General features: G+C 58.1%; 110 protein-coding genes and 3 tRNA genes (2 of these 113 running past the window's edge). 56 read left to right on the plus strand and 57 right to left on the minus strand.

The genetic code is table 11. The features are described 5' to 3' along the window. Positions 1-224: the 5' portion of a YihY/virulence factor BrkB family protein gene (locus ACR0DH_RS11700; protein WP_480549120.1), read on the minus strand. The gene continues 643 nt to the left of window position 1, outside the view; only the first 224 of its 867 coding nucleotides appear in the window; the start codon lies at positions 222-224; the stop codon falls past the left edge of the window. A 144-nt stretch (positions 225-368) separates the two neighbouring features. On the opposite strand from ACR0DH_RS11700, the gene ACR0DH_RS11705 reads away from it, so the two are divergent. Both ACR0DH_RS11705 and cls read left to right on the plus strand, forming a co-directional pair. Beyond that, a complete protein-coding gene (locus ACR0DH_RS11705; RefSeq protein ID WP_480549118.1) occupies positions 369-1,439 on the plus strand; it encodes an AI-2E family transporter in 1,071 nt (356 codons plus the stop codon). A gap of 73 nt (positions 1,440-1,512) precedes the next feature. After that, the gene (gene cls / locus ACR0DH_RS11710) at positions 1,513-2,925 is read left to right on the plus strand and encodes a cardiolipin synthase (protein WP_480549116.1); all 1,413 of its coding nucleotides are present in this window, start codon (positions 1,513-1,515) and stop codon (positions 2,923-2,925) included. Here the strand turns inward: cls and ACR0DH_RS11715 are convergent. Continuing rightward, a complete protein-coding gene (locus ACR0DH_RS11715) occupies positions 2,915-3,370 on the minus strand; it encodes a potassium channel family protein (protein WP_480541330.1) in 456 nt (151 codons plus the stop codon). The two genes, cls and ACR0DH_RS11715, sit on opposite strands and share 11 nt — an antisense overlap. A gap of 174 nt (positions 3,371-3,544) precedes the next feature. Between ACR0DH_RS11715 and ACR0DH_RS11720 the strand changes: the two genes are divergently transcribed. Genes ACR0DH_RS11720 through ACR0DH_RS11730 form a run of 3 tightly spaced genes read left to right on the plus strand, consistent with a single transcriptional unit; the run spans position 3,545 to position 7,633 of the window. After that, positions 3,545-4,192: an ABC transporter ATP-binding protein gene (locus tag ACR0DH_RS11720; protein ID WP_480549114.1), complete on the plus strand. Its 648-nt coding sequence runs from the start codon at positions 3,545-3,547 to the stop codon at positions 4,190-4,192. Beyond that, positions 4,189-6,603 (plus strand): FtsX-like permease family protein, encoded by a 2,415-nt coding sequence (locus tag ACR0DH_RS11725; RefSeq protein WP_480549113.1) that lies wholly within the window; start codon positions 4,189-4,191, stop codon positions 6,601-6,603. The genes ACR0DH_RS11720 and ACR0DH_RS11725 overlap by 4 nt, the downstream gene beginning before the upstream one ends. Beyond that, positions 6,593-7,633, plus strand: a complete 1,041-nt coding sequence (locus ACR0DH_RS11730; RefSeq protein WP_480549112.1) for a lipocalin-like domain-containing protein — start codon at positions 6,593-6,595, stop codon at positions 7,631-7,633. The genes ACR0DH_RS11725 and ACR0DH_RS11730 overlap by 11 nt, the downstream gene beginning before the upstream one ends. Here the strand turns inward: ACR0DH_RS11730 and ACR0DH_RS11735 are convergent, their stop codons facing one another. The 6 genes from ACR0DH_RS11735 to ACR0DH_RS11760 form a co-directional block, all read right to left on the minus strand. Beyond that, complete coding sequence (locus ACR0DH_RS11735; protein WP_170532978.1) at positions 7,634-8,065, minus strand: universal stress protein; 432 nt, start codon at positions 8,063-8,065, stop codon at positions 7,634-7,636. Further along, positions 8,062-10,674 carry a TRAP transporter permease gene (locus ACR0DH_RS11740; RefSeq protein WP_480549111.1) on the minus strand — a complete coding sequence of 871 codons (2,613 nt, stop codon included), beginning with the start codon at positions 10,672-10,674 and terminating at the stop codon, positions 8,062-8,064. The genes ACR0DH_RS11735 and ACR0DH_RS11740 overlap by 4 nt, the downstream gene beginning before the upstream one ends. A 102-nt stretch (positions 10,675-10,776) precedes the next feature. Then, positions 10,777-11,745 carry a TAXI family TRAP transporter solute-binding subunit gene (locus tag ACR0DH_RS11745; protein WP_480541320.1) on the minus strand — a complete coding sequence of 323 codons (969 nt, stop codon included), beginning with the start codon at positions 11,743-11,745 and terminating at the stop codon, positions 10,777-10,779. A gap of 320 nt (positions 11,746-12,065) precedes the next feature. Further along, positions 12,066-13,277: a glycosyltransferase family 2 protein gene (locus ACR0DH_RS11750; protein ID WP_480549110.1), complete on the minus strand. Its 1,212-nt coding sequence runs from the start codon at positions 13,275-13,277 to the stop codon at positions 12,066-12,068. 338 nt (positions 13,278-13,615) lie between these two features. Continuing rightward, a complete protein-coding gene (locus tag ACR0DH_RS11755; RefSeq protein ID WP_480541318.1) occupies positions 13,616-14,323 on the minus strand; it encodes a class I SAM-dependent methyltransferase in 708 nt (235 codons plus the stop codon). Between the two features lie 158 nt (positions 14,324-14,481). Continuing rightward, positions 14,482-14,567 (minus strand) — tRNA-Leu (locus tag ACR0DH_RS11760). A gap of 145 nt (positions 14,568-14,712) precedes the next feature. Here ACR0DH_RS11760 and ACR0DH_RS11765 point away from each other — a divergent pair. Together ACR0DH_RS11765 and ACR0DH_RS11770 are read left to right on the plus strand one after the other, a co-directional pair. Beyond that, the gene (locus ACR0DH_RS11765) at positions 14,713-15,291 is read left to right on the plus strand and encodes a YqaA family protein (protein ID WP_170532969.1); all 579 of its coding nucleotides are present in this window, start codon (positions 14,713-14,715) and stop codon (positions 15,289-15,291) included. Then, positions 15,288-15,755: a disulfide bond formation protein B gene (locus ACR0DH_RS11770; protein WP_480549108.1), complete on the plus strand. Its 468-nt coding sequence runs from the start codon at positions 15,288-15,290 to the stop codon at positions 15,753-15,755. The genes ACR0DH_RS11765 and ACR0DH_RS11770 overlap by 4 nt, the downstream gene beginning before the upstream one ends. Here ACR0DH_RS11770 and ACR0DH_RS11775 read toward each other — a convergent pair. Beyond that, positions 15,752-16,339, minus strand: a complete 588-nt coding sequence (locus ACR0DH_RS11775) for an HNH endonuclease (protein ID WP_353007716.1) — start codon at positions 16,337-16,339, stop codon at positions 15,752-15,754. The genes ACR0DH_RS11770 and ACR0DH_RS11775 overlap by 4 nt on opposite strands. 212 nt (positions 16,340-16,551) lie before the next feature. Between ACR0DH_RS11775 and ACR0DH_RS11780 the strand changes: the two genes are divergently transcribed. Together ACR0DH_RS11780 and ACR0DH_RS11785 are read left to right on the plus strand one after the other, a co-directional pair. Further along, positions 16,552-17,157 carry an rRNA large subunit pseudouridine synthase E gene (locus ACR0DH_RS11780; RefSeq protein WP_480549107.1) on the plus strand — a complete coding sequence of 202 codons (606 nt, stop codon included), beginning with the start codon at positions 16,552-16,554 and terminating at the stop codon, positions 17,155-17,157. 32 nt (positions 17,158-17,189) lie between these two features. Then, on the plus strand, positions 17,190-17,615 hold the full coding sequence (locus ACR0DH_RS11785; protein WP_480549106.1) for a VOC family protein: 426 nt from the start codon (positions 17,190-17,192) through the stop codon (positions 17,613-17,615). A gap of 6 nt (positions 17,616-17,621) precedes the next feature. Here the strand turns inward: ACR0DH_RS11785 and ACR0DH_RS11790 are convergent, their stop codons facing one another. Genes ACR0DH_RS11790 through ACR0DH_RS11805 form a run of 4 tightly spaced genes read right to left on the minus strand, consistent with a single transcriptional unit; the run spans position 17,622 to position 19,718 of the window. Next, entirely contained in the window at positions 17,622-17,927 is a 306-nt protein-coding gene (locus ACR0DH_RS11790) for a putative quinol monooxygenase (protein WP_480549105.1), read from the minus strand. Next, positions 17,924-18,421 (minus strand): N-acetyltransferase family protein, encoded by a 498-nt coding sequence (locus tag ACR0DH_RS11795; protein WP_480549104.1) that lies wholly within the window; start codon positions 18,419-18,421, stop codon positions 17,924-17,926. Before ACR0DH_RS11795 ends, ACR0DH_RS11790 begins: the two co-directional genes overlap by 4 nt. A 2-nt stretch (positions 18,422-18,423) precedes the next feature. Further along, positions 18,424-19,089 (minus strand): alpha/beta hydrolase, encoded by a 666-nt coding sequence (locus tag ACR0DH_RS11800; protein WP_480541308.1) that lies wholly within the window; start codon positions 19,087-19,089, stop codon positions 18,424-18,426. After that, positions 19,086-19,718 (minus strand): DNA-3-methyladenine glycosylase family protein, encoded by a 633-nt coding sequence (locus tag ACR0DH_RS11805; protein ID WP_480549102.1) that lies wholly within the window; start codon positions 19,716-19,718, stop codon positions 19,086-19,088. The genes ACR0DH_RS11800 and ACR0DH_RS11805 overlap by 4 nt, the downstream gene beginning before the upstream one ends. 97 nt (positions 19,719-19,815) lie before the next feature. Here ACR0DH_RS11805 and ACR0DH_RS11810 point away from each other — a divergent pair, with 97 nt between their 5' ends. Continuing rightward, entirely contained in the window at positions 19,816-21,042 is a 1,227-nt protein-coding gene (locus ACR0DH_RS11810; protein WP_480541304.1) for an MFS transporter, read from the plus strand. Here the strand turns inward: ACR0DH_RS11810 and ACR0DH_RS11815 are convergent, their stop codons facing one another. The 3 genes from ACR0DH_RS11815 to cysS form a co-directional block, all read right to left on the minus strand. Further along, on the minus strand, positions 21,043-21,825 hold the full coding sequence (locus ACR0DH_RS11815) for a squalene/phytoene synthase family protein (RefSeq protein ID WP_480549100.1): 783 nt from the start codon (positions 21,823-21,825) through the stop codon (positions 21,043-21,045). Further along, complete coding sequence (cimA, locus tag ACR0DH_RS11820) at positions 21,822-23,456, minus strand: citramalate synthase (protein WP_480549098.1); 1,635 nt, start codon at positions 23,454-23,456, stop codon at positions 21,822-21,824. The genes ACR0DH_RS11815 and cimA overlap by 4 nt, the downstream gene beginning before the upstream one ends. A gap of 64 nt (positions 23,457-23,520) precedes the next feature. Then, the gene (cysS, locus tag ACR0DH_RS11825; RefSeq protein ID WP_480549096.1) at positions 23,521-24,918 is read right to left on the minus strand and encodes a cysteine--tRNA ligase; all 1,398 of its coding nucleotides are present in this window, start codon (positions 24,916-24,918) and stop codon (positions 23,521-23,523) included. Positions 24,919-25,125: 207 nt separating this feature from the next. Here cysS and ACR0DH_RS11830 point away from each other — a divergent pair, with 207 nt between their 5' ends. Then, a complete protein-coding gene (locus ACR0DH_RS11830; RefSeq protein WP_480549095.1) occupies positions 25,126-25,470 on the plus strand; it encodes an MmcQ/YjbR family DNA-binding protein in 345 nt (114 codons plus the stop codon). Between the two features lie 44 nt (positions 25,471-25,514). Next, on the plus strand, positions 25,515-26,702 hold the full coding sequence (locus ACR0DH_RS11835) for a pyridoxal phosphate-dependent aminotransferase (protein WP_480549093.1): 1,188 nt from the start codon (positions 25,515-25,517) through the stop codon (positions 26,700-26,702). Positions 26,703-26,707: 5 nt separating this feature from the next. Here ACR0DH_RS11835 and ACR0DH_RS11840 read toward each other — a convergent pair whose 3' ends face one another. Further along, entirely contained in the window at positions 26,708-27,235 is a 528-nt protein-coding gene (locus ACR0DH_RS11840) for an outer membrane protein (RefSeq protein WP_480549091.1), read from the minus strand. A 400-nt stretch (positions 27,236-27,635) separates the two neighbouring features. Here ACR0DH_RS11840 and ACR0DH_RS11845 point away from each other — a divergent pair, with 400 nt between their 5' ends. After that, entirely contained in the window at positions 27,636-29,180 is a 1,545-nt protein-coding gene (locus ACR0DH_RS11845) for a trimethylamine methyltransferase family protein (RefSeq protein WP_480549089.1), read from the plus strand. Between the two features lie 51 nt (positions 29,181-29,231). Here ACR0DH_RS11845 and ACR0DH_RS11850 read toward each other — a convergent pair whose 3' ends face one another. Both ACR0DH_RS11850 and ACR0DH_RS11855 read right to left on the minus strand, forming a co-directional pair. Further along, the gene (locus ACR0DH_RS11850) at positions 29,232-29,477 is read right to left on the minus strand and encodes an EF-hand domain-containing protein (protein WP_480541288.1); all 246 of its coding nucleotides are present in this window, start codon (positions 29,475-29,477) and stop codon (positions 29,232-29,234) included. A gap of 542 nt (positions 29,478-30,019) precedes the next feature. Beyond that, complete coding sequence (locus ACR0DH_RS11855; protein ID WP_480549087.1) at positions 30,020-33,640, minus strand: vitamin B12-dependent ribonucleotide reductase; 3,621 nt, start codon at positions 33,638-33,640, stop codon at positions 30,020-30,022. Positions 33,641-34,160: 520 nt separating this feature from the next. Between ACR0DH_RS11855 and ACR0DH_RS11860 the strand changes: the two genes are divergently transcribed. Beyond that, a complete protein-coding gene (locus tag ACR0DH_RS11860; protein WP_480549085.1) occupies positions 34,161-34,595 on the plus strand; it encodes a hypothetical protein in 435 nt (144 codons plus the stop codon). A 229-nt stretch (positions 34,596-34,824) separates the two neighbouring features. Here the strand turns inward: ACR0DH_RS11860 and ACR0DH_RS11865 are convergent. From ACR0DH_RS11865 to pdxH, 4 genes are all read right to left on the minus strand, one after another. Further along, positions 34,825-34,901: transfer RNA gene (locus ACR0DH_RS11865), tRNA-Pro, on the minus strand. A 43-nt stretch (positions 34,902-34,944) separates the two neighbouring features. Further along, positions 34,945-35,409, minus strand: a complete 465-nt coding sequence (locus ACR0DH_RS11870; RefSeq protein WP_480852813.1) for a DUF192 domain-containing protein — start codon at positions 35,407-35,409, stop codon at positions 34,945-34,947. A gap of 10 nt (positions 35,410-35,419) precedes the next feature. Further along, positions 35,420-35,926: a cold-shock protein gene (locus ACR0DH_RS11875; RefSeq protein ID WP_480549447.1), complete on the minus strand. Its 507-nt coding sequence runs from the start codon at positions 35,924-35,926 to the stop codon at positions 35,420-35,422. A 142-nt stretch (positions 35,927-36,068) separates the two neighbouring features. Next, positions 36,069-36,674 carry a pyridoxamine 5'-phosphate oxidase gene (gene pdxH, locus ACR0DH_RS11880; protein ID WP_480549083.1) on the minus strand — a complete coding sequence of 202 codons (606 nt, stop codon included), beginning with the start codon at positions 36,672-36,674 and terminating at the stop codon, positions 36,069-36,071. 135 nt (positions 36,675-36,809) lie between these two features. Here pdxH and fabI point away from each other — a divergent pair, with 135 nt between their 5' ends. The 5 genes from fabI (at position 36,810) to trpE (ending at position 42,830) form a co-directional block, all read left to right on the plus strand. Next, positions 36,810-37,616, plus strand: coding sequence for an enoyl-ACP reductase FabI (gene fabI, locus ACR0DH_RS11885; protein WP_480549081.1), 807 nt, complete (start codon positions 36,810-36,812; stop codon positions 37,614-37,616). Positions 37,617-37,620: 4 nt separating this feature from the next. After that, positions 37,621-38,130 (plus strand): xanthine phosphoribosyltransferase, encoded by a 510-nt coding sequence (gene gpt, locus ACR0DH_RS11890; RefSeq protein ID WP_480549079.1) that lies wholly within the window; start codon positions 37,621-37,623, stop codon positions 38,128-38,130. Between the two features lie 81 nt (positions 38,131-38,211). Then, positions 38,212-39,387, plus strand: coding sequence for an aminotransferase (locus ACR0DH_RS11895; protein WP_480549077.1), 1,176 nt, complete (start codon positions 38,212-38,214; stop codon positions 39,385-39,387). Between the two features lie 80 nt (positions 39,388-39,467). Further along, positions 39,468-41,309, plus strand: coding sequence for a peptidyl-prolyl cis-trans isomerase (locus tag ACR0DH_RS11900; RefSeq protein ID WP_480549075.1), 1,842 nt, complete (start codon positions 39,468-39,470; stop codon positions 41,307-41,309). A gap of 9 nt (positions 41,310-41,318) precedes the next feature. Continuing rightward, positions 41,319-42,830 (plus strand): anthranilate synthase component I, encoded by a 1,512-nt coding sequence (gene trpE, locus ACR0DH_RS11905; protein ID WP_480549073.1) that lies wholly within the window; start codon positions 41,319-41,321, stop codon positions 42,828-42,830. Positions 42,831-42,874: 44 nt separating this feature from the next. Here the strand turns inward: trpE and ACR0DH_RS11910 are convergent, their stop codons facing one another. Beyond that, entirely contained in the window at positions 42,875-44,284 is a 1,410-nt protein-coding gene (locus tag ACR0DH_RS11910; RefSeq protein ID WP_480549071.1) for a divergent polysaccharide deacetylase family protein, read from the minus strand. Between the two features lie 196 nt (positions 44,285-44,480). Between ACR0DH_RS11910 and ACR0DH_RS11915 the strand changes: the two genes are divergently transcribed. The 6 genes from ACR0DH_RS11915 (at position 44,481) to lexA (ending at position 49,306) form a co-directional block, all read left to right on the plus strand. Continuing rightward, a complete protein-coding gene (locus ACR0DH_RS11915) occupies positions 44,481-45,062 on the plus strand; it encodes an anthranilate synthase component II (RefSeq protein ID WP_480541274.1) in 582 nt (193 codons plus the stop codon). After that, positions 45,059-46,078 (plus strand): anthranilate phosphoribosyltransferase, encoded by a 1,020-nt coding sequence (gene trpD / locus ACR0DH_RS11920; protein ID WP_480549069.1) that lies wholly within the window; start codon positions 45,059-45,061, stop codon positions 46,076-46,078. The genes ACR0DH_RS11915 and trpD overlap by 4 nt, the downstream gene beginning before the upstream one ends. Continuing rightward, entirely contained in the window at positions 46,075-46,887 is an 813-nt protein-coding gene (trpC, locus tag ACR0DH_RS11925) for an indole-3-glycerol phosphate synthase TrpC (protein ID WP_480549067.1), read from the plus strand. The genes trpD and trpC overlap by 4 nt, the downstream gene beginning before the upstream one ends. Beyond that, positions 46,887-47,360, plus strand: coding sequence for a cyclic pyranopterin monophosphate synthase MoaC (gene moaC, locus ACR0DH_RS11930; RefSeq protein WP_480549065.1), 474 nt, complete (start codon positions 46,887-46,889; stop codon positions 47,358-47,360). Before trpC ends, moaC begins: the two co-directional genes overlap by 1 nt. Continuing rightward, positions 47,357-48,529 (plus strand): molybdopterin molybdotransferase MoeA, encoded by a 1,173-nt coding sequence (locus ACR0DH_RS11935; protein ID WP_480549063.1) that lies wholly within the window; start codon positions 47,357-47,359, stop codon positions 48,527-48,529. Before moaC ends, ACR0DH_RS11935 begins: the two co-directional genes overlap by 4 nt. A 78-nt stretch (positions 48,530-48,607) precedes the next feature. Further along, positions 48,608-49,306 (plus strand): transcriptional repressor LexA, encoded by a 699-nt coding sequence (gene lexA, locus ACR0DH_RS11940; RefSeq protein WP_170532872.1) that lies wholly within the window; start codon positions 48,608-48,610, stop codon positions 49,304-49,306. Here lexA and ACR0DH_RS11945 read toward each other — a convergent pair. Then, on the minus strand, positions 49,300-51,351 hold the full coding sequence (locus tag ACR0DH_RS11945) for a ComEC/Rec2 family competence protein (protein WP_480549061.1): 2,052 nt from the start codon (positions 51,349-51,351) through the stop codon (positions 49,300-49,302). The two genes, lexA and ACR0DH_RS11945, sit on opposite strands and share 7 nt — an antisense overlap. 78 nt (positions 51,352-51,429) lie before the next feature. Here ACR0DH_RS11945 and gltX point away from each other — a divergent pair, with 78 nt between their 5' ends. Beyond that, complete coding sequence (gltX, locus tag ACR0DH_RS11950; protein ID WP_480549059.1) at positions 51,430-52,830, plus strand: glutamate--tRNA ligase; 1,401 nt, start codon at positions 51,430-51,432, stop codon at positions 52,828-52,830. Positions 52,831-52,952: 122 nt separating this feature from the next. Beyond that, complete coding sequence (gltA, locus tag ACR0DH_RS11955; protein ID WP_480541260.1) at positions 52,953-54,248, plus strand: citrate synthase; 1,296 nt, start codon at positions 52,953-52,955, stop codon at positions 54,246-54,248. Positions 54,249-54,293: 45 nt separating this feature from the next. Here gltA and ACR0DH_RS11960 read toward each other — a convergent pair whose 3' ends face one another. Further along, the gene (locus tag ACR0DH_RS11960) at positions 54,294-55,361 is read right to left on the minus strand and encodes a PA0069 family radical SAM protein (RefSeq protein WP_480549445.1); all 1,068 of its coding nucleotides are present in this window, start codon (positions 55,359-55,361) and stop codon (positions 54,294-54,296) included. A 287-nt stretch (positions 55,362-55,648) separates the two neighbouring features. Here ACR0DH_RS11960 and ACR0DH_RS11965 point away from each other — a divergent pair, with 287 nt between their 5' ends. Together ACR0DH_RS11965 and ACR0DH_RS11970 are read left to right on the plus strand one after the other, a co-directional pair. Beyond that, the gene (locus ACR0DH_RS11965) at positions 55,649-56,347 is read left to right on the plus strand and encodes a corrinoid protein (protein ID WP_480541258.1); all 699 of its coding nucleotides are present in this window, start codon (positions 55,649-55,651) and stop codon (positions 56,345-56,347) included. 192 nt (positions 56,348-56,539) lie between these two features. Further along, positions 56,540-57,196, plus strand: coding sequence for a DUF1638 domain-containing protein (locus tag ACR0DH_RS11970; RefSeq protein ID WP_480549057.1), 657 nt, complete (start codon positions 56,540-56,542; stop codon positions 57,194-57,196). A gap of 9 nt (positions 57,197-57,205) precedes the next feature. On the opposite strand, the gene ACR0DH_RS11975 is transcribed toward ACR0DH_RS11970, so the two are convergent. Beyond that, positions 57,206-57,616, minus strand: a complete 411-nt coding sequence (locus ACR0DH_RS11975) for a SufE family protein (protein ID WP_480549055.1) — start codon at positions 57,614-57,616, stop codon at positions 57,206-57,208. A 140-nt stretch (positions 57,617-57,756) separates the two neighbouring features. On the opposite strand from ACR0DH_RS11975, the gene ACR0DH_RS11980 reads away from it, so the two are divergent. Further along, positions 57,757-58,281, plus strand: a complete 525-nt coding sequence (locus tag ACR0DH_RS11980; RefSeq protein WP_480549053.1) for a hypothetical protein — start codon at positions 57,757-57,759, stop codon at positions 58,279-58,281. Between the two features lie 6 nt (positions 58,282-58,287). Here ACR0DH_RS11980 and rnd read toward each other — a convergent pair whose 3' ends face one another. The 3 genes from rnd to purM all read right to left on the minus strand — a co-directional run bounded on the left by rnd (position 58,288) and on the right by purM (position 61,199). Continuing rightward, positions 58,288-59,445 carry a ribonuclease D gene (rnd, locus tag ACR0DH_RS11985; RefSeq protein WP_480549051.1) on the minus strand — a complete coding sequence of 386 codons (1,158 nt, stop codon included), beginning with the start codon at positions 59,443-59,445 and terminating at the stop codon, positions 58,288-58,290. Positions 59,446-59,559: 114 nt separating this feature from the next. Next, positions 59,560-60,156, minus strand: a complete 597-nt coding sequence (purN, locus tag ACR0DH_RS11990) for a phosphoribosylglycinamide formyltransferase (RefSeq protein ID WP_480549049.1) — start codon at positions 60,154-60,156, stop codon at positions 59,560-59,562. Continuing rightward, positions 60,153-61,199 carry a phosphoribosylformylglycinamidine cyclo-ligase gene (gene purM / locus ACR0DH_RS11995; RefSeq protein WP_480549047.1) on the minus strand — a complete coding sequence of 349 codons (1,047 nt, stop codon included), beginning with the start codon at positions 61,197-61,199 and terminating at the stop codon, positions 60,153-60,155. Before purM ends, purN begins: the two co-directional genes overlap by 4 nt. 107 nt (positions 61,200-61,306) lie before the next feature. Between purM and ACR0DH_RS12000 the strand changes: the two genes are divergently transcribed. Then, positions 61,307-61,383: transfer RNA gene (locus tag ACR0DH_RS12000), tRNA-Ile, on the plus strand. A gap of 126 nt (positions 61,384-61,509) precedes the next feature. Next, positions 61,510-62,010 (plus strand): flavin reductase family protein, encoded by a 501-nt coding sequence (locus tag ACR0DH_RS12005; protein WP_480549045.1) that lies wholly within the window; start codon positions 61,510-61,512, stop codon positions 62,008-62,010. Here ACR0DH_RS12005 and ACR0DH_RS12010 read toward each other — a convergent pair. From ACR0DH_RS12010 to ACR0DH_RS12020, 3 genes are read right to left on the minus strand one after another with little or no spacing between them, the layout of a single operon-like run. Continuing rightward, positions 62,007-62,486, minus strand: coding sequence for a DUF6505 family protein (locus ACR0DH_RS12010; protein ID WP_480549043.1), 480 nt, complete (start codon positions 62,484-62,486; stop codon positions 62,007-62,009). The two genes, ACR0DH_RS12005 and ACR0DH_RS12010, sit on opposite strands and share 4 nt — an antisense overlap. Next, the gene (locus tag ACR0DH_RS12015; RefSeq protein ID WP_480549041.1) at positions 62,483-63,181 is read right to left on the minus strand and encodes a biotin/lipoate--protein ligase family protein; all 699 of its coding nucleotides are present in this window, start codon (positions 63,179-63,181) and stop codon (positions 62,483-62,485) included. Before ACR0DH_RS12015 ends, ACR0DH_RS12010 begins: the two co-directional genes overlap by 4 nt. After that, positions 63,178-64,239 (minus strand): Mrp/NBP35 family ATP-binding protein, encoded by a 1,062-nt coding sequence (locus ACR0DH_RS12020; RefSeq protein WP_170532826.1) that lies wholly within the window; start codon positions 64,237-64,239, stop codon positions 63,178-63,180. Before ACR0DH_RS12020 ends, ACR0DH_RS12015 begins: the two co-directional genes overlap by 4 nt. Positions 64,240-64,347: 108 nt before the next feature. Here ACR0DH_RS12020 and ACR0DH_RS12025 point away from each other — a divergent pair, with 108 nt between their 5' ends. Then, a complete protein-coding gene (locus ACR0DH_RS12025; RefSeq protein ID WP_480541240.1) occupies positions 64,348-65,076 on the plus strand; it encodes a hypothetical protein in 729 nt (242 codons plus the stop codon). Here ACR0DH_RS12025 and ACR0DH_RS12030 read toward each other — a convergent pair. Beyond that, positions 65,070-67,025: a 4Fe-4S binding protein gene (locus ACR0DH_RS12030; RefSeq protein WP_480549039.1), complete on the minus strand. Its 1,956-nt coding sequence runs from the start codon at positions 67,023-67,025 to the stop codon at positions 65,070-65,072. The two genes, ACR0DH_RS12025 and ACR0DH_RS12030, sit on opposite strands and share 7 nt — an antisense overlap. A gap of 260 nt (positions 67,026-67,285) precedes the next feature. On the opposite strand from ACR0DH_RS12030, the gene ACR0DH_RS12035 reads away from it, so the two are divergent. The 10 genes from ACR0DH_RS12035 to ACR0DH_RS12080 all read left to right on the plus strand — a co-directional run bounded on the left by ACR0DH_RS12035 (position 67,286) and on the right by ACR0DH_RS12080 (position 76,474). Beyond that, positions 67,286-67,840 carry a DUF3305 domain-containing protein gene (locus tag ACR0DH_RS12035; protein WP_480549037.1) on the plus strand — a complete coding sequence of 185 codons (555 nt, stop codon included), beginning with the start codon at positions 67,286-67,288 and terminating at the stop codon, positions 67,838-67,840. Next, positions 67,837-68,418, plus strand: coding sequence for a DUF3306 domain-containing protein (locus ACR0DH_RS12040; protein ID WP_480549035.1), 582 nt, complete (start codon positions 67,837-67,839; stop codon positions 68,416-68,418). Before ACR0DH_RS12035 ends, ACR0DH_RS12040 begins: the two co-directional genes overlap by 4 nt. A gap of 3 nt (positions 68,419-68,421) precedes the next feature. Further along, positions 68,422-69,033 carry a TorD/DmsD family molecular chaperone gene (locus ACR0DH_RS12045; RefSeq protein WP_480549033.1) on the plus strand — a complete coding sequence of 204 codons (612 nt, stop codon included), beginning with the start codon at positions 68,422-68,424 and terminating at the stop codon, positions 69,031-69,033. A gap of 56 nt (positions 69,034-69,089) precedes the next feature. Further along, positions 69,090-69,278, plus strand: a complete 189-nt coding sequence (locus ACR0DH_RS12050; RefSeq protein WP_170376587.1) for a ubiquinol-cytochrome c reductase iron-sulfur subunit N-terminal domain-containing protein — start codon at positions 69,090-69,092, stop codon at positions 69,276-69,278. A 132-nt stretch (positions 69,279-69,410) separates the two neighbouring features. Further along, positions 69,411-72,305, plus strand: a complete 2,895-nt coding sequence (locus ACR0DH_RS12055; protein ID WP_480549031.1) for a formate dehydrogenase subunit alpha — start codon at positions 69,411-69,413, stop codon at positions 72,303-72,305. Between the two features lie 15 nt (positions 72,306-72,320). Continuing rightward, a complete protein-coding gene (gene fdh3B / locus ACR0DH_RS12060) occupies positions 72,321-72,917 on the plus strand; it encodes a formate dehydrogenase FDH3 subunit beta (RefSeq protein WP_039530246.1) in 597 nt (198 codons plus the stop codon). Positions 72,918-72,990: 73 nt separating this feature from the next. Next, positions 72,991-74,199, plus strand: a complete 1,209-nt coding sequence (locus ACR0DH_RS12065; RefSeq protein WP_480549029.1) for a formate dehydrogenase subunit gamma — start codon at positions 72,991-72,993, stop codon at positions 74,197-74,199. After that, positions 74,200-75,462 (plus strand): c-type cytochrome, encoded by a 1,263-nt coding sequence (locus ACR0DH_RS12070; protein ID WP_480549027.1) that lies wholly within the window; start codon positions 74,200-74,202, stop codon positions 75,460-75,462. A gap of 13 nt (positions 75,463-75,475) precedes the next feature. Continuing rightward, entirely contained in the window at positions 75,476-75,601 is a 126-nt protein-coding gene (locus tag ACR0DH_RS12075; protein ID WP_480541225.1) for a hypothetical protein, read from the plus strand. Further along, entirely contained in the window at positions 75,602-76,474 is an 873-nt protein-coding gene (locus ACR0DH_RS12080; RefSeq protein ID WP_480549025.1) for a substrate-binding domain-containing protein, read from the plus strand. Between the two features lie 39 nt (positions 76,475-76,513). On the opposite strand, the gene ACR0DH_RS12085 is transcribed toward ACR0DH_RS12080, so the two are convergent. The 10 genes from ACR0DH_RS12085 to ACR0DH_RS12130 all read right to left on the minus strand — a co-directional run bounded on the left by ACR0DH_RS12085 (position 76,514) and on the right by ACR0DH_RS12130 (position 85,848). Next, a complete protein-coding gene (locus tag ACR0DH_RS12085; protein WP_480549023.1) occupies positions 76,514-77,329 on the minus strand; it encodes an ABC transporter substrate-binding protein in 816 nt (271 codons plus the stop codon). A gap of 19 nt (positions 77,330-77,348) precedes the next feature. Next, positions 77,349-78,083, minus strand: a complete 735-nt coding sequence (locus tag ACR0DH_RS12090; protein ID WP_480549021.1) for an ATP-binding cassette domain-containing protein — start codon at positions 78,081-78,083, stop codon at positions 77,349-77,351. Then, positions 78,076-78,789, minus strand: a complete 714-nt coding sequence (locus tag ACR0DH_RS12095; RefSeq protein WP_480549019.1) for an ABC transporter permease — start codon at positions 78,787-78,789, stop codon at positions 78,076-78,078. Before ACR0DH_RS12095 ends, ACR0DH_RS12090 begins: the two co-directional genes overlap by 8 nt. Before the next feature lie 159 nt (positions 78,790-78,948). After that, positions 78,949-79,938, minus strand: a complete 990-nt coding sequence (locus tag ACR0DH_RS12100; RefSeq protein WP_480549017.1) for an ABC transporter substrate-binding protein — start codon at positions 79,936-79,938, stop codon at positions 78,949-78,951. Positions 79,939-80,000: 62 nt separating this feature from the next. After that, positions 80,001-80,846, minus strand: a complete 846-nt coding sequence (locus tag ACR0DH_RS12105; protein WP_480549015.1) for an ABC transporter permease — start codon at positions 80,844-80,846, stop codon at positions 80,001-80,003. Further along, the gene (locus ACR0DH_RS12110; RefSeq protein ID WP_480549013.1) at positions 80,843-81,775 is read right to left on the minus strand and encodes an ABC transporter permease; all 933 of its coding nucleotides are present in this window, start codon (positions 81,773-81,775) and stop codon (positions 80,843-80,845) included. Before ACR0DH_RS12110 ends, ACR0DH_RS12105 begins: the two co-directional genes overlap by 4 nt. Further along, the gene (locus tag ACR0DH_RS12115) at positions 81,772-82,209 is read right to left on the minus strand and encodes an N-acetyltransferase family protein (protein ID WP_480549011.1); all 438 of its coding nucleotides are present in this window, start codon (positions 82,207-82,209) and stop codon (positions 81,772-81,774) included. Before ACR0DH_RS12115 ends, ACR0DH_RS12110 begins: the two co-directional genes overlap by 4 nt. Beyond that, on the minus strand, positions 82,199-82,996 hold the full coding sequence (locus tag ACR0DH_RS12120; RefSeq protein ID WP_480549009.1) for an ABC transporter ATP-binding protein: 798 nt from the start codon (positions 82,994-82,996) through the stop codon (positions 82,199-82,201). The genes ACR0DH_RS12115 and ACR0DH_RS12120 overlap by 11 nt, the downstream gene beginning before the upstream one ends. Before the next feature lie 53 nt (positions 82,997-83,049). Then, entirely contained in the window at positions 83,050-84,504 is a 1,455-nt protein-coding gene (gene hydA, locus ACR0DH_RS12125; protein WP_480549007.1) for a dihydropyrimidinase, read from the minus strand. 93 nt (positions 84,505-84,597) lie between these two features. After that, positions 84,598-85,848: a Zn-dependent hydrolase gene (locus tag ACR0DH_RS12130; protein ID WP_480549005.1), complete on the minus strand. Its 1,251-nt coding sequence runs from the start codon at positions 85,846-85,848 to the stop codon at positions 84,598-84,600. 170 nt (positions 85,849-86,018) lie between these two features. On the opposite strand from ACR0DH_RS12130, the gene ACR0DH_RS12135 reads away from it, so the two are divergent. Continuing rightward, positions 86,019-86,627: a TetR family transcriptional regulator C-terminal domain-containing protein gene (locus tag ACR0DH_RS12135; protein ID WP_480549003.1), complete on the plus strand. Its 609-nt coding sequence runs from the start codon at positions 86,019-86,021 to the stop codon at positions 86,625-86,627. Between the two features lie 47 nt (positions 86,628-86,674). Here ACR0DH_RS12135 and preA read toward each other — a convergent pair whose 3' ends face one another. The 3 genes from preA to ACR0DH_RS12150 are packed head-to-tail and all read right to left on the minus strand — an operon-like array spanning position 86,675 to position 90,214. Continuing rightward, on the minus strand, positions 86,675-87,979 hold the full coding sequence (gene preA / locus ACR0DH_RS12140; RefSeq protein WP_480549001.1) for an NAD-dependent dihydropyrimidine dehydrogenase subunit PreA: 1,305 nt from the start codon (positions 87,977-87,979) through the stop codon (positions 86,675-86,677). Between the two features lie 20 nt (positions 87,980-87,999). Beyond that, positions 88,000-88,836 carry a methyltransferase domain-containing protein gene (locus tag ACR0DH_RS12145; protein ID WP_480548999.1) on the minus strand — a complete coding sequence of 279 codons (837 nt, stop codon included), beginning with the start codon at positions 88,834-88,836 and terminating at the stop codon, positions 88,000-88,002. A gap of 43 nt (positions 88,837-88,879) precedes the next feature. Beyond that, positions 88,880-90,214, minus strand: a complete 1,335-nt coding sequence (locus ACR0DH_RS12150) for an NAD(P)-dependent oxidoreductase (RefSeq protein ID WP_480548997.1) — start codon at positions 90,212-90,214, stop codon at positions 88,880-88,882. A gap of 300 nt (positions 90,215-90,514) precedes the next feature. Here ACR0DH_RS12150 and ACR0DH_RS12155 point away from each other — a divergent pair, with 300 nt between their 5' ends. The 3 genes from ACR0DH_RS12155 to ACR0DH_RS12165 all read left to right on the plus strand — a co-directional run bounded on the left by ACR0DH_RS12155 (position 90,515) and on the right by ACR0DH_RS12165 (position 93,588). Further along, entirely contained in the window at positions 90,515-91,510 is a 996-nt protein-coding gene (locus ACR0DH_RS12155) for a hypothetical protein (protein ID WP_480548995.1), read from the plus strand. Between the two features lie 71 nt (positions 91,511-91,581). Next, positions 91,582-92,874: an O-acetylhomoserine aminocarboxypropyltransferase/cysteine synthase family protein gene (locus tag ACR0DH_RS12160; protein WP_480541192.1), complete on the plus strand. Its 1,293-nt coding sequence runs from the start codon at positions 91,582-91,584 to the stop codon at positions 92,872-92,874. Between the two features lie 3 nt (positions 92,875-92,877). Then, positions 92,878-93,588 carry a GNAT family N-acetyltransferase gene (locus tag ACR0DH_RS12165; RefSeq protein WP_480548993.1) on the plus strand — a complete coding sequence of 237 codons (711 nt, stop codon included), beginning with the start codon at positions 92,878-92,880 and terminating at the stop codon, positions 93,586-93,588. 2 nt (positions 93,589-93,590) lie between these two features. On the opposite strand, the gene ACR0DH_RS12170 is transcribed toward ACR0DH_RS12165, so the two are convergent. Continuing rightward, on the minus strand, positions 93,591-94,286 hold the full coding sequence (locus ACR0DH_RS12170) for an SIMPL domain-containing protein (protein ID WP_480852802.1): 696 nt from the start codon (positions 94,284-94,286) through the stop codon (positions 93,591-93,593). 163 nt (positions 94,287-94,449) lie between these two features. On the opposite strand from ACR0DH_RS12170, the gene ACR0DH_RS12175 reads away from it, so the two are divergent. Continuing rightward, positions 94,450-96,411 carry a hypothetical protein gene (locus ACR0DH_RS12175; protein ID WP_480548989.1) on the plus strand — a complete coding sequence of 654 codons (1,962 nt, stop codon included), beginning with the start codon at positions 94,450-94,452 and terminating at the stop codon, positions 96,409-96,411. Then, on the plus strand, positions 96,404-97,030 hold the full coding sequence (locus tag ACR0DH_RS12180; RefSeq protein WP_480548987.1) for a class I SAM-dependent methyltransferase: 627 nt from the start codon (positions 96,404-96,406) through the stop codon (positions 97,028-97,030). The genes ACR0DH_RS12175 and ACR0DH_RS12180 overlap by 8 nt, the downstream gene beginning before the upstream one ends. Here ACR0DH_RS12180 and hppD read toward each other — a convergent pair. Then, on the minus strand, positions 97,027-98,124 hold the full coding sequence (hppD, locus tag ACR0DH_RS12185) for a 4-hydroxyphenylpyruvate dioxygenase (RefSeq protein ID WP_480541184.1): 1,098 nt from the start codon (positions 98,122-98,124) through the stop codon (positions 97,027-97,029). The two genes, ACR0DH_RS12180 and hppD, sit on opposite strands and share 4 nt — an antisense overlap. A 137-nt stretch (positions 98,125-98,261) precedes the next feature. Between hppD and ACR0DH_RS12190 the strand changes: the two genes are divergently transcribed. Beyond that, positions 98,262-98,726: an Lrp/AsnC family transcriptional regulator gene (locus ACR0DH_RS12190; protein ID WP_353007826.1), complete on the plus strand. Its 465-nt coding sequence runs from the start codon at positions 98,262-98,264 to the stop codon at positions 98,724-98,726. Positions 98,727-98,745: 19 nt separating this feature from the next. Further along, positions 98,746-100,626 carry a cation:proton antiporter domain-containing protein gene (locus ACR0DH_RS12195; RefSeq protein ID WP_480548985.1) on the plus strand — a complete coding sequence of 627 codons (1,881 nt, stop codon included), beginning with the start codon at positions 98,746-98,748 and terminating at the stop codon, positions 100,624-100,626. A gap of 28 nt (positions 100,627-100,654) precedes the next feature. Here the strand turns inward: ACR0DH_RS12195 and cobT are convergent, their stop codons facing one another. Then, positions 100,655-101,665 carry a nicotinate-nucleotide--dimethylbenzimidazole phosphoribosyltransferase gene (gene cobT / locus ACR0DH_RS12200; protein ID WP_480548983.1) on the minus strand — a complete coding sequence of 337 codons (1,011 nt, stop codon included), beginning with the start codon at positions 101,663-101,665 and terminating at the stop codon, positions 100,655-100,657. Between the two features lie 78 nt (positions 101,666-101,743). Here cobT and cobS point away from each other — a divergent pair, with 78 nt between their 5' ends. Then, the gene (gene cobS / locus ACR0DH_RS12205) at positions 101,744-102,508 is read left to right on the plus strand and encodes an adenosylcobinamide-GDP ribazoletransferase (RefSeq protein WP_480548981.1); all 765 of its coding nucleotides are present in this window, start codon (positions 101,744-101,746) and stop codon (positions 102,506-102,508) included. A gap of 341 nt (positions 102,509-102,849) precedes the next feature. Here cobS and ACR0DH_RS12210 read toward each other — a convergent pair whose 3' ends face one another. The 5 genes from ACR0DH_RS12210 to ACR0DH_RS12230 form a co-directional block, all read right to left on the minus strand. Next, a complete protein-coding gene (locus ACR0DH_RS12210; protein ID WP_480548979.1) occupies positions 102,850-103,365 on the minus strand; it encodes a CarD family transcriptional regulator in 516 nt (171 codons plus the stop codon). Positions 103,366-103,648: 283 nt separating this feature from the next. After that, complete coding sequence (gene fdxA / locus ACR0DH_RS12215; RefSeq protein ID WP_480548977.1) at positions 103,649-103,987, minus strand: ferredoxin FdxA; 339 nt, start codon at positions 103,985-103,987, stop codon at positions 103,649-103,651. 65 nt (positions 103,988-104,052) lie between these two features. Further along, positions 104,053-104,418 (minus strand): RNA-binding S4 domain-containing protein, encoded by a 366-nt coding sequence (locus ACR0DH_RS12220; protein WP_480548975.1) that lies wholly within the window; start codon positions 104,416-104,418, stop codon positions 104,053-104,055. A gap of 6 nt (positions 104,419-104,424) precedes the next feature. Beyond that, positions 104,425-107,235: a helicase-related protein gene (locus ACR0DH_RS12225; RefSeq protein ID WP_480548973.1), complete on the minus strand. Its 2,811-nt coding sequence runs from the start codon at positions 107,233-107,235 to the stop codon at positions 104,425-104,427. 22 nt (positions 107,236-107,257) lie between these two features. Beyond that, on the minus strand, positions 107,258-107,827 hold the full coding sequence (locus tag ACR0DH_RS12230) for a tetratricopeptide repeat protein (protein ID WP_480548971.1): 570 nt from the start codon (positions 107,825-107,827) through the stop codon (positions 107,258-107,260). 69 nt (positions 107,828-107,896) lie between these two features. On the opposite strand from ACR0DH_RS12230, the gene ACR0DH_RS12235 reads away from it, so the two are divergent. The 4 genes from ACR0DH_RS12235 (at position 107,897) to ACR0DH_RS12250 (ending at position 113,077) form a co-directional block, all read left to right on the plus strand. Then, entirely contained in the window at positions 107,897-108,187 is a 291-nt protein-coding gene (locus ACR0DH_RS12235; RefSeq protein WP_480548969.1) for an SCP2 sterol-binding domain-containing protein, read from the plus strand. Next, on the plus strand, positions 108,187-109,134 hold the full coding sequence (locus tag ACR0DH_RS12240; protein ID WP_480548967.1) for an alpha/beta hydrolase: 948 nt from the start codon (positions 108,187-108,189) through the stop codon (positions 109,132-109,134). Before ACR0DH_RS12235 ends, ACR0DH_RS12240 begins: the two co-directional genes overlap by 1 nt. Positions 109,135-109,237: 103 nt before the next feature. Continuing rightward, a complete protein-coding gene (locus tag ACR0DH_RS12245; RefSeq protein WP_480548965.1) occupies positions 109,238-111,058 on the plus strand; it encodes a M3 family oligoendopeptidase in 1,821 nt (606 codons plus the stop codon). Positions 111,059-111,229: 171 nt separating this feature from the next. Beyond that, positions 111,230-113,077 carry an amidohydrolase gene (locus ACR0DH_RS12250; protein ID WP_480548963.1) on the plus strand — a complete coding sequence of 616 codons (1,848 nt, stop codon included), beginning with the start codon at positions 111,230-111,232 and terminating at the stop codon, positions 113,075-113,077. Between the two features lie 81 nt (positions 113,078-113,158). On the opposite strand, the gene ACR0DH_RS12255 is transcribed toward ACR0DH_RS12250, so the two are convergent. Next, positions 113,159-113,398, minus strand: a complete 240-nt coding sequence (locus ACR0DH_RS12255) for a DksA/TraR family C4-type zinc finger protein (protein WP_480548961.1) — start codon at positions 113,396-113,398, stop codon at positions 113,159-113,161. A gap of 56 nt (positions 113,399-113,454) precedes the next feature. Continuing rightward, on the minus strand, positions 113,455-113,524 hold the end of the coding sequence (locus ACR0DH_RS12260) for a Gfo/Idh/MocA family protein (RefSeq protein WP_480548959.1). The gene runs 905 nt beyond the window's last position; the window shows 70 of its 975 coding nt (coding positions 906-975); its start codon lies beyond the right edge, outside the window; the stop codon is at positions 113,455-113,457.

Here is a 113,524-nt window from a genome sequence, read left to right on the forward strand (position 1 = left end):
GGCCATGCACCAAAGATCAGATCGACCAGTTCATCCGTCACATAGCCCTGCGAAAGTGCCCCTGCCAGCGCGACGGTGAACAGTACAAAGGGAAACAGCGCCATCATCATCGACATAGCGACATGGCTGCTCATGACAAAGCCGTTCTTGGCATTGAACCGCCGCAGCGCCAGAAACAGCGCCTTGACCGGACGGGCAGAGAACAGAATCGAAGCACCAGACATGGTGCAACCCTAGCCCGCCGACGGCCAACGTAGAAGTCGCTCGATCACAAATCCGGAATTATAAACAGCTGACAGCATTGCATAAACCTATCGGGCTGTGCAGGATCAGAGCACGCATGCGCCCTGCCCCAAGTCAGGTTATCTATGACATCGGACCCCAATACGCCCACAACGCGCCGCCGCCTCAGCCTGTCTGTGGTGCGCGACAGCTGCATCGTTGCAACTTTGGTAGTGCTGGGGCTCTATGCAGGCGCTGCTTTTCTGATCCCACTGACACTTGCCCTTCTGGTCAACGTTCTGATCATCGCCCTGAGCGATCGCGTCATCTCCCTGACCCAATCACCGATATGGCTGGCAAACCTGGTCGGAGTGACAATTGTGTTGGCCGGTTTGTTTACCATAATGTACATATTGGGCAGCCAGGCGACCCAATTCGCACGCGGCATCACCACCTATGAAGCCCAGTTCGATAGCGCAATCAACCGAATTGCGGGATTGGTGGGCAGCGATGTGACAACGTTTATCCGGGACAACCTTGTCAGTATCGACATGTCCTATCTGGCGCGGCTGTTGCTGGGCAGCGCAACATCGCTGCTGAATCAGTTCTTTCTAATCAGCCTCTATGTTTCGTTCCTTATGGTCGAACGTTTGGCCTTTCGCAAAAAGATCCAGCTGGCTGCGGGAAGCCCGGAAACCGGGAAAGAACTGTCGGCAATGCTGGATGCAATCTCGTTCAGCCTACAGCGGTATGTCGGTGTCAAAACCCTGATCAGCCTGATCACGGCGGGTATCAGCTATAGTATCTTCCGCATGCTTGGCCTGGAATATGCCGAGACATGGGCAGTTCTGACCTTTGCCTTGAATTTCATCCCTTCGATTGGATCGATCATTGCCGTGGTGTTTCCGGCTATGATCGCTTTAGTCCAGTTCGAAAGCATCGGCCCGTTTCTGATAGTGGTTCTGGGCTGCGGCACGATCCAGTTCCTGATCGGCAATTTCCTGGATCCTGCGATGCTGGGCCGGTCCCTGAACATGTCCACATTCCTGGTCATACTGGCGTTGACTTTCTGGACGACGGTCTGGGGTTTGATCGGAGCCTTTTTGAGTGTGCCCCTGACGGTCTGCATCCTGATCGTTTTCAGCCATATCCCGGCGCTGCGCCCAGTCGCAATCTTGATGTCTTTGGATGGGCGATTAGGGGACGACTCCAGATAAAAAAGAAGAAGAACGCAGCTTGGTTCGCCTATCGCCTCTAACCCAAAGCAAACAGACGGAGCCCTGAAAACAAATGTGGACAGTATTGGTATCTGCGGCCGTCTTTGCGCTTTATGTTACAGCCGCTATCTTCTCGCTCAGGGCAGCGCAGACAGCTCGCACACCGCAAGGTGCGGTTGGCTGGGTGGTCTTTCTAATTGCCGCCCCTTTCTTTGCCGTACCGATGTATCTGTTTCTGGGTCACCACCGTTTTCACGGCTATCGCATCGCCCGGCAAGAAAGTGAGCGCGTGGTCGAAGGGATCAAAACATTCGCCGATCACTCCAAGCCAGACCCTGAGAAAATGTCGATCAATCCCCGACCGTTCGAATTTCTGGCCCATCTACCCGTTTCGCGCGGCAATGGGGCAGAGCTGTTGATTGATGGCGATGCCACATTCGATGCGATTTTCGAAGCCATTGATGCAGCAAAGAACTACATCCTGATCCAATTCTACATCGTGCGCGCCGATGAATTGGGATTGAAGCTGCAGGAACGGCTCATCGCGGCCTCAAACCGCGGGGTGCATGTGCGGTTCATGACCGACGCGGTGGGCAGCTATGGCTTGCCGTCCGACTTTCTGGAAACCATGCAGAACGCCGGGATTGATGTCGCCGACCCGAAGGAACAGCGCGGCCCGAATTTTCGCTTTCAGTTGAACTACCGCAACCATCGGAAAACAGTGGTGATCGACGGAGAGACCGGCTTTATCGGCGGACACAATGTTGGTGTAGAGTATCTCGGTCAGGGCGAAAAGTTCGGCCTCTGGCGTGACACTCATGTAAAGATCACCGGCCATATCGTTCGCCAGCTACAGTTGATTTTCACCGAAGACTGGCACTGGGCCCGTGGTGAGGACCTGATCGATGATCTGGACTGGGCTGGCAGCGAATCTGATCAGGACATGAACGCGCTACTCGTCGCAACCGGGCCCGGCGATGATACCGAAACCGGCGCTATGATGTTCTTTTCGGCCATAGCCGAGGCAAAAGAGAGGTTCTGGATCGCCTCGCCCTATTTTGTGCCCGATATCGACGTCATGACCGCGCTTCAACATGCGGCGATGCGTGGAGTGGATGTGCGTATCCTTGTGCCCGAGGTGATCGATCACCGCCTGCCCTGGCTGGCCGCCTTTGCCTATTTTGATGAGGTTCGAAACTGTGGTGCGCGGGTGTTTCGATACACCGATGGTTTCATGCATCAAAAGGTGTTTGTGGTCGATGATACTCTGGCTGCGATCGGGACAACTAATCTGGACAACCGATCATTCCGGCTGAATTTTGAAGCAATGGCGTTGTTTTTTAATGCTGAGGCCGCACAGGCGGTGGAACGGATGCTTCTGGCTGATTTCGATAAAAGCTATGAACTGACGCGATCCTTGTTCCAGCAACCGGTCTATATTCGATTTGGTGCGCCCCTGGCCCGTTTGTTTGCGCCTATTCTTTAGGGGGTTGGCCCAAGGAAAAGAACCGTTCCTGAAACACCCGGGACATCAGCGCAACCATATAGGCCGTTGAAAGTCCAAAGGCCAAAAGCCCGGTAACCGACGCAAAAGATCCAAAAATCCTTAGCGCCTCACCCAAAACGATATCGCCATAGCCCAGCGTGGTGAACGTCACCAACGAGAAATACAGAGCCGTATTCCAATCCGGCAGCACCTCAAGTAAGACCCAAACGATCGCCCATATCCACACCTGAATTGTGTGTGTCAAAACGATAAACGCCAATGCGACGGCAATCGGGGCGGCAGTGGCCAGAAACAGCCCATGTTTTGACCATTTCGGCTCCATTTTGATTACAAAGATCGTGCACCAGGCCAGAAAGAATATCTCGACCACAAAGCAGAGCCCCAGAAAGGCACTGCCCCAAACAATCTGGTGCAGCAAGCTCATGTTTTTCCACCCTGTTCCGCGATGATCCCTTGAGTATTAGAATGGACTCTGCGGCGGAAAGGCACAAGACCGGCGTGCCCTCAATGTACCTGCGGCGAAACGCATCGGAGGGCGTTCGGCACTGGACATGGGTGAGTTCCGTTGCACATCCTGCATGAAAAAGCGGGGCAGATCATGCTGTTGACGATCGACAAGGTGCAGAAATCCTATCCTGGTGGGCGACCTGTCCTGCGTGATGTGTCGCTGACTCTGGATCACGGGCAGACACTGGCCCTGACCGGTGAAAGTGGCAGCGGCAAATCCACCTTGCTGAACTTAGCCGCTGCTTTGGATAGCTTCGATGCGGGTGAGATCACACTGGATGGCGTTGCCCTGACAGCGCTTGATGACGCAGGGCGTGCAGGGCTACGCCGTACTCAGGTCTCGCTGGTGTTTCAACAGTTTAACCTGATCCCGTCGCTCTCGGTGTCGCAAAACCTCTCCTTTCACGCCCGCCTAGCTGGCTGTCATGACCCGGCCTGGAGCACCCATCTGGCTGATCGACTGGGGTTGTCCGATTTGCTGGATCGTTTCCCCGAAAACCTCTCTGGCGGCCAGCAACAGCGCGTTGCCATTGGCCGCGCCATGGCTGCGCGGCCCAAACTGCTGCTGGCGGATGAGCCTACGGGTAACCTGGACGAAACTGCCAGTGCCAATGTTCTGAACCTGATGCTGTCCCTGGTTGCCGATACCGGGGCCGCTTTGCTTTTGGTGACCCATTCACAAGACATTGCCGCTCGGCTCGACCGGCGCGTGCATCTGGCCGGTGGTCGCATCGAATGACCAAGGCCGTCATACAGGCGCTGCTATCACATTGGCGCGCGCATTGGCTGCAACTGGCGACGCTGCTGATCGGCATCGCCTTGGCAACCGGTCTGTGGTCTGCTGTGCAAGCAATCAACGCCGAGGCGCGCGCAAGCTATGCGCGGGCCAATGCGCAGCTGGCCTTGGGGCAGTTTGATGAGTTGCGCGATCCAAGCGGCCCCGTCCCTTTGTCCCGATATGCCGAGCTGCGCCGGGCGGGCTGGCAGGTCGCTGCCGTTCTGGAAGGTCCTTATCGCGCCCAGGGTCGTACCCTGCGGGTGATGGGCGTAGATATGGTGGCCTACCCTGCATTGCCTGCGGTGACGGAAACCGAGCAGAGCGTTGATCCACCAGAGCCGGCCGATATCTTGACGGCTCCGGGCCGCTTGTTTGTTCATCCGGACCTTGCGCCGCTATTGTCTTCGGTTGAAGGATTGCCGCCGATCATCCTCAGCACGTCTCTGCCTGCCGATGTGATTTTGACCGATATCGGCGTGGCCGAAACCCTACTGGACCAACGCGGCAAGATTTCCCGTCTTGTGGTTTTGCCGAACCAGCCACGCGAGCGTCCGCCCCTGTCGCAGATTGCACCTGAGCTACAGCAGATCAGCCCGGCCTCGCAGGTCGATACGGCGCAGCTGACGGACAGTTTTCACCTGAACCTGACCGCCTTCGGATTACTGTCGTTCGCCGTCGGGTTATTCATTGTGAACGGTACCGTCGGGCTCGCCTTTGCCCAACGGCGCGGCATGATCCGAACCTTGCGCGCCTTAGGCGTTTCGATGCGGCGGCTGGTGTGGATGGTGTTGGTCGAACTGACGGTACTGGCCTGTATCGGCGGGGCTTTGGGCCTGATCCTGGGTTTCTTTCTGGCAGGTGCGTTGCTGCCGGACGTGGCCGCAACCTTACGCGGGCTTTATGGCGCACCTGTCACCGGGCAGCTGAGCCTGCAACCGAGCTGGGCACTGGCGGGTATGGCCATGGCACTGGTCGGCACCTTGGGGGCCAGCGGTCATGCGCTTTGGCGTCTGTCTCGTATGCCACTGCTCGAAGGACCCGGCGCTCAGGCTTGGCGCGGCAGCGGGCGATCACACGACCTGATCGGGATGGTCGGAGTGTTCCTGATCGCCTGCGGAACCGCCCTCTATTTCGGCATCGGTGGTCTGCTCGGGGGCTTTGCACTGCTCGCTGGGCTGTTGACCGGTGCAGCACTGGTTTTGCCCTGGTTCCTTTCGCTAGCCCTGACGATCTTTGCTATGAAAGCACGCGGGCCCGTATCTCAATGGATCTGGGCGGATATGCGGGCGCAATTACCTGGGCTTTCCTTGGCACTGATGGCCTTGTTGCTAGCGCTTGCGGCCAATATCGGTGTCGGCACGATGGTGTCCAGCTTTCGGCTGACCTTTGTCGGCTGGCTGGATCAACGCCTGACCTCGGAGCTGTATGTGACCGCCGCAGATGATCAGCAAGCGGCGGACATCATCGCGTGGCTGACCCCTCAGGTGGACGCAATTCTGCCCATCCGCAGTGCAGAACTTACACACGAAACCGGCCCGCTGTTCCTGTATGGCGTGGTCGACGACCCGGTCTACCGGGATCACTGGCCATTGATCGCACGATCAGATGGCGATTGGGATCGGGTGATGTCAGGACAGGCAATCCTCATTAACGAACAGCTGGCCCGGCGCGCGGATCTTTGGCCCGGAGATGTTCTGGCGCTGTCGTCGGCTGCCTCTCTGCCCATTGCAGGCGTCTATTCCGACTATGGCAATCCAACCGGTCAGGCGATCGTGTCGATGTCCCGTCTGGATAAGATCGCGCCGGGGGCTGATGCAAGACGGTTTGGCATTCGCATGGACCCAGATCACGCGACCGAGATGGCGCAATCCCTGCGCACTCAGTTCGATATGCCCCCGCGTAGCGTGGTCCAACAGGCGGCGATGAAGGCACAATCGCGGGCGATTTTCGAGAAGACATTTGTCGTCACCTCAGCCCTGAATATCCTGACCCTTGGGGTTGCCGGATTTGCAATACTGACCAGCCTGCTTACCCTTTGGACGCAGCGCCTGCCCCAAATCGCGCCGGTCTGGGCCTTGGGTCTGAACCGTGCGCAACTGGCCGGGTTCGAGCTGTTGCGCAGTGTCCTGCTGGCCGCATTGACCGCCTGTCTTGCTTTGCCCTTGGGGCTGGTTCTGGCCTGGGTTTTGCTTGCTGTCATCAATGTACAGGCCTTTGGATGGCGACTTCCGATGTTCCTGTTCCCGTGGGACTGGCTGTATCTGTTCCTTCTGACGCTACTGGCTGCTTTTGTGGCGGCGGCCCTGCCCGCGTTGCGACTGCTGCGCCTGCCCCCAGCCAGCCTGCTGAGAGTGTTTGCCAATGAACGTTAGAGCGTTTTTTCTTTTTCTGCTGGTCTGGCTTCCGACATCCGCACTAGCGCAAGGTTATGCGGGTCTGGGCGGATCGGCAGACGGGTTTGATGTGCCGCAGCGTGGCGTTCCGTTCGAGTTTCCTCAAGATCACGGGCCCCATCCCAGCTACCGGATCGAATGGTGGTATCTGACCGCCAATCTCAAGGGGGATGACGGGCGCGACTATGGCATCCAGTGGACCTTGTTTCGCTCGGCCCTAAAACCCTTTGATCTCGACGGTTGGCAAAGCCCACAGATCTGGATGGGTCACGCCGCTGTCACGACGCCTGAACGGCACTACTTTGCCGAACGCCTGTCGCGCGGCGGGATCGGTCAGGCGGGTGTCATAGCAAAACCCTTTGCCGCTTGGATCGACGAATGGCGCATGAGCGGGCCCGATTTCGATACGCTATCCCTGACCGCAAACGGAGAGGATTTTGGGTACACCCTGTCGCTAAACGCCCAAGGCCCATTGGTGTTTCACGGCGAAGATGGCTATTCGGTCAAATCCGCCGATGGACAGGCCAGCTACTACTATTCTCAGCCCTTTTATACAGTTGAAGGTACTTTGAACCTGCCACAGCGCGATGTCACCGTCACCGGTTCGGCTTGGCTGGACCGTGAATGGTCCTCGCAACCTTTGGCCGAAGATCAAAGCGGATGGGATTGGTTCTCGCTCAGCTTTGATGATGGCGACAAGCTGATGGTCTTCCGGTTGCGCGGGGATCGCGGGGATTTCACTGCCGCCACTTGGATCAATGCAGATGGCAGCACCGAGGCATTGCCGAACGGTTCCGCCGCATTCACCCCGTTAGAAACCGCAGAGGTCGCGGGACGAGATGTACCGATACGCTGGCAGGTGGACCTGCCGGACCGGGGGCTTAACGTCAAGGTCTCGGCCCTGATACCTGATGCCTGGATGGCCACGCGATTTGAATACTGGGAAGGACCGGTCATTGTCTCAGGCAGCCACGCGGGGCGCGGCTATCTGGAAATGACCGGGTATTGATCAGCGCACCACGTAGACCGAGGCTGTGGCGTGACGTACAACGCGCGCAGCATTGGGGCCCAATAGATAGTCTTTGAAATCCGGTTTATGAGCACCGATCACGATCAGGTCGGAGCCGGCGCCCTCTGCTGTTTTCAGGATTTCCTGATAGGCCGTGCCAGTGGCCACCACGTGGCGCATAGCGGCGTTGCGTTCCGCACCAAGTACAGAGACGCAAAGGTTTGCCAGCTTGTCATGCGCCTCGGCCAGCGCCTTATCGTGGAAGTCGGGCTCGAAAAAACCCGATACCCAGCTTTCGCCGAAATCAGGAAGCACGGTCACAACATCAAGCTGCGCCCCGTCCAGATCCGCCAGCCTAGCGGCTTGTTTCAAAACCGGACTATCCAGATCGCCATTGCTGATATCGACAGCGCAAAGAACTGATTTGGTCATGCTGTCACCTCTTCTTGTCTGGCGGCCCGGCCGCGTTGCAGGAAGGCGATCAGAGCCAGCAGGATCATCGCCGGTATATAGACCAACTGTTTCGGAGGCTGGCTGGACGGCAAGCTGACCGAGGTCAGACGTACCGGCTCATCCCCATAATAGTCGAAGATACCCAGATCATCGGCCACAGGCGTGCCAAATAGAGGCTCCTCAAGCTTGATCAGCCCATCTTCGGGGATCAGGATCAGCCCCATCGCCTCGACCCGCGCCGCGCCACCCTCTTCGTCGCCAACGGTGACAACAACGGTGGTGTCGGCCATTTCGAGCGTGTCGAAATCCGGGCCGGATATGACCAGTCGCACCTCAGACCCTGGCGGTGCTTGACCTATCGTTTCTTCAAACGCAGCGGGTTCAACCGACTGGAACGGAGGCGAGATGCGGTCCATGAAATAATCTGGCCGGAACAGCGCAAAGGCAACAAAGATCAGCGCGATGCTTTCGTAGATGCGGCTATGGGTCAGGAAATAGCCCATCGTGCCAGCCGTAAAGACCAGAATAGCGATGGTTGCAAATATAGCGACGATTATGCCTTCGACCCACGTCACGTCGATCAACAGCAGGTCGGTGTTGAAGATGAAAACGAAAGGCAGTGCTACGGTCCGCAAGCTGTAGAAGAACGCGGTGAAACCGGTCTTGATCGCATCACCGCCCGAAACGGCTGCGGCCGCGAAGCTTGCCAAACCAACAGGCGGCGTCACGTCCGCCATGATCCCAAAGTAGAATACGAACAGGTGCACCGCGATCAACGGCACGATCAGCCCGCTTTGCGCACCCAGTTCAACAACCACTCCGGCCATCAGAGAGCTGACGACGATATAGTTCGCCGTGGTCGGCAGGCCCATCCCCAGGATCAGGCTGAGGATACCGACCATGATCAACATCAGGATCAGGTTGCCGCCCGACAGGAACTCGACCAGATCGGCCATTACCTGACCCACACCAGTCAGGGTCACAGTGCCCACGATTACGCCCGCTGTGGCCGTGGCCAGGGCAATCCCGATCATATTGCGCGCGCCGTCGATCAGGCCTTGCCACAAATCAGCAACTCCGTCGATGAAGCGGTTGTAGACCTCGCTCTCGCCCCGGAAGATCGCCTTGAGCGGCTTCTGCGTCAGCAGGATCACGAACAACAGCGCCGTTGCCCAGAAGGCGGACAGACCGGGTGATTTCTGTTCGATCATCAGGAAGTAGACCAGCACGATGATCGGCAGCAGATAATGCAGACCAGCCTTGTAGATGTCGGCGATAACCGGCAGCTCGACCTCTTTGGCGTTTGGATCGTCCGGCTCAAGGTCAGGGACCTGCGCGGCCAGATACAGCAGAGCGACATAGACCGCACAGACAATCAGGCTCAGCACGATGCCTGCAGCGGTCGGAACCATACTGGTGACCGCTTCGACCGGGTATTGCGAGCCATAGCACAGGCCCGCAAAGACAATGAAAAAGGACAGCATTCCGACCACGGTCCGCGCAAGGTGGACCTCACGGTTGCCCAGCGTCGGCATGTTCCGCTTCACGGCTTCCAGATGAACGATATAGACTAGCGCGATGTAAGAGATCGCAGCCGGAAGGAAGGCATGGGTGATGACCTCAACGTAAGAAATGCCCACATATTCCACCATAAGGAAGGCTGCGGCCCCCATCACAGGCGGCATGATCTGACCGTTCACAGACGAGGCAACCTCGACCGAGCCTGCCTGTTCACTGCTAAAGCCCACGCGCTTCATCAGTGGAATGGTGAAAGTACCGGTGGTCACCACGTTGGCAATCGACGAGCCCGAGATCAGGCCGGTCGCTGCCGAACCCACAACAGCCGCCTTGGCCGGGCCACCCCGCAGGTGGCCGAGGGCGCCGAAAGCCATCTTGATGAAGTAGTTCCCTGCCCCGGCCTTGTCGAGCAACGCTCCGAACAGCACGAACAGGAAAACGAATTTCGTCGAGACACCAAGCGCGATGCCAAACACGCCTTCGGACGTGATCCACATGTGGCTCATCGCTTTTTTCAGACTTGCGCCTTTCCAGCGGATAACTTCGGGCACCCATTCGGAAGAACCAAAGAACACATAGGCGAGGAAAATCGTTGCAATGATTGCCATTGCCGGGCCAAGCGCGCGTCGCGCGGCCTCAAACAGCAACAGCAAACCGCACAATGCAACCCACTTGTCGGTATCATCTGCAAGACCGCCCGCATTGACGATTTTGTCATAGAAAAAATAGCCATAGAGCGCGACAAACGCCCCGAGCAGGCCCATGATCCAATCCTGTATGGGGATATAGTCTCGCGGGCTGGATTTCAGTGCCGGATAGGCTGCAAAGGCCAGAAACATCGCAAAGGCCAGATGAAACTGCCGTGAGTTGTTCACGATACTACCTGGCAGCACATAGTTCGCTATGGGCGAGGCCAAAACGACCTGAAAGATCGACCAGATCGCTGCCACAATGGCCAGGAAAATCCCGACATTGCCGACCGGATTACGTCCGCCCGCATCAGATGACGCCACAAGATCCTGAAGCTCTTCTTCGGATAGCGGACGATTGGATTGTGTGTCGGAACTCATGCAAATGTCTCCCCGTCGCGACCATTTTTGGCCTTCTGAAATACCCGCTTTGTGCGGGTTTGGGTTGCAGGGCGCCCGTAGGCGCCCTGCTTTAGGTCTGGCTTACTGAATCCAGCCTTTTTCTTTGTAGTACTTCTCGGCGCCCGGATGCAGCGGAGCCGACAGGCCGTCCGCGATCATCTCTTCGGGCTTGAGGTTCGCAAATGCCGGGTGAAGCTTTTTGAAGTCATCGAAGTTTTCGAAGACCGAGCTGACAACCGCATAAACCGCGTCATCCGACACATCCGCCGAGGTCACGAAAGTCGCGCCCACACCGAAGGTTGCTGTGTCGCCGTCCGAACCACGGTACATGCCACCAGGAATGGTCGCAGTCCGGTAGAACGAGTTGTCGTCGACCAGCTTGCTTACCGCGTCACCGCTGACGTTCACCAGAACCGAGTCGCAAGCTGTGGTCGCTTCCTGGATCGAGCCCGAGGGGTGACCCACGGTGTAAACCATCGCGTCGATCTGGTTGTCGCACAGAGCCGCCGACTGTTCGGCCGCCTTCAGCTCGGTCGCCAGTTCGAAATCGTCGGTGGTCCAGCCCATTTCGCCCAGCAGCACTTCCATAGTACCGCGCTGACCGGAACCGGGGTTGCCGATGTTAACGCGCTTGCCCTTCAGGTCTTCGAAGTTGGTGATGCCGGAATCGGCACGCGCCACAACGGTGAACGGCTCGGGATGAACCGAGAAGACGGCGCGCAGGTTCTCGAAAGGACCAGCTTCTTCGAACTTCGAGCTGCCATTATAGGCGTGGTACTGCCAGTCAGACTGCGCCACACCAAACTCCAACTCGCCTTCGCGGATGGTGTTGATGTTGTAAACGGAACCGCCGGTCGATTCGACCGAGCAGCGCACGCCATGTTCCTTGCGACCTTTGTTCACCAAACGGCAAATCGCGCCACCGGTTGGATAGTAAACGCCAGTCACGCCGCCGGTGCCGATTGTGATGAACTCTTCGGCATAAGCCGCAGGTGCCATCATCGCAGCGGTCACAAACGCGCCGAGGCTAAGCTTGCTGCTGTTTTTCATGTAAAAAACTCCCATTTTTTTAGTGTGGGCGGTAAAAGCCAAAAACCCTGCAATAGCGACGGAGCGCGCTGGTATCTTAGAACCGGCTGCCCTGCAATTGCTGCTACTTTTGAATTTTTCCAATGTCTCCCAACATCTTCGAGGTTTCATTCAGATACAATGAATGTCAAGACCAGCCCCGCGTAGATCGCGCCAAAGCAGCATATCTGAGGCTGTTTTTTGAACTTTCCCCGTTAAGCCATCAAAGACGAAGCGGGCTGCCCGCTTACACGGACAGCCCTGTGAAACTGTTGGTCAGCATTCTCCTAAGATCGGAAAAGTCAGTCGGAATCGGTGTTCTGTTCCCGAGTTGGAATCTCAATAATCCCGAACAAGAATGCGGCAAAGGCGGTTTGTACCGAAACGGCCATCAGGCTGAACCCGGCCACGGTCAGGCGTGTTGGCAGCGGGTTTTCGATGTTCCCAAACCCCAGGCGCGCCCATTGGCCGAACGCCACGCCGAACAAGATGACACCGAACAGGAACAACCAAAACGCAAATAGGGCGATATTGTCGGTAGTGGCCCAAGTTCGAAGAATCCGGCTGGGCTCTCCCACTGGCAGCAATCCGCTCCGGGTCGCTATCATCCGTGCCAAGGCGCCAAAGGTAAGCAACTGGGTTCCAAGGATGGTGATCACACAGGCGGCGATAAAGGTGTTTGTGCCCAACTCAACCGAGCCTGCAACCTGAACAGGACCGAACATCAGGATCAGGGCGGCCAGCCCGCCCAAAACGCTGAAAAACAACCCCGGATAGACAAACAGCCAGCGCGGATTGTGCATAAGCAAAAACTTGAGGTGGCGCCACCCATCCCGCCAAGTACGCAGATGCGGCGGGCGGCTTCGACCATCGGGCCGCAGGGTGGTCGGCACCTCAGCAATTTTCAGACGCGACATCGCGGATCGCGTCACCATTTCGGAGGCAAATTCCATACCGGAAGTGTGCAGTTGAAGATCCCGGATCGAGTCACGCCGAAATCCGCGCAAGCCGCAGTGGAAATCACCAATATTGATGTTGAACAAAAGCCGGCCAATGAAGCTGAGCACCGGGTTACCCAGATATCTGTGCAGAAATGGCATCGCACCATCCGAGATACCACCTTTGAACCGGTTGCCCATGACCAGATCGTTTCCGGCCCGCAGCGCTTCGACAAAGGGATCCAGGCTAGAGAAATCATAGCTGTCATCTGCATCGCCCATGATCACATAGGTGCCCAAGGCTGCATCGATCCCGCCCGACAGCGCCGCGCCGTATCCCTTTTGCGGGACATTCACAACACGCGCATCCAGAGCCTGAGCCATTTCAATCGAACCATCGGTGCTGCCATTGTCGGCAATCAGCACCTCGCCTTTAATCTGCGCACGTTCAATAAAATCCTGCGCTTTCTTAATACAAATCTCGATTGTTTCCGCCTCGTTCAGACAAGGCATCAAAATCGTAAGTTCAAGCGCGTCAGTCTGGCCGACGGGCTTGGCGGTTTCCGAGTTTCCCACCAATGGAACGTACCTTTCAAATCAATACACTAACCAATATTCCACGCACGGATCAGATTTGTAAGTGAACGATATGCGACATCTGCCGCTGTTTGAGTGATTGTTGGCAACAAAGCCACCACAAAACCGGCATTAGTTCCCAGAATCATAAAAACGCACAATTCAATCCGCGCAGCGAACTTAGGTGGTTTTTAGATTCAGGTACAGCTTTGTGAAGTCGAAACCTGTCCAGACTAATACCCAACAGATAACAAATCTGTGGCAAGGGTTATCAGCGATCACATGTGATGCCTACACAGTTTTCGTCCGCTGTCACTGTACCATTGGAACGACGGAACCTAGTTTGCTTTCTTGGTTATCGCTACCTGACCATTCAGAACCGGAATCGCCTTGTTTAGGTTTGTGAAAAAGCACCCAAAATACAGCAGGCTTTCGATTTCTTCTTCCTTCTCTGAAATAAACTGTGTCACAGCTTTGGTAACACCAGGGTGATCTGAGTTTGCATAGTCATCAAACATCATAAGCCCATCTGGTTTCAGCAAAGGCCAGCAAATGCGCGCATCTGTCAAACAAGCTTCAAACCTGTGATCTCCATCGATGAAAATCGCGTCATAGGTTGGTTTATGTTCGTGACGTTTTACAAAATCAAGAGACGTCGAACGGTCTAGAGTATAGCCGAGCTTTCCAAAAAGTTGAGATGTGTTTTCATAGATGGATTGAGCGCCCTGTTTGTTGCTCCAATATGCGCCAGTATACGGATCGGAATCGTCACCCAGATACGGGTCAACACCCGTGAATGACGCAACATTTGTTTTGCTTGTCGAAATATGTGACGCCCAGCCCCCCTTAAAAACCCCGATCTCGAGCATGTTTATGGGATTGTTAGAAAACTTCTTTTCAAAAATCTTCAACCAAATCGGTATCCTTTCAGATACATGTACAGAAACGATGTTCTCGGTCCATTTTGGTTTGAAGGTTGACGGATCTGGATACTCCCAAATACAGCCGTCAGGAACGCCATCAATCAAAAACTTGCTCTGCATCATACCTCCTAGACGCGCGAAACGACCCCGCATGGACTCTGCAAGAACCGTCATAAAAGGCAAGACCCAAGAATGGAGCTGAGGAAGTTTGAACGTTGGCTCCAGAAAGCTGCCGCAATAAAACCAAGAGAGATAAGAAACTCTTCAAGGACTTGAGATTGTGGTGCCCAAGGAGAGACTCGAACTCTCACGCCCGTGAAGGCGGGGGATTTTGAATCCCCTGCGTCTACCATTCCGCCACTTGGGCCACGGACACTGGATTAGCGCCCTCGTGCGGGAAGGTCCAGAGGCAAAAATCAACCAGCTTTCGGTTTGTTTGACCGCCAGCAGTTGACGGGTCCGTGGGTGCATGATTTGGCTTGCATGGGCAAAGACCGGGATTTGAGTAGACTATGTTGCGATCGCTTTACGACTGGACCATTCGACTGGCCGAGCACCCCCATGCCCTTTGGGCGCTGGCGATTGTAGCGTTCATCGAAAGCTCATTTTTCCCGATCCCGCCGGATGTGCTGATGATCCCGATGATTCTGGCACGCCCTTCGCGCGCTTGGCTTATCGCGGGTGTTGCGCTGGTTGCGTCGGTGCTGGGCGGTTTGTTGGGTTATGCGATCGGAGCATTCGCCTATGAAAGCATTGGCCAACCCATTCTGGAATCGATGGGCAAGGCCCACGCGATGGAAGAGTTCAACACCCGCTTCAACGATTTCGGCTTCTGGGCTGTGCTGGCGGCGGGGGTGACGCCCTTCCCTTACAAGGTCATCACCATTATGTCGGGCTGGACGGGCATGCCGCTTGGCACCTTCATAGCGACGTCGATTCTGGCGCGTGCGCTTAGGTTCTTTCTTGTGGCAGGCCTTCTTTGGAAATTTGGCGAACCAATCCGCGATTTCATTGAAAAGCGCCTGGGCCTGATGTTCACATTGTTCATCATTCTACTGTTCGGCGGCTTTCTAGCGGTGCGATACCTATGACACAGCGCAGTATTCTGATTGGTCTCGCCGCCGGCGGTTCGGCAGCATTGCTGTTAGGGGCCTGGGGTTTCCAATATCTCGGCGGGCTCGCACCCTGCCAAATGTGTGTTTGGCAACGCTTTCCACATGGGGCCGCATTTGTCATCGGGCTGATCGCACTGATGCTGCCCTTTGTCCGCCTGCTGCCATTGGCGGGCGCACTTGCAGCGCTGACGAGCGCAGGCATTGGCCTGTTTCACGCGGGTGTCGAACAAGGCTGGTGGGAAGGCCCAACCAGTTGTACGTCCGGCAGCATTGGCGGCTTGTCGGCGGAAGAATTAATGAACCAAATCATGTCCGCACCGCTGGTGCGATGTGACGATATCCCGTGGCAAATGCTGGGCTTGTCTCTGGCTGGCTGGAATGCCGTTATGTCTTTGGGTTTAGCGTTGATCTGGATCGCGGCCTGGCGGTCCAAGACCTAGAACTCATCCAGTTCTGCATCCCAGTAAAGGAAGTCGATCCAGCTGTCGTGCAGGTGGTTTGGCGGGAATTTGCGGCCAATGTTGCGCAAAGCCTCCGCATCGGGCTGGCGCGGGGGCTTGCGCAGGGACATCCCCGCCTGACGCAGGGATTTGGACCCTTTCCTCAAGTTGCAAGGGCTGCACGCCGCCACCACGTTCTGCCAGCTTGTCACCCCGCCTGCTGCGCGCGGAACCACATGGTCAAAGGTCAGATTGTCCCGGCTGCCGCAGTACTGACAGCGAAATTCATCCCTCAGAAACAAATTAAAGCGCGTGAAGGCCACGCGCTTTCTGGGTTTTACATAGTCCTTCAAAACAACGACCGAAGGTATTCGGATCTCGGTACTCGGGCTTCGGACGACTTCGTCATATTCGGCCACGATGTCCACCCTGTCCAGCCAGGCGGCTTTGATCGCCTCTTGCCAGGGCCACAGCGACAGCGGGTAGTAAGACAAGGGGCGGTAATCGGCATTCAAAACCAAGGCCGGGTGATGCTTGAGCGTCCCCGGCTCTCTTACAAATTCGGTCCTGAAGTCTCCGTCCATCACAGAATCGCTCCTCGCTCTCAGCTGCCCGTTTGTGACACCAGAGCGGAGAGCACCCGCCCCGGTCTTAAGATAACTATATATCGTGGTAAATCTCTGACAAGCCCTGAGTTTCCACAATATGTCGCTGATTGGGTAAGCCGAATCCGTAACAGGCGCATGACAGTTATCCACAGGTTGCGCACAGCGTGTTTTGCAGGCTATGGCGGGGCATGTCCTGGTTCATTCGATTCAATAAACCCTTTGATGTTCTGCCGCAGTTCACCGACCGCGCGAATGCAGACTCGCCGCGCAGCACCCTGTCGGACTTTATCGACCTGCCCGGCGTCTACCCTGCAGGACGGCTGGATCGGGACAGCGAAGGGCTAATGTTGTTAACCGATCATGGGAGATTGCAGGCACAGATATCGGATCCCAAGCACAAGATGGCCAAAACCTATTGGGTTCAGGTTGAGGGTGAACCTGACGCGGGCGCAATGAACGCGCTGAGGGACGGTGTTGAGCTGAAGGATGGCCTGACCCGCCCCGCCAAAGTACGTCAGATGGATGAACCAGCGGACCTCTGGCCCCGCACCCCGCCAATCCGAGAGCGCAAGACCGTGCCCGACAGCTGGATTGAACTGACGATCCGCGAAGGCAAGAACCGGCAGGTGCGCCGGATGACGGCCGCTGTCGGCCTGCCGACCTTACGCCTGATCCGCTATCGCGTCGGCGACTGGACTTTGGACGATCTTGAGCCCGGCCAATGGAACAGCCTACCCCTGCCCACCCTGAATGCGGCCCCGCAACGTAAACGAGACAGACGCGCACGGCGGTGACACAGCCCGCTTCTTTCTGCTAGAATACGGCCATGAAACTTACGCCAGACATCCCTGCCCCGTCAGGCATTCTGGAGGCTGCGCTATATGTCGATGATCTGGGCGCGGCAGAACAGTTTTATGGTGAAATACTGGGGCTGGAGCGCATTCAGCGGATCAAGGACCGGCACGTGTTTTATCGTGTTGGCGGGTCCGTTCTATTGCTGTTCAATCCGGATCAAACTGAACAACCGCCCCTGAACCCGGACCTGCCCGTGCCGCCTCATGGCGCGCGGGGTCGGGGGCATGTCTGCCTTGTGCTGGCCCGTGACGAGATCGCCGCCATGCGCAAACACCTATTGGATTGGAATGTCCCGATCGATGCCGAGTTCGACTGGCCCAGCGGCGCACGGTCACTCTACATCCGCGACCCCGCAGGCAATTCGGTCGAGTTTGCCGAGGGCCATTTGTGGGGCTGATCCAGATCAGCCGAGCGGCTGCTTCTCACCGCCGACAACTTTGTAAATCTCGCTGGAAATCAGACCAACCTCGGCCAAAGTTGCGCGAAAAACGGCCATATGAGGCGTTGCAAAATGCGCCTCAAGCGCGGCTTGATCCTGCCATTCCTCGTAAACGCGAAACCGGGTTTTGTGGCCCAGCACCTGACTGAATTCATAGACCAGACAGCCGGTCTCTTTCACGGTTTCCGCAACCATCTGCTGGGCAGCCTCGCGGGCCCGTTCAACCCCGGCCTCGTTCACTTCCACAACGCCCGTGACAACCAGCATCATCTATCCTCCGTCAGATCATAGCGTTTCGATATGCGATTGACCGGAGTGCCGTCCCGCAGCGGAACGCCGTATTCAACCGAGTAGTCGCGGAAACCCATTTTTTCATAATAGCTTAAGCCAAGAAGGTTGTCCGCTCGGATCGTGGCATTGATCGCGGCAAATCCCAATGCACCTGCCGTTTTGACAGTCTCGGCAAACAGGGCCCGGCCTGCGCCCCGCAGCACCGGGTTTCGGCGGGTGAACGTGGCGACATCGGCGCAATCCTCGGGCAAGGCCTGATGCGTGCCAAGCCATTGAAACCCCGCGACCTCGCCTTGATGATCCAGTGCGACATGGCAACAGACCTTGTCGGCCCCGTTCAGATAGCTCTGCGCAAACAGCGCGTCCGAGAACGGGATTTCGAATGCAGTCGTACCACCCGCCGCGATGATATCGTTAAGAATAAGCCGAGCCTCGGCCACATCCTCTGGCATAATCGGGCGGACGGCAATCATCGCTAAAAGCTCAGCTTGTCACGCATGAAAGCCAGTGCCACACTTAGCCCGTCCGGTGCGATACCGTGGCCGGTTCCCTTCATCACATGCGCATAGACCTCTTTGAAATCAGCAGCTTGAAGGGCTTCGGCCGCCTCGGGCAGCGATTGCGGCGGAACCACATCATCGGCGTCGCCATGAACCAGCAAGATCGGCATCCGGCTGACGGTTTCATCGGGCAGTAGATCGGGTTCCAGCAAGCGGCCCGAGAACGCAACGATCCCGGCTACCGGGTCTTCACGCCGCGGGGCAACATGCAGGCTCATCATCGTGCCCTGAGAGAAACCGAACAGAACGACCTGCTCGGGCAGGACATCTTCATCCACCATCAGTGCGTCGAGGAAGGCGTTGAAGTCGTCGCTCGCCATCTCCATGCCGCGGCGCGCTTCTTCCTCGGACGAGCCGTCAATCCAAGGGATCGGAAACCATTGAAAGCCATTTGGCATTCCGGGAATCTGTTCGGGTGCATCGGGCGCGACGAACAGCGTATCGGGCAGATGTTCACCCAGCGGATCAGCAAGACCCAGCAGATCGGCCCCGTTGGCGCCATAGCCGTGTACGAACACCACGACCGAGCGTGTGTCGCCTGAAACCGGCTCTTTCCGGAGCGCGTTCAAAACCCGTGTCATCTGATCCCTTCTCTTTTCTTGGCCACCCGGTAATAGGCCCACAAAACGCGTGCCGCAACCGACCGCCAAGGCGACCATGCCTCGGCCATCTGGCGCAGTTCCTTGTCGGTTGGACGTTGGGGTAGATCGTAAAGCACCCGTGCGGCCTCCTGCAGGGCCAGATCACCCGGAGCGATGACGTCCGCGCGACCAAGCGAGAACATCGCGTAAATCTCAGCGGTCCAGACACCGATGCCCGGAACTTGGATCAATGTCGTGATAACATCCGCATCAGGAGCGTCGCGTAACGCTTTGTAATCAATACGCGCCTCAGCCAACGCCCGCGCATATCGAACCTTCTGACGGCTCAGACCTACAGCCCGCAGATCGTCATCGGTGGCCCACATGATCTTGCGCGGCCCGGTCAGCTTTGCATCCTGCATGCGCTTCCAGATCGCATTGGCCGAGGCCACGCTGACTTGCTGGCTGACAATCGCGCTGAGCAGTTGGGCGAATCCATCGGGCTTGCGCCGCAGGGGCAAAGGGCCGGTCTGCTCCATCGCATGGGCCATGCGCGGGCAGGTGTTGGCCAGCCACTCGGCCCCTTCCGTCACGCAATCGGGCGTTTCAATGATGCGACCTACGGACATGCGCTCTCTGCCTTGTGATACGGGTTGCACGTTAGGGAGATCAGCCTCAGATGCAAGCCGCTTGTGCCCCGGCGCGTTCACCGATACGCATTGGCCCATGACACTGACGACAGCCACCCCGGACGACTCGCAAGCCAAACGCAACGTAGCGGTTTTGGTCGCTGCGCAATCGATCTTGGGCGCGCAAATGCCGATGATCTTTATCGTCGGTGGATTGGCCGGCCAGTCCCTGGCCAGCAACCCCTGCCTAGCGACCCTGCCAATCTCGCTGATCGTTCTGGGATCGATGCTGGCCGCCACGCCTGTCTCGGCCATCATGCAACGTTGGGGGCGCCGGACCGGCTTCCTTGTCGGGGCAACAGCCGGGGCCTTGGGCGGCCTTATCGGAGCCTATGGCCTTTATCTGGGGTCCTTCCCGATCTTCCTGCTCGGCAGCCTGCTGACCGGTATCTACATGAGCGCGCATGGGTTTTACCGTTTTGCCGCAGCGGATACCGCATCAGATGAGTTCCGCCCCAAGGCGATTTCCTATGTGATGGCAGGCGGTTTGGCCGCTGCGATCATCGGACCACAAATCGTCAAACTGACGTCAGAGTCATATGTGATCCCGTTCCTCGGCACATACGTGGCAGTGATCGCGCTGAACGTGATTGGATCGGCGCTGTTCTTCTTTCTCGACATCCCCACCCCGCCGAAACCGACCGAAGATGCGCCCAAGGGCCGCTCGCGGCTAGAGCTGCTGAAAACCCCGCGCATTGCTGTTGCGATCATCTGTGCGATGGTGTCCTACGCGTTGATGAACCTTGTGATGACCTCGACCCCACTGGCGGTTGTGGGCTGCGGCTTCTCGGCCAATGACGCGGCGGATGTGGTCACCTATCACGTGCTGGCCATGTATGTTCCCAGCTTTTTCACGGGTCACCTGATCGCGCGCTTTGGGGTGGAAAAGATCGTGGCTCTTGGCCTTGCGATCCTGGCCGGTGCCGGAGTTGTCGCCTTGCAGGGTGTCGAGTTGGAGAACTTCTTCATCGCTCTGATCCTGCTGGGGATCGGCTGGAACTTTGGCTTTATCGGTGCGACCAGCATGCTGGCCGCGTCGCACGAAGTGCATGAGCGTGGCCGGATGCAGGGCCTGAACGACCTGTTGGTATTCGGCGGTGTGACCGTTGCTTCGCTGGCATCGGGCGGATTGATGAACTGTTCCGGAGGGTCACCGGTTGAAGGCTGGACAGCCGTCAATCTCGCCATGATCCCGCTGTTGACCCTGGCTGGTGGCGCATTGCTGTGGCTTGTCCTCAGACCTGCCGATGCGAAACCGGCCTAATCACCAGCGACCAGTCGCAGCAGTCCACATCAATGACAACCGCCGCCGCACCTCGCTCTGCGCCAAGTCACCTACCGCAACCCGGTCGGGCTGTGCGCTCACCCGTTTCAAAATCCATTCTGCCTGCCATCCGAGATAAAGCGCCGGACGCGCCGCATCTGACACTCCAGACCGGTTTGATCGTGCCCGAGCCAGTCGCGCCAACGCCGCTTCTGCCAGTACCTTCACGCCTTCGGGTCTGCCATCCAGCAATGGTATACGCCCACGCGCCTCAAGCTCTGGGATCGCGCGAAACCAATTCGCCACGCCCACGCCATAGCCGAAATCGCGCAACACATCCTCATCTGCCGCCCCAAGGGACTGAGCTGCGGCCACCAGCAGCGAGCCGGAACTGTGATTGATATAGGCGTCAAAATGTTCCTGATCCTCAAAAGGATCGCGATAGATGTCCCACCGTCGCACCGCCACATATTCATCAAGCATCCTGGCCAAATGAGGCGACAGAACCTGCGACAGAGGCGTTACAACCTCGTGCCGCCGCACGGTGGGCCCTTGCGAGATCTCCTGCAGGGCATCGCGCCACCATTGCAGGCGCATTTCGGCAATCATCGGCTCTTGCGTCACCCAAGGGGCGCGCGCGACCTCGACATTCAGTGCATAGATCGGAAACAAAACCGCCCGCGCCGCAACCGGAGCAGCCATTGCCGCCAGAAACCGATCGGGATCGGCCTTGTGCACCAAAGCGGCACAGGCTTTGACATCCTCGTCAAATGCAGCCGTCACTCTGCCGCTGCCTGCTGAGGGTCACAATCGCGCACCAGTTTCCATTGAATCGCCTCCAGCAGCGCCTCGAAGGACGCGTCGACTATGTTCGCGCTGACCCCAACGGTGGACCACCGCCGCCCCTGCCCGTCTTCGCTGTCGATGATGACACGCGTGACGGCCTCGGTCCCGCCCTGGGTGATCCGCACTTTGAAGTCGACCAGCCGCATATCCGCCAATACCTGCGAATATTGCCCCAGATCCTTGGCCAGCGCCTTGGCCAGCGCGTTCACCGGCCCCCGATCACTGCCTTGCTCGTCCAGAGACTCGCTGACCGACAGTTTCTTTTCACCATCGACCTTCACCACAACCACGGCCTCGGACAGGCTGACCATGTTGTTGTACTTGTTCTTGCGCCGCTCGACGGTGACCTTGTAGCGCTTGACCTCGAAGAACTCGCGCAACTGCCCTAGTTCATCCCGCGCCAGCAGTTCGAAACTGGCCTGCGCGGTGTCATAGGAATAGCCCTCGGCCTCGCGCTGTTTGATCCGCTCAAGAATGCGCCCCAAAGCCGGGTCTCCGTTTTCCACGGACAGCCCGGCCTCGGTCAAGCGTTTGCGCAGATTCGACTGCCCAGCCTGGTTTGACATCGGAATGATCCGTGCATTGCCCACCGTTGCCGGATCGACATGTTCGTAGGTCGATGGATCCTTGAGGATCGCGCTGGCATGCAGCCCCGCCTTATGCGCAAAGGCCGAGGCTCCCACATAGGCCGACTGCTTACTGGGCACCCGGTTCAGGATATCGTCCAGCATCCGGCTGATCCGTGTCAGACCGGCCAGCGCCGCAGGGCTGACACCGATCTCGAACTGCGAGGCATAGGGTTCCTTCAGCAACAAGGTCGGGATCAGAGCCGTCAGGTTCGCATTGCCACACCGCTCTCCTAGCCCATTCAAGGTCCCTTGAATTTGTCGCGCCCCCGCATCGACAGCGGCCAAAGAACAGGCCACCGCATTCTCGGTATCGTTGTGGGTGTGTATACCCAAACGATCCCCCGGCAGGCCCGCTGCGATCAGCTCTGATACAATGCGTCCGACCTCGGCGGGCAAAGCGCCGCCATTGGTGTCACACAACACAACCCAACGCGCGCCCGCATCCAGTGCGGCCCGACAGACCTCAGTCGCATAGGCCGGATTGTCTTTGTAACCGTCAAAGAAATGCTCGGCATCGAACAGAGCTTCACGCCCCTGCGCCACCAGATGTGCAACCGAGGCGCGGACGTTCTCGACATTCTCCTCCAGCGAGATGCCAAGCGCGTGGGTCACGTGATAATCATGCGACTTGCCGACCAGACAGACCGCCTGCGTGCTCGCATTCATCACCGCCGCCAGCACGTCGTCATTTTCTGCCGACCGACCCGAGCGCTTAGTCATCCCAAACGCCGTCAACCGGGCCGAGGTCTTCGGTGCGACGTCAAAAAACGCGCTGTCGGTCGGATTCGCCCCGGGCCAGCCGCCCTCGATGTAGTCGACACCCAACTCGTCCAACGCCTGCGCGATCTGCACCTTCTCAGCAGTCGAGAATTGCACCCCTTGCGTTTGCTGCCCGTCGCGTAGGGTTGTGTCATACAGATAGAGGCGGGTTTTGGTCATTGGTCTGGCTCTTTGGCTTGTTCGGGCATCGCCCCGCCCGGACAGTTCCGGGCGAAGCATCTGATTATACGCTTTCCAGCTTCGACGCGTCGAAACCCGATCCGGCGATGATCTCAACAGCGTCCTTGCTCATGCGCACTTCCAGACCTGCGGCAAGATAGGCGGATTTCAATCGATCCACTTCCGAGAAATCCTTGCTCACCATGGCTTCTACACGCGCGGCTGCCAGCCTTTCTTCGTATTCAGAGAAATCCGCCGCCGGAATGGCAGCCCAGCCGCCCATCTCATCCGTCAGCAGGCCCAGCACTTGCGCACTTGCCAGCAACGCCGCAGCGTCCCCGCCCGAAGCGAGACGGTGAAGCTCGGCGATGGCACCCGCTGTGTTCAGATCATCCGCAAGTGCTGCGATCACCGAGGGTGCCGCGCTGGCGGCGGGCTCGATGCCCGCTGTCAGCGCCCGCCACTTGCGCAGCGTTGCTTTGGCTTCGCGCGCCTTCTTCTCGGTCCAATCCATCGGCTTGCGATAATGGGTCTGCAAGAACACAAACCGGATCACCTCACCCGGCACGCCCTGTTCCAACAGGTCATGCACGGTGAAGAAATTGCCCAGCGATTTGGACATTTTCTTGCCCTCGACTTGCAGCATTTCATTATGCATCCAGACCCGAGCGAACTCACCCTCGGGATGCGCGCAGCAGCTTTGGGCGATCTCGTTCTCATGGTGCGGGAACATCAGATCGTTGCCGCCACCATGAATGTCGAAACTGTCGCCCAGCAGTTCATAGGACATGGCCGAGCATTCGATGTGCCAGCCCGGACGCCCCCGGCCCCAGGGCGACTGCCACCCTGGCAGCTCATCGGTCGAAGGCTTCCACAGCACGAAATCCATCGGGTTCTTCTTGTAAGGTGCAACCTCAACCCGCGCCCCCGCGATCATGTCATCGACCGACCGGCCCGAGAGCTTGCCGTATTCGTCCTTCCACGAGTCCACCGCGAACAGCACATGACCTTCGGCCTCATAGGCATGGCCCTTCGAGATCAGGTCTTCGATCATCTCGATCATCTGAGGGATAAACTCAGTCGCTCGTGGCATCTGGTTCGGTTCCAGCGTCCCAAGCGCACCCATATCATGCAGATACCACCCGATGGTCTCATCCGAGCGTTCGTGGACCAACTGCTCCAAAGACCCTTCGGCCCCGGCTTGTTTGCGCTTCAGCGCGGTCACGTTGATCTTGTCGTCTACGTCGGTGAAATTGCGCACATAGGTGACGTGATCCGCACCATAGACATGGCGCAGCAACCGATACAGCATGTCGAACACGACCACAGGTCGCGCATTGCCCAGATGCGCCCGGTCATAGACCGTCGGCCCACAGACATACATCCGCACGTTGTCAGGATCGATCGGAACGAAGTCTTCCTTCGTCCGTGTCCGTGTGTTGTGCAGTTTGAGTGTCGTCATCACTTAGGCTCCTAAAGCATGCGCGTTGGCGCGGGCTTAGCAACTTGTCTCAGGGATGAAAACGAAAGATACCGGCCCGCTTGATAAATCAGCAGGAAATGCAGCAGATAATGATGCAGGTCATCCGGTTCATGGCGTCGACATACCACGCGCAACACGCCAAGCCAAGGCTTGAGTTTGCCTCACCTCCCCTGCATGGTGCCGCACATGAGCCGGGATTTCGTCAACTCTGTGTGCCGCGCCCTACCGGGTGCTGAATGGTCCGATCCTTGGGGCGGCGGCCATGATGCGTGGAAAGTGGGCGCCAAGATGTTCGCCTGTATCGGGGTTGCCAATGATGGTGTCTCGGTCAAAACCGCCGATATCGAAACCGCACAAATGCTGATCGATGCAGGTGTCGGCGTCAAAGCCCCGTATTTTCACCGCAGTTGGATCCGCCTGCCTTTTGACGCGGACGAGGAAGAACTGAGGCACCGCCTGACAGCGTCTTATGATCTGGTCCGTGCCTCATTGACGAAAAAGGTTCAGGCGACCCTTCCCGCGCGCAGCTGATCGACCATCACGAGCTGTTCGAAACTTCGCAAGCAGGTGTTCAGATGAAAGTGTCAAATCGCATCTCTCAGATCACAGCGGGCGGCAATGATGGCTGGGATGTGTTCTACCGGGCGCGCCGGATGGTCAGCGCCGGACACGCCGTGACCGAGCTGACAATTGGCGAACACGACACCCGAACCGATGTATCGATTTTGCGCGCCATGGACCACTCGGCGCGAAACGGACACACCGGTTACGCAATGGTCCCGGGAACCGATCAACTACGCGACATGGTCGCCGCAAGAACTCAGACACGAAGCGGTGTTCCCACCACGCGCGACAATGTTCTGATCACGCCCGGCGGGCAATCCGCCCTGTTCGCAGCACATACGGCCCTGTGTGATCCCGGGGATGTGGGGCTGTATATTGATCCATATTACGCCACTTATCCCGGAACGATCCGCGGGGTGGGCGCACACGCCCGCCCCGTCCAGGCTCAGGCCAAGGAGTCATTTCAACCGCGCGCCGAAGATATCGAAGCTGCGGCGGACGGAGCTGTGTCACTGCTGATCAACTCACCCAACAATCCAACCGGCGTGGTCTATTCCCACGAAACGCTTGAAGGCATCGCGGGGGCCTGTAAACGGCACGATCTTTGGCTCATCTCGGACGAGGTCTATGACACGCAGGTCTGGGAAGCTGAGCATATCTCTCCCCGTGCCTTGTCGGATATGGCCGAGCGCACACTTGTTGTTGGGTCCATGTCCAAATCCCATGCCATGACAGGCTCTCGCTGCGGATGGGTTATTGGTCCAGAAGAAGTGATCGCGCATCTGATCAATTTGGCCACGCACACGACCTACGGCGTGCCAGGTTTCATTCAGGATGCCGCCTGTTTTGCACTGAAGGCCGGCCCGGAGTTTGAGGCTGGTATCGCCGCCCCTTTCCGTCGCCGTCGCGCGCTTGCCATAGAGATTCTGAGCAAGCAGAACGTCATCAGCCTCGTTCCATCACAAGGCGCGATGTATCTGATGCTGGATATCCGCGCGACCGGCCTATCCGGTGAAGGTTTTGCAAACGCCTTACTGGACAATCACGCCATCGCCGTCATGCCTGGTGAAAGCTTTGGCCGGGCCGCAGCGGGCCATATTCGCGTGGCAATGACGGTACAGGACGCGCGTTTTTCGCAGGCCCTGCAGACCTTATGCAATTTTGCGGCAAGTAAGGCAAAACATCGCGCGGCTGAGTGACGAGCTCAGAACCGAAATGTTGTCCTCAGGTTGAAAACATTCGTGCCCAAACCACCTTCAGATCGGGTGGCATTGTCGAAGTTCTGGCGCAACGCCTCACCACTAATCACAAGGTTTTCCCCAATCGGATAAGCGACACCGATGCCGTAAACCGCCGCTGTATCGCTGTCGGTCGAGGTTTCCGCGCGGGCCGCACCGACGACCACGTATCCGAGCGCGTTGCCAAAATCGTAGCCGCCACGCAGTTTCACAAGCGACATACTGTCCAGGCTTCCCTGATTCTCACTGAGGTTCAGGGACAGGCGGTTGTATTCCAACTCACCCCCCAAAACGAAATTGCCAAAATCCTGATCAAACCCAATATGGGCGCCAAATGAGCCTGTGTCCCCGCTGGAGCTCTCAGGGCCGCTTGCCTCGGCATAGCCGAAACTGAAACCCGCATAGGCACCTGACCAATCCTCTGCCAAGGCAGGGGTGGCGCATGTGATCGACATCGCGGCGATCAGGGCCCAACGTGGTTTCCAATCCATCATCAACAGTGTTCATCCGTGTCTGGAGCAACGACAGTCACACATTTAAACTGGCATGCAGTTGCCAGATTTCAATTCTGATCACAGGATATTCAGCAGTAAGTTAATAAAGTATAACAGATTTCACCCAAAGCGGGAGAAAATGTGCCCAGAACACGCGTTCAACAAGACCAGCGATACAATCTGTCGGTTTTTGACACCAAAGTCGCAAACGGAACAGAACAGGGTGTGGCCGTCTGACAGCCTATCGGGCAACTGAGAGGTCTCATGGCAAACGAGATTTGGAAAATTCGTCTGATCAGTCGTACCATTGGTGCGGATCGTGGGCGCGCGGCAAGGGGTCGGCCTGGCTTGTCTTGATCGCTCACGCTCAAGATACCTCTTTAACGACCGGACTTACTCAATGAACACGCAATCCCGTAGTGCCTCTCGTAGCGGTGGACGTTCTGCACGTCGCGCAGCCCGTGCATCCGCCCTTCCAGAACATCTGCGCCCGATCCGCCCCGGCATGGAAGGCGGCACATACAAACCTCTGACCCCAGCTCAGGTGGAACAAATCCACAATGCCGCCCTACAAGCCCTTGAAACCATTGGTCTTGCAGACGCCCCCCAAAGCGGTATCGACTATCTGGTCGGTGCAGGCTGTACACTGGGCGACGACGGGCGCATTCGGTTCCCGCGCGCATTGGTTGAAGATACGATTGCCAAGGCCAACCGGTCCATCACTCTCTGTAGCCGCGACGGCCAGACCGACCTCGACCTAACCGGCACCAAGGTTCACTATGGTACAGCCGGGGCCGCTGTAAGTATGGTTGATGTCCATGGCCGCCAATACCGCGATTCAACCGTACAGGATCTGCACGACGCCGCGCGAATTTGCCAGCAGCTGGACAATATCCACTTCGTCCAGCGCCCTATGGTCTGCCGCGACATCCTCGACAATCTCGAGATGGACTACAACACAGTTTACGCTGCATGTTCAGGGACTTACAAACACATCGGAACATCCTTTACCGAGCCGTCGCATGTAGCACCTGCCATCGAGATGCTGCATATGATTGCCGGTGGTGAGGGCAAATGGCGCGAGCGGCCTTTTGTGTCCAACTCGAACTGCTTTGTCGTTCCGCCGATGAAATTCGCCACCGAAAGCTGCGAAGTGATGGAGGAATGCATCAAGGCCGGTATGCCTGTTCTGTTGCTGTCTGCTGGCATGGCCGGCGCAACCGCCCCATCAACCATCGCCGGGGCGATCACGCAGGCCACTGCCGAATGCCTGGCCGGTTTGGTTTATGTAAACGCCGTAAAGCCAGGCGCACCCGCGATTTTTGGCACATGGCCCTTTGGTCTGGACCTGCGCACTGGGGCCATGTCTATCGGGTCTGGCGAACAAGCCCTGCTGAGTGCGGGCTGTGCGCAGATGCACCAGTTCTACGACCTGCCGGGCGGCGCCGCCGCGGGCGCGTCAGATTCGAAACTGCCCGATATGCAAGCCGGGTGGGAGCAGATGTGTTCGAACGTCATGGCCGGGTTGTCCGGGCTGAACATGGTCTATGAAGCGGCGGGCATGCATGCTTCGCTTCTGGGCTTTTGCTTCGAAAGCCTCATCCTCAGCGATGATCTGATCGGTCAAGCACAGCGCTGCGTGCGCGGCATCGAAGTCAATGATGAAACACTGGCGCTGGATCAGATTGCCGAGGTTTGCATGGGCGGGCCGGGCCACTACTTGGGAACTGACGCAACACTCAGCCGGATGCAGGCCGACTATGTCTATCCGATGTTTGGTGACCGAACGTCACCAAAAGAATGGGCCGAGATGGGTAAACCAGATTTGCTGGAGAAGGCCACTGCCCGCAAGGAAGAAATTCTGAGCGCACCGTCATCCGCCCAGTTTGATCCGTTGCTTGATGCCGAAATTCGCGCCAAATTCAACATTCACTTACCCGCGTAACCATTTGTAAAGGCGGCCCGAAACCCTCGGGCCGCCCTTATTCAATGCAAATCAGCCGTTGCTGGGGGGCAGCAAACCGGCTTCTTGCGCAACTGCGATCTCATCCTGATCCAGCGCGCCGTCACCATTTGCATCCATGGCCGAGAACGTATCGGTATCCACTTCTGGTACCACAGCCTGCACTTCTTCGATGGTCAGAACGCCATCACCATTGGCATCAGCGCTCGATTGCGCCAGAGCCAATGCAGGCAAGCCAAGTGCGAATGCCGAAATAACGGCCAGATGTTGCGGTTTCATGATAGTGCCTCCTGAGTGAGTTTTGCGTTGTTACGTCCGGACACGCACCACAGACACCATCTTGCCCGTCGCCGTCACCCGCCTCCCTGGCATCCCCGCATTTCGCGCCATTCTTTGCGGATTTCCCCGAGTCGGCCCTGCGATCTCCCGCCGGGCGAAATCCGCCGATGTGCTTTCGGCGGTTCTGACCCGATAGCGGAGAGGCAATCCGGCAAGGCTCTGCTGACGACAGGCGTATGGGGTTGAAAAAAGAAAGGGGGCCGAAGCCCCCTGTCAGTTTCGCCTTCCAGGCTCATTTCGTTGACCGCCCGGTATTTTTTTGCCTGCGGCCTGGACTGCGCATGGGGCGAGCGCACCCGCCCCGTGAGAGAGTGGGAGGGAGCAAATATTCCGCCCCACCCTGTTCCCGGCCAACACGGGCATGTCGGCCGAGTGGACCAAGGCATCGAAGGTAAGTCTCAGCGCCTTGATCCGTATTCGTCGGGGTCGGTACCTGTGGCAGCTATCCGACCCCTGCGCCCCGGGGTGCCGGGGCGCTGAACTCAGCTACACCCGCTTGTCGCGCCGCAGGTGTTGCATTTCATGCAGGTACCGTTGCGCACCAGCGTGTAGTTTCCGCATTCGCCGCACGGGTCGCCCTCGTAGCCCTGCATCTTGGCTTTGGTACGAGCGTCCATGGTGGTTGCGACGGCAGTTTCTGCGGCCGGAGCTTCAAATGCAGCGGCTGTTTCTGCCATGCCGTTCAAATCAGCCTGACCCGCGTTGAACACCGCCAGATCTTGCGGCAGGCGCTTGCGCAGATAGCCGGTCGAGCTGATTTGCTTCAACACTTCCAAAGACTTGGACGCCGCACTGTCGCTGATTTCTGAAACGTTCGAGACGTTTTCGTCCTCGCCACGACCCAGATCATCGAAGGTTGCGCCTTCAGGTTTCACATGGGCCAGATCGGTGCGGTCCAAATAAGACACGGCCAATTCGCGGAAAATGTAGTCCAGAATCGACGTCGCGTTCTTGATCGAGTCGTTGCCCTGCACCATCCCCGCCGGTTCGAATTTGGTGAAGGTGAAGGCATCGACAAACTCTTCCAGCGGCACGCCATACTGCAGGCCGACCGAGACCGCGATGGCGAAGTTGTTCATCATTGCCCGGAAGCCAGCGCCTTCCTTGTGCATGTCGATGAAGATCTCACCCAGCTTGCCGTCTTCGAACTCACCGGTGCGCAGGTAAACCTTGTGGCCGCCCACGATCGCCTTCTGGGTATAGCCCTTGCGGCGATGGGGCAGTTTCTCGCGATGACTGCGGATCATTTCCTTGACCACAACCTTCTCAATCACCTTCTCGGCCAGAACGACAGCTTTTTCCTGCGTCGAACCGCTTTCCAAAACTTCTGCCGCTTCGTCGTCGTCCTCGACCAGCGCCGCCGCCAGAGGCTGCGACAGTTTCGAGCCGTCACGATAAAGCGCGTTAGCCTTCACACCCAGCGACCAGCTGAGTTCATAGGCCTTCTGGCAATCCTCGATGGTCGCGTCATTGGGCATGTTGATCGTCTTGCTGATCGCGCCCGAGATAAAGCTTTGCGCTGCCGCCATCATGGTGATGTGGCTATCAACCCCTAGGAAACGCTTACCTTTCTTGCCGCACGGGTTGGCGCAGTCGAAGATCGAATAGTGCTCTTCCTTCAGATGGGGTGCGCCTTCCAGCGTCATGGTTCCGCAGACGTGATCGTTCGCTGCGTCGATATCCGCTTTGGTAAAGCCAAGATGGCGCAGCAGGTCGAAAGTAGGATCGTTCAGCTTGGTCGCCGGGATGCCCAAAACGCCGGTGCAGAAATCCTCGCCCAGTGTCCACTGGTTGAAGACGAACCGGATGTCGAAGGCGCTTTCCAGCGCAGCGTCCACTTTGGCCAACTCATTCGGTCCAAAGCCATGACCGGTCAGCGAGGTGTGGTTGATCCCCGGCGCGTTACCGATGGTTCCGTGACCGACGGCGTAGCCCACGATCTCTTCGATCTGAGACGAGGAATAGCCCAGCTTTTCCAGCGCCGACGGCACCGAGCGGTTGATGATCTTGAAGTACCCGCCACCGGCCAGCTTCTTGAATTTGACCAGCGCAAAGTCCGGCTCGATCCCCGTGGTATCACAGTCCATCACCAGACCGATGGTGCCGGTTGGTGCGATTACAGTGGCCTGCGCATTGCGGTAGCCGTTTTTCTCGCCAAGGCTCAACGCCTCATCCCAAGCCGACATCGCCAGATCGACCAGACGCTTATCAGGGCAGTTTCCGTGGTCCAGCGGCACCGGCTTCACGGCCAGCTTCTCATAGCCCTCGGTAACCCCCTGCGATGCGCGGCGGTGGTTGCGGATGACGCGCAGCATGTGGTCGGCGTTGCGCTCATAGCCTTTGAAGGCGCCCAGTTCGCCAGCAATCTCGGCCGAGGTCGCATAGGCCACACCGGTCATGATTGCAGTCAGCGCGCCACAGATCGCCCGACCCTCGTCCGAGTCATAGCTGTAGCCCATGTTCATCAGCAGGCCGCCGATATTGGCGTAACCCAGACCCAGCGTGCGGAAGTCATACGACAGCTGCGCGATTTCCTTCGACGGGAACTGCGCCATGGTCACCGAGATTTCCAGTGTCAGGGTCCACAGACGCGAGGCGTGCATGTAATCCGCCGCCTGGAACTCACCATCCTTGAGGAAGGTCAACAGGTTCATCGACGCAAGGTTACAGGCCGTATCGTCCAGGAACATATATTCCGAGCACGGGTTCGACCCACGGATCGCGCCATCTTCGGGGCATGTGTGCCATTCGTTGACCGTGTCATGGAACTGGATGCCCGGATCGGCGCAGGCCCAAGCGGCGTGGCCGACCTTCTCCCACAAATCGCGCGCCTTGACGGTCTTGGCGACCTTGCCGTCGGTGCGGTTGATCAATTCCCAATCGGCGTCTTTCTCAACAGCGGTCAGGAACGCATTGGTCACGCGGATGGAGTTGTTCGAATTCTGGCCCGAAACCGAGCTATAGGCTTCCGAATCCCAGTCCGTGTCATAGGTCGGGAATTCGATGCTGTCGTGTCCCTGCTTGGCATAATCCAGCACGCGCTTGATATAAGTCTCAGGGATCGCGACCTTTTTCGCTTCACGAACCGCTTTCTTCAGGCTGTCATTCTTGTTGGGGTCATACGCATCATCCTGCGCACCGTCCCAGCTGCGGATGGCCTCGAAAATGCCGTTCAGCATCTTCTCGTGCATCTTCGATCCGGCAACGATAGAGGCCACTTTCTGCTCTTCGATCACCTTCCATTCGATGAATTTCTCGATGTCAGGATGATCTGCATCGACGATTACCATCTTTGCGGCCCGACGGGTTGTTCCGCCTGATTTGATCGCACCTGCGGCGCGGTCGCCGATCTTGAGGAAGCCCATCAGGCCCGAAGACTTGCCGCCACCTGACAGCGCTTCGCCCTCAGCCCGCAGATGGCTGAAGTTGGTCCCGGTGCCTGAACCGTATTTGAACAAGCGCGCCTCGCGCACCCACAGATCCATGATGCCGCCCTCGTTCACCAGATCATCATCGACGGACTGGATGAAGCATGCATGCGGCTGCGGATGTTCGTAAGCGGATTTCGATTTGGTCAGCTTGCCGGTTTTGTAGTCGACATAGTGGTGACCCTGCGCAGGGCCGTCGATCCCGTAGGCCCAGTGCAAACCGGTGTTAAACCATTGCGGGCTGTTCGGAGCGGCGCGTTGGGTCGCCAGCATATAGCGCATCTCGTCAAAGTAGGCGCGCGCGTCTTCCTCGGTTGAGAAATAGCCGCCCTTCCAGCCCCAGTACGCCCACGCGCCGGCCAGACGATCGAACACTTGCTTGGAGGATGTCTCGCCATCGAATTCAGCGCCATCGGCCGGAACCGAACGCCACAGGAATTCGGGAACGTCTTTCTCTTTGACCTTTTTCAGCTTGCTGGGAACACCGGCCTTGCGGAAATATTTCTGCGCGATGACGTCGCTGGCCACCTGGCTCCAGCTCGACGGAACTTCGATATCATCAAGCCGAAAGACAATAGTGCCGTCGGGATTTCGAATCTCGGACGTGGCCGAAATGAAATCCAAGTCTGCGTATGCATCCTGCCCCGGTTTGGTGAACTTTCTTTCAATTTTCATTTCCGCTGCCTTCGAATTAATGACCGTCTACCCAGCTTCGGGCCTGAGAAATGCCAAGCCCCCCACCTTGCCGAACTCGACAGACGCAAAGGTCCGGACGCTGCCGCGCGCAGCGCAAAACCGCATCAGCGGTTGCACAATCAGTTGGTGTGCGTCCCGTCCCTGCCCTGCGCCTTCTCTGATTTCATACCAGATGTAGTGGCGTCATATTCGGCTCATACAATCTGGCGTATCCACCCATAGAAGGTCAACGGCCTTTTTGAGTCATTTTTGAAATCTTTTGTGTTGACCCGATCATCGCGCCGGGTCTTGCGTGGGGCGTTTCCGATTCCTCCACAGAATGATCCACGGCAAAATCCCGCCGATCCCAAACTCATCAGAATGAAATTCCTGTTTTTACCAGCATGTTTATAAGCGTTTGATGAACCAGACCACTGCTGGTTAGGCTGGAACAGAATCATCGCGAGCCTTCCAAGGGTCGAGGTGGTTAACGCGAAAATCACTAAGGGCTTACAATCAGATGCGGCTGTTTCACTTTTTATCGCCAGTGGCCCTATTCGTGGCGTGCACACCACAAGATGTGTCCGAACCATCACGCAGTGCTCAGTTCAACGACTACCCGACGCGTCTGTTCGAAACCTTCGAAACGAGCTGCACCGGCCCGGGCGACAGTTTTCGCAAGCTGCCCGACAGAAGCTTTGAATGCAGCGAATACCTGCCCCCCGAAGCAGCCGCTTTCCTGATACTAACCTATGATGGCTCGCCTCAGAACCTGCCCAAAAGCGTCATGCGATTGAACCCGAGCAAAACCGCATCTGGCTACCGCGTGGATGCCTCGCTGGTGTTCAGAGTGCCACAGAAAGCAGGATCAGTTGTTGAGGTTCCCGTCGAAAGCGAAGCGTTGGACCAAGCTCTTAGCAGGCTTTATCGCACGATGGGCGGGTTGCCGGGCTGACTATATTTTTACGGCCGCTGTGTTGCTTGCATTATTCAAACAGCTTGTTGTTGGTCCAGTCAAATCTACCTTCGTCCCGCCCCTGAATCGCTGCCTTCCAACCGACCTTTTCCACACGGGCTTTGAAGTTTGGCCCCTCGGGAGAATGGCGTGCAATACACACTATGTGCCAATCAATATCTGGTTGAGTGCACAATACAGCGTGCGCGTAATTTAACATTTTTGGAAGTGGTCGGGGCGGCAGGATTCGAACCTACGACCCCCTGTACCCAAAACAGGTGCGCTACCAGACTGCGCCACGCCCCGGACCGTGCGCCTTCCTAAACGTGCCGATCTGATTTGAAAAGCCCTAACAGGGCCAAATTGCGGGGCCTTGTGAAAAAATTTCATGGCGCATCTGGGTTCCAGCTGCGATTCCATAGCGTGTGGCCAATCCAGCATTGATTTCGAGCACCGCAAACACGGAATCGCCGCCCTCAATCGGGGTCAAATCACCCGGAATCGCGCCTTCATGCACGCTGCTGACTGCGCCGGTTTTGTCGATGAAGATCATGTCCAGTGGAATCAGGGTGTTCTTCATCCAGAACGCCACGCGCTGAGGCGGATCGAATACGAACAGCATTCCCGACCTGCTGGGTAGGGACTCTCGAAACATCAACCCACGCGAACGCTCTTGGGGTGTTATCGCCAGTTCAACGTCGAAACGTATCTGAGTCTGATCGTTCTTCAGCTCAACCCGGCCAGGACGGCACTCCGCCAACGCGCCCGCGGCCCAAAAGGCAATGATCAGGGCAGGAGCGATAAGGCGACTCATCATTGTGGGATCAATCGTCCAGTGCGGCTTCCCAGGCAAGAACCTGTGCAGCCATCCGGCCCCGTTTACCATCGATCACACGCATGGCGAGCGCTTCGCCGGGTTGCAGGTCGGCAAGGCCCGAGCGACGCAAAACTTCGATATGCAGAAACACATCCTCACCACGACCAAACACATTGGCAAAGCCAAAACCTTTGCCCTTGTCGAACCATTTCACCCGCGCGGCCTCCATCGGGGCATCTGCGATCACATCTGGATCAAGTTCGGCGAAATCGGCCAGTAGCATCGAATCTGCGCGTGCAGGCGGATCAACACTGATCACCTCGACCGCCTGAACGCCCCGGTCTGTCCGATGCGTCATAATTTCGATGCCCGCACCATCCGCGACAGAGCTTTGCCCAAAATTGCGCAAGACGTTGACATGCAACAGAATATCCGGACCGCCTTCGTCAGACACAACGAACCCGTACCCTTTCGCAGGGTCGAACCATTTTACGTGTCCACGTACGCGATACATGTTGTTCAGATCGTCCGGCACTGTATTCCTTACGCGCATTTATTAGGATCGTTAAGGTTTGTCTGTTTATGGGAATGGCCCGCAAATTCAAGCTGAAAAAACTCATTGTTTTCTGAGCGTTGCATTTCACGTAACGCGAAGATCATGGATTCAGCCTTTCCACTTGCCAGACTGAATCGGACCGATCCCTCGTCCACCTAAAGCGATCATGCAGGCGAAAGGCCCCATCTGCCCAGAATTCAATTTCAGTCGGCGCGATTCTGTACCCTCCCCAAAATGGCGGTCGCGCAGGGTTCGGCCCATGTTTCGCAGTTACCTTTGCAACCTCGGCCATCAACGCAGCGCGACTGCTCAGCGGCTGAGACTGCCGCGAAGCCCAGGCCCCCAATCGACTTTTAAGCGATCTGGATGCATAATACTCATCCGCTTTCGGACCCGTTTCGCGCGTTATTATACCACGAACTCGAATTTGACGCCGCAAAGATTTCCAGTGCATCACAAATGCCGCTTTGCCCGCACCATCCAGTTCTGACGCTTTGGTGCTTTCGTAGTTCGTGTAGAAAACGAAGCTGTCCGGTTCGATCTCTTTCAAAAGAACCATACGAACATTGGGCATACCATCCTGGTCGACAGTCGCCAACGCGATTGCGTTCGGATCGTTGACTTCACTCTCTTCAGCCTCACCCAACCACCGAGCCGCTATTTCAAACGGATCGGAGCCAGCAAAGATGCCATCGCGCTCGTTCATTTCCATCCCCTGGAAAGTACTGAGAATGAACCTAAGGCGATAACCCGCTACGGGCAAGAGTGGATGGCCTTGATGCAGCGCTAACGATGGCATAAACCAACGCAATACAATGCGAAGACAGGCGGAGAACCAAACATGGCAAATCAGTTGATGGCCGGCAAACGCGGCCTCATCATGGGACTGGCCAATGACAAATCAATCGCATGGGGAATCGCGCGCGCTTTATCCGATGCCGGGGCCGATCTGGCTTTTTCTTATCAAGGCGACGCTCTTAAGAAACGGGTCGACCCATTGGCAGCGCAACTTGGCAGCGAAATCGTCCTGCCGTGCGACGTCAGCGACGAGACGTCAATCGACGCATTGTTCACCGCGCTTGAAACAAAATGGGGCAAGCTGGATTTTATCGTTCACGCCATCGGGTTCTCGGACAAGAACGAACTACGCGGTCGTTATGTAGACACCAGCCGCGCGAATTTCAATTTGACGATGGATGTGTCCGTCTTTTCCTTCACAGCCGTCATGCAGCGCGCGGAAAAGATGATGGGCGAAGGTGGCAGCGCAGTGACCCTGACTTACTACGGCGCCGAGCAGGTCATGCCGCATTATAATGTCATGGGCGTTGCCAAAGCCGCGCTGGAAGCATCGGTCAAGTATTTGGCCGAGGACCTGGGCAAGGATGGCATACGCGTGAACTCGATCTCGGCAGGGCCGATCAAAACGCTCGCCGCCAGTGGCATCGGGGACTTCCGTTATATCATGAAATGGAACGAGTATAACTCACCCCTGCGTCGCAACGTAACCATCGACGATGTCGGCAACTCGGCATTGTACTTGCTGTCTGATCTCAGCAGTGGCGTCACCGGTGAGAATCTGCATGTGGACTCGGGCTATCACATTGTCGGCATGAAAGCCGTCGATGCGCCTGACGTTGAAAAGGGCTAAGATCATGAGCGCCAAGGATCGCCTGCCCCACGAAAAAGGCTTTCATATCAGCTGGGATCAGATTCACCGCGATTCCCGCGCTCTGGCCTGGCGGCTGGATGGGCAAGGCCCCGATGATGGATCCTGGCGCGCGGTTGTCGCGATCACCCGTGGCGGCATGGCCCCGGCCATGATCGTCAGCCGTGAGCTGGACATCCGCACTGTCGATACGATCAGCGTACGCTCCTACCACCATCAGGAACAGGGCGAGGCCGAGGTGCTCAAGGCCCCAGATGCCCAGTTGATGAGCGATGGCGAAGGCGTTCTAATCATCGACGATCTGGTCGACAGCGGCAAAACCCTGGATCTGGTGCGCAGGATGTTTCCAAAGGCGCATTTCGCGACGGTCTATGCCAAACCCAAGGGCCGCCCGATGGTCGACACGTTTATTACCGAGGTCAGCCAGGACACCTGGATCTTCTTTCCCTGGGATATGGCCTTGCAATATGTCGAACCTTATCGCGGCACGGACTAACTTCTTCTGTTCAAAAATACCTCGGAGCGCGAGGCAGAGCCTCGCACAAGCCCTGCTGGCACTGTCCAAGGACAAAACCCAATGACTCAAACCCGCACCAGCGTCACCTTTCCGCCCCCGGTGATGGAGGCGCGTCGCTGGCTGGACGGGGTTGCATTTTCAGATGACCAGCCGCTGATCAATGTTAGTCAGGCGGCTCCCGTCGATCCACCACCGCTGGCCATGCGTCAGGCCATGGCCGAGTTTGCAGTAGAGCAAGATAGCGCCCATCTCTATGGGCCCGTCTTGGGTAACAGTGATTTACGCGCGGAGCTGGCCAACCAGATCAGCACCCACTACGCGGCTGAGGTCGCCGAGAACCAGGTTGCCATCACCTCGGGGTGCAATCAGGCGTTTTCGGCCGTCATCTCGGCGATCACGGATCAGGGGGATGAGGTCGTCCTACCTACCCCATGGTACTTCAATCACAAAATGTGGCTGGACATGGCAGGCGTGCACTCTGTCGACTTGCCAACCGGCGCTGATCTTTTGCCTGATCCCGAACAGGCGCGTGCGCTGATCACCGACAAAACCCGCGCTATTTCCTTGGTCACGCCCAACAATCCCGGCGGGGTCGAATACCCGGCGGACCTGCTTCGCGCCTTCTACGATCTGGCGCGCGAGGCTGGCATCTACCTGCTGGTCGACGAAACCTACCGCGATTTTGACAGCCGCAGCGGACCGCCGCATGCGCTGTTTCAACAACCGGGCTGGGATCAGACGCTTGTGCATCTCTATTCTTTCTCGAAAGCCTACCGCCTGACCGGTCATCGCGTCGGAGCGATTGCGTCCAGCACCATCCTGCTGGCCGAGATCGAAAAATTTCTGGATACGGTTGCCATTTGCCCCGGTCAGATCGGTCAATTCGCGGCCCTGTGGGGCATGCAGAACCTCGGCCAATGGTTGGCCGGGGAACGAGATGAGATCCTCGACCGGCGCGCCGCCATCACGGATGAGATGCCAAGGCTGACTGCCACGGGCTGGCGGTTGTTGGGCCTCGGCGCATATTTCGCCTATCTCGAACACCCGTTCGATATCGCCTCGGATGAACTTGCCCGCCGCCTCGTTCCCGAAGCCGGTATTCTCCTGCTGCCCGGTACGATGTTCATGCCCGCAGGCGATCCTGCCGGTCAGCGCCAGGTGCGCATCGCTTTTGCCAATCTGGATCGAGCTGGGATTGGCCAATTGTTCGACCGCTTGCAGGCAGTTTCCTTCTAAGCTTGCCCCCCGGCGGTGCCCGTCGTATTCAGGGCGGCGACCAACAGGGCAGAGACCTGCCAAAACACCAAGAGGGCATCATGGCTGCAGGCAAGAACAGTCTTTCGAAAACCTTTGTCTGGATATTGATGGGCCTTTTGTTCGTCGGTCTTGCCGGCTTTGGCGCCACCAATCTCAGCGGCACCATCCGCACCGTTGCACAGGTGGGTGAAGAAAGCGTCTCGGTCGATGCCTATGTACGCGAGTTGCAACGCGAGATCCGTGCTGTTGAGGCCCAGACCGGACAATCTCTGCAAATGTCTCAGGCCCGAGAGCTGGGTTTGGAACAGCGCGCCTTGTCCCGCCTGACCGCCCTCGCCGCGTTGGACAACGAAGTCAGCCAGTTGGGCATTTCGATTGGCGACGAAAACCTGCAGGAAGAGATCGTTGCGATCCCAGCCTTTCAGGGCGTTGATGGAAGTTTTGACCGCGAAGCCTATCGGTTCCAACTGGATCAACTGGGTATCTCGGATACCGAATTCGAATCGGATCTGCGCAAGGAATCTTCGCGCACGATCCTGCAGGCAGCTGTGACCAGCGGTGTAGTCATGCCCGATACGCTGACACAAACGCTGGTCGATTATCTGGGCGCACGGCGCAGCTTTACCATCGCGACCCTTGGGGTTGAGGCGCTGACGACGCCGGTTGCGGATCCAACCGATGAACAGGTTCAGGCGTTTTATGATGAAAACACCGATTTGTTCACCCTGCCCCGCACCAAACGACTGACCTATGCGATCCTTTCGCCCGAGATGTTGATCGATACGGTCGAGGTCGACGAAGATACACTGCGCCGACTCTACGACCAGCGCGCGGCTGAATACCAACAACCCGAACGCCGGTTGGTCGAACGGCTGAACTTCCCCAGTGAAGAGGCGGCAAATGACGCAATGGCACAGCTTGAGGTCGGGGGCACCACATTCGAACAACTGGTGCGCGACCGCGAGCTTGAGTTGAGCGATATCGATCTGGGCGATGTCACCCGCGACGATCTGGGCGACGCTGCCGATGCCGTATTCGCGGCAGAACTGGATCAGGTTGTCGGACCTCTGCCTTCGGTCTTTGGCCCGGCTTTGTTCCGGATAAACGGCTCACTGGCCGCCAACAACGTTCCTTTTGAAGAGGCTGAACCAAGCTTGCGCGAAGAACAGGCTTCTGAGCGCGCGCGCCGCCTGATCGAAGCCCAATCTGAGGATATCAACGACCTACTGGCCGGTGGTGCCACACTGGAAGAGTTGGCTGCTGAAACCGAGATGGTGCTGGATCAGATCGACTGGACCCGCGACAGCAGCGAACAGGTTGCAGCTTATGACGGGTTCCGCATGGCCGCCGAAGCAGTGCAGGACGGTGACTTCCCCGAGATCGCGTTCCTTGAGGATGGGTCGATCTTCGCTCTGCGTTTGGAAGAAGACCTGCCCCCGCGCCCCGAACCCTTGAACAGCGCGCGCGACCGCGTCGCTGCGGCCTGGATCGCGGCCGAGACAAATACGGCTCTTCAGGATCAGGCTGCCTCGGTCCTGCTGGACCTGGCCACCGATGGAGACTTCACCGCAACCGGCCTGCCCTTCCGCGTGGAAAACGCCCTGACGCGCACAGCATTTCTTGACGATGTGCCCCCCAGCTTCATGGCAGACGTCTTCGAGATGGAGCCCGGTGAACTGCGCGTGGTCAGCGGCAATGGTGCCGCCTTGATCGTACGTCTGGACGAGATCCTGCCACCGGATGAAACTGACGAGTTGCGACAGCTGCAAGAGGCCCTCAGCGCTCAACTGGATCAGGCCCTGGCGCAGAACATCTTTGACGCCTATGTCCGCGACGCACAGACCCGCGCACGCCCTGTGGTCGATCAGCAAGCCCTGAACGCCGTGCAGGCGAGTTACTAAGAGACCATCATGGCACTGACACCCGATTTCGAAACATTCGCCCGCGCCTATGAGGCGGGTGAAAATCAGGTCGTTTACACGCGCCTTGCTGCTGATCTGGACACGCCGGTGTCATTGATGCTGAAGCTGACCGGTGCGCAAAAAGATGCCTTTATGCTGGAATCCGTCACGGGCGGAGAGGTGCGCGGGCGCTATTCGATCGTTGGCATGAAGCCTGATCTGATCTGGCGCTGCCGGGGGGAAGCGTCCGAGTTGAACCGGTCCGCCCGGTTCGATCCCGAGGCGTTTGACCCGCAAACCGGCAACCCAATGGACAATCTACGCGCCCTTCTGTCCGAAAGCCGGATCGCCCTGCCCGATGATCTGCCGCAGGCGGCTGCCGGGCTTTTTGGTTATCTGGGCTACGACATGGTGCGTCTGGTCGAATATTTGCCGGATGTGAATCCTGATCCGTTGGGCCTGCCCGATGCGATCATGCTGCGCCCTTCTGTCGTGGCGGTTTTGGATGGCGTCAAAGGCGAAGTTACAGTGGTCTCTCCTGCATGGTCTAGCGACGGGCAATCGGCCAAAGCAGCCTATGCGCAGGCCGCCGAACGCGTGATGGACGCTGTCCGCGATCTGGAACGCGCCATGCCAGCGGAAACCCGCGATCTGGGTGACGCGTCCGAGGTTGCTCCGCCTGTGTCGAATTTCACCAAATCCGGCTATATGGAAGCGGTTGAAAAGGCCAAGGAATACATCCGAGCAGGCGACATCTTTCAGGTCGTTCCGGCGCAGCGCTGGACACAGGATTTCCCGCTGCCGCCGTTCACTCTCTATCGGTCTTTGCGCCGCACCAACCCTTCGCCGTTCATGTTCTACTTCAACTTCGGTGGCTTTCAGGTCGTGGGCGCCAGCCCCGAGATTCTGGTGCGCGTCTTTGGCGATGAAGTCACCATTCGTCCCATCGCTGGCACCCGCCCGCGCGGCGCGACACCTGAAGAAGACAAAGCAAACGAGTTGGATTTGCTGGCCGACAAGAAGGAATTGGCCGAACATCTGATGCTTCTGGATCTGGGTCGCAACGATACGGGCCGCGTCGCAAAGATCGGCACTGTACGCCCGACCGAAGAGTTCATCATCGAACGCTACAGCCACGTGATGCATATCGTGTCGAACGTGGTAGGTGAATTGGCCGAGGAAAAAGACGCGCTGGATGCCTTCTTTGCTGGGATGCCTGCGGGTACAGTCTCGGGCGCGCCAAAAGTCCGTGCGATGGAGATCATTGACGAGTTGGAACCCGAAAAGCGCGGCGTCTATGGCGGCGGTGTCGGCTATTTCAGCGCGGGTGGTGACATGGATATGTGTATCGCCCTGCGCACGGCTATTGTGAAAGATTACAAGCTCTATATTCAGGCAGGCGGTGGCGTGGTCTATGACAGTGACCCCGAGGCAGAGTTTATGGAAACGGTCCATAAATCAAACGCCATCCGGCGGGCAGCAGCAGATGCGGCACGGTTTACCTCAACAGGCAACAGCTAAACAGAAAAAGGGCGGCGATCCCGGATCAGCCGCCTTGTAGGCGTTTACTGAACCTCGCGCTTCATCACCGCAGAGATTGGCGCCATGGCGACCCGACTGGCGCGATCCTCAAGCCCCCAGAGCAGCAAGGCCGAGATCGTTTCAGGACGCACACGGCCCAGCATCACCACAGTGCCCTCCTGCCCGGCGCGGAAAACGGCCTGATCCAGAAAACGGCGCATGATCTTGGGGTCCTGACGGGCCCCGTCGATATCGCGGAATATAACGCTGGACGGGATGCCGTTGCGCGCGGCGATTTTCTGGACGGTATTGAGCCCGTTGTCTTGTGTGATCAACCCACGACCCGTCACACCTGCAATCTCGGCCACCTGATCGGCCAGTTTGCGATTGCCCTGAATGCCGGTTTCAACCCCTTCTAGAATTCCTACAGTTTCCGGCAGGGTTTCCAGCCAGACGGCCATCGATACTTCGGCATCCTGTGCGCTGGCAGCCTCGGGCAAATCGGCCAGCGCCATCACCTCAAACCCGGCAGCGCGGTGGCGCGCCATTTTTTCGGCGGCGTTTGGATCAGACGGGCTGACGGCAAAGCTGATCGGATAGGGAAAGTCCTGCAAGGCCTCGGCCCCAAAGGACTGTTCATCATCGATCAGGATAATGGACATCAGCGGCTTGGAGTCGGCATTTTCAAATGCGGCGGCGTAGGCTTCGATGGGTTTGCCCATAGGGATCAGCCCTGTGACATCACCTGTTTCCTCAGCCGGTGGATCGTCGCGTTCGGTCAGCGGCACTACGCGCTTGCCGACGATCGTGCTGGTGCTGGTCTCGTTCTCTCCACCAATCTGAGGCAAGGCGGCAATACGCGGCAAGGTTCGGGGCAGCGTATCTTCGTCCCCTTCCACAGCAATTGGGCTATTTTCAAACGGGTTTTCTTCTGTGCTGTCTTCGGTCGAGCCTGGAACGTCGAGGCTTGGCACTGGTTCCAAAACCGCAACTTCTTCAGCTTCAGGCGCAGCGGGTGCCTCACCAATAACCTGTGGCTGCACCTCATCCTGAGGGGTTTCAGGCGCGGCTCCGGGCAGAGGCGGCGCAACAGGCGGGTTTGTCAGCACCGCAACCTCATCCGCTGTGTCGGGATCCGGCTGTTCGGGCTGTTGCCCCGGCCCGGTGATGTTTGGCTGGGCATCTGTCTCTTGCTCAAGGCCCGACAGATCGGCCACATCCTCTTCTTGGAAATCGGCAGCTTTTGGCCCAGCGGGTTGTGCATCGACCAGATCGGCGTCCGATCCGGTCTCGGTCACACTGGCCGAAGCCTCGGATGTGGTGACATCCTCGGGCTGTGGTGCCTCGGTTGCCACAACCGGTTTTTGGGTCAACGGTGCCTGCAACGACAAAACCGCACCCAAGATCAAAACAACGACCGCACCCGCGACCATTCCTCCGACAAATCCGCCCATGTCCAACGCCTTTCGCCTGTCTACTGCTACGCCCGTTCTTACGTCATCTTTTGCAACGCTTGGCCTGATGGCGCGTACGGAACGGGTTGTCCTCTTGACGCTGCCGCCCAAGCCTGAGCATGTATGTCCCGACATTATACCGTGGCCGGGGGCTGTATCGCCAGCCTGAAATGCCCAAGCTAAGATAAGTGCCCAAATGCTGCTGCTGATCGACAACTACGATTCGTTTACTTACAACCTGGTGCATTATCTGGGCGAACTTGGGGCCGAAATGGTCATTCGCCGCAATGATGCGCTGGATGTGCAGGAAGCCATGGCGATGAATCCCGCCGGTATCCTGCTCAGCCCCGGCCCTTGCGACCCAGATCAAGCCGGTATTTGCCTGGCCCTGACCGAAGCCGCGGCCGAGACAAAAACACCACTGATGGGTGTGTGCTTGGGTCATCAGACCATCGGTCAGGTTTTCGGCGGCAAGGTCGTGCGTTGCCATGAGATCGTGCATGGCAAGATGGGCACGATGAAACACACGGGCAAAGGCGTCTTTGCGGGCCTGCCCTCACCCTTTGAGGCGACACGCTATCATTCGCTTATTGTTGAGCGTGAGAGCCTGCCCAATTGCCTTGAGATCACAGCAGAACTGGAAGACGGTACAATCATGGGGCTGCAACACAAGGAACTGCCCATTCATGGCGTGCAGTTCCACCCGGAATCTATCGCCTCCGAGCATGGCCATGCCCTGCTCAAGAACTTCCTGCAAGAACTGAAAGTCCCCGCATGAGCGACGCATTGAAACCGCTGATCGGTGCGTCTGCCGACCGGCCCCTGACCCGCGCCGAGGCGGAACAGGCCTTTGGCATTCTGTTCGATGGCGAGGCCACGCCCAGCCAGATCGGTGGGCTGCTGATGGCCATGCGCACACGTGGCGAAACCGTGGACGAATACGCCGCCGCCGCCGCTGTGATGCGCGCCAAGTGTAACGCGGTCACCGCCCCGGCGGGCGCGATGGATATTGTGGGTACTGGAGGGGATGGCAAGGGAACACTGAATATCTCGACTGCGACGGCCTTTGTCGTGGCGGGGACCGGTGTCACCGTGGCCAAGCATGGCAACCGGAACCTCAGTTCGAAATCCGGCGCGGCAGATGCGCTGGGTCAGATGGGCATCAACGTGATGGTCGGCCCGCAAGTGGTTGAAAAAGCGCTGAATGAGGTGGGAATCTGTTTCATGATGGCCCCTATGCATCACCCTGCCATCGCTCATGTTATGCCGTCTCGACAAGAACTGGGAACGCGCACGATCTTCAATATTCTCGGCCCGCTGACCAATCCGGCGGGCGTCAAACGGCAACTAACGGGCGCCTTCTCTCGCGACTTGATCCGGCCGATGGCTGAAACACTGGGCTTGCTGGGATCTGATCGTGCGTGGTTGGTCCATGGCTCGGACGGGACGGATGAGTTGACGATCACCGGTGTCAGCTGGGTCGCTGCCCTGGAAGACAACACCATAAAAGAGGTTGAACTGCACCCCGAAGACGCAGGCCTGCCCGTACATCCATTCGAAGAGATCGTTGGCGGCACCCCGGAAGAAAACGCTGCTGCCTTCGGCGCATTACTGGATGGTACGCCGTCGGCCTATCGTGATGCCGTTCTACTGAACTCCGCCGCTGCTTTGGTCGTGGCTGAGGCCGCGAGTGATTTGCGCGAAGGCGTTGAAAAGGCAGCTGAAAGCATCGACAGTGGCAAAGCCAAAGAAAAGATCACCGCCCTTGCGCGGATCACACAGGAAGCTGCATGACCGAGACTGTTCTGGACAAAATCAAAGCCTATAAGCTGGAAGAGATCGAAGCGAACAAGGTACAAAAATCGCTGGCTGAGCTGGAAAGCGAAGCACGAGATGCGCCTGAGGTGCGTGGCTTTGCCGAGGCGCTGCACAACGCCTCGCGCACCGGCTACGGTTTGATTGCCGAGGTCAAAAAGGCCAGCCCCTCCAAAGGTTTGATCCGCCCGGATTTTGATCCGCCCGTTCTGGCTAAAGCCTATGAAGACGGCGGCGCAGCCTGTTTGTCGGTTCTGACCGACACACCAAGTTTTCAGGGTGCCAAAGAATATCTGACTGCTGCGCGCGCTGCTACCATTTTACCCGCTTTGCGCAAGGATTTCATGTACGATCCCTATCAGGTCATCGAAGCCCGCGCCTTGGGGGCTGACTGTATCCTGATTATCATGGCCTCGGTCGAAGATTCGCAGGCCGCCGAGTTGGAACAAACCGCGTTTGACTGGGATATGGACGTTCTGATCGAAGTTCACGACGAAGCCGAGCTTGTTCGCGCGACGCAGCTGAAAAGCCCCCTGATCGGGATAAACAACCGCAATCTCAAGACCTTCGAGACCACTCTTGATACCACCCGGCGCCTGTCAAAACTGGTGCCAGGAGATCGGACGATTGTCTGCGAAAGCGGTCTGGGCGCGCCGGAAGATCTGGCCGATATCGCTCGCTACGGTGCACGGTGTTTCCTGATCGGCGAGAGCCTTATGCGGCAGGATGACGTCAGTGCGGCAACCCGCCAAATCCTGTCGAACCCGCTGATCCCAGGGGTGATGTGATGCCGCTTACGCATTTTGATGCCGAAGGTCAGGCGCATATGGTCGATGTCTCGGACAAGGATGTCACTGACCGTATTGCGGTGGCTGCCGGGTACATCAAGATGGCGGCAGAAACCTTTGATTTAATTTCAGAAGGCCGCGCCAAGAAAGGCGATGTTCTAGGCGTTGCGCGTCTTGCGGGGATCATGGGGGCCAAGAAAACGCCCGACCTGATCCCACTGTGCCATCCGCTACCCGTGACCAAGGTTGCAGTTGAACTGACGCTGGACCCTGGTCTACCGGGTGTCCAAATCGAAGCCACGGTCAAAACCTCGGGCCAGACCGGCGTCGAGATGGAAGCGCTGACCGCTGTCTCAACCGCCGCGCTCACCGTCTATGACATGACCAAAGCCGTGGACAAGGCAATGGAGATCGGCGGCATTCGCGTTCTTCTCAAAGATGGCGGCAAATCAGGACGTTACGAAGCGCAATGATCACGGTCGAAGACGCCCGCACGCTGCTGTTTGATCTGGTCGCCCCGCTTCCTTCCGAACCTGTGCCGCTTGCCCAATCGGCCGGTCGCGTCCTGGCCGAAAACGTTGTCGCAACCCGCGATCAGCCGCCCTTTGCGGCCTCATCGATGGACGGCTATGCGGTCAAGGCGGCTGAGGTCGAGCGTCACGCGATGTTCAAGGTTGTGGGCGAGGCTGCCGCGGGCAACCGGTTCGATGGCGACGTCGGGCCCGGACAAGCCGTCCGGATCTTTACCGGAGCACCCGTGCCGGAAGGGGCTGACTTCATTGTCATACAGGAAGATGTGGACCGTCGCGGCGACCTGATCACGATAACCGACACGCCCGGCCCCAAAACGAATATCCGCCCCGCTGGGGTGGACTTTGCCAAAGGCACCACAATCGCCGCCCCGCGCCTGATCCGGCCCGAGGATGTGGCGCTTATGGCTGCCATGAACATCCCCCAGGTCGCGGTTGCGCGGAAACCGCAGATCGCCCTGATCTCGACCGGGGATGAATTGGTGATGCCGGGTGAGACCCCGGGCCCCGATCAGATCATCGCGTCTAACACTTTCGGCCTGCAAGCGCTGCTTGAAGGGGTCGGCGCCCATGTCCGCGTTCTGCCCATCGCACGGGACACGGTCTCTTCGCTGGAAACCGCGTTTGGACTGGCGGAAAAGGCCGATCTGGTGGTCACGATCGGCGGTGCTTCGGTCGGGGATTATGATCTGGTTTCCGAGGTATCCGAGGCGCAGGGGATGGAGCGGTCCTTCTACAAAATCCGGATGCGCCCCGGAAAACCGCTGATGGCTGGACGGATGGGCGATGCCGCGATGGTTGGCCTGCCGGGGAACCCTGTCAGCGCAATGGTGTGCGGCTATCTGTTCCTGATTCCGATGGTACGACGGATGTTGGGGCTCGATACAGTCGTCACGCCCTTCCAGCGAGCGGTTTTGGCCGAAGCGCTGCCTGCAAATGGGCCACGTGAACACTATATGCGTGCAATTCTCGACGATAACGGCATCCGCGCCTGCGCCGACCAGGACAGTTCTCTGCTAAGTGTTTTAGCCGAAGCCAACGCTTTGATCATGCGTCCGCCCGAAGACCCGGAGCGCGCTGTTGGGGCCGAAATCCTGTATCTGCCGATATAGAACATCTTCAAATTCATTGACACAAAACGTGAACATGCGTAGAACAAAAGAAAACGCATGAGCGACGAGGTGTGAGCGATGCTGACCAAGAAGCAGTTGGATTTGCTGGAATTCATCCACAAACGCGTACAGCGGGATGGCGTTCCTCCCAGTTTCGACGAAATGAAGGCCGCGTTGGATCTGCGATCCAAATCCGGCATCCACCGATTGATCACAGCGCTGGAAGAGCGGGGCTTTATCCGCCGTCTGGCGCATCGAGCCCGTGCGATTGAGATCGTTAAGTTGCCCGAAAGCCTTGGGGGTGAACCCACGACCGGATTTACCCCAAGGGTCATCGAAGGCGACAAGCCCGAAGGCCCGCGCCCTGCAAATTTCGAACCGGTCTCGGTCGATGCGCTGGAATTGCCGGTCATGGGCCGCATCGCTGCTGGTGTACCGATCGCTGCCATCAGCCACGAATCGCACCGCGTGGCCGTGCCTGGTCCGATGGTATCCGGCCAAGGGTCGCATTACGCGTTGGAAGTGCAAGGCGACTCAATGATCGACGCTGGTATCAATGACGGAGATGTTGTCATCATCCGGGAAACGTCGACTGCCGACAATGGCGATATCGTGGTTGCACTGGTCGAGGATCAGGAGGCGACGCTGAAACGCTTCTTCCGCCGTGGCAATGCCATCGCGCTTGAAGCCGCAAACCCGGCCTATGAAACGCGCGTTCTGCCCGAAGACAAAGTTAAGGTTCAGGGGCGTCTGGTCGGACTGATCCGCAGCTACTGATTGCCTGCCTTGTCACGGTCCCCGGTAAATTTCGGGGACCAGAGCCGATGCCCTGTCAGATCGGCACTGGTGATCACATTACCATCCGAGATGGACAGGCTGCCTGTGCGGTACAGCCGATCCGGGTCAAACACCCCGCAATCGCCCTGGATGGTCAACTCTACCGCCGAGACGACAATCTGGTTCGCGTCACATTCCGTAAATCCGTGTGCAGCCCGTTTACCGGTGATGTGAACAACCTCTGTCCCCTGCACGGAGATACGCTGGATCAGATCGGCCTTGCCCGGCCAGCGCCCGGCCGCCTGCCCCTGATCCTGCCCGTCGCCGTCATTCTCCAGCCAGACGGTTGCGACAAAGCCGCTGCCTTTCTTCTTGCTCAGCGCCCGGCCCTCTTCAGTCATGACACCAACTAGGCCGCCGGATTCTGCAATCAAAACCTCGGGGCGATGATCCGAGGTCCACAGCATGAACGCCGCTGCCACGGGGCCAAGGCCCACCCAGCGCATCCGCCCCTGCCAAAGCGCCAGCCAAAGCCCACCCAGGGCAATGACAGGCAACACGAACCAAGGCGGGCTGACGACGTAGCCTTGCGCCCCATCAAGGCCCGAGACCCAATCGGCAACCAACAAAATCCAGCTCAGCCCAATCCCCATGACCTCGAGTGCGATCCAGTCCAGACCAAACGGCGCCAGCAACGCAGCAACCACGGCAGAAGGCACAACAACCGTCCCCATCACGGGCACGGACAACAGATTTGCCAAAAGCCCATAATGCGACATGGTGTTGAAATGCGCCGCCCCAATCGGGGCGGTGGCAAGACCTGCTATGGCGGAAGACAACAGCACACCCAGAATGGGCCTGAGCCATTTCGGGCCCGGTGTTGGGCCATAATCGCGCAACTTACCAAACACCGCCACCAACGCGGTCGTGGCAGCAAACGACATTTGAAAACCGGGGCCGAGCAATGTCTCAGGGCGCAAGATCAACACGATCAGCGCAGCCACCGCCACCGCCCGTAACGAAATCGCCCGGCGGTCGATCAGAATGGCCCCGAACATGACGCTGACCATGATAAACGCCCGCTCGGTCGCCACATTGCCCCCCGACAGCATCAGGTAAATAACTGCGGCCACCAGAGCGCATCCGGCCGCCAGTTTTCGCACTGGCATCCGTAACGCGAGGGTTGGGATCATCGACAATCCGATCCGGCAGGCCACGAAGACAAATCCGGTCAGCAGCCCCATATGCAGACCGGAGATCGCCAATAAATGCGCCAAGTTCGACGCCCGCAACGCATCAAGTGACGCCTGCCCCATGCCGCTGCGATCACCGGTTGTGACGGCGGCCGCGAACCCGCCGACCTCACCCGGCAGGAGACTGCGTACATGGCCCGAGATCACCATCCGGATCGCCGTGATCTGAACGCCATCCAGCGCATCCTGCGGCGGGGCGATGGTCAGGACCGGGACACGTGTGTATCCGACTGCGCCTAAGCGTAGAAACCAGGCATGGCGGCGGAAATCGAACCCTCCGGGTTCGACCGGGCCTTGCGGCGGTGACAGATGGCCGGTGGTCATGATCCGTTGCCCGGGCGCAACGGCGGCGATGCCGGAATGGATAGAAAGGCGGATGCGCTGCGGCCGCCGGTCGTCTGGCACGTCCCCTAATCGCACCTGATCCAGCGTCAATCGCAACGCATCCGAGGCAGACCGGTCTATGGCAACCACGCGCCCCTCGAGAGGGCCGTAATAGCGCCATGACAGAACCGGTTCCGCCACCATATGAGCGCGGGTGCCAGCCAACACGAAGCCAGCCACAACCAGCGCCCCCCCGATTGCCAACGATCCCCAACCCGAAGGGAGCACGCGGATCAGCCAGATCAGCCCCAAACCAAGGCCGCAAAGGCTGATATAGACCGTCCAGTCCGGCTCGAACCGAAGTCCGAAATAGAGGCCAATCCCAACCGCAAGGCACACCGGCGACCAGGGAAACAAGAACCCCGTCTGGTTCAGCAGCGCGGCCTGGGCCCGTGCAAGAACACGCATGGTTGCCCCCGTCCTTCGGGCTCGTTAGACAGTCGCCAAACTATGCCCGACACGGTTACCAAAAGGTTAATCCATACAATGTCCGATCAGGTCGTCACCCGTTTCGCCCCCTCGCCCACCGGCTTTCTGCACATCGGTGGCGCGCGCACCGCGCTGTTCAATTGGCTTTACGCGCGCGGGCGTGGCGGCAAGTTCCTGCTGCGAATCGAGGATACGGATCGCGAGCGTTCGACACCGGAAGCAACTGCCGCCATCCTGCAGGGCATGGCCTGGCTGGGGCTGGATCATGATGGCGATGTGATCTCTCAGTTCGAAGGTGCTGCACGCCACGCAGAGGTGGCGCATCAATTGCTGGCCGAAGGCAAGGCGTATAAGTGTTTCTCAACCCAGGACGAAATCGCTGCTTTTCGCGAGCAGGCCCGGGCCGAGGGCAAATCAACCCTGTTCCGCAGTCCCTGGCGCGATGCCGACCCTGCAACCCACCCGAATGCGCCCTTTGTGATCCGAATAAAGGCCCCGCAGGACGGCTCCTCGGTAATCCGCGATCAGGTGCAAGGCGATGTGACGATCCGCAATGATCAATTGGACGACATGGTCCTGCTGCGTTCTGACGGCACGCCAGTCTATATGCTGGCCGTTGTGGTGGACGATCACGATATGGGCGTTACCCATGTTATTCGCGGCGACGACCATCTGAACAATGCCGCGCGTCAGATGATGATCTACCAGGCCATGGGCTGGAAAATCCCCGTTTGGGCGCATATCCCGCTGATCCACGGGCAGGACGGCAAGAAACTGTCCAAACGCCACGGAGCGTTGGGTGCGCAGGAGTATCAGGCGATGGGTTATCCCGCTGCCGGTATGCGCAACTATCTGGCGCGTCTGGGATGGAGCCACGGGGATGACGAGTTTTTCACCGACGCGCAAGCTAAAGAGTGGTTTGATCTGGACGGCATAGGCAAAAGCCCGGCGCGTTTCGATCTGAAAAAACTGGAAAATCTGTGTGGGCAGCACATTGCGATCTCTGACGATACTGCACTGCGGCATGAGATCGAAGGGTATCTGGCCGCTGCTGCGCTGCCCGCTCTCACACAGACACAATCGGGTGATCTTGAACGGGCAATGTTTTGTTTGAAGGATCGCGCACGAACCTTCCCGGAACTCCTTGAAAAGGCATATTTTGTTCTGACTGAACGCCCTATCGTTCCAGATGAGAAGGCGGCCAAGGCACTCACAAATGTATCCGATGGTATACTGGAAGAATTGACGCCGCAGCTGCAAAATGTTAGCTGGTCGCGAAACGAGCTGGAAGAGGCGCTGAATTCCTTTGCCGAGGCACGGGAACTCAAGTTCGGCAAGCTGGCAGGTCCACTCAGGGCCATTCTGGCAGGTCGGGCCGTCACACCTTCGGTTTTTGACATGATGCTTGTGCTGGGACGCGATGAAACCCTGGCGCGGCTTTCTGAGGCAGCGACATAAACCCAATCTTCATAAACGGGTAACGCTGCTCCGCTAACACCCGGACTGCGCGCCCGCGCGCAGTCATTGCCCGCATGGTTCGGCGACGATCCGGCCTGCGCACGAATGAAGAAGGGACAATTATGACTGATAGCAGCAAAACAGCCACTCTGACCGTACATGGAAAAGAGTATGAGTTGCCGGTTCACTCACCGACGGCCGGGCCTGACGTTGTCGATATCCGCAAATTGTACGGTCAGGCAGGTGTATTCACCTATGATCCGGGCTTTACCTCAACCGCAAGCTGCGACAGCACCATCACCTATATCGATGGCGAAAAAGGTGAGCTGCTGCACCGGGGCTATCCGATCGACCAACTGGCCGAGAAATCCCATTTCCTCGAAGTGTGCTACCTGCTGCTTTATGGAGAGCTGCCGAGCGCCAAAGACCTGGAAACCTTCGAGACCACGATCACGCGCCACACCATGCTGCACGAACAGATGCTGTATTTCTATCGTGGCTTCCGCCGTGACGCGCATCCGATGGCGATTATGGTGGGTGTTGTTGGCGCCATGTCGGCCTTCTACCACGACTCGACCGATATTTCGGACCCGCACCAGCGTGAGGTCGCATCGCATCGTCTGATCGCCAAGATGCCGACGATTGCGGCCTGGGCCTACAAGTACCATATCGGTCAGCCCTTCGTGTATCCACGTAACGATCTGGATTACGCATCGAACTTCCTGCGCATGTGCTTTGCTGTTCCGGCTGAAGAGTATGAGGTCAACCCGATCCTGAGCCGCGCGATGGACCGTATCTTTACCTTGCATGCGGATCACGAACAGAACGCCTCAACCTCGACCGTGCGTCTGGCCTCGTCTTCGGGTGCTAACCCGTTCGCTTGTATTGCAGCCGGGATCGCCTGCTTGTGGGGGCCGGCGCATGGGGGTGCGAACCAAGCCTGTCTGGAAATGCTGGAAGAGATCGGCAGCGTCGATCGCATCCCGGAATACATCGCCCGCGCCAAGGACAAGAACGACCCGTTCCGCCTGATGGGCTTTGGCCACCGCGTCTACAAAAACTTTGACCCGCGCGCCAAGGTGATGAAGCAGTCGGCGGATGAAGTTCTGGATCTGCTCGGTGTTGAAAACAACCCGAAACTGCAGGTTGCCAAAGAGCTTGAGAAAGAAGCTCTGCAAGACCCGTATTTTGCCGAGAAGAAGCTGTTCCCGAATGTCGATTTCTACTCGGGCATCATTCTCGAGGCGATGGGCTTCCCAACATCAATGTTCACGCCGATCTTTGCGTTGTCGCGCACCGTTGGTTGGGTCAGCCAGTGGAAAGAGATGATCGCCGATCCACAGAACAAGATCGGTCGCCCGCGCCAGTTGTATCTGGGTGAGACGAACCGCAACTACGTGGATATCGAAAAGCGCTAAGCATCAGACCCAAGCAACGCCCCGGATCATCCGGGGCGTTTTGTTTTAGAGCAGGCTCAGCTGATCGCCTGCCTGCGGTGGCTTGGAAAATAGGTCCGTCCGCAAAGGGGCCCCTTCTATGCGCAACCCCAATCGTTTGACCGCCAGTTTGAACCTTTGCGCGACTACCTCGGCATATTCGCCCTCGCCCCGCATCCTATGGCCCCAACGCGGATCATATTCCCGCCCACCATGCATTTCGCGCAGGCGCGACATGACCTTTTCCGCGCGGGCGGGTTCGTGTTGCGCCAGCCAATCCTTCCACAGCACCGAAACTTCGCGCGGCAGGCGCAGCATGATCCAACTGGCAGTATCGGCCCCGGCATCCCGTCCCGCCTCAAGCAGCTGTTCCAGTTCATGATCGGTTAATCCGGGGATAAGCGGAGAGGTCATGACCCGCACCGGTACACCTGCCCCGGTCAGCCGCTCTATCATCTGCAAACGTCGCTTGGGCGATGGGGCCCGAGGTTCCATCCGGCGCGACAGTTTCGCATCCAGCGTCGTCAGCGATATGCCGACACGTACCAACCCACGCACGGCCATCGGAGCCAGAACATCCAGATCGCGCTCGATCAGCGTTCCCTTGGTCACAATCGCCAACGGATGGTTGAAATCTCGCAAAACCTCAAGGCAGCCTCTTGTTATCAAACGGGTTTTCTCGATCGGTTGATATGGGTCGGTATTCGTACCCAGCGCCATTGTTGCCACGCGGTATCTGCGCGCCGAAAGCTCTTGCCGCAGCAGGTCAGCCGCGTTCGGGCGCGCGATCAGGCGAGTTTCGAAATCCAGCCCAGGGGACAGCCCTAGATAGGCGTGGCTTGGCCGGGCAAAGCAATAGACACAGCCATGCTCACACCCGCGATACGGGTTGATCGACCGGTCAAAAGGCAAATCCGGGGACCGGTTATAGGAAATGATACTGCGCGCAACCTCCGCCCGAACTTCGGTGCGAAGCGGAGGAAGATCGTCGTCCTGAGGCCATCCGTCGTCGGTTTCCAACGTTGTAAAACGTTCGAAGCGCCCGGCAACATTTGATGCCGTTCCTCGCCCCCGTATCCTGGATTGATCGACCATTTGTTCGCTCTTTGTTCCCATCTCGACGATACGCAAAGAGCGCAGATCCATCAAGAGCGCTTGAATAGTGCCGTGGCCAATTATCGAGATGAATTTGCCTAACAATCTGAACATTATGCAGAATGATCTTGCAGAAAATTCAGTCGCCCTGTGCAAATTTCTATCTTATAGGTCGGTCCCGAAACGACTGAGGTCGCAATCGTCACAGTCAAACTGCGGCGTTTTGGCCAAAACGGAAAAAATGCCATCTTGGTGCCATTGGCCCACACAGCTCAGGGAAACGCCCCATGTCTGATGAAGAAGATATCGTCCTGTCCGAACTGAATGACGATGAACTTGTCGAACAGATGTTCGATGATCTTTATGACGGCCTAAAAGAAGAAATCGAAGAAGGTGTGAACATCCTGCTGGAACGCGGATGGGCGCCGTACGATATTCTGACCAAAGCGCTTGTTGGCGGCATGACCATCGTGGGACATGACTTCCGCGACGGTATTCTCTTCGTACCCGAAGTTCTTCTGGCGGCGAACGCTATGAAGGGCGGCATGTTTATCCTCAAGCCGCTGCTTGCCGAAACCGGTGCGCCGCGCGTTGGCAAAATGGTCATCGGCACCGTCAAAGGTGACATCCACGACATCGGCAAAAACCTTGTTTCGATGATGATGGAAGGCGCAGGTTTCGAAGTTGTCGATATCGGCATCAACAACCCGGTCGAAAACTATCTGGAAGCGCTGGAAAGCGAAGAGCCCGATATTCTGGGCATGTCCGCCCTGCTGACCACAACCATGCCTTACATGAAAGTCGTGATCGACACATTGGTCGAGCAAGGCGTGCGTGATGACTATATCGTTCTGGTCGGCGGCGCGCCGTTGAACGAAGAATTCGGCAAGGCCATTGGCGCTGATGCCTACTGCCGTGATGCGGCTGTTGCTGTTGAAACCGCCAAGGAGTTTGTTTCGCGCAAGCACAATCAGATGGCGGGTTGATCCGGCAAAGCAATCCAAAACAAAGCCGCCCGATCTTGGGCGGCTTTTTTATGCGCGGCAGTGGCACGTCCCTGGTCTGTCATCAGTTTGTGCAGCAAACGCGTCGGTGGCCATAGGCAGAAGGTCGGCAGCAGACTTGCCTTCCTGTACGAAAGATCATTCTTTTATCCAGAAGCTGACGGGTTCAAAGCCATGCCACAGAACACTTTACCTGACGACGCAAGCCTGACCACCGATGGATATTCCGAGAACGATGGCCAGCAGCAGATATTGCTGATCGCGTGCGGGGCTCTGGCGCGTGAGATTCTGGACCTGAAAAAACGCAACGGCTGGGACCACATGGCCCTGACCTGCCTGCCCGCGATCCTGCATATTCACCCTGACCGCATCACTCAGGCAGTCGAAGATTCGGTGGCAAAACACCGCAATGACTATCACCAGATCTTTGTCGTCTACGCAGATTGCGGCACCGGAGGGCTGTTGCAAAAAGCCTGCGAAGAGCTGGGGGTCGAGATGATCAAAGGCCCTCATTGTTATTCGTTTTTTGAAGGCAATCAGATCTTTGCCGACCGCGGCGATGATGAAACAACGGCCTTTTACCTGACGGACTTTCTGGCCCGGCAGTTCGACGCCTTTGTCTGGAAACCGCTGGGCCTGGACCGTCACCCAGAACTACGCGATATGTATTTCGGAAACTACACCAAACTGGTTTATCAGGCTCAGACGGATGATCCGGTCCTCACCGAACGCGCCCGGGCATGTGCCGAAAAAATGGGGTTGGCGTTCGAGCGTCGTCTGACCGGTTATGGCGATCTTGAAGTCACGCTAAATGACTGGGCCAACCGCTAAGGGAGGTTATCAGAGGTTTTGTTGTGCGACTTCTCGGATGCGCTCGATCATCGATCGCAAACCGTTTGAACGTTGTGCAGACAAGTGATCATGCAGGCCAAGACGGGCCAACTCACCCCCTGTATCCACCTTCACCACCTCGGCCACAGGCAAACCGTTATACAAGGATCGCAATACCGCGATCAGTCCCCGCACGATCAAGGCGTCGCTGTCGCCATCAAAATGGAACGTGCCATCCTCGATCATTGGTTGCAGCCAGACCTGACTGGCGCATCCATCCACCTTGGTCGATGGCACCTTGAAGGCGTCATCCAACGGTTCCATCGCTTTGCCCTGTTCAATCACATGGCGATATCGGTCTTCCCAGTCTTCGAGAAACTCAAAATCCTCAACGATTTCTTCAAAGGCGGGCGTTGCCATGGCGGGGCGATCCTTGCGTTGTCTTCACAATTGTGACCTAAGCTCAGGCATCATCGCTGTCCAGCCCCTGCCGTGGCTTTTCAAGGCGTGGAAATTGCGCTAACCCATTGGCTGAACTGCCATCATAAAGCTGTGGGTCCATGCTGAAACTTCTGTCCCTACTTGTCGTCGTCTCACTGACCCTGTCCGCCTGCGGCTGGCGGGATTCGCGGGTCAACCCGTCAAACTGGTTCGGCGGCAGCAGATCGACCCCGGTTGAAGCCCCTCCTGCCGAAGAGGCAAATGCACTGATTCCGCAGGAGCGTCAGGGCGGTGGTCTGTTTGCTCGTCCCGAAGAAGAAGATACCAGCGTTCCTATTGCTAAGGTTGATGAGCTTCGTATCGAACCGATCCCGTCGGGCGCCATCGTCTATGCCTCAGGCACGGCAATCCGGCAGGGTGCGTTTGATGCGCGGTTGGTCCGGGTGGAGTCGGAAGAGAACCAGAAGAACGGCATCTTGGAATACACCTTCCGTGTCGACTATCCCAAAACCCAGACACCGCAAGGGTCTGAGCGGACGCGTATGGTGTCGGATGCAATCAATGTCTCGACGCAGGAATTGGATGGCATTCGCCTGGTGCGCGTGGTCGGACAGCAGAACGCATTGGAATCGCGCCGACGCTAACCGTGCCTAAAGCGAGACAACTTTGACGTTTTGCCCTTTGGCGGCCAGCGCGATCTTACCTTCGCAAAGTTTCAGTGCATCCTCACCAAAAACTTCAAAGCGCCATCCGGACATGGCGGGCAATTCACGCTCGCCCGCCGCGATCTGATCCAGTTCCGAACTTGTTGCGATCAGCTTGGCCGCCACCCCAGAGCTTTCGGTCTTTGATTTCAAGAGCACGCGCAACAGGTCAGCCAGCGCAGGGTTAACCTTGAGTTTGTCCCGCGAGTTATCAACTTTGGGCAACCTGTCCGCCGGGCAATTCACGCCGCGTTTCACCGCAGCCAGAATTCCGTCGGCAATCGCACCTTTGCGCGCCTCGCGTAGCAAGAGGCGAGAGCCACCCAAATCAGAGGGCGTTTTGGGCTTGGTCGAGGCCAACTCAATCAGGGCATCATCCTTGAACACCCGATTGCGCGGCACGTTGTTTTCCTGTGCATACGCCTCGCGGAATTGTGCCAGCTCTCGCACAACGGCCAGAAACTTGGCCGAATTGGTGCGCGTCTTTACCCGTTTCCAGGCATCTTCGGGCTGTATGTCATAGGTCTGCGACTGAGTCAGGGTGCGCAACTCTTCCGCGACCCAGTGGCTGCGCCGGGTCTTTTCAAGTTCCGCCGCCAGATGTTCATAGATCTTCCGCAGATGCGTGACATCCGCCAGGGCATAAGTTTTTTGCGCATCCGTCAGCGGCCGCCGCGACCAATCGGTAAAGCGAGACGTCTTGTCGACACCCTGTTTACAGATTTTGCGTACAAGGGTTTCATACCCCACCTGCTCGCCAAAGCCGCAAACCATTGCGGCAACCTGCGTGTCAAACAAGGGCGTCGGGAAAACACTTGCCTCGACCCAGAAAATCTCAAGATCCTGACGGGCGGCGTGGAAAACTTTGACCACATTCTCATCGCGAAACAAATCGTAGAGCGGTTCAAGCGACAGACCATCCACCAATGGGTCGACCAGAACGGCGCTGTCTTCATCTTCTGACGGCACGGCCAGCTGCACCAGACAAAGTTTCGAGTAATAGGTCCGTTCGCGCAAAAACTCGGTGTCTACTGTGACATAGGGATAGCCTGCAGCAGCCGAGCAAAACTCGGCCAGCTCTTGCGTCGTCGTCAGGGTTTTCATGCGCCGTACTATTCTTGCTCTTGTTCTTTATGTGACTGCCCGTTTTTCCGCGTCCCGAGCGATAGATGCGACCATAGGACGAATTTTAGGGATCTGTAAATCACTCAGGGGCGATCAGGGCAGCATAAGGGGTGAACTGTTGCCATCCGCGAAACGACGCAGCACTGCGGGGTATAATTTGTGCTCCCACACCAATACCCGTGCAGCCAGATCATCGGGTGTATCGCCCGGTGTAACCTCAACCCGTGCCTGACCAAGGATCGGGCCGTCATCCAATGCGGCGGTCACTTCATGCACGGTGCAGCCATGCTCGGCATCCCCCGCTTCAATGGCGCGCGCATGGGTATTCAGGCCCTTGTATTTGGGCAGCAGCGACGGATGGATGTTTAGCATCCGGCCTTGAAAGCGTGATACAAAATCGGCCGTCAGAACCCGCATGAACCCTGCCAGGCACACGATGTCTGGCTGCGCTTGTTCCAGTGGTTTCAAAAGCTCAGCCTCAAAAGCGGCACGGTCGCCCTTGAAGGGGCGATGGTCCACCACAGCGGTTGCAATGCCACGATCCCGGGCTTTCGTTAACCCGCCCGCCTGCGCCTCATTGGACAAGACCAGACAGGGACGCGCCGGGTGGTCGCCGGTCATGCTGTCGACTAGCGACACCATGTTGGACCCGCCACCGGAGATCAGGATCGCAACGCGCTTGTGGCTCACAGCAGTTTGCCTAAATAGGCCACGCCTTCCGCGTCGGTGACAGTGCCGATACGCGACACGTCCTCACCCGAATCCGTCAGCAAAGTTGACAGCGCGTCTGCTTGGTCGGCCGCGCAAACCACGATCATGCCAATGCCGCAATTAAAGGTCTTCAGCATCTCAGCCTCAGAAATCCCGCCGGTTTCAGCCATCCAGTTGAAAACCGGAGGTAGATCCCATGCATTCAGATCAATCTGGGCCCCTAATCCTTCGGGCAAAACGCGCGGCAGGTTCTCGGTCAAGCCACCGCCTGTGATATGGGCCAGCGCATGAACGCCCCCTGCCCGGATCGCAGCCAAGGCGGGTTTTACATAAAGGCGCGTCGGCGTCAGCAGTGCCTCACCCAACGCACCTCCACCAAAGGGTGAGTCTGCGTCCCAACCCAAACCCGAAATCTCAACCAGTTTGCGGACCAGAGAGTAGCCGTTGGAATGCACCCCATTCGAGGCCAGCCCCAGCAGAACATCACCCGCCTGAACGCCATCAGGCAGATCAGCACCTCGTTCCATCGCGCCGACTGAAAAGCCAGCCAGATCGAAATCGCCATCGGGATACATACCCGGCATTTCGGCGGTTTCGCCACCGATCAGCGCGCAACCTGACTGCGCGCAACCTTCGGCAATCCCTTCGATGATCCTTGCAGCAGTATCCGTGTCTAGCTTGCCGGTTGCGAAATAGTCGAGGAAGAATAAAGGCTCAGCGCCCTGACAGATCAGGTCGTTGACGCACATGGCGACCAGATCGATGCCAACGCCATCGACAACACCGGTATCAATCGCGATGCGTAGCTTGGTGCCGACACCGTCAGTCGCGCCTACCAAGATGGGGTCGTCATAGCCCGCTGCCTTTAGATCAAACAGCGCACCAAAGCCGCCCAGACCGCTCATTACACCGGGGCGGTTCGTCCGCTTGGCGGCGGGTTTGATCCGATCGACCAGAGCGTTGCCTGCATCAATATCCACACCCGCATCGGCATAGGTGATTCCGTTCTTGCCCGCTGTCATGGTAGGTCCCTTAAGAATGCTTTTCGGGCGGGTTAGTCGATTGTGCGTCTTGTTGCAACGGTCAGGCTTGACGCGGGCGTTCACCGTGATACTCAAAGCGCTCAGGCGGGCCTGTAGCTCAATTGGTTAGAGCAGAGCGCTCATAACGCTTTGGTTGCGGGTTCAAGTCCTGCCGGGCCTACCAGATCTCCCAATTCGCCTGCTGACGCATTGATCCGGCTTTCGGGCTGAACGACTGCCGGGGCAAGCTTTTGATGGACAAAGCCTTTGCTGCATGGCACCTGAGGCGCGGCGAAGACAAGAGCGTACGATGACCGAGAAGACCTTTATCCCCGGCCCAGATCAAAGCAGCGATTTTCGCGCGGCTTTGGGCTGTTTTGGGACCGGTGTTACGGTTGTCACCACACATACGGAAAACGGCCCCCGTGCGATTACGGTCAACTCATTTGCATCCGTGTCGCTGGATCCGCCTTTGGTGCTGTGGTGTCTGGCCAAAGACTCGTTTCGCTTTAACGCGTTCAATTCCTGCCAGCACTATGCGATCCACGTCATGGCGCAGGAACAACAGGACGCCGCGCTAAAATTCGCCCGCGACGGCACCGATTTCTCACATGCCAAGTGGGAGTTGGACGCAGCCGGTCGCCCGCAACTGGCCGAATGTCTGGCTAGGTTCGACTGCGAGCTGCACACCAAACATGAAGCCGGGGATCACCTGATCCTTGTGGGTCAGGTCGAACAGGTGATGTACCGCACTGGCAAAGGCCTGATCTTTAAACGCGGTCAGTTCGGTGGTTTTGTCGACAACGTCTAATCGTCAAGCGACCCATGCACGGCCAGCGCCTCTAAATGCGTCTCTTGCGGTGTGATCACCCGAAACGCTTCATGCACGCCGCTTTCCGTCAGCTCGCGTGCGACGGTCAACAGCGTGTTTGGCGCGTGGTCCTCGCAAAGCTCCGACATATGATCGATTTCCGATTGCGCCACGCCATGTGCCGCTTCGACTGAAGGCGCACCGTAGAACTGCACGAAATGCTCGGCCAGATTCTGAATGATCTGATCTTTTTCTGCCGCTTCAATCTGGGTCACCGCGACAAAGGTCACGCGCCCAAAGGTTTCCAGCCCCAACCAACCATTGGCAAAAGCTTGTCGGGATTTCCCTTCAAGATCGCCCTGCCCCCAGTTCGAAAACTCGAACCCGCCCGAGATGCACCATTCCCCGGTCCGCGCAGGGGAATGAAACACGTTCATATCGCTTTCATCGAAATGGATCGCGCGGGCGAGTTTCATTGGTTTGCCTCCAATAGCTCTGTCAGCGGGCGCAGGTGGGTCTCTTCACCATACCGGATCAACATGCCAAATCGTTCATCCGTACCTAGGAAGACGCCCCCATCGGTGAGAGGCTCCCCCACTCCGCGCAAAAGGCCCAGCCATTCACCATGCAACGGCGCGTTGCCATCCTCTTGCCAGCGGTTGAGCCAGGTCAGCATGTGCCGCGACCAGCTCTCCACAAGTTGGGTCGCTGAAACATCCGCGCAACCTTCGTCGTAAAGCGCTGTGATATCAGGCGTGTTCCCCGGTACATCACTGGTTTGCAGCAGTGCCAGCTCCCATCCGATCACCAGCCAGTCAGGCATCTGCGCGGGATCGGAGGACGAGGCCGCGACGTGGAACTGCCCGCATTTTGCGCCGTTCACGCAAATCAGCCCATCCCACCCCAGATGCACAGCCACTTCGGGCGGGGCCAGCGCGCCCAAAGCGTTCTGAAACCCAACAGCACAGAGCGGTAGCATCGCCATCGCGTCCTGCAACGGCACCTCGGGCGCGAACACGATGGCCACGCGCAGGCGGTCGGCCTGAATGTTGTAAATCACCGTGCCCGCATCACAGCCCAGGGCTGCCATGGCCTGTGCCTTTTCGCACGGATCCTCGCCCCCCTTCGCGGCGAGACCGGTCAGTAGCGGAGGGAAGACCGGATCGGTCATGCGTTACCTTTGGCGATCAGGTCGCGGGCAATCTTGCGGAAGGATTCTGCCTGCGCACTGTCTGGTTTGCTGACCACGATCGGCGCGCCGCCATCTGCGGCCAGTCGGATGTCCAGATGCAGCGGGATTTCCCCAAGCAGCGGAACGCCTAGGCCCTCGGCCTCTGACGCGACGCCACCATGGCCGAAGATATGCTCCTCATGCCCGCAATTCGAACAGATGTGCGTCGACATATTTTCGATCATCCCCAGGATCGGCGTCTTGAGCTGATTGAACATGTCGATCCCTTTGCGGGCGTCGATCAGGGCTACGTCCTGAGGGGTCGATACAACGATCGCGCCGTCCACCTGGAATTTCTGGCTGAGTGTCAGTTGCACATCGCCGGTGCCGGGAGGCAGGTCGACGATCAGCACATCCAAGGCACCCCATTGCACCTGACTCATCATCTGTTGCAGCGCGCCCATCAGCATAGGGCCCCGCCAGACAACCGCCTGCCCTTCGTTGGTCATTAGACCCATCGACATCATGGTGACACCATGATTGCGTAGCGGCAGGATCGTCTTACCATCGGGGCTGGCCGGGCGTCCTGACACGCCCAGCATCCGAGGCTGAGACGGGCCATAGACATCCGCATCCAGCAGACCCACCCGCCGGCCTTCGGCAGCCAGAGCACAGGCGAGGTTCGCGGATACGGTGGATTTACCCACCCCGCCCTTACCCGAGGCCACGGCGATGATCCGATCCACACCGGGGACTGCCTGCGGACCGGTTTGCGAAGGTTTGGGCTTGGGCTTCAAATCCGGCGGGGCCTTATCGGAATGCGCGGTCATCATGGCCGAGACCTTGGCGACCCCATCCACCATCTGTGCGGCCTGTTCGGCTGCCGCGCGCACGGGTTCCATACGCTCGGCATGTTTGGGATCGATCTCGATGACAAACCGGACGGTATCGCCTTCGACATTCAGTGCACGGACAACCCCTGCGCTAACAATATCCTGACCGGAGACCGGGTCAGTGATCTTTTTCAGGTTCGCCAGAACCGCGTCACGGACACTCATGCTTTCATCCCCAAAACCTGCTCCATCGCATGGCTGCATTTCATCGCACCTGTCTCCGTCTTTCCTGGTTCATTTGACGCATTTGCCTGTTGGCCGTTAGGTTTGGCCATGCGCTTTGTCCTGTTGTGCCTCAGCCTGACGCTCACCGCCACCCCTTCCGGGTCGCAAGAGGCCATCGGCCTCGCCGCCCCGTCCGAGGTGACAGACACCGGCCTGTTGCAACATATTCTTCCACGCTTTTCGCTCAAGACCGGGATACGGGTTATTGCGGACGAAAGCGGTGTTATGTCGCTGACGGCGGGTCCAACTGGTGATCCGGTCTTTGCCCGCGAAGGTGTGATCTACCATCTGAGCATTCAGGACGACCCCCGGCAGGCCCGATTCCGGGATTGGCTGACATCCGACATCGGGAAACGCACAGTCGAAAGCTTTGCGCCTGATCAGGGCGCGCCCTTTAGCGCCAGTTTTGAGGTCGCCGTCACCGGTAGCGTAACGACAACCGATGGTGACGTGACCCTGGGCGAAGAACTTTCGATGACCCATTGTGGCCGCTGTCACGTGATCGGTCCAAAAAACCGGATGAACGGGTTGGGCTCGACTCCCTCTTTTGCGGTTTTGCGCAGCCTTCCGGATTGGGATGAACGGTTTCAGGCCTTCTTTGCGCTGAACCCTCACCCTGCCTTCACTCAGATCGATGGGCTGACGCCGCCCTTTGATCCGGCGCGCCCATCGCCCATTCATCCGGTTGAGATGACATTGGACGACCTCGACGCCATCTTGGCCTTTGTTTCGATCATTGAAGCGGCGGATCTTGGCAAGCCGCTGCAGCATCAATGATCCTTCCGCTTGGAGAAATAGTCATCCGTCGTAATCACCCGAGGTTTGGGATTGGACTGGAACGGATTGTCCTCCATCTTGAATTGCGCGCCGACCCGGCAATTGTCGCACATCTGGATCATCCGTGCCTGTTCGGACGAGGCAAACATCGGATGCGTGCCCGAAAGCTTCTCCATGATGCGTTCCACCGTCGATTTCACGCCAAACAGGGCACCACATTCGACACAAGCAAAAGGTTCTTCTTCGTTCAACACCTGCTGAGACAGGGCCGTGTCGCTCAGATCCAGCTGCGGCACCAGTGTGACCGCATCCTCGGGGCAAATGTTCCGGCATAGGCCACATTGCAGGCAAGCATCCTGCTGAAAGTTCAGTTGCGGTTTGTCCGGATTGTCGATCAATGCCCCCGAGGGACACAGCGAAACACAGCTGAGACATAAGGTGCAGGCATCCGTATCCACCGCAACCGCACCATATGGGGCGTCCTCTGGCAAGGATAGCGGCTCTTCCATCATTGGGTTCAACGCTTGTGCCGCCAGCCGCGTGATCTGTCGGCGATTGCCAAGGGGCAACACAGGGTCTGTCAGCGGTGCCGGAACAGACTGCGCATATAGCAGATCAGACAACGCGTCCGGGTCGGCCTCATCAATAAAGCTCAGACCGGCATCTGTGGCGATGGCCGAAGCCAGCGCGAGTTCCCGATCCAGTGCATCCCGCTCAGTCGTTGGCGCAAGCAGGATGTCCACCCGCGCAAACCCGTGGGCCAGACCTGCCAACATCTCGGCATGGCCGAACCCTGAGATGACACTCAGCTCCATCGGGATCACATCGGCGGGCAGGCCACGGCCAAAACGCGCGGCCAACCGGATCATCTCAGCCCCATGGGCATCATGCACCAGCAAGCGCGGTGCACTGCCACCGGCCCGACGATAGGTGCGCGCCAGAACATGCATGCGAGACAGGATCGCGGATACCGGCGGATCCTCGTAGGTGATCGCGGTCGAAGGGCACAAGGCCGCGCAGGCCCCACAACCCGCACAGATCATCGGGTCGATTGCGACATGCTCTCCGGCTGGTGTGATCGCCCCGGTTGGGCAGATATCAAGGCAGTTGGTGCAGGCGACCTGTTCGGCGCGCGAATGGGCGCAGAGCGTTTCCTCAAGCCGCACATAGAGCGGTTTTTCAAACGTCCCCACCAGTTGCGCCGCGTCAAACGCCAGGCGCGCGACCGCCAACGGATCGCGCGGATCACCCCGCAGATACCCTTCGCGTTTGGCAGGGGCCTGAACCAGCGGCGTGCCACCTGCTAAATCAATCAGAATGTCACAGGCGGATCTGGCCCCATCACGCGGATCGGACCAGGCGAAAGCGCCGCGACCCCCAGGCTCCATTTGCTGCAGCTGGTCGATCCGCAGCGTAAATCCTCCCAACGCGCCAGTGACCGACCGCACCTGCCCCTGAACCACGTCAAAAGACCGGGTCGTGGGATGGCCACCATCAGTTGCCAGAACTGTCACGGCCAGCACGCCGGCCAGACGATCCGCGAGTTCGAACGCAACTTCAGAGGGTCCGATGATGCAGCAGGTCCCTTCGCTTATCACATCCACGCTGGGTGTGATTGGCATCGGGATCATGGCCTCGGCCGCCAGAGCAGCCATTTTTGGGCCCGCATCCTGCGCCTGCTCTGACCAGCCCGCGCGATCCCGAATGTCCACAAAAGCGGGCGATTCAACACCCAGATCCTCGGCAAGGTCCCGAAACACATCCTGCTCTTGCCCACAGGCAATCAGCACCAGGTCTTCGCCTGTCAGAAAATCGGCCATCAAACCAAGCTCGCGCGTACACAGTCCAGTGTGAACCTTCGAACACTCCAGATCGCAAGCCGATCCGATCCGCTCGGCATCGACGGATTGCGACCCTTCGCAATCGCATAGAATAAGTTTGGTGGCCATGTCCCTCCCCCGGACAGCTTCCTTATCTTCCCACTTTAGATGGTATCCTGCAGCTTACAATCCACACTTCGAACACAACCCAATTTGCTGCCGGCATTCTGCAAGGCCTGTATTTTCTTACAGAAATGCTCGGAATTTCACATGTTAAATTTTTTGTCGATCACGCGGATTTGCACATAATACAGGCTTGGCAGATCGGTGCTTTGTGTACCATAGTAGACGCAGGGTAAGGCACGGGAGAGCCTTACGGGGAGGAGCCAGTGGCCAAGGCCGCAAGCTGTATCGAAATGCCAGTTGGCGTCATTGTGCGCAAAACGCCCGGGGTCACCCGCTGGGCCAAGTGGAACTGGCGCGCGGTCGCTGCCCTGCCGGGTGCAGGCCCTGCGGATTGGGTTGAACTGCGCCGCGAGGGCGATGCTGTCGAATACCACGCCGCCACCTTGCCCTTGACCCTATGGGTGGATGAGACTGAGGCCTACATGGTCAACCTGTCTGACGGGCAACCGTCGATCTATCTGGTTCTGCGCGATGCATTGGACGGGGAACGCCCGATGGATGCGGTATTGATCACTGCGTCTCCGTTCGAAGGCCAGGACTATGCGGATACGGGTGAGGAACTGGTCGAGAAGATCCCGATGTCCGAAGGTTTGATTGCCTGGGTGCGCGATTTTACCTTGGAACATCACCGCGATGAGGTTTTCATCAAGCGCCGCCGCGACAAGAAACGGACTGATCTGGTTGAAGATGGCAAAGGCGATGCGCGGATCCGGCAGGATTCAGACGTCTACCGCGCGCCGCGGAGGGTTGTGCAATGACCCAGTCCCGCGATTTCTGGTCTCGCCGCAAGGCTGCCGTTCAGGCCGAAGCTGAGGCTGAAGTTATCGCCGCCGAAGAACAGGTGATTGCCCTTCAGCAGGCCGAGCTGGAAGAAAAAAGCGACGCCGAAATATTGGCCGAATTCAACTTGCCCGACCCGGATCACTTGCAGGCGGGCGATGATGTCTCGGGTTTCATGGTCAAAGCGGTGCCAGACCGTCTGCGCCGCCGCGCATTGCGACGTCTGTGGCGGCTGAACCCAGTGCTGGCCAATGTGGATGGTCTTGTCGACTACGGCGAGGATTACACCGACGCCGCCTGCGTGGTTGAGAACCTGCAAACCGCGTATCAGGTCGGAAAAGGAATGTTGGCTCATATCGAGGCACTGGCGGCTGAGACCGAAGAACATGAAGTCGAGGCTGAGATTCAAGAGCCGGAGGATGAGCCTGAGGTCCAGCCAATCATGGCTGCGGAGTCAGCCCCGGAACCTGTCCCGATAGTCGAGCTCGATGCGGAGGACGAGATCGCAGAGCTTTCTCCTGCCCCGCGTCGCATGAGATTTGAATTCGAAGGATAACGCATGACCGCAGATAACGCGCAAACACTGGATATCTCAGCCGAGGATCGGCTGCGCGCGGATTTCTACAATTTCCTCGGTCTGCTTTTGGCCGGTCCACCGGATCAATTGCTGCTGGACCAGATGGCTGGGCTAAGCGGCGATGAAACCGATCTGGGACAGGCCATTCAGGCGATGTCCCGCGTGGCCAATGTCACCAAACCCGCCGCCGCCGAGCGCGAGTTCAACGCGCTGTTCATTGGCTTGGGGCGTGGCGAGTTGCTGCCCTATGCCAGCTTCTACCTGACTGGTTTTCTGAACGAAAAACCTTTGGCGCAACTGCGCAATGATATGGCCGTGCGCGGCATCACCCGGGCGCAGAACGTGTTCGAACCCGAAGACAATATCGCCTCATTGATGGAGATGATGGCAGGCATGATCGTTGGACGCTTTGGAGCGCCTGCCGCGTTGGATGACCAGAAAGCGTTCTGGAACAAACATATCGGCCCATGGGCCGCACATTTCTATTCGGATTTGGAAGCCGCTGAAAACTCGGTTCTTTATGCTTCGGTCGGTACTGCCGGTCGGGTTTTCATGGAGATCGAGCGCGAGGCGTTCCGAATGACGGCGGCATAACCCGCCACTCGCCGGTGCCCACGGGTGCCAAACCGCAATTGGGACAGGAGGAGCCCATGAGCAAGACCAAGGAAGAAGGCGCAACCCGCCGCGACTTCCTGAAACTGGCCGGAACCGCAGCGCCTGCTGCTGTTGCCGCTGCCAGCCTGAGCGGTCAAGCCGAAGCAGCCGAGCTGCCGACGGACGAGACCCGTATGCAGGACACCGCGCATACCCGCGCGTATCTGGAAAGCGCGCGATTCTAAGCCGCTTCGACTGCGCCCGGCCTAGCCGCCGGACGATGTCACCACCCGACTGACGGTTGCGATTGGCCCTGACGTCGGCATCAACAGTACCAAGCCAGCCATGATCATCATGGCCAGCAAGGGAGGAAAACAATGCTTAGGAAAAAGACCAACGGGGTTGCGAGACGCCCCCAGCGGACAAGTATCCTGTCCCAGATCGGCGAGAAAACCGTCGATCGCCGCGCGTTTCTGCGTGGCTCGGGCCTGACGATCGGCGGCCTTGCCGCGATCAGCGCCACGGGTGGAACCGTGACGCCAGCCAGTGCCCAAACAGCGGCAAACCAGGCCGTTGAAAACATCAAATCCGTCTGCACCCACTGTTCGGTCGGCTGTACCGTCGTTGCCGAAGTGCAGAACGGTGTCTGGGTCGGGCAGGAACCCGGTTGGGACAGCCCGTTCAACCTGGGTGCGCACTGTGCCAAGGGGGCCTCGGTCCGCGAGCACGCCCATGGCGAACGCCGCCTGAAGTATCCGATGAAAAAGGAAGGCGGGGAATGGAAACGCATCAGCTGGGAACAGGCGATCGACGAGATCGGCGACGGCATGATGAACATCCGCCAGGAATCCGGGCCGGACAGCGTGTATTGGTTGGGCTCGGCCAAGCACAATAACGAACAGGCCTATCTGTTCCGTAAGTTCGCCGCCTACTGGGGTACGAACAACGTGGACCATCAGGCCCGTATCTGCCACTCGACCACAGTTGCGGGTGTTGCGAATACATGGGGCTACGGCGCCATGACCAATTCGTACAATGACATCCACAACTCTCGGGCCATCTTCATCATTGGCGGCAACCCGGCCGAGGCGCATCCCGTCTCGCTGCTGCATGTCCTGCGCGCGAAAGAGCAGAACAACGCCCCGCTGATCGTCTGCGACCCGCGCTTTACGCGTACCGCGGCGCATGCGGATGAGTATGTGCGCTTCCGTCCCGGCACAGACGTTGCGCTGATCTGGGGTATCCTGTGGCACATCTTCGACAATGGATGGGAGGACAAAGAGTTCATCCGCACCCGTGTCTGGGGGATGGACCAGATTCGCACCGAGGTTGCCAACTGGACGCCGGAGGAAACCGAGCGTGTGACCGGTGTGCCTGGCTCGCAACTCAAGCGCGTTGCCCGGACAATGGTCAACAACCGCCCCGGCACCGTGATCTGGTGCATGGGTGGAACGCAGCACACCAACGGGAACAACAACACCCGCGCCTATTGCGTGCTCCAGCTTGCGCTGGGCAACATGGGCACGTCGGGTGGTGGCACCAACATCTTCCGCGGCCATGACAACGTGCAGGGCGCGACGGACCTTGGTGTTCTGTCCCATACCCTGCCCGGCTATTATGGCCTTTCGAAAGGGGCTTGGGGTCACTGGGCCCGTGTCTGGGGTGAAGATCCCGAATGGCTGGCAGGTCAGTTCGCGACGATCAAGGACAAGGACGGCAAGGATAAACCGCTGCAGAATGAGCGCGGCATTCCTGTTTCCCGCTGGATCGACGGTGTTCTGGAAGACCCGGCCAACATGGATCAGGACAACAACGTCCGCGCCATGGTTCTGTGGGGCCACGCGCCCAACTCGCAGACCCGGATGACGGAAATGAAAACGGCGATGGAGAAGCTGGACATGCTGGTCGTGATCGACCCGTATCCCACCGTCTCGGCCGTGCTGCATGACCGCACCGATGGCGTCTATCTGTTGCCAGCCTGTACGCAGTTCGAAACCCGTGGCTCTGTCACCGCCTCGAACCGCTCGCTCCAGTGGCGCGACAAGGTTGTGGATCCGCTGTTCGAAAGCCTGCCGGACGAGGTCATCATGGCCAAGTTCGCCAACAAGTTCGGCTGGGCGGATCGGTTGTTCCGCAATATCGAGATGGACGACCCGGAAACCCCGAATGTTGAAAGCATCACGCGTGAGTTCAACGCCGGTCTCTGGACCATCGGCTATACCGGTCAGTCGCCGGAACGTCTGAAAAGCCATATGGCCAATCAGCACACGTTCGACAGAACCACGCTGCAAGCCATTGGTGGACCAAACGACGGCGAGTATTACGGTCTGCCCTGGCCTTGCTGGGGAACGCCGGAGATGGGTCATACGGGGACACCAAACCTCTATGACATGTCCAAGCCGGTGGCCGAAGGTGGCCTGACCTTCCGCGCTCGGTTCGGGGTGGAACGGGACGGCGACAACCTGCTGGCCGAAGGGGTCTATAGCGTTGGATCGGAAATTCAGGATGGCTATCCCGAATTCACGATGCAAATGCTGATGGACCTTGGCTGGGACGGTGATCTGACGGCTGAGGAACGTGCAGCCATCGACGCCGTTGCAGGACCAGAGACCAACTGGAAAACCGACCTGTCTGGCGGTATCCAGCGGGTGGCGATCGAGCATGGCTGTGCGCCTTTCGGGAACGCCAAAGCCCGCGCGGTTGTCTGGACCTTCCCGGATCCGATCCCACTGCACCGCGAGCCGCTTTATACAAACCGGCGCGATCTGGTGGAGGACTATCCAACCTACGAGGACCGTCAGGCCTATCGTCTGCCGACCCTCTATGCTTCGATCCAGAAGAACGACTTTTCAAAGGATTACCCGATAATCCTAACGTCAGGTCGTCTGGTCGAATATGAAGGCGGTGGCGATGAGACACGGTCGAACCCGTGGCTGGCCGAGCTTCAGCAGGACATGTTTGTCGAGATCAATCCGCGCGATGCCAACAACCTTGGTATTCGGGACGGATCACAGGTCTGGGTCGAAGGTCCTGAAGGCGGCAAGGTTAAGGTGATGGCGATGCTGACCAACAGGGTCGGTGCCGGTGTGGCCTTCATGCCGTTCCACTTTGGTGGCCATTTCCAGGGCGAGGACCTGAGGGAGAAATACCCCAAAGGTGCCGATCCCTATGTACTGGGTGAAAGTACAAACACCGCCCAGACCTATGGCTACGATTCAGTGACCCAGATGCAGGAGACCAAAGCGACTCTCTGCAAGATCTGGTCAGCGTAAGGAGGAGAAGAGAAAATGGCAGCAAGAGCAAAATTTCTCTGCGACGCCGAACGCTGCATCGAGTGCAATGCCTGCGTCACCGCGTGTAAGAACGAGCACGAGGTGCCGTGGGGCGTGAATCGCCGCAGGGTGGTGACGATCAATGACGGTGACCCGGGCGAACGCTCGATCTCGGTGGCCTGTATGCATTGTTCAGACGCGCCCTGCATGGCGGTGTGCCCGGTCGACTGCTTCTATCAGAACGAAGAAGGGGTCGTCCTGCATTCCAAAGACCTGTGCATTGGCTGTGGCTATTGCTTCTACGCGTGCCCGTTCGGCGCGCCGCAATACCCACAGGCAGGCAACTTCGGATCGCGCGGCAAGATGGACAAATGTACCTTCTGCGCCGGCGGCCCTGAAGAAACGCACTCGACCGCAGAGTTCGCCAAATACGGTCGCAACCGGATCGCCGAGGGCAAATTGCCCATCTGCGCCGAGATGTGTTCCACCAAGGCCCTGCTCGCCGGTGACGGCGATGTGGTCTCGGCCATCTACCGTGAGCGCGTCGTCGCCCGCGGGTTTGGTTCAGGCGCGTGGGGTTGGGGCACTGCCTACGACCAGAAAGACGGCTAAGACCGCTTTCATTGACCAAACAGGCGACCCGCAACCGTGGGTCGCCTGATATGGAATTTTGACCGAGGCTCAGATGTTCCGCTTACTCATCGCATTGCTTTTGACCATTGGGATGGCTCAAGCCGTCGTCGCACAAACCGACGAGACCGAAGTGCCGGCCACCACAAATGAACGCACCTCGACCGGGGGTGCGTCAACGCTCGAAGATATCCTAGCCCGCCAGCGCGGCGAAAAAGTGGACAACAGTTTTCGATCGGAGAACACCGGCCAAGGCAATGTCGAAGGGCTCTTGGGGCAGTTTGGACCTAGCGGCGTATCCTCGGACAGCGATGTTTACCGCGCGCTGCGCTTTGGGTCGGCAGATGTCACCGTTTCATCGCGCGGCCCAGCAGACAGTGTTCTAATACAAGACGGCGGGATGTGGTGGTGGCAATTCCGCACCGGACCATTGCGCGAATACGGCACGTATATCATCGCCGGAATGCTGGGTCTGATCCTGCTATTCTTCCTGATCCGAGGCCGCATTCGCATAGATGGTGAAAAAACAGGCCGAACGGTTACACGTTTCAAAAGTTTCGAACGCTTTGGTCATTGGCTTTTTGCCGGATCCTTTATCATCCTCGGAATAACCGGATTACTCACCCTCTATGGTCGCGACGTCCTGATCCCGATTTTTGGCAGGGAAGGGTTTGCGGTGATCGCCCAAGGGTGCAAATGGCTGCACAATAACCTGGCCTGGGCCTTTATGCTGGGCCTGGTCATCGTCACGGTGAACTGGATTTCACACAATATTCCAAATCGGACTGATCTTAAGTGGCTCGCTGCCGGAGGGGGGCTGTTCACCAAGGGCAGCCATCCGCCCGCTAAGAAGTTCAATGCAGGCCAAAAGATCATCTTTTGGGCCTGCATAGTGCTGGGTACCTCAATCAGCCTGTCCGGCCTATCTTTGCTGTTCCCCTTCGAATTGCCGATGTTCGCCAAGACATTCGCCGTTGCCAATTCAACCGGCATTCCGCAGGCTTTGGGCCTGAGCCTGCCGGTCCAGATGTCACCGCAGGAAGAGATGCAATACGCTCAGGTCTGGCATGTGATGGTTGCCTATGTGTTCATCGCGATCATCGTGGCGCATATCTACCTTGGCTCCATCGGCATGGAGGGCGCGTTTGACGCCATGGGCACCGGTGAAGTCGAGGAGCAATGGGCGCGCGAGCACCACTCGCTGTGGTTGGAAGAGGTGCAGGAAAAAGAGGCCAGCAAGGCGGCGGCCTCACCCGCAGAATAGATGCGCGCGCTGGTTCTGGTTTTTGCTCTGATCCCCCTTCCTGCTTGGGCTGATTTCTTCACGCTTAAGGGGCATGGTGGCCCCATCATGGGAATTGCCACCGCATCGGATGGTCGGATCGCGACGGCCAGTTTCGACAATTCAGTCGGGCTGTGGTTAGACCAGACACCCAAATGGCTGGAGGGCCACGAAGCGGCGGTCAATGCGGTCGTGTTCAACGGCACCGCGATCTATTCAGCCGGGGACGATTTCACTCTGCGCCGCTGGCCGGGCGGAAAAATCGTTGGCCAGCACAAAGGCAAGATCGTCGGCATCGCAGCCTCAAAAACGCATGTGGCCACCGCCAGTTGGGATGGCACCATAGGCGTTTGGCCTGTTGACGGGTCAGACGCAATTCTGCTTGGACCAACCGGCAGCGGGGTAAATGCGGTGGCGTTCTCGCGCGATGGTACACAGCTTTATTCTGCCGGGGTCGATGGCAGCCTGCGGAAATGGGATGTCTTCGACGGGGAAGAGGCACAGCGATTGGTCGAACATGGGTTCGGCCTGAACGAGTTGATCCTGAACGAAGATGACGGCTGGATCGCCTATGGCGCGGTCGATGGCGTAACCCGCATCCGCGATCTGTCAACAGGTGAGGAACGGGATTTCACACTGGATCGCCGCCCAATACTGGCCCTTGCCCTCAACCCAGATCGCTCGCTTTTGGCTGTCGGTGACGGTGAAGGCTATATCATGGTGATCGACACGGAAAAATGGCGCATCGCCAGCGATTTCCGCGCTACCCTGCGCGGCCCGGTCTGGGCCTTGGCGTTTTCAACAGATGGGCAGAATATCCATGCCGGCGGCATTGATGAGGCCATGTATAGCTGGCCGGTGTCTGCCCTTGGTGACCAGGAACAAATGGCAGCAGCCGAGCCCAGCTTTCTGAAAGACCCCACAGAGATGGACAATGGAGAGCGCCAATTTGCCCGCAAATGCTCGATCTGCCATAGCCTAACACCCGATGGGCAACGCCGAGCAGGACCTACGCTGCATGGTATCTTTGGGCGGCGGGCCGGCACCCTACCTGGCTATTTCTACTCGGAAACGCTGCAAGACTCTGATATCATTTGGAATGACGAGACGATAAACGTCCTTTTCGACGTGGGGCCAGACCACTACATTCCAGGGTCAAAGATGCCGATGCAGCGGATCACGCAAGAGCAAGACCGGGACGACCTGATTGCTTTCCTGCGCCGAGCAACGGTTGATCGAAACTGAACCGGAGGAGACCATGAAAGCCTTTCTTACCGCCTTGGCCGCGATGGTCGTCATCACCGTTGCCGCCCCCTACACGCTGGACCAGATGGGTTTCAGCGCGGAAGAAGCCACCTCTGGCGCAGCTGTACGTCTGGATTAAATGTCCGAATATCTGACCACCAAGGAACTGGCCGACCTGCTTCGGATCGGCGAGCGTAAGGCCTACGATCTTGCCTCATCGGGTGAGCTGCCTTGCGTCCGCGCCATGGGCAAGCTGCTGTTTCCCCGGGCCGAGGTCATCGCCTGGCTCAACGCCTCACGGTCGGGCCCGCATGTGACCGAACCACCCCTGCCCCCAATTGTCGCCGGTAGCCACGACCCCTTGCTGGACTGGGCGCTGCGCGAAAGCGGATCGGGGCTGGCGACCTACTACGACGGTTCCTTCGACGGTCTGACCCGGCTTGCCGAGCGCAGCGCGCAGGCCGCTGTCTTGCATATCCACGAAGAACACGGGTTCAACACCCAATCCTTACGCGACACGCTGGGCGAGGCGCCTGTTGTTCTTGTCGAGGTCGCGCAGCGCCAACGGGGTCTGCTTCTTGCACCGGGAACCTCAGGTATCGCGGGTTTTGCTGATCTCAAAGGCCGACGCGTTATCTTGCGTCAGGACAGTGCAGCCAGTCAGCGCTTGTTCGATGCCCAGCTTGAAGCTCATGACATGACACGGGATGATCTGGACGCCCTGCCAAACTGCGCCCGCACCGAAGAAGAGCTGGCCATCACCCTGCATGATGGTAAAGCCGAGGCAGGTTTTGGCCTCGGGGCTTTGGCCGGCCTCTACAACCTTGGATTTTCACCGACCCATTCCGAAAGATTGGATCTGGCGATCTGGCGGCGCGCTTACTTTGATGCGCCCATGCAGAAACTGCTGCGCTTTCTGCGCTCAGACCCGTTCAAAGCCCGCGCATCCGAGTTTGGCGGCTACGACCTGACCGGACTTGGACAGGTCCACCACAATGGCGCCAGCGGCTAGCGCTTGATCATTTTAAGAACCGTCTAGCCGAAGGCCCATTCAGCGTGCGTTGGGAAAGAACACCTGCTGCCCTTGCAAGCGGTATGACTCGATGGCCATCTGCCCCTCCGGCCCTGTCAGCCAATCGACAAACCGCTGCCCTGCCTTGGCCCGCACTTTGGGATGTTTGTCCGGGTTCACAAGGATCACCCCATATTGGTTGAACAGGCGCGGGTCTCCTTCGACCAGACTCTCAAGATCGCCCCGATTTCCAAACGACAACCATGTCGCCCGATCTGTCAGCGTATACGCCCCCATGCCGCTGGCCACATTCAACGTCGCCCCCATGCCCGAGCCGGTTTCGCGATACCAGGTTCCGGACACCTGGGTCGGATCAATGCCGGTATCCGCCCAATGCCCCATCTCGGCCTTATGCGTGCCGCTGTCATCCCCGCGCGAGACAAACACAGCACTTGCCGCTTCGATCGCCTTGAGCGCGGACAGAATGTCTGACCCACCTTTCACGCCAGCAGGGTCCGATTTTGGCCCGACCAGCACAAAGTCATTATACATCAAATCAAACCGCTCAACGCCCCAGCCATCGGCCACGAACTTCTCTTCCGCTGGTTTGGCATGCACCAGCAATACGTCGCCATCCCCATTGATCGCGTTGCGAATGGCCTGTCCGGTGCCGACAGCAACGACACGCACATCGATCCCGGTCTCAGCCTCAAAGCCGGGAAGGATATAATCCAGCAGGCCCGAATTCTGCGTCGAGGTTGTCGACTGCACAATGATGAACGGCTCCTCTGCAAAGCCCGCACCTGCCATCAGGCCAAGCCCCACTACCGCTGCGCGCAATACTGCCCGAACCATCATGATCTCCGATTTGTTGTTAGGTCACCAAGCCGCCCGCCAGATAACGGCGAGAGGCTTCACTTTCTGGGGAATCCAGAACCTGTTTGGCAGGTCCGTGTTCAACCACACGACCGCCTTGCATCATGACAATATCTGCTGCCAACCGCCGCGCCTGCCCAATGTCATGTGTCACCATGACAATTCGCACGCCGCGTGACGATGCCCGCAGGATCATGCGTTCGATCATCTGCGTCGCGCCTGGATCCAATGCGCTTGTGGGTTCGTCCAGAAATAGGGTTTCGGGCGTCGCCGCCAGCGCGCGCAGGATCGCAAGACGCTGCGCCTCACCACCTGACAGAGAACGCGCCGACTGCCGTGCTTTGCCCTCAAGCCCGCCTTCGGCCAACAACTCGACAATCCGCGACTTACGTGCTGCGCGTTTCAGGCCCTGACGCCTGAGCACAAAATCCAGATTGGCTGACACCGAACGCCGCAGAAGAACCGGCTGCTGAAACACCATGGCCTGCCGCGCCATATGAGTGGCGTTCAACGCCTCATTATCCTGCAACACTCGCCCCTGATCTGGCGAGATCAGCCCGTGCAAACACCGTAGCAGCAAGCTCTTACCCGCCCCGTTTGGGCCCAACAGCAAAGTTGGTCCCGGCCCATCCAGAACCAGATTGGAAACATCCAGCAAGGCGGAGCCATTGCGGCGGATTTGTACATCGCGCACTTGCAGGCAATTTGTCATTTCCGACACCAGATCACGCATGGCGCAACCCCTCCTGCTCGGCCCGCAGGCTGGCCGCGCTGACCATGGCATTCACGGCCACCGCAATCCCGATCAGGATCGCCCCCAACGCCAGTGCCAGCGCCAAGTTGCCTTTTGACGTTTCCAGCGCAATCGTCGTCGTCATCACCCGCGTCACGTGGTTGATGTTGCCCCCCACGATGATCACGGCCCCAACTTCAGCAATCGCACGGCCAAATCCGGCCAGCAGCGCCGTGACCAAAGCAAGGCGCGCATCCCAAAGCAGAACCGGAACAGACGCCAATCGCGACACGCCCAGCGAACGGAGTTGTTCCGAATACTCCTCGGCCAGCATCTCAACCACTTGCCGGGTCAGCGCGGCCACAATTGGCGTGACCAATACGACCTGAGCGATGATCATTGCGGTTGGTGTGTAAAGCAATTCCAACACACCCAAGGGCCCGGAACGTGAGAGCATCAGATAGACCAACAGCCCCACCACCACAGGCGGAAAGCCCATCAGCGCATTCATCAACACAATCAAAACCCGCCGCCCAGGGAACCGTGCCACCGCCAAAGCCGCCCCAATGGGCATCCCGATCAGTGCGGAAATCAGCACGGCAAACAGGGAAACTTGCAGAGACAAAAGCACAATTGCCCAAAGCTCTGCATCCCCGTTGAGGATCAGATCCATCGCCACCCTGAATTCTGATGCAAATCCTTGCATTTTACCCCATCATCAAAGTTAACTCGGATGAAATGCGAAATTCTACATATGAATACTAACCTGATTTGACACCGAGTACACGCACAATCCCGACAGTCGGCACAAAAAAACGCGGCCCCATTTGGGGCCGCGCTAAATCAGCTTCGAGGATGAATTACCTTAGTTCAAGGCTGCATCCGTGATCTGGTGTGTCCAGGCCCCTTCGGGCTGTTTGGTGATGACCGGATCAGATCCACCTGCCAGCAATGTGCCCACGGTCCGCTCAAAATCCGCCGGGTCCAGCGCACCATTCGAACCAGCGGTTAGCTTGGCAATCTCACCCATCATGCGCTTCTGATGTTCCTCGGTTTGCGCACCGGTTGCGTCATTGTCCAAAACGATCAGAGCAGCCTCTTCCGGGTTCTCCTCGGCATATTTCCAGCCTTTCATCGAGGCGCGCACGAAACGCTGCATCTTGTCCACGAAAGCCTCATCGCTCAGGTTCTCTTCCAGCACATAGAGACCGTCTTCCAACGTTGCGACTCCCTGATCTTCGTATTTGAAGGTCACTAGTTCATCCGGGCTGACGCCCGCATCGATGACCTGCCAGTATTCATTGTAGGTCATGGTGCTGATGCAATCTGCCTGACGCTGCAGCAAAGGATCAACGTTGAAGCCCTGTTTCAGGACCTCGACACCGTTCTCGCTTTTGCCGCCGGTATCGATACCCAAGCTGCTCATCCAGCTCATGAACGGGAATTCATTGCCAAAGAACCAGACACCCAGGGTGCGGTTTTTCAGATCCTCGGGCGAGGCAATTCCGGCATCCTTCCAGCAGGTCAGCATCATGCCCGAGCTTTTGAAAGGCTGCGCAATATTAACCAAAGGCAGACCCTTTTCGCGCGCGGCCAAAGCGGCAGGCATCCATTCGACGGTCACATCTGCCCCGCCACCGGCGATCACCTGCGTTGGCGCAATATCAGGGCCACCCGGCAGAATGGTCACGTCCAGATCTTCTTCCTCATAGAACCCCTTGTCCTTCGCCACATAGTAGCCCGCGAACTGGGCCTGCGTGACCCATTTCAACTGCAGGTTCACTTCATCTGCAGCCAGTGATGCACTGGCGGCCAGGCTAAAGGCGGCAACCGCCCCGCTGAGTAGCTTTTTCATCTTCATCTTCTCCTAGTTGCTTTGTGTGCCCCGTTTTCGAGGTCTGTTCAGTCTTCTTTTTGTTATCCGCGTTGTGAGGGGTGCCAGAAGGTCACCACCTTTTCGATACCTGCCACCAATGTATAGAACACCGTACCCGCCATGGCCGCCACTGCAATCTCGGCCCAGACCAGATCGATCGACAGGCTGCCCACCCCGGTCGAAATCCGAAAGCCCATGCCGCGCGTGGGCGATCCGAAGTATTCGGCGACAATCGCCCCGATCAGCGCCAGTGTTGTAGCAATCTTGAGCCCGTTGAAAATGAACGGCATCGCCGCAGGCAGACGCAGCTTGATCAGGGTCTGCATATAACTGGCCGCATAGGTGCGCATCAGATCACGCTGCATGGAGTCCGCCTCGCGCAGGCCCTGTACCGTGTTCACAAGGATCGGAAAGAACACCATTACGACGACCACGGCCGCTTTGGATTGCCAGTCGAACCCGAACCAGCTGACCAGAATGGGCGCAATCCCCACGATGGGCAGAGCCGCGACAAAATTCCCGATGGGCAGCAACCCGCGTGTCAGAAACACCGACCGGTCGATAAGGATAGCGGTCAGAAAAGCTGCGGTACTTCCGATGGCAAACCCGGTGAAAGCACCCTTGAAGACGGTCTGGGTAAAGTCCTGCCACAGAATATCGGTCGAGTTCGCAAAGGTCTGCGCCACCATAGACGGCGGCGGCAGGATCACGGGTGAGACGTTCAGCCCGCGCACCAGACCTTCCCACAAGATCAGCAGTGTGACACCAAACAGCACAGGCACAAAGACCCGAACGCCCTTGGAATCGCAATAGATCGACCGCGCCAGCCATGCATTCAGCGACCAGGCACCGGCCCAGAACATCAGCGCAAAGATCAGCCAGCTCATGCGCCCATTCCCATGCGTTTCAGCGTCACCCGTTGCAGCACATCCAGCAAGGTCACGAGTATGCCCGCCAGAATAGCCGCCGCGAACAGAGCCGCCCAGATCGCAAGCGGCGTGCCAAACTGATCCCCGATCAATATCCGCGCACCCAGACCCGAGATTGCGCCTGTCGGAAGTTCTCCGACAATCGTACCGACAAGGGCTGCAGCGATACCCACCTTTAGCGAAGTGAATAGGTACGGCACCGAAGACGGCAAGCGCAGTTTCAAAAACGCCTGCAGCCCGTTTGCGTTGTACGTTCTAAGCAAATCCAGCTGCGAGGCAGCAGGCGACCGCAACCCTTTGACCATCCCAACCAGAACCGGGAAGTAACACAGATAGGCCGAGATGATGGCCTTCGGAACACCGCGCCCTTCGATCCCAAGTTGCGAGCTTAGGACAATGATCATCGGCGCCAAAGCCACAATCGGGACTGTCTGGCTGATAATGGCCCAAGGCATGAGGCTCATGTCCACAACGCGGGAATAGACAATAGCGACGGCCCCGAGAATGCCGACAGCCGTGCCCAGAACAAAACCCCAAAGCGTCGATTGAAGGGTGATCCATCCGTGGTAGATGAGCGATCGCTTGGACATGGCTCGCCCGCGCATCGCCATTTCACCGGTGGTTTTCCAAAGCTCCTGGCCAACTTGGACCGGGGTTGGCAGGCGCGGTCGATCCAATTCATAACCCCGCGAGACATGCGAAGGGTTCTGCGCCATCAAAACCCAGCTCGACACCTGCTGGCGATCCCGTGATAGCTCGGGTGTTACTGTTTCCCCGGCGCGTTCCGCCTGATCCAGCGATACGCGGATATTCATCGGTGCCACGGCCAAATACCAAAGCACGACAATGGCCAACAGAACCGTTATCACGGCAAGAGCCTGCTTCATGCGCGCCACTCCATCCGGAACACCGGAACCGTGTCCGGGGGCACCGGGGGCTCCTCAGCTGTTACTTTGAACCCCTCACGCCAGTAGAACCTTTGCGCCGCTGTGTTGAGCGTATGCGTGGTCAACCAAAGAAAATCCCGCCCTTCCTTAGCCTTGTCGACAAAGTGTTTGCCAATTCCTTGCCCGGTTCGGCTGCAATAGAGCGCACCGATCTTCTGCTCTTTTGGGTCGACAGACATGTAGCAATCCACTGGTTCACCCGCGACCCAGATTTCACGCGCGTCAAACGCCTCACCGATCATTCCCGCCAATTGATCCACCGATAATTCTTCGGGCATCCACTCGGTCTGGCTGACCCAGTCGTGAACCACGCGGGCGCATGCTTCCACATCCGCGGGCCTTGCGCGCCTGATCTGGACAGTGTCAATCATCATAGGAATGCCCTGCCCGCAGCCCGTCACGTACCCGGTGCGCGACCTCGATGAATTCCGGCGTATCGCGAATGTCCAACGGCCGTTCCTTGGGCAACGGGCTGTCAATCACATCCGTGATCCGCCCGGGCCGAGGGCTCATGACGACGATCTTGGTGCTGAGATATACGGCCTCAGGGATCGAGTGGGTAACGAACCCGATTGTCTTCTCGGTCCGCGCCCACAGCGCCAGAAGCTGTTCGTTCAAGTGATCGCGCACAATTTCATCCAGCGCCCCGAACGGTTCGTCCATCAGCAGGATATCGGCGTCAAAAGCCAAGGCGCGCGCGATACTGGCACGTTGTTGCATCCCACCGGATAGCTGCCACGGAAACTTCCCACCAAACCCTTCCAGATCAACCAGTTCCAGAACCTTCTTAACGCGCTCATCCTGTTCTGCAGCCGAGTACCCCATGATCTCAAGCGGCAGTTTGATGTTTTTGGCAATCGTCCGCCACGGGTACAAGCCGGCAGCCTGAAACACATACCCGTAAGCGCGCTTGCGTCGCGCTTCATCCGGGGTCATGCCATTAACCGTCAACGTTCCGCCTGTCGGTGTTTCCAACGCCGCGATACAGCGCAGGAACGTGGTTTTGCCGCAGCCAGACGGGCCAATGAAGCTGACAAAATCACCCTTGTCGATGGTCAGATTCACATCTTTTAGGGCATGGATCGGGCCATCGTTCGTCTGAAACGTCAGGTCGAGCTGCCTTGCCTCGATCACGGGCTGGGTCTTACTTTCAGTAGTCATTCCATCGCCTTGAAAAGTTTGAGTTTGAGCCGCCACCGGACGGCTCATACAGATCACACACCAGACGCCGGAATACCCGTCCGTTCAATGGGTCGCGGTGCTGTCAGCTCTTTCCAAGTGCTTAACGCTTTGTTCACATGTGTATTCGCCTCACGCGAGACGAACTTTCCGTGCCCTTCTTGTGTCTGGATTTCCCCATCATGCACAGCAACCGAACCACGGGTCAGCGTGAATCGCGGCAACCCGCGCACTTCTTTACCCTCGAACACGTTGTAGTCGATCGAAGACTGCTGTGTTTCAGCCGAAATCACCTTGGCTTTGTCCGGATCCCAAACCACCAGATCGGCATCAGCCCCAACCAAAACCGCACCCTTTTTCGGGTAGCAATTCAATATTTTGGCGATGTTTGTTGATGTAACAGCCACGAACTCATTCATAGTCAAACGCCCGGTGTTCACCCCATGGGTCCAGAGCATCGGCATCCGATCCTCCAACCCGCCAGTCCCATTGGGAATCTTTGTGAAATCCCCTACGCCATAGCGTTTCTGTTCAGTCGTAAAGGCGCAATGATCCGTGGCCACGACACTCAGAGTGCCCGATTGCAGACCGTTCCACAGGCTATCCTGATGCTGCTTGTTCCGAAACGGAGGGCTCATGACCCGCCGCGCTGCATGTTCCCAGTCGTGGTGGAAATACTCGCTCTCATCCAAGGTCAGGTGCTGGATCAATGGTTCTCCCCACACCCGCTTGCCCTGCATCTTTGCGCGCCGAATGGCCTCGTGCGCCTCTTCGCAGGAGGTATGTACCACGTACAAAGGCACGCCCGCCATGTCCGCAATCATGATCGCGCGGTTGGTCGCTTCGCCTTCGACCTGCGGTGGACGGGAATAGGCGTGTGCCTCTGGGCCCGTATTGCCTTCGGCCAGCAGCTTTGCGCTCAGCTCGGCCACCACGTCACCGTTCTCCGCATGCACCATCGCGGTACCACCTAACTCGGCCAAACGTTTGAACGAGGCAAACAACTCATCATCATTCACCATCAACGCGCCCTTATAGGCCATGAAGTGTTTGAATGTGTTGATGCCGCGCGTCTCGATGACAGTCTTGATGTCGTCAAACACCTGCTCACCCCACCAGGTTACCGCCATGTGGAACGAGTAGTCACAATTCGCCCGCGTCGATTTGTTGTCCCAACGCTTGAGCGCATCCAGCAAGCTCTCACCAGGATTGGGCAGCGCGAAATCCACCACCATCGTGGTGCCACCTGCCAGGGCCGCGCGCGTGCCGCTTTCGAAATCGTCGCTGGAATAGGTCCCCATGAACGGCATTTCGAGATGCGTGTGCGGGTCGATCCCACCGGGCATCACGTAGCACCCAGAGGCGTCCAACTCTTTGTCGCCACGCAAGTCCGGCCCAATCTCGGTGATCACGCCGCCCTCAACTTTCACATCCGCCTTATAGGTCAGATCGGCGGTTACGATGGTCCCGTTCTTGATGACAGTACTCATTTCAAACTCCCTGTTGCGGTCTGCGCCGCTTGCTTCATCTGGCTAAAAATATCCCGGGGGAGTCGCGGCCTGCCGCGACGGGGGCAGCGCCCCCTATTCCACGATCTCCGCCGTCTCCACGACCGCATGCAGCAAAACATCCGCCCCGGCAGCCGCCCAATCTTTGCTGATCTCTTCAGCCTCGTTGTGGCTCAGGCCATCTACGCAGGGGCACATCACCATCGCGGTCGGCGCGACCCGGTTGATCCAGCAGGCATCATGCCCGGCCCCCGAAATGATATCTGTATGGGAATACCCCAGCCGCTCTGCCGCGTCGCGCACGGCGGCCACACAGCCCTCATCGAATTTGACCGGATCGAATCCACCGACCTTTTCGAATTCAATCTGCAGGCCCATCTCGTTCACGATGTCCTCGGCCGCCACACGCAGGCGATTTTCCATATCGGTGATCACATCCAACTCAGGCGAGCGGAAATCGACCGTGAACACCACCTTACCCGGGATCACATTGCGGGAATTCGGATAGACATCAATATGCCCCGCGGCCCCAACGGCGTGCGGTGAATGCGACCAGGCAATCTCATCCACTTTTTCCAGAATACGCGCCATGGCCAGCCCTGCGTTCTTGCGCATTGGCATCGGGGTCGAACCGGTATGAGCATCTTTGCCAGTCACTGTAATCTGAGTCCAACTCAGCCCCTGACCGTGGGTGACGACGCCGATATCCTTACCCTCGGCCTCCAGGATCGGACCCTGTTCGATATGCAGTTCAAAGAAGGCATGCATCTTGCGGGCGCCGACCTCCTCCTCACCGCGCCAGCCGATCCGCTGCAATTCATCGCCGAATTTTTTGCCCTCGGCATCCTCGCGGTCATAGGCCCAATCCTGCGTGTGCATCCCCGCAAACACGCCCGAGGACAACATGGCCGGCGCGTAACGCGTTCCTTCTTCGTTGGTCCAGTTCGTCGCAACGATCGGATGCTTGGTCTTGATGCCCAGATCATTCAACGTGCGAATGATCTCTAGCCCACCCAGCACACCCAGCACGCCGTCATACTTGCCACCTGTCGGCTGGGTATCGAGATGCGAACCTACATAGACTGGCAGAGCCTCCGGGTCGGCTCCCTCGCGCATGGCAAACATGTTGCCCATCTGATCCAGTCCCATGGAACAGCCCGCTTCTTCGCACCAGCTTTGGAACAGCGCGCGCCCTTCGGCATCTTCATCCGTCAGCGTCTGTCGGTTATTACCACCTGCAACACCGGGCCCAATCTTGGCCATCTCCATCAGGCTGTCCCACAACCTGTCGCCATTGATCCTGAGATTCTGCGCCGGAGCTGCCATAGTCACTTTCCCTGTTGCTTGCGATTTGCTCGCTATTGCTGTCTTGATTTGACCATCTGGTCAAACTCACGCTATCACGGGTTCGACATCAGTCAAGAAATTGCGGTGCACCACCAAACTTTTTGGCCTAGTCCATGCGTGCCTGACGAAAAAAGAGACAGTCCAAACAGATGCCCAGCGACCGCGCCCCAACCCGTATTCAGAAAAAGAACCGCGCTGCGATTCTAGAGGCAGCGTTGAACGTGTTTTCGTCAAATGGGTTTCGCGGCTCGACGGTTGATCAGATAGCGGCAGAATCCGGACTGAGTAAGCCGAATTTATTGTACTACTTCCCGTCAAAAGAAGCGATCCATACAGAGCTTCTGTCTGGCCTGCTGGAAACCTGGCTGGCGCCGCTGCACGATCTGGACGAAAACGGTGATCCGCTTGAGGAGCTTCTGTCCTATATTCGCCGAAAGCTGCAGATGAGTCAGGAGCTACCACGAGAAAGCCGCCTGTTTGCCAACGAGTTGGTTCAGGGCGCACCGCGCATTCACGAGGCTTTGTCTCAGGATCTCAAAGCATTGGTCGATAAGAAAACCGCGCTTCTGACCGGGTGGATGGATCAGGGCAAAATCGCGCGGGTGCACCCTTATCACTTGATGTTTTCGATCTGGGCCCTGACCCAGCACTACGCAGACTTCGAAGTTCAGGTGCGCGCGATCCTGGGCGACGAAGACCCGTTCGAAGGCGCAGAAACGTTTGTCGACACCCTGTATCGCAAGCTTTTGACACCTTGAACTAAGGGACCGCACCAACGGCCCCTCAAAGATCTGCGCAAACCTGTTCATTCCGCGGCCTTGGCCATCGGATTGTTGGGATGCGTTGTCCAGTTTGCATAGTCCGGCTGAACCTCGCGCCCGGTACGTGGGTCAACCTCTCCTGCTGCCATCGGCTCCATCGAAATACAGCCCTCTACTGGGCAGACATCGACACAGAGATTACAGGCTACGCATTCTTCGTCGATCACCTCGAACACCCGGTCCGGCGACATGGCGATGGCCTGGTGGCTGGTGTCTTCACAGGCGGCATAACAGCGACCGCATTTGATGCACTGGTCCTGATCAATCTTGGCCTTGGCGATGTAGTTCAGGTTCAGATACTGCCAATCGGTTACGTTGGGGACCGCGCGACCAACAACTTCTGAGACTGTGGAATACCCCTTCTCGTCCATCCATTTGGACAGACCCGCCGTCAGTTCATCGATGATCTTGAAACCATAAGTCATGGCCGCTGTGCAGACCTGTACGTTGCCGCAACCCAGCGAAATGAACTCTGCCGCATCACGCCATGTGGTAACGCCACCGATACCTGAAATGGGCAGACCATGCGTTTCCGCATCTCGCGCGATTTCCGAAACCATGGACAGCGCAATCGGCTTCACCGCCGGACCGCAATACCCGCCATGGCTGCCCTTGCCATCAATCGAAGGTTCGGGGCTGAACGTATCCAGATTGACGCTGGTGATCGAGTTGATCGTGTTGATCAGCGACACCGCATCCGCGCCGCCATTCTTGGCCGCCGCCGCGGGTTTGCGAATGTCGGTGATGTTCGGCGTCAGCTTCACGATCACCGGGCGGTCATAGTACATTTTGCACCAGCGGGTAACCATTTCGATGTATTCCGGCACCTGACCGACGGCTGCGCCCATGCCCCGCTCGCTCATCCCGTGCGGGCAGCCGAAATTCAGCTCGATTCCATCCGCGCCGGTCTCAGCCACGCGGGGCAGGATGGCTTTCCACGCGCCCTCCTCACACGGCACCATGATTGAGGCGATCAACGCCCGGTCCGGGTAGTCCGCCTTGACCCGCGCCATTTCCTCGAGGTTTACCTCAAGTGGTCGGTCGGTGATCAGTTCGATGTTGTTCAGGCCCAGCAACCGCCGATCTGCGCCATAGATCGCACCGTAACGCGGCCCGTTCACATTCACGACCGGAGGGCCCTCGGCCCCCAGTGTTTTCCAGACCACGCCGCCCCATCCGGCCTCAAAGGCGCGGCGGACGTTGTATTCCTTGTCGGTTGGCGGGGCCGAGGCCAGCCAGAAGGGGTTGGGGCTGGAAATGCCCAGAAAGTCTGTCGTCAGGTCAGCCATGGGTACTCCTTTCCGGCTCCTCAGCCGGTTTTCTTGAAAATCATCTCGGTCGGGCGAATCCGCCCGGCATGCAGGTTTGCGACGTAGTTTTGGAATTTCTCGGGCGCCGTCTCGCCCATCATCAGGTGGATGCCTAACGGCGCAGGGCCGCTTTCGGCAATCTTTGCAAAGACTTCCTCGAAGAACTTAATTGCAAACTCGGTGCGATCCTTCTCGACCTCCAACGCAAGCCCCGCCGCTGTAGCCGCATCCTTGTAGACCACGGGCGCATCAACAAAGGATGTCTCAGCGACGCTTGACCAGGGCAAAGGGAACGCCAGAGGTTCGTCTGTTTCACCTGCCATCACGTCGAAAAGCGCGAAGCTGCCACCTGTTGCCAAAGCGCGCGCAACCTCGGCGAACAGTCCGGCCTTGTCTTCGATATTCATGCCCACATGCAACATAACTGCCAGATCGAACCCAGCATCCGGCACTGGCATGTCCAAAGCGCTGCCGACGTGGAATTCGACCTTGTCGGAATGGCCGACAATCTGGCTGAGTGCCGCTGCCGTTTCGACAAACTCGGGTGTCAGGTCGACCCCCGTCACCGTCGAGTCATACCGATCCACAACGTAACGAGACGTCCCGCCGATCCCGCAGCCCACGTCCAGCACCCGCGTCGCATGGGTCAAAGACAATTGGTCAAACAGGTGATCGGTCGCCAGAACGCCGCCCGTGTGGAACTCGTCACCAGCTTTCAGGTCGGCGACCGTGGCCGCATCCGGGTCCACGCCGCTGGCTTTTAGCGCATCGCGCACGCGGTCCGTCAGGGCACCGGTGGTATAATGTTTGGCAACTGCGTCTTCGATCTGGGACATAACGATACCTCAGCGAATAGGTTGGCTTGAAAGCCTCACCCTATCACGAAACCAGGCTCGCGTGGATGTCCATCGCCGCATCCCGGCCTTTGGCCACGGCGGTCACGGTCAGATCTTCGCCCCCGGCCGCACAATCTCCACCAGCCCAGACACCGGAGATGGAAGTACGTCCAGCCCCGCTGACGGCGATCTTGTTGCCGTCCAGTTCCAGCCCTTCGGGCGCGCCATCCAGCGTCTGACCAATGGCTTTCAGAACCTGATCCGCCGGCAGCCGAACCGTCTCACCGGTTCCGGTCAACTGACCGTTTTGGTTCGAAGTGTATTCAAGCTCGATCTCGACTGCGGCACCGTTGCCATGCACCGCGACAGGCTGAACATTGGTCATAATCCGCACGCCGTGCGAGGCCGCAAGGTCCTGCTCGTACCGGCTGGCCCCCATCGCGTCGCGCCCACGACGATAGGCGATCGTGACCTGCTCGGCCCCTAGCAGCTTTGACTTCACCGCCGCATCAACAGCCGTCATGCCGCCGCCGATCACAACCACATTCCGACCGACCGGCAGATCAGCAAGATCCGAAGCTTGCCGCACGTCAGAGATAAAATCGACTGCCGGGCGCACGCCGTCCTTTTCCACACCCTGTGCCCGCAGAGCATTCACACCCGCCAGACCGATGGACAGGAAAACGGCATCGTAATTTTCAGTCAGCCCCTCCAGAGAGAGGCCCTCGCCCAGCAAAGAACCGGTTTCGATAGCGATACCGCCGATTTTCAGCAGCCAGTCCACCTCGGCCTGTGCAAAGTCATTGGTCGATTTATAGGCCGCGATTCCATACTCGTTCAGACCACCCGGCTTGGGCTTGCCTTCGTGGATCACCACATCGTGGCCCAGCATGGCCAGCCGATGGGCGCAAGCGAGACCCGCTGGTCCTGCGCCAACAACGGCCACAGTTTTGCCGGTCGCCGCAGCGCGTTCAAAAGGATGTTCGCCAGAGGCCATCACATCATCGGTTGCGAAACGCTGAAGCCGCCCGATCTCAACTGGTTTGCCTTCGGCGGCTTCGCGCACGCAGGCCTCTTCGCACAAGGTTTCGGTCGGACAGACCCGAGCACACATGCCACCCAGGATATTCTGGTCCAGAATGGTCTTTCCCGCCGATTGCGGCTGACCCGCCTGTATCTGGCGGATGAACAACGGAATATCGATATCCGTCGGACAGGCCGTCACGCATGGCGCGTCGTAACAGAAATAGCAGCGATCTGCGGCCACGGCGGCCTCATGCGGGGCCAAAGGCGGATGCAGATCCGTAAAATTCGATGTCAGTTCATCGCTGGAAAGCCGCCCGGAAACGATCCCGGGTGCCATCTGGCCCTGTGCCATCGCTCTACTCCCTGTAGATATGTTTGTTGTGACCTCAGCTTGCCACAAATCGAAATTTTATCAATTGGTAAAATTTATCAATTGGTCAAAATTTTGAAAATGCACGAGATTTCGTTCGAAATATCGGCGTTTTCGCAGGTTTTTGGCAATAAACTAGGCAGCGCTGACACGCTGAAGTGCTGCAACTCGGGTTGGCATTGGACAACCCGCGCACCACAAACGACTTTTGACGCCCTACACCGGTTGCTGTAAGCCCAATCTCAGATGCGTGAGATCAACGCATGTTTAGGACGGGCACAGATGCGGGCAGCTTCGCAAGACTTCAATATTGTCATCATTGGTCAGAACAACCGCCTGCAATATGAGGCGGTCCTGTTCGCCGCCTCGCTGCGCTATTCGGCACCCGACTTCAAAGGGCGTCTGTTCGTTGCCTCGCCAAATCCAGGCCCACGCTGGAACCAGAACCCGGCCATTCAAGATCAGGACGTGCTAAAGGCCCTGAAACAGCTTGATGCGGAAATCCTGCCTTTTGACAATCATGTCTTTGGCGAAAGCTATCCCAACGGGAACAAGATTGAGGCGCTTTTGGCCCTGCCCGAAGGCGAACCCTTTGTTTTCTTTGATACGGATACCCTGATCAACGGCGATCTGAGCAGAGTTCCTTTTGATTTTGACCGCCCCGGCGCCTCGCAAAAAGTCGAAGGCACATGGCCCAAGCCCACGCTTTACGGGCCAGGGTTTGAGGGCATCTGGTCTGCGCTTTATCGTCGTTTTGATCTGGATTTCGACAGCTCGATTGATACCGGCCAACCGCAGGGCCACTGGCGTCGGCATTTGTATTTCAACGCAGGCTACTTCTTTTACAAATGCCCACGTCAATTTGGCGAACGATTTCTGGATTATGCGCGCACCATCCGGGATGAACACATCCCGGAATTGATCGGGCAGAACCTTGATCCTTGGCTGGATCAGGCCGCTCTGCCCCTTGTGATCCACTCTTTTGGCGGAGGGCGCGATGCACTGCCCGACGGATTGCTGGATGGCTCAGTCAGTTGCCATTATCGCCTGTTCCCGCTGCTTTATGCCCGCGAGAGCGATAGTGTGATCGACGTTCTTGAAACCGTCGTGGCCCCGAACAAGGTCAAGAAGGTTCTCAAGCAATATGATCCGATCAAAAAGCTTGTGATTCAGGGCAAGGGTCAGAAAATCCGGGACCTGTTTGATCGCAACGCCCTACCCAGCCGCGAACAGGTGATCCGCAACAGGATCAAAGCACAGGGCCTCTGGATGCGCTGAAAGCGGCGTTGTGTGACAGCGGGCAATGTCCTACAGATTTCGCAAGTTCTATTTCGACAGGAGAGTTTACGATGTCCGACGGCCCTACCTATGGTTTCGACACCCTACAGATTCACGCGGGCGCACGCCCTGACCCGGCAACCGGTGCGCGCCAGACTCCGATCTATCAAACTACCGCCTATGTGTTCCGCGATGCCGATCACGCGGCAGCCCTGTTCAATCTGCAAGAAGTGGGCTTCATCTACTCTCGCCTGACCAACCCCACAGTGGCTGTGTTGCAGGAACGTGTCGCGACGCTTGAGGGTGGCGTTGGCGCGGTCTGCTGCTCCTCGGGTCACGCGGCGCAGATCATGGCGCTTTTCCCGCTGATGGGGCCGGGTTGCAACGTGGTGGCCTCGACCCGCCTGTATGGCGGCACGGTCACGCAGTTCAGCCAGACGATCAAGCGCTTCGGTTGGTCGGCCAAATTCGTCGACACCGACGATCTGGAGGCCGTGAAAGCCGCCATTGACGAAAACACCCGCGCGGTATTCTGCGAATCCATCGCTAACCCCGGCGGTTATGTCACCGATATCCGATCGCTGGCGGATGTGGCGGACGCGGCAGGCATTCCGCTGATCGTCGACAACACCTCGGCCACGCCCTACCTGTGCCGCCCGATTGAACACGGCGCGACTCTGGTCGTGCATTCGACCACCAAATACCTGACTGGCAACGGCACGGTCACCGGTGGCTGCATCGTGGATTCGGGCAAGTTCGACTGGTCGGCGAATGACAAATTTCCCTCGCTCAGCCAGCCCGAGCAAGCGTATCACGGGTTGAAATTCCATGAGACCTTCGGCCCGCTGGCCTTCACCTTCCACGGCATCGCAATTGGCCTGCGCGATCTGGGTATGACCATGAACCCGCAGGCGGCGCATTACACGTTGATGGGGATCGAGACGCTGTCGCTGCGGATGGAGCGCCACGTCGAGAACGCCCAAAAGATCGCCGCCTGGCTCGAGGCGGATGACCGGGTCGACTACGTGACTTATGCGGGCCTGCCTTCATCGCCTTATCACGACCGGGTCAAGGCGCAGTATCCGCGTGGTGCCGGTGCCCTGTTCACCTTTGCGGTCAAGGGCGGCTATGACGCCTGCATCAAACTGGTCAACGCTTTAGAGATCTTCAGCCACGTTGCCAACCTCGGCGATGCGCGCTCGCTGATCATCCACTCGGCGTCGACCACGCACCGCCAGTTGACGCCGGAACAGCAAGAGGCCGCAGGAGCCGGTCCAAACGTTGTGCGCGTTTCCATCGGGATCGAGGATGCCAACGACCTGATCGCCGATCTGGATCAGGCTTTGGCCAAAGCCAGCGCATAAACCATGAGCGGGCACGACACCAACACGCTGGGTCAACCCATCGGACGGCCGGTCAAGGGCGAGTTCCCTCGCCCCACACCACCGTATACCCCGATGGAGGGCCAGTATTGCTCGGTCGTGCCACTTGATGTGAACAGGCACGCGCCCGGATTGTTCCGGGCGTTTGCCAATGATGCCGATCACCGGAACTGGACCTACCTGCCCTATGGGCCGTTTGACACGGAACGGGCGTTTGAAACCTGGGCGCGTGCCACCTGTATGGATGCAGACCCGATGTTCCATACGGTTCTGAATGCGGAGGAGGTGCCGATCGGTATGGCCTCATATCTGCGGATCGAGCCCGCAGCGGGTGCGATCGAAGTTGGGCATATCCATTTCTCACCCCTGTTGCAGCGTACACCGCAATCGACCGAGGTTATGTATCTGATGATGAAACGCGTCTTCGACGAGTTGGGCTATCGCCGTTACGAGTGGAAATGCGATGCGCTGAACGCACCGTCTTGTGCGGCGGCCAAACGGCTGGGCTTTACCTTCGAAGGGATATTCCGCCAGGCGACCCATTACAAAGGACGCAATCGGGACACGGCGTGGTTTTCGATACTCGACAGTGAATGGCCCCGCATCCGGGGCGCATTCGAGGCTTGGTTGTCGCCTGACAATTTCGACGCGACGGGCCAGCAACGACAGCCGCTGATGGCCCGCGCCGACAACTGAGCTTACTCAGAAATCTCAAACTCCATCGAAACGCTGACGGATACCGTGATCTCACCGCCTGCTACGGGCACTCCACCAGTATCGGCGACGCTAAAGGCGCGCATCTCTGCCATGGGCCGGACCCCTCCGGTGCGCTCGGAAATCGACTGAACCGGACCCAGCGTGACATTGGCCGCTTGCGCCAGTTGCTCGGCCTTTGACGTGGCTTCGCCCACGGCTTTGGCGCGCGCCTGAACCTCGATGGGTTTGGTGTCCTGCAGACCAAAGCTCAGCCCGCCAAAATCATTCGCCCCGTCCTGAATGACCGCATCCATAATCTGCCCAAGCTGGGACAGGTCGCGCACCCGGACAAACACGCGGTTCGAAGCGACAAACCCCGTGATCTCGGGTGGCTCTCCGTTCTGCTGATTGCGATTCGACCAAACAGGTGAGAGAGACAGGTCGCGTGTTTGCACATCCCGATCCTCGATCCCCATATCTGTCAGACGGGACAGCACCTGTGCCACTGCATCTGACGTGGCTTTCATCGCAACCGACGCCTCAGCGTTCTGATTGGTCACACCCAGTGTGATCGTCGCCATATCAGGTGCAACTTGCACGGTTCCAGTCGCGTCAACGGTAATGCGACGTTCTTCCGCATGGGCGATACCAGCGGCAGTTGCGGCCATCATGGCGGTCAGAAAAGCGAATGTCTTCAAGGTCATCCCTCCAAATTGTTCCCGTTCAACATGGGTTGGCAGGGCTTTGCCATACAAGGGGAGAGGTTGCGTTTTTCTTTCCCTCGGCGGGTTCCTGCTCTACTGTCACTCTGCAAGCGTGTGATCGTTTGCGCTGATGATATAGTTATGGTTCTCCGGGAATATGAAACCCGCCTTTACGCTATCTTTTTCTGCAACCGGTATTTCGTTGCACCACCTGTCCGAAGGTGAGTGGTACGAGATCGGCACTGTATCGCTGGATGCAGATGACCTGAACGGGCAGATACAGGCGCTGCGAGATCAGGGTTTTGCACTGGAAAACGACCTGAGTTGCAATGTGGTTATCCCAGCGGATCAAATCCGCTATCTCACGATTCCATCGGAAGTTCTGTCTACTGACGAAAACGCGCAAATGGTGCAGGACGCGTTGGTCGATGCCACACCATATGAGCGCGATGAACTGAGTTTTGCCTCGATCACCAAAGACGGTCTGGTCTATGGGGCGGCAGTGGCACACCAGACCTTGAACGAAGCGCATAGCTTTACCACCGAGCATGGATTCGTGCCTGTCGCTTATACCGCTGAGCCGAGTGAAGATGAGTTCCCCGGCGTGCCGGTGTTTGAACTGGATGCGAAGCCGCTTACAGCCACTCCGGTTGCTGCACCAGAGGCTAAGCCTGCCCCCGCAGTACCGGCACCTCAGGCAGACGCCGATCCGTCAACCCCCAAGGTTCACGCCATAGCGGAAACCGCCGCCCCGGACGCGTTTCGCGCGCCTGCTCCATCGCAAAGTGACTCAGCAAGCAGCGGCGCGAGTCTCAACAAATTTGCCCTGCCTGCGGTCGCAGCGACGGGTTTGTTGGCCCTTGTGATTGGCGCGTGGTACCTTATCGGATCGCCGGAAGAGGAGATTGTGGCCGAGGGAGACTTGGAACCTGAAACCACATCCCCTGAGGCTGAAATGGCCGCTGATCTGGCGGTAGACATCCTGCCGGAAGTGCCTGAGGCAGAAAATACCGAACCTACGATGGAATCCGCGCTTGAAGACGATCAGGTGGCGACTGTAGAGCCCGCACCCGAGGCGACAGCCGAAGATCAACCCGCCTTGTCTGCGACCGATGCGGCGATCCTTGAGGCGTTGAAGGTAGAACCCACGCCGGTCGAGGACGTTGCACAGGAAACCGAGACGGCTCCGCAATCTGAAATCGCCACAGGTGTTGTTGAGACCGCCCCAGCACAGCCCGAAGAACCAGTTGCCGTTGAACCGGACGATCTGTATTTGGCTTCGGTTGGCAAATCCGATTTTTCCAACGACGCGGTGGCCCTGGCACCGTCAGCGAGTTTTGAAACAGATCAGCCCTTTGATCTGCCCGCTCTGGCGCGCGCCTCCATCCCCGGGTTTGATCTGGATGAGCGCGGGCTGGTCACCCCAACGCCCGAAGGCACGCTGAACCCTGATGGCGTGCTGGTCTATCTCGGCCGCCCCTCGTCTGTGCCGCCAGCAGTACCTTTGCGGTTCGAACAAGAACCGGTGGTCGAGGAAACAACCTCGCGCTTGGCCGGAATACGGCCCAAGCCCCGCCCTGAGAACCTGCAAGATCAATTCGAACGTCAGCAACTGGGCGGCAGATCGTTACAAGAACTGTCTGTGTTGCGGCCCAAGCAACGCCCCGCTTCGCTACAAGCCAGCCCCGAGGTGGATGACACCCCGACTGCCTTGGCCGTCGTACTTGTTCCGCGTCCCAAGGCACGCCCTGCAGGGCTGGTTCGGACTGCGGCGGCCGCACCGGCGACCAATCTGGGATCAACCGCCGGGCTGGATCAGAACAGTGGTGGGGCCGAAACCTTCGAGCCCAAAACCGTTGCCCCCAAGATCCCCACGACCGCATCGGTGGCGCGGCAAGCGACCATCGACAACGCGATCAACCTGCGCCGCCTGAACCTGATCGGGGTCTACGGCACACCAGCCAACCGGCGCGCCTTGGTGCGCTTGCCCAGCGGACGATACAAGAAACTGAAAGTGGGTGACCGAGTCGACGGCGGCAAGGTCGTCGCAATCAGCGACAGTGAGTTGCTATATCAAAAGAAGGGTCGCAACGTGTCCCTCAAGATGCCGCGTGGATGATCATTTTGCGTATCAAAGGCGCGTTTTTGAAGGGTACGAACACGCTGCTCTTCAGTTGATTTCGTCTTACGAGAACCTGTGGCAGGAGGCCGTACTGGGCCCTCTTGTCGATTTTCTGCCCGGCCCTGATGCGCATGTTTTGGATGTGGGTGCAGGTCCTGGTGCGTTGGCTGCTTGGCTGGTTGAACATGGGTTTCTTGTCACGGCCGTTGAACCCGTCGCCCGATTCCGAGATCACGCTCAGACCAGCTATCGCCACCTCGAGATAGAGTGGTTTGATGCAAGTCTGCCAAATTTGACCAACTTACCCAAAGACCAAACCAGCTTTGACGCCGCCCTGGCAATCGGAGTGCTACATCATCTAAGTCCGCAGGATCAGAAAACCGCTATTGAAGCACTCGCTACACGGCTGAAACCATCAGGCCGCCTGATCCTGTCACTGCGCCACGGCCCCAGCCCTGTGGACAGGCCGGGGTTTCCGATCTGCGCCGACGATCTGGTGACCGTCGCGCAGCACGCCGGGCTAAAGGTTCTTCATCGCTCCGGCCATGCTTCCCTTCAAGAGGGAAACAGGCATGCCGGAGTGACTTGGACTAAGCTTGTGTTCGAAGCGGATTAAGCCGCTGAAATCTCGCCGCTTTCGATTTGCTCGCGCTCGATGGACTCGAACAAGGCCTGAAAATTCCCCTCTCCGAACCCATCATCGCCCTTGCGCTGAATGAACTCAAAAAAGATCGGGCCGATCACGGTTTTCGAGAAAATCTGAAGCAAAATCCGCGTCTCGCCGCCATCCACCACGCCTTCGCCGTCGATCAGGATGCCGTGCTTAATCATCCGATCCAGCGGCTCGTCATGATCTTTCACGCGGTCCTTTGACATATCATAGTAGGATTGGTTCGGGCCTGGCATGAACTTTAGCCCCTTCTCGGCAATCGCGTCGGTCGAGGCATAGATATCCTCGCTGCCCACCGCGATATGCTGGATACCTTCGCCCTTGTACTTCTTGAGGTACGAGACGATCTGACCCGTTTCGCCGCGATCTTCGTTGATCGGGATACGGATACGGCCGCAAGGCGAGGTCAACGCGCGGCTATAGAGCCCCGTGAACTTGCCCTGAATATCAAAGAACCGGATTTCGCGGAAGTTGAACAAGTCGCCATAAAACTTGAACCACTTGTCCATATTGCCCTTAAAAACGTTATGGGTCAGGTGGTCGAGGTAGTAGAACCCATCACCGCGTGGTTTGGATTCCTTGATCCATTCGAATTCCTGGTTGTAGGGCGATGTGTCGTAATACTGATCAATGAAGTAGATCAGCGACCCGCCAATCCCTTTGATCGCGGGTACATCCATGGTTTTGTCCGCGCCATCATAGGGTTCGGCCCCTTTTGAAACCGCATGCTCATACGCCTGCTGCGCATCGACAACCCGCCAGCCCATTGCAGGCGCACAGGGGCCGTGTTCGGCGACAAACTTTGCGGCAAAACTCTCAGGATCGGCATTGAGGATATAAGTCACGTCCCCTTGCTGCCACAGCTCGATCAGGGGTTTTTTCTTGTGACGCGCAACAAGGTCATAGCCCATGGTCGCAAACAGATCCCGCAATTCCTGCGGGTTGGGATGAGCGAATTCGACGAACTCGAACCCGTCGGTTCCAGCCGGGTTCTCTGCGCTGATGATGGATTTCGGGGCGTTATGCGGGAAAGGACCCATGGCGCGTCTCCTTAATAACAGGAATTTCTTTGCTGATTCCAAGATATGTCTTAAACAACGCTGTTTCTGCGCATTGTTTTCAGATAAACTATGTTCATACGCGCAAAACACGCGCGATTTGGAAATAATACGGTGAAATGCCGCAAGCACTGGATCATATCGATATCGGATTGTTGGCCGCGCTCCAGCGCGATGCGCATCTGACCGCCCAACAACTGGGCGAAGTACTAAACCTGTCTGCAAGTCAGGCCGGTCGCCGCCGCCAACGGCTGGAGGCCGAAGGTTACATCACCGGCTATACCGCACGGCTGGATCCGTTGAAACTGGGCCTGCAAGTCCAGGGTTTTGTTCAGGTTCACCTCGGCACGCATGGGCCGGATCAATCGGCCAGCTTTGCCCGTTTGGTGGATGCCCGTCCCGAAATCACCAGCGCCTGGACGATGACCGGAGAGGCGGATTACCTGTTGCATGTCTATTGCGACGATCTATCTGCGCTCAACAGCTTGCTTCATCAGGTGATCCTGCCGCATCCTGCGGTTGCACGGGTTCAAAGCCAGATCGTGATGGACCAATTGAAACGCGACGCCCCCCTGCCGACCTGAGCAGGCAACGAGGACACAAATGGACGATTTCCTATACCAGGCATCTATATATCTCGCCGCTGCGGTGATTGCCGTTCCGTTATCGGCGCGTCTGGGATTGGGATCGGTTCTGGGATATCTGGCCGCCGGTCTTATCATCGGTCCGGTTCTAGGCCTTGTTGGGGCTGAAACCGAAGATCTACAGCATGTGGCCGAATTCGGTGTGGTCATGATGCTGTTCCTGATCGGGTTGGAGCTGGAACCGCGCGCCCTTTGGGATATGCGGGACAGGTTGTTGGGACTGGGCGGATTGCAGGTTCTACTGTCCACCGCAGTGATTGCGGGCGTGGCGATTTATGCCAGCCACCCCTGGACCGTGGCGCTCGCCGTTGGCCTGACCCTATGTCTGTCTTCAACCGCGATAGTACTGCAGACCCTGTCTGAAAAGGGACTGATGCAAACAAATGGCGGGCGCGCGACCTTCTCGGTGCTGTTGACGCAGGATATCGCGGTAATCCCGATCCTTGCGATGTTGCCCTTGCTGGCGCTGCCCGCCATCCCTCATATCGAGGCCGACGGGTCAATTGATCGCGGCGCAGGGGATCACCTGCACGACGCGCATCACAGCTTGTCCCTGGTCGATGGTTTGCCCGGCTGGGCCGTCACATTGGTGACGATCGGCGCCATTGCGTTTGTCATTCTGGCCGGTGTCTACCTGACCCGCCCGCTGTTCCGCTTTATCCACGCCTCGCGCCTGCGCGAGATGTATACCGCGCTGGCCCTGATGATCGTGGTTGGCATTTCCTTCCTGATGACACTGGTTGGCCTGTCACCCGCTCTGGGCGCATTTCTGGCGGGTGTTGTGCTGGCCAGCTCGGAATTCCGGCATGAGATGGAAAGCGACCTTGAGCCTTTCAAAGGCCTGTTTCTGGGCCTTTTCTTCATCACAGTCGGGGCTGGGATAGACGTTGGTTATTTCTTCAACGATCCGTTTGACCTGATCGGTCTTGCATTGCTGGTGATCTTCGCCAAGGGTGTCATCCTCTATATTGTAGGCAAAGCCTTCAAGCTGAAGGGCCGTGATCACTGGTTGTTCACCCTTGGTTTGGCACAAGCGGGTGAGTTCGGTTTTGTCCTTCTGGCCTTTTCACGGCAACAGAATGTGATCCCTCAGGACCTGGCGCAAAAACTGCTTATGATCATCGCGTTGACGATGCTGATCACCCCCCTCCTGTTTATCATCTACGATCTGCTGTCGCGGAAACTGGGCGAGACAACAACCGCGATAGAACCGGATGAGATCGACGAAAAAGGCCCGGTGATCATTGCGGGCATTGGACGGTTCGGTCAGATCGTGAATCGTCTTGTGGTGGCCAGCGGGTTCAAGACCATCGTTCTGGACCACGATATCGAGACGATCCAACTGATGCGTCGGTTTGGCGTCAAAGGCTTTCTGGGCGACCCAACCCGGCCCGAGCTTTTGCGCGCAGCGGGGCTGGATAAGGCGTCGGTTCTGGTTGCTGCGATGGATGATCGAAAGACGGTGACGCGACTGGTCGGATTTGCCCGCCGCCAACGCCCGGACCTGCACATCATCGCCCGCGCCCATGACCGGACCCATGTGTACGAGCTGTATCAGGCTGGGGCCAACGACATCGTGCGTGAGATGTTCGACAGTTCACTTCGCGCTGGTCGATACGTATTGGAAAACATCGGGCTCAGCGAATACGAAGCCGCGCAGGCGGAACAGACCTTCTATCATCACGACCGGGCATCTGTGCGCGAACTGGCCGAGCTGTGGGTGCCTGGCATGCCCACGGCGGAGAACAAGAAATACATCGAACGGGCGCAGTCTTTGGAGAAAGATCTAGAGACCGCGCTTCTGGAACTGGCCGAGGAACACGCCAAAAAATCTGCCTGATCGGGTGCTGCCCGAACAGGCGATCAGGTCATCCGTCTGCCACGCCCGCCTCAGCAAAGGTGGCCATGCCGGAATGGCAGGCCACAGCGCTTTTCAGGATGTTAATGGCCAGCGCCCCGCCAGACCCCTCGCCCAGTCGCAGGCCAAGGTTCAGCAACGGCTCTTTGCCCAGTTTCGAAAGCATCGCCCCATGCGCACCCTCGGCACTTTGATGGCCTGCGACCGCATGGTCTAACGCCGCGACAGATACACGCGCGAGACAGGCAGCTGCGGAAGTGCAGATAAACCCGTCCAGAATGACAGGGATGCGCAATACGCGGGCGGCAGCAATCGCACCGGCCATCGCGGCAATCTCACGTCCACCGAGACAGCGCAGAACCTCCAGCCCATCGTCGGTGGCGTGGCGCGCAACGCCTTCGGCCACAACGCGGGTTTTGTTGGCAAGACCCGCATCGTCGACACCGGTGCCGCGTCCGGTCCAATCGGCAGCCTCTCCACCGAATAGCGCGCAGGCGATGGCCGCAGCGGGGGTGGTGTTGCCGATCCCCATCTCACCGACCACCAGCAGGTCGGCTTGTGGGTCGACCGCGTTCCAACCGGTTTTCAGCGCGCTCAGAAGTTCGACCTCGCTCATGGCCGGGCCTTGTGTAAAATCTGCGGTCGGGCGCTCTAAGTCCAGCGCATGGACATCCATCTTTGCCCCGGCCGCCTTGGCCAGTTGATTGATCGCGGCCCCTCCATGTTCGAAATTCATAACCATCTGCACGGTCACTTCAGGCGGAAAGGCCGACACGCCTTGCGCCGTGACCCCGTGGTTGCCTGCAAACACAATGACTTGAGGCTGTTCGATCTGAGGACGCGCATCGCCGCGCCAGGACGCGTACCAGATCGCCAGATCCTCAAGCCGCCCCAACGCACCCGGAGGTTTGGTCAGCTGGCCATTGCGCGTGGCGGCGCCGTCTGCGGCCGCTATGTCCGGACCAGGCGCGTTGATCAACGCATCGCGGAACGTGTTCAAATCATTCAGTTCTGGCAGCATCAAAGCCTCATTGCATCAGAGTGGTCCTGCGTGTTTAACCGAAGCTGAGAGACCAACAAGACCCTGAAAGGCGCGGGAGTGCATAAAAACGACACCAATCCAGTTTCTGCGTGGGATATCCCTCTGGCGCTGGTTCTTCTGACGCGCCTGCCCTTGCTCCGTCTGCCGGATCATGTCTTTGCCCGTCAAGCGCGTGCGGTCTGGGCTTTTCCAGTGGTTGGACTTGTCGTCGGGGGGCTGGCCTGCGCGGTGGGCTGGGTCTTGCTGGCGCTGTCCGTGTCCCCATTCATTTCCGCTGTTCTGGTTGTTGGGGCCCTGATCATGGCGACCGGCGCAATGCATGAAGACGGTTTGGCCGACACGTTTGACGGGCTTTGGGGCGGATTCACACCCGAGCGCCGGCTGGAAATCATGAAGGACAGCCATATCGGGACATATGGCGTTTTGGCCTTGATCTGCGCGCAGCTGATCCGCATCTCAGCGATTGCTGCGCTTTTGTCCGCCGGGGCGTTTTGGGCGATCCTTGCGGCCTGCATATCGTCCCGCGCTATGATGCCGCTTCTGATGGCAGCCTTGCCCAATGCACGGCAATCGGGCCTAAGCCATTCGGTCGGCACACCAAATGAGATGACCGTCACCCTGTCGTTAGGTCTGGCAATCGTGATCGGCCTGCTGCTGGCTGGAACGCAGTTTTTGTTGCCTGCGATTTGCGCTGCGGTCGTTGTTTTTGGCCTTTGCCTTTTGGCCAAGAAGAAGATCGGCGGCCAGACCGGCGACATTCTTGGTGCGTCTCAGCAACTGGCCGAGATTACATTCTTGGTCGCAATCAGCGCCCAGCTGTAAACATCAGACCCGCCTGCGCCTTTGGCAAACATGCCCAATCAGCAGGTAGAGCGCAGGGACAAGGGTAAGTACCGCTGCTGATCCCCACACCAATCCCGCTTGCTGCAAAAGTACCTGACCGGCTGCGGGGTCGTAGCACCGGCCCAGTTCGTTGAAGCAATCACGCCACTTGAAGTACCTGGAATAATAGGCCGCCCAAAACAGACCGGACAGGGCAAGCAAAGCGCATCCTATGATTATCCTGATCACGACCGGTTCCTAAGCCATTGGCCAAAGCCCAACCTAAATAGAAAAAGCCGCCCTGAAGTCAGAGCGGCTTTGAGAATTTAGCTTAAGTACATTCAGGCAGCGGCAGCGCGCGAGGTCAGAACCTCATCCACCTGCTTCGCCGCCGACAGCTCACCTGCGCCCGATACAGCCGCAACTTCCCGGGTCAGGCGCTCCAGTGCGGCTTCGTAGAGCTGACGCTCGGAATAGCTCTGCTCGCGCTGATCGTCGGTGCGGTGCAGGTCACGAACCACTTCGGCGATCGAGACCAGATCGCCCGAGTTGATCTTTTGTTCATATTCCTGCGCCCGGCGCGACCACATGGCGCGTTTTACCTTGGCCTTACCCTTCAGCGTTTTCATCGCCTGGCTGATCACGTCCGGCGAGCTGAGCGAACGCAGCCCGGATTCGGTGACCTTGTTTGTCGGCACCCGCAGAGTCATCTTGTCTTTCTCGAATGAGATGACAAACAGCTCAAGCGAATAGCCCGCGACTTCCTGTTCCTCGATCGAGATGATCTGGCCCACGCCATGGGCGGGGTAGACAACATAGTCGTTGGGGCGGAACTCAAGCTTTTTCGACTTTGTCATTCAGTGTATTCCTTGGTTTTGGACCGGTAAGCAGACGACAAAACACCACAAGCGGGGACTGTTTCAGCCCCGACAGGCGGCATATTTGTCATAAATTCAGAACTCCAAAGCGAGCATACTTACGGAGTGCATCCCGATCTCAGTCATCATGTAAGGAGGGAGTATATCACAAAAATGCGACACCCGAAAGTTTACCTAAGGTAAAATCGCAATATTCGCCCTGATTTCAGAGAATTACCACGCCGCATTGAAGAGCATCGTCCCAGGTCAGGCGGCGAATCGCTTATCCGCCCTCGCCGGGCTCTTCGGAGAAGTATTTCTCCATCTTGCCTTCTTCGCCGTCCCGCTCCTCTGCTTCGGGCAGAGGATCCTTCTTGGTCACGATCACGGGCCAGACTTCAGAGAACTTGCGGTTAAACTCGACCCATGTCTCCATCCCCGGCTCGGTGTCTGGGCGAATGGCATCGGCGGGGCATTCGGGTTCGCACACGCCGCAATCGATGCATTCATCGGGATGAATGACCAGCGCATTCTCACCTTCGTAAAAACAGTCCACCGGGCACACTTCGACACAGTCGGTGTATTTGCAGGCGATGCAGTTTTCGGTGACGACATAAGTCATTGCTGAGTTCCCGTATGATCTTTGGCGATTAGCTAATTCAGACTGGCCTTATCTTCAAGGTCAGATCAGTCATCGAGCTTGCGAGAAAGATCAATTGCCCGCCGATCTTTCTTGGTTGGACGACCTTTTCCCTCGAAACCGGGATCTGTGGGCCGTACCTCCTGTTTCGGGGTCAAATCCGAATACAGCGTTTGTGCCTCTGAGGCCGGACCACGCCTATTACCCAGCGCCTCAACCTTGACGACCCGAACAGTGCGCGCCTGTGGGAAGGTCAAAACATCGCCGGGCCCCACCGCTTGGGCAGGTTTCAGAACCCGGTTTCCATTCAGTCGCACATGGCCACCGCTGACCTGCTTGGCCGCCAGGCTGCGGGTCTTGAAGAATCGCGCCTGCCAGAGCCATTTGTCGATCCGCAGCTTGGCCTGATCCATGACGGATCAGTTGCCGTCCTTCAAACCCATCAGCGCTGCTGCAAACGGGTTGTCGGGGTCGATTGCCTTTTCCTTCTTCGGAGGCCGAGACGAGAAGGACTTTGCGCCCTGCGGCTTGCCACCCTTTTTGCCTTGCGGCTTGCGACCGTCCTGAGGTTTGCCACGCGGCTTGCCTTTGCCCTGCCCCTGCTCGCGGCGCGGGCCGCGATTTTGCTGACGCTGACGGCCCCAAGTGAAGGTGTAGAACACCTCGACCTCGGGTTCGTCATTTGCGGGTTCTGCGGCCGGAGCCTCGGCTGCCGCCTCGGGGCTTGTCGTGGCCTCGGCTGACGCCTCCGCGGGCGCGGTGACCTCATCGGTCGAAGCCTCGACAGCCGGGGTTTCTTCGGCGGCGGGTTGTTCTGCCGCTTGAGTCGCAGGTGCCTCGGCCGGAGCGGCTTTGACCTTTTCACGCTCGCTGCGCTCGGCCTTGTAGCCCAACCCCTGCATCAGGTCCGCGAACTGTTCGAGCGTCATGCCCGTGATCGACAGCATGTCAGGCTTGGCTTCAAAGCCGCCCCGGCTGTCCTCAGCACGAAGCATATCGGCGAGACGTTCCAGCATGTCGATCCGGATCGATCGCTCGCCCGCATCGCGGTAGCCACACATTGTGTCATAGCCCTGCGGCGCGTCCTTGGCGACCGGCACGGTGACCAGCCCCGGAGGCGGCGCTTCGGGGAATTCCTGCAGACCACTGGAAAGCGCCCAGAGAACCAAGCGCAGGCGCGTCGGCGCAGGTTTCAGCAGCAGCGGCATGAAGATGGTAAACTGACCAAAACGGATGCCGTGCTTGCGTAGGGCGCCACGAGCGTCCTGGTCCAGATCCTTGACCTCTTGCGCGACATGCGCGCGGGGTAGCACGCCCAGCGCCTCGACCATTCGGAAAGCAAAGCCTTTGGCCAGACCGGACAGTTCCTCGTCCCGCGACAGGTTCAACAGCGGTTCGAACAGTGCGGCCACTTTGCGGTCGATGAAGTGCTGCAGGCGGCGCTGCACCTTCTGTTCGACGTCCGGACCTGCGGCCTCATCCACAAAAACCTCGACCATCGGCTTGAGAGGCTCGGCCCCGGCAACCAGTTTGCCGACGGCATATTCGCCCCACATCAGGCCGCCCTGATCAGTGAAATCAATTTCGGTATCGGGTGCATTGTAGAAGCGATCGGCACGCAGATGGAATTGCGGCGCGAGGGCTTGCAGTGAGGCCGATTTCAAGGCTTTCGCCTCGGCCCCCTGCGCAGCCTTGTCCGGAGAAAACCGGAACCCTTCCAGACGACCGACGAATTCGCCTTCGACGGTCACTTCACCCTTGTCATTTACTTCGGCCAAAAGGGCCTCCTTCTGTTTGAGCCGGCGCAGCAACACGGATGTGCGCCGGTCCACAAATCTTTGAGTCAAACGTTCGTGAAGAGCGTCTGACAGCCTGTCTTCTACAGTGCGCGTCTCGTCCCGCCAATGCGATTCGTCACGCATCCAGCCGTTTCGTTGCGCAACATAAGTCCAGGTGCGAATATACGCCAACCTTTTGGAAAGAGCATCGATATCGCCATCTGTCCGGTCGATACGTCGCACCTGCCGGGCCATGAAATCATCGGGGATAGACCCGCGCTCGTGCAGGTGGCCAAAGATCACGTCGAGCAAACCTGCATGTTCGGCGTGACTGATCCCCCGAAAATCGGGAATACGGCACACATCCCATAGCAAACGGACCGATGGCCCATCGCTGGCACGCGCCATAACCTCGGTCACTTGTGACAGGGATTTCAGGGCACGCAGGTCATCAGCCGGACGCGCCTTAACCAGGTTTTCGCCCTGCGGACTGACCTCAAGCGCGTCGATCAGCGCCTCAATCGAGCCAAAACGGAGGGCAGCATTCCGCCAGTTCAGCTTTTTCATCGGCGTAAACCGGCTGTCCATGATCGCCTGCGCCACGCCTTCGTCCAGCGGCGCTGCTTCACCCGTCACACCGAAAGTGCCATCTGACATGCCGCGCCCTGCCCGGCCTGCGATCTGTGCTAATTCATTCGGCGCGAGCGGGCGCATCCGGCGGCCATCGAATTTGGACAGGGACGAGAACGCCACATGGTTCACATCCAGGTTCAACCCCATCCCGATGGCATCGGTCGCGACCAGATAGTCAACCTCACCATTCTGATAGAGATCGACCTGTGCATTGCGCGTGCGCGGGCTAAGCGCCCCCATAACCACGGCAGCGCCGCCCTTTTGACGGCGCAATAGTTCAGCAATGGCATAGACATTGTCGACCGAGAATCCGACGATGGCGCTGCGCGCGGGCATCCGGCTGATTTTTTTTGAACCGGTATATACCAACTGCGACATCCGCTCGCGCCTAACAAACTGCGCCTCGGAGACCAGCGCAGCGATCGGGCCGCGCATAGTGTCCGAGCCCAGAAAGAGGGTCTCATGGGTTCCACGGGATCGCAGCAACCGATCTGTAAAAACGTGACCGCGTTCCGGATCAGCGCAAAGCTGGATTTCATCGATGGCAACAAAATCAGCCCCCATCCCCTCGGGCATCGCTTCGACCGTACAGACCCAATATTGGGTGCGGGGCGGCACAATCCGTTCTTCGCCCGTGACCAGAGCCACAACAGACGGGCCGCGAATTGCGACGATCTTGTCATAGACCTCGCGTGCGAGCAGACGTAGCGGCAGGCCGATGACGCCCGTTCGATGCCCCAGCATGCGTTCAATTGCGTAATGGGTTTTGCCTGTATTCGTCGGGCCAAGTACGGCCACTACCCGGGATGACCCGCTCACCTGTGCCCCCTGCCCCAGTGTCTCAGAGAGATGAGCCCTCGACCTGAGGCTTTAGTCGATTCACCGCATTGGTTACTTCTTCGTGATGGGGATGTATAGCCAGCGCGCGCTGATAGGCATCGAATGCACGCTCGGGCTTGCCCACAACCTCAAAGATCAGACCGAGCCCATAGATAGCATCGTAGTTATTGGGGTTCAGGGTCAGCGCATATTCCAAATCGGCTGCGGCCATGCCGAACCGTTCCTGTCCAAAAAAGGCCGACGCTCGCACATGCCAGCCCTCGGCGAAATCAGGGGCGTGATCTGTCAGGGCTGTCAGATGCTCAATGGCGGTTTCGACATCCCCATCATCCAATGCCTCTCGCCCGCGCTCTAACAGCAGATCCGCCGAGGCCGAACCGGATTGCGACCAAAGCGCCTGAAGCTGACGATCCAAACCAATTGCCTGCTGCGGTGTTGATTGCGCCAGTTGCTGTAACAACTGAGTCTCATCCCGGGAATCAGCCTCTTGCGCGACGCAAGTTCCGGAAATCATGACTAGCAGCGCGATTGCCGCAACGATACCTTTGAGATTGTTTGTTGCAATGCCCATAACAATGCTCAGTGTAGCGTTGCGACCGGGGATGTCCATTCACGGCGCACAAACAAAATGAGGAGCACCATGAGCGACACTTTGGAAGCAGCCGTATCCGCGCTGAATGAAAAACTGGCGGGTGGCGACTTTGACGCCTCGGCCAAATTTGCAATTGCCGATCTGGGCGCAATCATTCTCGATTCGGACGGTGCGCGCATCAGCGATGACGAAGCAGACGTCACCCTAAGCGCCGATGCCGATACGTTTCAGGAGATTCTCAGCGGCGCGCTGAACCCCACGGGCGCATTCATGTCCGGCAAGCTGAGCGTAGATGGTGACATGGGCGTCGCCATGAAGCTCGCCTCGGTGCTGGCCTGATGAAACTGTCGCCGGCCCCCTTTTTCGAAGATGTGGCCGGCGGTCCCGCCGGTGGTGCGGCTCATTGGTTGCAGACGACGGACGGGCCCCGCATTCGCATGGGCCATTGGCGGCCTCAGGGCGATGCAAACGGCACGGTGTTTGTGTTTCCGGGCCGCACCGAATATATTGAAAAATATGGCAGCACAGCCGCAGAATTTGCCCAACGCGGGTTTTCAATGCTGGCCGTAGACTGGCGCGGTCAGGGCTTGGCAGATCGGCTGCTGGACAACCCACGCATTGGCCATGTGGACCGTTTTCCTGATTATCAGCATGATGTGCGGGCCGTGATTGATCTGGCCACGCAGCTTGACCTGCCGAAACCCTGGTATGTTATCGGGCATTCGATGGGTGGGGCCATCGGGTTTCGCGCGGTTGTCGAGCAGGGATGCTTTGCCGCCTGTGCCTTCACCGGCCCGATGTGGGGCATCTTCTTCACCCCTGTCATGAAACCGCTCAGCCGTCTGACGGCCTATTGGGGCACTGCGCTTGGCCTCGGCGAACGGACGCCGCCGACAACCTCATTGGAAAGCTATGTGCTGTCGCAACCATTTCAGGACAATGTGCTGACCCGCGATCCTGCGATGTTCAAGATGATGCAGGATCAGTTGACCGCACATCCCGATCTGTCACTTGGCGCCCCGTCCAATCGGTGGCTGCGCGAGGCATTAACAGAATGCGCCTGGCTGATGGATCAGCCTGCCCCTGATACGCCTTGCCTGACCTTCCTGGGCAGCCACGAACAAATCGTGGACCGCAAGGCGATCCGCGCCCGAATGGCAAACTGGCCGAACGGTACGCTGGTTGAGATCCCCGATGGTGAACACGAAGTGCTGATGGAAGCGCCTGATGTGCGTGGTCCGGTGCTGGATCAGCTGGCGGCTCATTTTCTGTCACACCAATCGTAGGGCGCAACTTGGGCCGAGTTGAGCCCCAGTACGCCAACTGTCCGCTTGTGATCCCGGCGCGGCAGCCCTAGATGTTTGCCAAAGCAGTTTCAAAAGGTGATCTATGCGCGACCTTCCCTTTCCCGTCCGTGATGCAAACGCTGTCGGTGGCACCGACAACCTGGGCAACCTGCCGGAATGGGATCTGAGCGACCTTTATGCCTCAGAAGAAGCGCCTGAACTGGCGCGTGATCTGGATTGGCTGGACGGCGAATGCGCCTCTTTCGCGTCAGACTACGAAGGCAAGCTGGCCGATCTGGATGCCGATGGCCTGCTCACCTGCGTGTTGCGCAATGAAAAGATCAACGCAATTGCCGGGCGGATCATGTCATTCGCCGGTCTGCGCTACTACCAACTGACCACCGATGCAGATCGTGCCAAATTCCTGTCGGACATGCAGGAAAAGATCACTATCTTCACCACCCCACTGGTGTTTTTCACGCTCGAACTCAACCGCATCGACGATGATGTGCTCAAAGCGCATTTCGCAGCCAATGCTGATCTGGCGCGGTACGAGCCGGTCTTCCGTCGCATCCGTGCGATGAAGCCTTATCAACTCTCTGATGAGTTGGAAAAATTCCTGCACGATCTGGGCGTTGTTGGCGATGCCTGGGAACGCCTGTTCGACGAGACCATTGCGGGTCTGACCTTTGACATTGACGGCGAAGAGCTTAACATAGAAGGCGCCCTGAACCTTTTAACCGAGCAGGACCGCAGCAAACGCGAAGCTGCGGCGCGCGAACTGGCATCAGTGTTTCAGGACAACATCAAAACCTTCGCCCGTGTGCACAACACGCAAGCCAAGGAAAAGGAAATCGTCGACCGCTGGCGCAATATGCCGACTGCGCAGACCGGACGTCACCTGTCGAACGATGTTGAACCCGAAGTGGTCGAGGCCCTGCGCGAGGCAGTCGTGGCCGCCTATCCCAAGCTGAGCCATCGGTATTATGAACTGAAACGCAAATGGCTGGGGCTGGACGTTATGCAGGTCTGGGACCGCAACGCGCCCCTGCCGATGGAAGACACACGCATCGTTGGCTGGGATGAGGCCGAACAGACAGTGATGGACGCCTACAATGCGTTCGATCCGCGTATGGGAGAGATCGCGGCGCCCTTCTTCTCAAAAGGTTGGATTGATGCAGCGGTAAAGCCCGGCAAAGCGCCGGGTGCGTTTGCGCACCCCACCGTGACCGACGTGCATCCTTACGTGATGCTTAACTATCTGGGTAAGCCGCGCGATGTGATGACTCTGGCGCATGAACTGGGCCACGGCGTGCATCAGGTGCTGGCCGCTGATCAGGGCGAGATGCTCTCATCCACGCCGCTGACACTGGCCGAAACCGCATCGGTCTTTGGAGAAATGCTGACCTTCCGCAAGATGCTGGATCAGGCAGAGACTCCGGAACAGCGCAAGGTGCTGCTGGCCGGTAAGGTCGAAGATATGATCAACACGGTCGTCCGCCAGATCGCGTTCTACGACTTCGAATGCAAACTGCACGCCGCACGCCGCGAGGGCGAATTGACCCCCGATGACATCAACGCCCTGTGGATGAGCGTTCAGGCCGAAAGCCTTGGTTCCGCGTTTGAATTCATGGACGGATATGAGACCTTCTGGGCCTACATCCCGCACTTCGTGCACTCCCCCTTCTATGTCTACGCCTATGCCTTTGGCGACGGCCTCGTGAATGCGCTGTATTCCGTTTATGAGAGCGGCGCCGAGGGGTTCGAGGACAAGTATTTCGAAATGCTGCGCGCTGGTGGTTCGAAACACCACAAGGACCTGCTCGCCCCGTTTGGACTGGACGCCAGCGACCCGAAATTCTGGGACAAGGGCCTATCGATGATCTCGGGCTTTATTGACGAGTTGGAAGCGATGGAAAGCTGAATCAGGACAGGCCAATAATCGCTTTGTCCGCTTCGCGGACAAAGCTGTCTTTGACTTTCCAAATGATTGCAACGTTAACTCGTCGCCAATCGTCTGCCAAACTGCGGCGACCGCCCTGCTGCGGTTTCTAGGTGCCACGTCAAATTGAGAAGTTACTGAGAGCCGATCTAAATGACCAAACATGTTTATGGATGCGCTTGTTGTAGCGCGGATTTCGGAAAGCTGTTTCGCTCGAATGTTGCTGTCGGCGACCTCAGGGAAAAGGCGGCATCGGGCGACGGCTGGTCCTGTAACTGGGGCTTTGATCTGGGCAGCCTCGGGCGGCGGGACTTCCTGAAAGGCGGTGCGGCAGCGGCAGGCCTCGCGGCTATGGTACCTGTGCAGGCTCAAGCACAATCCAACACGACGATCGTCTTCACGGGGGGTACCGTCCTAACCGTGGACGACAATTTTTCCGAGGCCGAAGCGATTGCCATCCGCGGCAACCGCATTCTGTCTGTCGGAACCGATGGCGAAGTCCGGGCCGTTGCCGGCGCAGATGCGCTTGTCGTCGATCTGGCCGGCAAGACCGTGTTGCCCGGTTTTGTCGATCCGCACACCCATGTGATCGCCGGGTCCGTCGTCGACGCGGTAATGGAATACGTTGGGATGGCGCGCTTTGCCACAGTGGCGGAGGTTTTGGATCATATAACCCAGCGGGCCGCTGGAACGCCTTCCGGGGAGTGGCTCGTCTTTCGGAATTTAGATCCTGCGGTTCAGGAAGGTCTGGATGAACTAACCTTCGCCGACCTCGACCCGATCTCGACGGATCATCCAATTTTTGTCTTCAATGCCTCCGGGCACCTCGCGTATGCAAACTCTACAGCCTTCGAAGTTGCCGGAGTGCCCGCGGACGTTGAGAACCCGTCGGGCGCTGAGTTCGTCCGCGATGCCAACGGCAACCTGACCGGCGTCATGAAGAACAACGTGTCTTTCCTGCAAGTCCTCGGAGCGTACCCGGCGCTTGCAACGACGGAGCCGGTGGACGCTGTCGTCGACTTACTGTCGAAATGGAGCCAACATGGCCTCACAACCGTCAGTGAATTGAGCCTCGGTGGCCTCTCGCAGTCGCCTGTGGATACGCAAGTACTGCTTGGCGCCGCCGCCTCCGGACGACTGCCGGCGCGCATACGGGCTTATCCCTTCTATACCATCGGTGCCGAGGCGTGGGACGAGGCTGGTGTGGTACCCGGCACCGGAAACGCCATCGCGCGCGTCACGGGCTACAAGCTGGTGGCTGATGGCTCTAATCAGGGCTTTACCGGCCTGCAGAGAGAACCCTATCTCAATTCCGACAGTCTTGGACTGGCCTATACCGCCCGTGAAGACCTTATCGACCTTGCCGTAGACAGAGCGACCAAGGGCTGGCACCTCGCGATACATGGCAATGGCGATGCCGCAATTGACAACGTGCTTGACGCCTGCGAGGCGGTCCGCGACGCGGGTGTCGACATGTCACGGGTCCGGGCGCGGATCGAGCATTGCTCGATTCTGCACGACGAACAGATCGCACGCATGAAAGACCTTGGGGTTTCGGCCAGCTTTCTGATCGGGCACGTGCACTATTGGGGCGTTGCAATGCGCGACGAGGTCTTTGGTGAGGAAAAGGCGCAATTGCTCGACCGCTGCAAGAGTGCAGAGGACGCTGGTGTTGGCTTTTCCTTGCATTCGGACTTCATGGTGACCGACCCTGTGCCCCTGCACATGATTGAGATGGCGGTCACGCGGAAAACATGGAAGGAGCCAGATTATGTTCTGGCCCCTCAAGAACGCATCTCAGTTGAGTCGGCCATCCGGGCGGTCACATCCGAGGCTGCGTGGCAATTGTTCTCTGACCATGAGATCGGAAGTTTGGAGCCGGGCAAGTTCGCCGACCTAGTGATCCTCGACAGTGACCCTCGCGCTGTCGACCCGGACAGCCTTAAAGACATCAAAGTGGTCGAGACGTGGATGGACGGGCGGCAAGTCTACAAGGCCTAGGTTACACTGTAATTTGGGTTCTGCTCTGGGCTCAAATCAGCCAAACTGACCTCACCTCAACTGACTATCATTCGACCCGCGTCAATTGATCCCACCGCGCGCCTTGAACGCCCCATCCCGCTCCTGCTGGCAATCCAGGCACAGTTTCACGCCCGGCAAGGCGGCGCGTCGTTTTTCGGGGATCGGTTCCTCGCACTCCGCACAATGAGTCAGGCTTTCACCCACAGGTCGCTTTTGCGCCTGCATCCGGGCCAGCTCGTCCGATATCGACGCCTCGATCTGTTCGCTTACCGCGCCGTCGCGTGCCCAACCGCCTGCCATGGGGTCTCTCCTGTGTTCAAGGCGGTCAGGATAACCAAGCCAGCAGGTAAGGCAAGTTACAGGGCCACGGCCCCATCAAAGACCTGATCAATCATCCGTTGCGTTCCGTGCGAGAATTCCAGCGGG

Source organism: Ruegeria sp. I1 (assembly GCF_056532675.1).

Coding starts and splice junctions, on each gene's coding strand:
- ACR0DH_RS11705 (WP_480549118.1), top strand. CDS start 369: ATGACATCGGACCCCAATACGCCCACAACGCGCCGCCGCCTCAGCCTG.
- cls (WP_480549116.1), top strand. CDS start 1,513: ATGTGGACAGTATTGGTATCTGCGGCCGTCTTTGCGCTTTATGTTACA.
- ACR0DH_RS11715 (WP_480541330.1), bottom strand. CDS start 3,370: ATGAGCTTGCTGCACCAGATTGTTTGGGGCAGTGCCTTTCTGGGGCTC.
- ACR0DH_RS11720 (WP_480549114.1), top strand. CDS start 3,545: ATGCTGTTGACGATCGACAAGGTGCAGAAATCCTATCCTGGTGGGCGA.
- ACR0DH_RS11725 (WP_480549113.1), top strand. CDS start 4,189: ATGACCAAGGCCGTCATACAGGCGCTGCTATCACATTGGCGCGCGCAT.
- ACR0DH_RS11730 (WP_480549112.1), top strand. CDS start 6,593: ATGAACGTTAGAGCGTTTTTTCTTTTTCTGCTGGTCTGGCTTCCGACA.
- ACR0DH_RS11735 (WP_170532978.1), bottom strand. CDS start 8,065: ATGACCAAATCAGTTCTTTGCGCTGTCGATATCAGCAATGGCGATCTG.
- ACR0DH_RS11740 (WP_480549111.1), bottom strand. CDS start 10,674: ATGAGTTCCGACACACAATCCAATCGTCCGCTATCCGAAGAAGAGCTT.
- ACR0DH_RS11745 (WP_480541320.1), bottom strand. CDS start 11,745: ATGAAAAACAGCAGCAAGCTTAGCCTCGGCGCGTTTGTGACCGCTGCG.
- ACR0DH_RS11755 (WP_480541318.1), bottom strand. CDS start 14,323: ATGATGCAGAGCAAGTTTTTGATTGATGGCGTTCCTGACGGCTGTATT.
- ACR0DH_RS11765 (WP_170532969.1), top strand. CDS start 14,713: ATGTTGCGATCGCTTTACGACTGGACCATTCGACTGGCCGAGCACCCC.
- ACR0DH_RS11770 (WP_480549108.1), top strand. CDS start 15,288: ATGACACAGCGCAGTATTCTGATTGGTCTCGCCGCCGGCGGTTCGGCA.
- ACR0DH_RS11775 (WP_353007716.1), bottom strand. CDS start 16,339: ATGGACGGAGACTTCAGGACCGAATTTGTAAGAGAGCCGGGGACGCTC.
- ACR0DH_RS11780 (WP_480549107.1), top strand. CDS start 16,552: ATGTCCTGGTTCATTCGATTCAATAAACCCTTTGATGTTCTGCCGCAG.
- ACR0DH_RS11785 (WP_480549106.1), top strand. CDS start 17,190: ATGAAACTTACGCCAGACATCCCTGCCCCGTCAGGCATTCTGGAGGCT.
- ACR0DH_RS11790 (WP_480549105.1), bottom strand. CDS start 17,927: ATGATGCTGGTTGTCACGGGCGTTGTGGAAGTGAACGAGGCCGGGGTT.
- ACR0DH_RS11795 (WP_480549104.1), bottom strand. CDS start 18,421: ATGATTGCCGTCCGCCCGATTATGCCAGAGGATGTGGCCGAGGCTCGG.
- ACR0DH_RS11800 (WP_480541308.1), bottom strand. CDS start 19,089: ATGACACGGGTTTTGAACGCGCTCCGGAAAGAGCCGGTTTCAGGCGAC.
- ACR0DH_RS11805 (WP_480549102.1), bottom strand. CDS start 19,718: ATGTCCGTAGGTCGCATCATTGAAACGCCCGATTGCGTGACGGAAGGG.
- ACR0DH_RS11810 (WP_480541304.1), top strand. CDS start 19,816: ATGACACTGACGACAGCCACCCCGGACGACTCGCAAGCCAAACGCAAC.
- cimA (WP_480549098.1), bottom strand. CDS start 23,456: ATGACCAAAACCCGCCTCTATCTGTATGACACAACCCTACGCGACGGG.
- cysS (WP_480549096.1), bottom strand. CDS start 24,918: ATGACGACACTCAAACTGCACAACACACGGACACGGACGAAGGAAGAC.
- ACR0DH_RS11830 (WP_480549095.1), top strand. CDS start 25,126: ATGAGCCGGGATTTCGTCAACTCTGTGTGCCGCGCCCTACCGGGTGCT.
- ACR0DH_RS11835 (WP_480549093.1), top strand. CDS start 25,515: ATGAAAGTGTCAAATCGCATCTCTCAGATCACAGCGGGCGGCAATGAT.
- ACR0DH_RS11840 (WP_480549091.1), bottom strand. CDS start 27,235: ATGATGGATTGGAAACCACGTTGGGCCCTGATCGCCGCGATGTCGATC.
- ACR0DH_RS11845 (WP_480549089.1), top strand. CDS start 27,636: ATGAACACGCAATCCCGTAGTGCCTCTCGTAGCGGTGGACGTTCTGCA.
- ACR0DH_RS11850 (WP_480541288.1), bottom strand. CDS start 29,477: ATGAAACCGCAACATCTGGCCGTTATTTCGGCATTCGCACTTGGCTTG.
- ACR0DH_RS11855 (WP_480549087.1), bottom strand. CDS start 33,640: ATGAAAATTGAAAGAAAGTTCACCAAACCGGGGCAGGATGCATACGCA.
- ACR0DH_RS11860 (WP_480549085.1), top strand. CDS start 34,161: ATGCGGCTGTTTCACTTTTTATCGCCAGTGGCCCTATTCGTGGCGTGC.
- ACR0DH_RS11870 (WP_480852813.1), bottom strand. CDS start 35,409: ATGAGTCGCCTTATCGCTCCTGCCCTGATCATTGCCTTTTGGGCCGCG.
- ACR0DH_RS11875 (WP_480549447.1), bottom strand. CDS start 35,926: ATGTATCGCGTACGTGGACACGTAAAATGGTTCGACCCTGCGAAAGGG.
- pdxH (WP_480549083.1), bottom strand. CDS start 36,674: ATGAACGAGCGCGATGGCATCTTTGCTGGCTCCGATCCGTTTGAAATA.
- fabI (WP_480549081.1), top strand. CDS start 36,810: ATGGCAAATCAGTTGATGGCCGGCAAACGCGGCCTCATCATGGGACTG.
- gpt (WP_480549079.1), top strand. CDS start 37,621: ATGAGCGCCAAGGATCGCCTGCCCCACGAAAAAGGCTTTCATATCAGC.
- ACR0DH_RS11895 (WP_480549077.1), top strand. CDS start 38,212: ATGACTCAAACCCGCACCAGCGTCACCTTTCCGCCCCCGGTGATGGAG.
- ACR0DH_RS11900 (WP_480549075.1), top strand. CDS start 39,468: ATGGCTGCAGGCAAGAACAGTCTTTCGAAAACCTTTGTCTGGATATTG.
- trpE (WP_480549073.1), top strand. CDS start 41,319: ATGGCACTGACACCCGATTTCGAAACATTCGCCCGCGCCTATGAGGCG.
- ACR0DH_RS11910 (WP_480549071.1), bottom strand. CDS start 44,284: ATGGGCGGATTTGTCGGAGGAATGGTCGCGGGTGCGGTCGTTGTTTTG.
- ACR0DH_RS11915 (WP_480541274.1), top strand. CDS start 44,481: ATGCTGCTGCTGATCGACAACTACGATTCGTTTACTTACAACCTGGTG.
- trpD (WP_480549069.1), top strand. CDS start 45,059: ATGAGCGACGCATTGAAACCGCTGATCGGTGCGTCTGCCGACCGGCCC.
- trpC (WP_480549067.1), top strand. CDS start 46,075: ATGACCGAGACTGTTCTGGACAAAATCAAAGCCTATAAGCTGGAAGAG.
- moaC (WP_480549065.1), top strand. CDS start 46,887: ATGCCGCTTACGCATTTTGATGCCGAAGGTCAGGCGCATATGGTCGAT.
- ACR0DH_RS11935 (WP_480549063.1), top strand. CDS start 47,357: ATGATCACGGTCGAAGACGCCCGCACGCTGCTGTTTGATCTGGTCGCC.
- lexA (WP_170532872.1), top strand. CDS start 48,608: ATGCTGACCAAGAAGCAGTTGGATTTGCTGGAATTCATCCACAAACGC.
- ACR0DH_RS11945 (WP_480549061.1), bottom strand. CDS start 51,351: ATGCGTGTTCTTGCACGGGCCCAGGCCGCGCTGCTGAACCAGACGGGG.
- gltX (WP_480549059.1), top strand. CDS start 51,430: ATGTCCGATCAGGTCGTCACCCGTTTCGCCCCCTCGCCCACCGGCTTT.
- gltA (WP_480541260.1), top strand. CDS start 52,953: ATGACTGATAGCAGCAAAACAGCCACTCTGACCGTACATGGAAAAGAG.
- ACR0DH_RS11960 (WP_480549445.1), bottom strand. CDS start 55,361: ATGGTCGATCAATCCAGGATACGGGGGCGAGGAACGGCATCAAATGTT.
- ACR0DH_RS11965 (WP_480541258.1), top strand. CDS start 55,649: ATGTCTGATGAAGAAGATATCGTCCTGTCCGAACTGAATGACGATGAA.
- ACR0DH_RS11970 (WP_480549057.1), top strand. CDS start 56,540: ATGCCACAGAACACTTTACCTGACGACGCAAGCCTGACCACCGATGGA.
- ACR0DH_RS11975 (WP_480549055.1), bottom strand. CDS start 57,616: ATGGCAACGCCCGCCTTTGAAGAAATCGTTGAGGATTTTGAGTTTCTC.
- ACR0DH_RS11980 (WP_480549053.1), top strand. CDS start 57,757: ATGCTGAAACTTCTGTCCCTACTTGTCGTCGTCTCACTGACCCTGTCC.
- rnd (WP_480549051.1), bottom strand. CDS start 59,445: ATGAAAACCCTGACGACGACGCAAGAGCTGGCCGAGTTTTGCTCGGCT.
- purM (WP_480549047.1), bottom strand. CDS start 61,199: ATGACAGCGGGCAAGAACGGAATCACCTATGCCGATGCGGGTGTGGAT.
- ACR0DH_RS12005 (WP_480549045.1), top strand. CDS start 61,510: ATGACCGAGAAGACCTTTATCCCCGGCCCAGATCAAAGCAGCGATTTT.
- ACR0DH_RS12010 (WP_480549043.1), bottom strand. CDS start 62,486: ATGAAACTCGCCCGCGCGATCCATTTCGATGAAAGCGATATGAACGTG.
- ACR0DH_RS12015 (WP_480549041.1), bottom strand. CDS start 63,181: ATGACCGATCCGGTCTTCCCTCCGCTACTGACCGGTCTCGCCGCGAAG.
- ACR0DH_RS12020 (WP_170532826.1), bottom strand. CDS start 64,239: ATGAGTGTCCGTGACGCGGTTCTGGCGAACCTGAAAAAGATCACTGAC.
- ACR0DH_RS12025 (WP_480541240.1), top strand. CDS start 64,348: ATGCGCTTTGTCCTGTTGTGCCTCAGCCTGACGCTCACCGCCACCCCT.
- ACR0DH_RS12030 (WP_480549039.1), bottom strand. CDS start 67,025: ATGGCCACCAAACTTATTCTATGCGATTGCGAAGGGTCGCAATCCGTC.
- ACR0DH_RS12040 (WP_480549035.1), top strand. CDS start 67,837: ATGACCCAGTCCCGCGATTTCTGGTCTCGCCGCAAGGCTGCCGTTCAG.
- ACR0DH_RS12045 (WP_480549033.1), top strand. CDS start 68,422: ATGACCGCAGATAACGCGCAAACACTGGATATCTCAGCCGAGGATCGG.
- ACR0DH_RS12050 (WP_170376587.1), top strand. CDS start 69,090: ATGAGCAAGACCAAGGAAGAAGGCGCAACCCGCCGCGACTTCCTGAAA.
- ACR0DH_RS12055 (WP_480549031.1), top strand. CDS start 69,411: ATGCTTAGGAAAAAGACCAACGGGGTTGCGAGACGCCCCCAGCGGACA.
- fdh3B (WP_039530246.1), top strand. CDS start 72,321: ATGGCAGCAAGAGCAAAATTTCTCTGCGACGCCGAACGCTGCATCGAG.
- ACR0DH_RS12065 (WP_480549029.1), top strand. CDS start 72,991: ATGTTCCGCTTACTCATCGCATTGCTTTTGACCATTGGGATGGCTCAA.
- ACR0DH_RS12070 (WP_480549027.1), top strand. CDS start 74,200: ATGCGCGCGCTGGTTCTGGTTTTTGCTCTGATCCCCCTTCCTGCTTGG.
- ACR0DH_RS12075 (WP_480541225.1), top strand. CDS start 75,476: ATGAAAGCCTTTCTTACCGCCTTGGCCGCGATGGTCGTCATCACCGTT.
- ACR0DH_RS12080 (WP_480549025.1), top strand. CDS start 75,602: ATGTCCGAATATCTGACCACCAAGGAACTGGCCGACCTGCTTCGGATC.
- ACR0DH_RS12085 (WP_480549023.1), bottom strand. CDS start 77,329: ATGGTTCGGGCAGTATTGCGCGCAGCGGTAGTGGGGCTTGGCCTGATG.
- ACR0DH_RS12090 (WP_480549021.1), bottom strand. CDS start 78,083: ATGCGTGATCTGGTGTCGGAAATGACAAATTGCCTGCAAGTGCGCGAT.
- ACR0DH_RS12095 (WP_480549019.1), bottom strand. CDS start 78,789: ATGCAAGGATTTGCATCAGAATTCAGGGTGGCGATGGATCTGATCCTC.
- ACR0DH_RS12100 (WP_480549017.1), bottom strand. CDS start 79,938: ATGAAAAAGCTACTCAGCGGGGCGGTTGCCGCCTTTAGCCTGGCCGCC.
- ACR0DH_RS12105 (WP_480549015.1), bottom strand. CDS start 80,846: ATGAGCTGGCTGATCTTTGCGCTGATGTTCTGGGCCGGTGCCTGGTCG.
- ACR0DH_RS12110 (WP_480549013.1), bottom strand. CDS start 81,775: ATGAAGCAGGCTCTTGCCGTGATAACGGTTCTGTTGGCCATTGTCGTG.
- ACR0DH_RS12115 (WP_480549011.1), bottom strand. CDS start 82,209: ATGATGATTGACACTGTCCAGATCAGGCGCGCAAGGCCCGCGGATGTG.
- ACR0DH_RS12120 (WP_480549009.1), bottom strand. CDS start 82,996: ATGACTACTGAAAGTAAGACCCAGCCCGTGATCGAGGCAAGGCAGCTC.
- hydA (WP_480549007.1), bottom strand. CDS start 84,504: ATGAGTACTGTCATCAAGAACGGGACCATCGTAACCGCCGATCTGACC.
- ACR0DH_RS12130 (WP_480549005.1), bottom strand. CDS start 85,848: ATGGCAGCTCCGGCGCAGAATCTCAGGATCAATGGCGACAGGTTGTGG.
- ACR0DH_RS12135 (WP_480549003.1), top strand. CDS start 86,019: ATGCCCAGCGACCGCGCCCCAACCCGTATTCAGAAAAAGAACCGCGCT.
- preA (WP_480549001.1), bottom strand. CDS start 87,979: ATGGCTGACCTGACGACAGACTTTCTGGGCATTTCCAGCCCCAACCCC.
- ACR0DH_RS12145 (WP_480548999.1), bottom strand. CDS start 88,836: ATGTCCCAGATCGAAGACGCAGTTGCCAAACATTATACCACCGGTGCC.
- ACR0DH_RS12150 (WP_480548997.1), bottom strand. CDS start 90,214: ATGGCACAGGGCCAGATGGCACCCGGGATCGTTTCCGGGCGGCTTTCC.
- ACR0DH_RS12155 (WP_480548995.1), top strand. CDS start 90,515: ATGCGGGCAGCTTCGCAAGACTTCAATATTGTCATCATTGGTCAGAAC.
- ACR0DH_RS12160 (WP_480541192.1), top strand. CDS start 91,582: ATGTCCGACGGCCCTACCTATGGTTTCGACACCCTACAGATTCACGCG.
- ACR0DH_RS12165 (WP_480548993.1), top strand. CDS start 92,878: ATGAGCGGGCACGACACCAACACGCTGGGTCAACCCATCGGACGGCCG.
- ACR0DH_RS12175 (WP_480548989.1), top strand. CDS start 94,450: ATGAAACCCGCCTTTACGCTATCTTTTTCTGCAACCGGTATTTCGTTG.
- hppD (WP_480541184.1), bottom strand. CDS start 98,124: ATGGGTCCTTTCCCGCATAACGCCCCGAAATCCATCATCAGCGCAGAG.
- ACR0DH_RS12190 (WP_353007826.1), top strand. CDS start 98,262: ATGCCGCAAGCACTGGATCATATCGATATCGGATTGTTGGCCGCGCTC.
- ACR0DH_RS12195 (WP_480548985.1), top strand. CDS start 98,746: ATGGACGATTTCCTATACCAGGCATCTATATATCTCGCCGCTGCGGTG.
- cobT (WP_480548983.1), bottom strand. CDS start 101,665: ATGCTGCCAGAACTGAATGATTTGAACACGTTCCGCGATGCGTTGATC.
- ACR0DH_RS12210 (WP_480548979.1), bottom strand. CDS start 103,365: ATGACAAAGTCGAAAAAGCTTGAGTTCCGCCCCAACGACTATGTTGTC.
- fdxA (WP_480548977.1), bottom strand. CDS start 103,987: ATGACTTATGTCGTCACCGAAAACTGCATCGCCTGCAAATACACCGAC.
- ACR0DH_RS12220 (WP_480548975.1), bottom strand. CDS start 104,418: ATGGATCAGGCCAAGCTGCGGATCGACAAATGGCTCTGGCAGGCGCGA.
- ACR0DH_RS12230 (WP_480548971.1), bottom strand. CDS start 107,827: ATGGGCATTGCAACAAACAATCTCAAAGGTATCGTTGCGGCAATCGCG.
- ACR0DH_RS12235 (WP_480548969.1), top strand. CDS start 107,897: ATGAGCGACACTTTGGAAGCAGCCGTATCCGCGCTGAATGAAAAACTG.
- ACR0DH_RS12240 (WP_480548967.1), top strand. CDS start 108,187: ATGAAACTGTCGCCGGCCCCCTTTTTCGAAGATGTGGCCGGCGGTCCC.
- ACR0DH_RS12245 (WP_480548965.1), top strand. CDS start 109,238: ATGCGCGACCTTCCCTTTCCCGTCCGTGATGCAAACGCTGTCGGTGGC.
- ACR0DH_RS12250 (WP_480548963.1), top strand. CDS start 111,230: ATGACCAAACATGTTTATGGATGCGCTTGTTGTAGCGCGGATTTCGGA.
- ACR0DH_RS12255 (WP_480548961.1), bottom strand. CDS start 113,398: ATGGCAGGCGGTTGGGCACGCGACGGCGCGGTAAGCGAACAGATCGAG.